Source organism: Bacillus thuringiensis, assembly GCF_001182785.1.
Taxonomy (GTDB): Bacteria; Bacillota; Bacilli; order Bacillales; family Bacillaceae_G; genus Bacillus_A; species Bacillus_A thuringiensis_S.
Window position 1 is genome coordinate 115,344 of sequence record NZ_CP012101.1, and the last position, 115,343, is coordinate 230,686.

The following is a 115,343-nucleotide window of genomic DNA, read 5'->3' on the forward strand; positions in this document are numbered from 1 at the left end:
CGTTGTCTCTGTCCGCCTGATAAATTTGATGCATTTTCTTCTAACAAAGTTTCATAACGTAATGGTAGTTCACTAATAAAATCATGAACAGCTGCATCCTTACATACTTGTATAATATCTTCTAGGGTAACTTGATATTCTAATCCGAATCGTAAATTATCAAAAATTGAACCACTAAAGAAAAACGATTCTTGAGAAACATATGCAATACGATTACGTAAATCCGTCCTATTTATTTCTTTAATATGATAATCATCATAATAAATATCTCCTTGTTGCGGTTCATAATAACCCATTAACAACTTTGAAATAGTAGTTTTACCAGAACCACTTTCTCCTACAAAAGCTATTTGGTTTCCTGAATCAATAGAAAAATTAACAGCATTTAAAACATTTTTACGCGTACCATAACGGAATGTAACATTAGAACATGCAATACTACCAGATAACTGTTTAGGAGATACTTTGTTATATTCTTTTTCACCTTTTTCTGGGTCTAAATCAAAAATTTCATTTAATCTTTCACCCGCAACTAATGCGGATTGCATAGTAGGTTGAATACCTATTAAATTTTCAATTGGATTTAAAAAATACGCTAGAAGTGCATTATATGTTATTAATTCTCCAATAGTCATATTCCCATCCAACACTTGTATAGCACCAACCCAAAGAATCACTGTACCTCCAATTAATTCAAGTCCCATTTTCACGGAACCTTGTAAATTAGATAGCATTCCTCTTTTAAATACATGATTTAATAATTTTACAAAACGACTTTCTGTTTGAAAAAACACTTCTTTTTCAGCATTATAAGATTTTACAGTTGCAATTCCATTTAAAGACTCTACTAAATATGATGTTAATTTTGCATTACTCTCCATTTCTTCACGATTAATATTTTGATATGGTTTATGAAATATAAAAATAATACCGATGTAGAAAGGAACAAGTAAAAGCGTAACACCAAATAAAGTTGGACTATGTATATATAATAAAATTGCTCCTAATGTAACCATCAATGTATCAATCATTAATGTAACTGTTATCGTTGATAATGCATCACGTATTTTACCTGCATCCATAAAACGAGAAATAATTTCGCCTACTTTTCTTGTTTCAAAAAAACTCATAGGTAATCCTACTACATGACGGTAATATCCAAGCATCAATTGAACATCAATTCGCCTACTCAAATATAAAATTAAATGAGTCCTAAAATAAGAAAGCACTACTTTAAAAATATACAATATAATAACTCCAATAGACACAATATACAGTGTCTGAAGTAATTGATTAGCTACAATATCATCTATTAAAAATTTAAAGTAAAATGCCCCTAATAATCCAAATATATTAAAGAAGATAGAAGCCAAAAATATAGGAAATAATAAATGTTTCTGTGGTTTCAATAATGATAAAAATCTAGTAAACGTTCCTTGTGATACTTTACCTTTTTCGAATTTTTGCCCAGGAATAAGTAAAACCAAAATTCCTGTCCAAATTTTACAAAAATCTTCTAATGAATAAGTTACAAGACCTTTAGCTGGATCAGCAACATATACTTTCTTTTTCTTCACTTTATAAATAACCACATAATGTAATAAACCACCTGGCATATTAACATGTGCAATAGCTGGTAAAGGAACCTCATATAATGACTTTAATTCCGTTACTCTAACTCCTTTTGTATCAAATCCCAATCTTTCAGCTGATTCTAAAAGACCTTGTACATTTGTACCTTGCAAATCTGTACCGGCTATTTCTCTAATTTTAGAAATAGATATAGAAAGTCCATAATGTCTAGAAATCATAGCAAGACATGCTGGACCACAATCTTTTAAATCATGCTGTTGTATCCAATTAAATTTTTTAAACACACTTTTCCAACCTTCTTTCTAAAACATTAAAAAATAACATTTAATAGTAATATCAATTAATATTTTCTTTATAAAAAACTTCACAGCCTATTTTTTCCGAATGATCCTTTACTATAGAATTAGCATCATAAGAATAAATTAAATAAAAAATTAAAACATCCCCTAATCCTCCTAAAATCATAAAAGTACCTAAAATAGTTATAAAACCATTACCAATTAATAAACCTATAAAAGTAGGTAAAATACCCAAAATAACAATAGGCATCAAAATTGAAATACGATAAGCATTTATTCCTATTGCCTTTTTACAATGAGCATAAGGAGTTAAAGATTTCCATACTATACCGAATTTGATATCAGACCAATTTACTTTACCAAAAAAATTAAACCCAATTGCATGTAACAATTCATGTATAATGATAGAAACAAAACTTATTAAACAAACTAATACAAATTGCATAGAATTTTCCCATGTACTTACTCCCCAAATAAATCTATACAAAAAAAGCACAAACAAAGTAATTATAATTGAAAAGAAAATCATTATTTTATTAGCTTTTTCTACAGTAATAGTTGCATCATCTTTAGAAAGATTATTTAAATTACTAGGTTCCCAATTCATTTTAAATTCCTCTATTCTTTTTATATTTATTAAATATTCCTATTGCTTTTTTACAAATAGTATCTATGAAAAAACTTTTCCTTTTTCGCACATACTATTCGTAAATCACTATTTTTTTAAAACATAATTTATAAAATTAGTATTAATAATACCATTCAAATCATAAAAATTAATTAAATAAGTCTATATAGATGTAAAATAAATTACACATCTATATAGACTAAAAAAATGGCTTTAAAAATCATGTAAAAAGTCGATATGTAAATGATCCTAGTTTATAACCTAAGAATATTATTAATCCTGAAATAATTACCAACAGCATCATTTTTAAAGTAGGATACTGATTTAAGAATATTTCTAATTCTTGTTTTATAACATCAGTATTAATCATTATCATACACACCTATTACTTAAAATTTATTTCTTTTTCTTACTTTTACTTTCAGTCCAAGCATCATAAAGACCTGCACCTGCACCAACAACCAATAAACCACCAACATAAATTATAGGGGCAATACCACCATTTGTTTCTTGTTTTTCATTTTCAGTTAAAGATTTACATCCAACTAATGAAAGATTTTCCACAAAAATCTCCTCCTTTTTTAAATTATTAAAGTACTATTTACTTATTTGAAAATATGCTTTCCAACCCATTTACCACCTACATAACCAACACCTACAACAGCACTACCAGTTGTTACATAACCTGCTGCTACTAAGAATGGAACAATACCACCGTCGATTTTTTGAGCTTCTTCAAAAGAAAGTTCTTGTGCAGAAACACTTTCCATTTTTGCTGATAAAGATTCTTTAGTCATAAAAATTACCTCCTGTAAAATATAATTAAAATTTAATTTTTATAGAATTAATATCATTTATTAACTCCATATCCAAATCTTAGAATATAAAAATAAATTAAAAAGACTATTATTTTAAAAAAATTATTGGTAGAATAAAAACGAAATAACTGTATATTTAACTTTATTGATTATTAATCAGAATAGAAACATAACATAATAGGCATCTGTCCAGAAAACCTTGAATTACTTTGTCTAAATCTTAAACTGTTACATGTCTTTGATTAATCCAAGCAATTTGCTTTCTATCTATTTCTTGTATTGAACGAGCTGTTTGAGTAGGGCCTAAGTTACACCCGTAGCAGGTAGTTTTTTATGCAATATTGTATAAAAGATTATGATTTATCAAATATACATGTCTAATGAGGAACACCTAAAACCTATATAGGATGAATTTAATCTTTACAGTTTCTTTACAGTGAATTAAAAGCGGCAAAAATAAAAAGGATAATTTTATCAATAAGCGTTTTGTCTTTTACATATTAAAATGGAAATCCCCTTTCAATGTATACTGACCCCTTCACAAATCGTGAAGGGATTTTTTTATTTAATAAATGAGTTTAACAAAACATACAAAATGTTAAACTCATAAAGCCCAGTAATATCGGTACCTATGCATGATATTACTGGGCTTTTATTTGGATATTCAACGGCGTGTTTTACAAATTATACAAATACCTAAACATAGTTTTACTTTTTACATATGAACCTCTTTAAAAACACTTCAAAAGGTACATCTTTTGAAACACACTCCTTCCTACCCACATTAAAACCACATCTCCCTATAGATTTGATAAAAACCATTATTCAATATTAGTGAAAAACAGAGTATATTTCTCTAATATCCACCGGTAAATTCTTATCATTTTCCCATTGAGAGTTATGGCTCTCTCCTTTTTCATTTTCATTCGACATAATATGACAATATACATATGTTTATTTTGATAAGATTGTCCAGAAATATTACATTTTATATATCTTGGAGGAATTAAATTATGAGCAAAAAATTATTAATGGCTTTAGCATGCAGCGTGTTACTTATGGGATTGGCTGCTTGTGGTTCAAATGATAAAGCAAGTACATCAGAAGAACCAAAACAAGAAACTAAAAAAGAAGATGAACAAAAAAAGCTAGATGAGCAAAAACAGGAAGAGGAACAAAAGAAAATAGAAGAACAGAAAAAAGCCGAAGAACAAAAACAGGCTGAAGAGCAAAAGCGATTAGATGAGCAACGCAAACAAGAAGAGGCTCAAAGACAACAGGAAAAACAAAAAGCTGTAGCTAATACAGCACCTCAGCAACAAGCTGCACCTAAACAAGAGAAAGTTCACTTTGCAAACTGTACAGATGCAAATAATGCCGGTTACTATGATATAACTCCAGATAGCCCAGCTTATGCTTCGCATTTAGATCGTGATGGAGATGGCGTGGCTTGTGAACGAAATAAAGGACATAAAAAATCTAGTAAAAAACATTAGATTTAAGGATAAGCACTCTTATGAGTGCTTTTAATTTTTCTCAATAACCAATAATACTTAACATGGTAAAATAATATTTGGATGGGAGTCCAATACATATTATTAAAATTAAAGTAGTTCAAGTCGGAGGAAGGCACCTTATGGTGTCTTTTCTTTATGATTTTACACAAATAAAAAAGCCTCTTTATAAGAGACTTTTTATTATAAATAGATTTAATTAATTAACGCTTGTTTTCAAAATAACCTGTCCATGAAAGATTCGGTTCTTGATATGTCTTTTTCAAATACCACGTGACACCAAATTCTTTGATTGTGCTCGGTACAGAAGCTTTAGCAAAATACCCTCTTTTTAACAGCCAAAGAGTTTCCTCTGCCGCTGCCATAGTAACCTTTTCTTGCTTCGGACTTTCAGTATTAGGTGTTGCAGCCATCGCTCCACCTGCACCAGATAACATAATTCCAGTCGCTAATGCCCCAACTACTAATTTCTTGAACATAAAATTTCCCCCTCAAATATTTTTATATCTTACACAAATTAAAAATAAGTTTAATTAATTACTCCAACCCTCATAATAAGCTGTCCATGTTTTATCCATTTCTTTCGTTGCCCCTTTTAAATACCACGTGATACCAATTACAGTGACGACTTTGTTCGGTATCTCTTCTCTAGTAGCAAACCCTGGTACTCTCAGCGTTTTCTTTTCCGCTGCCATAGTAACCTTTTCTTGCTTCGGACTTTCAGTATTAGGTGTTGCAGCCATCGCTCCACCTGCACTAGATAACATAATACCAGTCGCTAATGCTCCAACTACTAATTTCTTGAACATAAAATTTCCCCCTTAAGTATTTTTATATCTTACACACGCCAGCCTTCAAAATAAGCTGTCCATCTACCACCCGAACCTATATATGCGTTTTTCAAGTACCACGTGATACCGGTACTAGAGTCTTTTACTACGTTCGGTATATCTTCTCTAGAAGCATACCCATGTTTATAAATCCCAATCTTTTCAATCGGTTGCACTGCCATAGTAACCTTTTCTTGCTTCGGACTTTCAGTATTAGGTGTTGCAGCCATCGCTCCACCTGCACCAGATAACATAATTCCAGTTGCTAATGCCCCAACTACTAATTTCTTGAACATAAAAATTCCCCCCTCAAGTATTTTTATATTTTGTACTTAGTTACATACTGATTTTGAAACGTATAAATAGGTTTTCCAGTTTGAGTCGTAAAATTTTAACCATTGATTAGTTCCATTGACAGTTTGTCCTTTTACCCATTCACCATTAAATCTAGTTCCATTGGCAACGTAATACGCTATTTTTGAACTCGTACTTGCTTCAGTTCGTACTTTTGTATTTTCATATTGTGCGTTACAGACTGCAAGACCCTTAGCTGCTTTATTTGATGTGAAATTGGTGTTTTCTGCCGCACTAGCGCTTGTTACGCCAATAAAACTAAATGAACTTAAACCGATTGCACAAGCTAAAGCTAACCCTTTAATTCTTTTCATTTTTCTCATATTAAACATCCCCCTCAAGTATTTTTATATCTTACACAACAAACTTAACACGTTTTACAAATAATGTTAGTTTATTAAACTTGATAAAATAATATTTGAATATTCAAAAACATCAAACATTAAATAACTTTACTTAAACCTCGTTCTAACATCAGAACGTGATTATGCTTATTAAGGGGTACCGCCACATCGCTATCAAGCTAGGGGTTTGAAATACCCCCGAAACGAAAAAAACGAGTTAAATTCATATAAATAGATTTTGGAAAATTGATAATTTTGTTTAGGGGAATACTAAAAGAGTCTTCATAGTTTAAAGAGTAAATGGAAGAGCGAAAAGCTAGTATTTTACTAGCTTTTTTATCAGTAAAAAGTCATATGCTTTTTATCTTCTTTATAATATTGTAAACGATCTTGTAAAGTACCAGTATGAAATTCAAACTTGTGACCATCTGGATCTGTAAAATAAATAGACCGTTTATCTCGTTCATCTCTCTCTCGTCCAGGTAAGATCTTAACATGATTTTGAATTAATATTTCTTTTAAAGAATCAAATTCATTATTTGTTACAGTAAAGGCTATATGTGTGTATGAGTGCTGAATTTCATTTCTTGGTATACTTTCTTCAACATTTAAAGCAATCCATAGACCATTTAAATCAAAATAAGCTAACTTTCTACCTTTTACTAATAATTTTGCTTGAAGTATATTTTGATAAAACTCAGTGGATTGCTCTAGATTAGAGACTGAAAAACAAATGTGATTAATACTTTGTCCCATGCTACATTCTCCTTTTTAATTGATTAAGTTATATATTACATTATAAGCAAAAGGCACTTTTCTACTAGGAGTACAAATCTATCACTGTCAAGATAATTAAATAAAAGTAGTAAAATAGTAGTTCTTCATTGGTTTCAAAAACTCAAACAAAGAACTACTATGTACGTTTTAACAAGATTTAGGGCTAGCAACCCATCACCATTAACTTAAGAAATTGATTGTTCTCCAAAACAAAAGTATACATTAGAAACAACATAAATAAAGGTTTCATAGCATCCGCTTAAATATCATTAAGATATAATATGAAAATATATGTTATAATACATTTGAAGGGCTGGTATCCTTTTTTTGTCTGTAGCTTCAGTCAACTCATATAATATAAGTACCCAAACGAAAATATATGAGCCTTAGTAAAAAGAACCTTTTAAAAGGTTCTTTTTACTTTAATAATTGTTTTATCTATCAATCTTATTCAGTCTATATAAAATTAACATAACCCCACTTATCGGTATTCAATGTATCTAGAAAAAATCCCTTCAGCAAGTAAACTGAAGGGGTTTCATATTTACCAATAATTCTTGTTATTTGTAATTCATTATTTACAGGTTAAACTCATTGAAATCTGCCGATCTACAAAGCCAAATTCTTTATATAATTCTCTTGCAAAGTTCTTTACATGAACATTTAATCGTATTTCCTTATGTCCTTTTAAAGACAATTCGTCTATACCTGCTTTCATCAATTTCTTTGAAATCTTTTGACCACGATACTCTGGTAAAATATATAATTCGTAAATGAATCCTACACTCTCTTGTGAAAAATAATCTTTACCACTGCCAATTAGAATCCATCCTTTTAAGTTGTCATCATCTTTGGATACTAGGTAGTATGCTCCTTGTTCTAATGCTATTTGTACAATCTCTTTTACTCGTTCTCGTGTAGGTTTAAAGGTCTTGGCGGTTCCTTCGTATAGAGAATTATCTGATTTTGTTAGAATTTCATTTAAATCATTTTCACTAGCTTTTTTAATCATATTCTCCCTCCTTTTTTACATAATTCCCGTTAACGGTAGTCAATGTATCTATAAGTCTACAGTTATTCGTTTCTGAAATCGTATGTATCCTCAGGAACATTTAACGTATGTCCGTTAATGATTACTGTATCATTGTCTTTCCATACAATCTTTGCTGTATCTTCTCGGTAATTCCAATACACATTCTTTGTCTTGAAATATTCACGATGATTAAATACTAACTCTCCCCTAACAGCAAAACTTGCTGTTGCTCCGCCATTTGTTACATAAGCTTTAAATGTATATGTTCCGTCAGGAGATTGTTTTTCAGCAATCTTTTCACCTGTAGGTAGTCGCTTCATACTGAAGAATGCCCAATACACTCCGTATACGAACAACCCAACTATACAAAATAATATAATTAACACTCTTTGTTTGGTTTTCTTAATTTCTTTCTCTGCAAAATTCATGTTTTAGCTCCTATTAATGATTTTTATAGCAAACCACTCTTGTTTGCAGAGAAGGTCAATCTTTGTTTTGTTTTTCTAACAGTTGAATAACTCTATCTAACTTTTGCTCAATTGGATCTTGTTTTTTGTGATTATTGTTACGCAGAATTATACGTATAATCCCTCCCAATAGTGCACCAATGATTATTGTAATAATGATGTAAGAAATAGTAGTTCCTAAAGGCATTATTTAGCCCCTTATTTTCCTTATTATACCATTTATAAGGAGTAATATGTTTTGTGATTTGGTTTGTATATTGTATACAAGTCAAGTTGTCATAACGTCTCATTATCAGTAGCAAGGAAAAAGGCAGAATCTTATTCTCACAAGAAATTTTCCTTTTTCTTTTCCTATAATTTTATGCATCTTTTTATACATTCCTATCCTTGCGCGATTTTAGGGTTCTCGTTTGTTATTGGATTAGCCGAAAAAGTGTATAAAATCTTACATGCTCTTAGCGTAGGGGTTTTCCGAAATGCTGGTGGTACTCCATTGCTATCAAGCTAAGATTATGTAAAATCAATTTCAGGTGAGAAGGTTTTGAAAAAGCTGATTATGTATTAAATACACCAAAAGATATTTTGAATTTACTTTAACCAAGATCGAGTCTAATAAAGAAATTAAGTTACTCACTAAAAAGTCGATTTCTTAACGTACAGGAAATCGACTTTTTATTTCTAGGATTAGCGAAAGAAATTTGGTTATTGTTGGTGCTATCTTTCAGTGAAGGTTTTATTGATATTCTAGTTTTTTTAGCATAAAACACCTTAATTCTAGTTACCTTTATGCTTCTTATTAAAATTCCTGGCAAAGTTTATGGATTAATAATTAACCTACGGTTAATTTATAGGTAAAATGATAATCAAAGTGTTAGCTTGATGGGAATAAGATAAAAGAGCTCTTTTTAAATGTAGTTGGAATTTCAATTAAAAAATATGAGGTTTAATCCATAATAATTATAAATTAATTAATAAGAAAACAAAGAGTGCTTCCTCTTTTTATAATGTTTTATTAAACTGGATAAACTTCAATAAAAAGCTTATCATTAAGTGCTAAAAGATAAGCTTTTTTGTCTATACTTATTAAATTTTATTTAATTTCTTCCATGCTAATACTATAATAAGATATTGAATACCAAATAGGAAAGCGAAAAGTATAATGAATCTTGCTATTACTGATAACCATCCAACGAAATCTTCAGGTAAGTTATATTTGTATGTGGTAGCACCTATTGCGACAAAACAAAAAATAAAGGTATTACTCATTTTTTCATTTAATTATTCTTTATTATTAATATCTGTTTCATAAAACAACAGTCAGAATAGATTTAATAAAAAAGAATATCATATAAAAAATTATAATAGCTAATGAAGCAGCCCATTCGAGAAATGGACGTTGTAGATATGCTCCTCTTATTATAAAATCAGCAAAAGCTATAAGTAGGACAACAATTCCAGATTTAGCCCAAATTTTCATTTCGATTTGTTGAATGCTTTCATCTGATTGTGTACTGAGTGAAAATCATTTTTTAGTTTTTCCATTTTAAAGTTCCTTCCAAAATAATTTATCTAAGGTTTTATCTAGTGTTTTAGCTATATGAATGCAAAGTTTTAAAGAATGGTTATTTCAATAAGACTAATGGTTTGTCGTGTAACGTTCACAATATCGGCTAACTCTTGTTGGGTCAGACCTTTTTCTACTCTTGCAATTTTTACTTTACTTACAGACATTAATTACACCTCATTTGTAAAAATAAACTTCATACAATAAATCTTATATTCTATATATTATATTTCAATTAAATAAATTATATATTTTACATTAAGACATATATAGGTTACTAATATCTATTTTTTTCATTTCTATTATTTTTTGTATCTAAAAAAGCCTACAAATATGAAAATACGATATCCTTTCCTATGATTCTGCAGAAAGAATATCGTATTTTTTCATTTGAGGGGAGAACTTTTTTTTATTAGTTTGATAGCGATTGAGTAGCACCAAAGCGTTTAAGAATAAAATTGTACAACAGTTACTGGTTAATTATTCTATATTTCATTTAAAAATAATTTTTAAAATCAGTACGTTTATAAATTCTCACCATTAAGAAATAAGAACCGATAAATATAAGCATGGTAACAATTGAAGCAAGTACAATTAGTTGATCAATAGTAAATTGTGTAGTAACACTATATACAAGGTCAGTAATATTTACATATGCCTCAAGTGGTCTCCATAAAACAACACATACAGAGAAAATAATGGTGACAGCAGCCATCAAATATTTATTGGTGAAACGATAGATAGTAATTCTTTATCATATAAATGGATTTGTATTCACTTAAACTCTTTCTTTTTCTTATCCAAGAGTAACTGACGCATTTTAAACATGGTAGATGTACAGAGTAAAATGCTAATAATTTGCCCATATAAATGGCATTCTAAGCGTTCTTTCTTAATTCCTTTGCACCTCTGAATCTAAAAGAAAGATTTCCATATTTTGAACAAAAGAAACAACAAGAAGCAGTCCGAGCAAAAGAACAGGAACATCAAAAGGCTACAGCTAATACAGCACCTCAGCAACAAGCTGCACCTAAACCAGAGAAAATTCACTTTGCAAACTGTAAAGATACAAATACTGCCGGTTACTATGATATAACTCCAGATAGCCCCGCTTATGCTTCACATTTAGATCGCGATGGTGATGGTGTGGCTTGTGAAAGAAATAAATTACATAAAAAATCTAGTAAAAAACATTAGATGTATGGATAAGCATTCTTTTGAGTGCTTTTATTATTTCTCAAGTTCTAATATATTAAAACATGCTATAATATATATATTGGGTCAGCATCCAATACATATTATTAAAATTAAAGTGGTTATCAAGTCAGAGGAAGGCACCTTGGGGTGTCTTTTCTTTTTTCTTAAAAGGGGATTTCCAGTACTTCGGCAAAAAAAGTACGCTAAGAGTATGCAAGATTTTATACAGTTTTTCGGCTAATCCAATAACAAACGAGAACCCTAAAATCGCGCCAGGATAGGAATGTATATCTCTTCTGTTATATTCGTAACTGGGAGCACATTTTTCATAAATGCAAAACGACTTAAAATTAGTGAGAAAAATAAAACAAAAAGTAACTTCCAATAATGAGACGTTATGTTAACTTTACATAAATACTATATACATCTAAAAATCTAAATAAATCATTATATTTGAATGATACAATTAAGAAAAGGGGGAGAAAAAATGAATTGGATAATGTTAAAAGATTCAAAAACCATGTCAGGTTTCGTACTTGCAATATTACTATCAATACTATCAGTTGTTTTCGCTGTAAAAGGAAGCGACTATTGGATAGTACTTAGTGTTCTTACAACTGTTCTGACGTTCCTTAGCGTAAATAGAGCAGACAAGATTTACAAATCAAGAGGCTAAAACAGTAACCCTCTCTGAACAAGAGTTTTTTTCAATAACTTCAAATAACGAAAATTATGTAAATAAGCTGTCCATATGGACAGCTTATTTTATTAAAGAACAACTGTTTCCGCAGCTTTCTTTAATGGACCAAGATCTTATAACATATGATACTAAATATAGATATGTTTTTTATTTTAAATGATATAAAATTCTTTATTAGTTCTATCTTGTTTATCTGATACATTTATTAATTACAATATTTTTTTGGCGGTGAATTATGTTAAATAAAAAAAACCACAAAATTCTATACTAGATGAATGCTTAAATGCTGCCGTATTAAATCCAAATTTAATTGGTCCTACATTACCACCTATTCCTCCTTTTACTCTTCCTACTGGAGTAACTGGTCCCAATTTATCTGGAACATTTATAGAAGTAGTACAGAATGGTTCAAATCAAACTGTAGCACCTGCTGATCCTTTTATATTTAATTCTCAACCGATAGCAAGCAATATTACATTTAATGGTTCTGATACATTAACTATAATAGACTCAGGTACTTATACTATAGGGTTTTATGTAGGAATTAGTATAACAAACACAACAACACCTATAATAATATCTGTGAGTATTAATGGTACTACTACTGGTCAAAGAACTATGGAATTAGATACAACAGCAGGAGAAATTTCTACTACTTTAATTAGAAATTTAGTAGCTGGAGATAATATTCAATTAATTAATAACAGTACAGGACCATTAATAACTTCCCCTTCTAATGGTTTTCAATCATTACGTTTAATTATTTATCGAATCTTTTAATCTCACTTTCCTTATTTTTTGCATTTTTACTTCTATAAAAAAGTACAAAATCTTTCTACAGATCCCGAACCAACGACGGATTCAATATTAAAATGTAATCATATAAATACTATCATTCTGTCAAACAAATAAATATGAAAAATAGTAAAAAGCAGAATCCTAATTCTATTAGGGATTTTGCTTTTTTAACGCTTTTCTTATTTTCGGATGTGAGTGCTGGCTCGTCGTGTCGGGGCAAACCCCCACATAATGTTAATCCCTATTGAGAAAATCATGCTTTGAACAGGAGAATTGGCAGTTCAGCTTGGCAAAAATTAAAAATCAACCGAAAAGCATTGCTCTTACAATCCACCTGTACAATTTCATATATATTATATTTACTCTTAACTATATATAAGAAGAATTTTTATAAATAAATCAAATCTCTTAAAACAAGTTTCCGATTAATAAAAAAATTAATACCTTACTAATAGCTAATAACAAATTGATAAGATGGGAGATGTTTTTTTGTCTGAGCGTTGTAAAAAATGCGGATATAGACACTCTAACTGTAGGTGTCATGAGGAATTTCCAACATGTCAACAGAAAGTTGTCATCGAGGGAATATCAAGTGTATTTTCACCAGCTTTCGGAAATTTTTATCAAACTAACTTTGTCACATTGATTAATAACCAACCTATGCCTTGGAATGCTACTAGACAGATAAATGGTGGAGTAAATCTAAATCCTGATGGAGTAACTATCCATGTTGCTCAAGCTGGATCTTATTATATTGAATATTATGTAAGTGTAAATTATAATCCCGTTGATCCTGGGGGTGACAGAGATTTGGGAATATTCATAAACGATGTGGAAATTCCTAACAACCAAACTCGATTTGGGGTTACTAATAATGAAGCCGATCGCAATGTTTGTGCCACTATTTCTGGTGGATCTATTGTATTTATCCCAGCTAATGCTACTGTCCAATTGAGAAATGTATTAAATGAAATTATAAAAACTAGTGATGGCCGAAAACTTGCAGCATCAATTAATTTGATTAAATTATCTTGATTTTTCATTTTAGATATAAATACCCACGACTGAACCCGTGAGCTTTCACAATTTGATATGTGAAGGGTCGTTCCACCTCTAACCCCTAAAAGAGTGCTCTTTTGGCGTTCATCGATCTCTTTTTCTTTCTTAAAAACAGCATGATAACTTCTAATAACGGGAATTATGTAAACACAAAAGTCCTCCAGTTAAACAATCCGGAGGACTTTTAATAGTTTTCTAAGTTATCTTCCAAATACACTCAATCCTAAATAAATTAAACTATAACTAATTAAAGCACTTGCAAGCATTAAACCTATTTTTAATAATTTATCTTTTATATTAGGCTTTACCTCACTTATAGGTTTCCCCTCTATAAAATCAACTATTTGACGATAAGTTTTTAAATTATGCTCTTTGTTTATGTTTTCAACTTTCAGTGATGAAAACATAAACAAAATCGTAAGCACAAAAAGTATTATAAGACCATAATAACCAAAAAAGTAAAATACAGGTGCAATAGAAATAGGAAGTATAATCATTGATGCTAACATGATGTAACTCCACTTAAAGAAAGTTGATTTTTGAAGTTCTTCTTTCATGATCTTTACATCTCCTTTAACTAAATCATCTAGGGAGACGTTAAAGAGAATACTCATCATTAGTAAATTATGAATATCTGGATAGTTCCTTTCATTTTCCCAGTTAGAAATAGATTGTCTGGAAACATGGATTTTTTCTGCTAACTTCTCTTGGGACATATTATCCCATTTACGAAAATATTGTATCTGTCTACCAATGTTCATCTATACATCTCCCTTAAATTTGAGGTTAAATTAAAGGCTAATTAAAGACTACCAAATTTCTTTATAATAACATGATTCTACTGTGTAAAAATGTTTTATCATGCTATTCTCCCCAGTTTTTGGGTGTGAGTGCTGGCTTTTCGCTTGCAAAAAACCCTCATTACCAGTCAACAATCATACTCAAAAACAAAAAACACTCTAATGAGTGTTTTTTCCATTAAATCACTTTCATCGCATATCTATTTTAATTTTATAATAGCCTGGATAATATTAAAATTTTCTATATATAGAAAAACGAACTGCTTGCCGATTAAAGTTTCCTGGAACACCAGGATTAGGAATACCAGTTACTGTAGGAATATTTACAGTATTTGGTCCGACATTAAATAATTGTACTAAATCACCTGCATTTAAAGATACTATCAAATTGCCTGAAATTATTATACCACTTGTATTCTTCCCCATACTTCTTTGTAGTTGAGTTTCACCATTAATACCTACAGCAAAAACAATAGGAGGCGGGCTTGTTGGATCTATAGCAATATAATAATTTATTACATAAACACCCGTATCAATAATTACAAATCCAGCTGTAGTAGATGTTACGTTAACAATTTCCGCATTAAAATTGAACGTAATGTTAGTACCACTTAAAACAACTAACTGATTTCCACCCGTTAATTGAGTAGTAAGAGTTCCATACGTCGCACGCATCACAGGTCCTGTTGGACCTGATATCCCAGGAGGACCTTGTATTCCTGGATCACCTTGCGGTCCTGTTGGGCCTACTGGTCCAGAAGGACCTTGTATTCCTGGATCACCTTGTGGTCCTGTTGGGCCTACTGGTCCAGAAGGACCTTGTATTCCTGGATCACCTTGTGGTCCCGTTGGGCCAACCGAACCTTGTGGACCAGTTGGGCCTATTGGTCCTGTTGCTCCTGTGGTGCCACCACCGGGTCCTGTTGCTCCTGTGGGTCCTGTTGCACCAGCACTAGGTCCTGTTGCTCCTGTTGCTCCTGTTGCTCCTGTTGCACCAGCTCCAGGGCCAGTTAGTCCTGTTGGCCCGGTTGGACCGGTTTCTCCAGCTCCTATTGATCCTACTGGTCCTGCTGGCCCGGTTGGACCAGTATCCCCAGGTACCCCTTGAATTCCTTGTACGCCTTGTGGTCCTGTCGATCCAGTAACACCAGGTACCCCTTGAATTCCTTGTACGCCTTGTGGTCCTGTCGATCCAGTAACACCAGGTACCCCTTGAATTCCAGGTTCCCCTTGTGGCCCTGTCGATCCAGTAACACCAGGAGGTCCTTCCGGTCCTACTGGACCTATATTCCCAGGTTCTCCTTGTGGCCCTGTAGGTCCAGTTGGACCTGTTATACCGATTCCTGTTCCACCGGGCCCTGTTGGCCCGGTTGGGCCTGTTCCTCCTGTTGGCCCTTGCCCTGCAGGAGGAAAGGCACATGGAAAAGGAATATGATTACATTTATTAAACTTATTCATGTTTCCACCAACTTTTCAAGTTAATTGCAATTAATTGAATGCATACCTAATATGTTATGAAATACATGTTAAATCTGTTTGTATATCTAGGCATTTAATTTTTTTAACTCTTTAACACATAAAAATCCCCAAAATAATAAAAAGAAGAAAAAAAACACTCAAATGAGTGTTTTTTCTAACTTAAATCACTTGTATTCCATATTTATTTTAATTTTATAATAAACCTTGTTAATATTAAAATATTCTAAATATAGAGAAGCGTGCTCCCTGCCTATTCGCTGGTGTTGGATTACCAGGTTCGGTAATACCAGTTACTGTAGGGATTATTACAGTATTTTGTCCAACATTATATAGTTGAATTTGATCACCTGCATTTAAAAATGCTATCAAATTGCCTGCAATTATTGAACCACTTGTATTCATCCCCATACTTCTTTGATTTTGAGTTTGATTATTAACACCAACAGCAAAAAGAATAGCAGGCAAGCTTGTTGGATCTATAGCAATAAAATATTCTATTGTATATATACCTGAGTCAATAATTATTATTGTATTTAGACCATCAAATATAAGGTTAGTAACTTGAGTACTGTTATTAAAATTAACTGGAGCACCACTTAAAACAGTTTGAGGAGTACCTGTACTTGAAAAAGCAAGATTTGCGTATGCTGTAGGAGCATTGGGCCCTGATGGTCCTTGTGGCCCAGAAGGCCCTTGTAAACCAGGATTACCTTGAATACCTGTTGGCCCTTCGGGACCTGGTGGACCTTGAATTCCTTGTACACCTTGTGGTCCCGTTGGCCCTTCGGGACCTGGTTCCCCCTGAATTCCTTGTACACCTTGTGGTCCTGTTGGACCTTCAGGACCTGGTGGACCATCTGGTCCTATTGGACCTGTTGCTCCTGTTGCCCCACCCGCTGGCCCTGTTACCCCTGTCGGTCCTGTTGGGCCACCAGATGGTCCTGTCGGTCCCGCTGGTCCTGTTGCTCCTGTTGCCCCTGTTCCAAGACCCGTAGGTCCTACTGGTCCTGTTGGACCTGTTGCCCCAATTCCTGTTGGACCTATTGGTCCCGTAGGTCCTGTTGGACCTGGATTTCCAGGTATCCCTTGAATTCCAGGTACCCCTTGTGGACCTGTCGATCCAATAACACCAGGTACCCCTTGAATTCCAGGTACCCCTTGTGGACCTGTCGATCCAGTAACACCAGGTACCCCTTGAATTCCAGGTACCCCTTGTGGACCTATCGATCCAGTAACACCAGGAGGTCCTTCCGGTCCTACTGGACCTATATTCCCAGGTTCTCCTTGTGGCCCTGTAGGTCCAGTTGGACCTGTTATACCGATTCCTGTTCCACCGGGCCCTGTTGGCCCGGTTGGGCCTATTCCTCCTGTTGGCCCTTGCCCTGCAGGAGGAAAGGCACATGGAAAAGGAATATGATTACATTTATTAAACTTATTCATGTTTCCACCAACTTTTCAAGTTAATTGCAATTAATTGAATGCATACCTAATATGTTATGAAATACATCTAAAATCTGTTTGTATATCTAGGCATTTAATTTTTTTAACTCTTTAACACATAAAAATCCCTAAAATAATATTATAAAATAATAAAAAGAAGAAAAAAAACACTCAAATGAGTGTTTTTTCTAACTTAAATCACTTGTATTCCATATTTATTTTAATTTTATAATAAACCTTGTTAATATTAAAATATTCTCAATACAGAGAAGCGTGCTCCTTCTCGAATTACTAATCCTGGATTACCAGGATTAGTAATACCACCAACTTGAGGAATTGTTACAGTATTTTGTCCAACATTATATATTTGTATTTGATCACCTGTATTTAAAGATATTATCAAATTACCTGCAATTATTGAACCACTTGTATTCGTGCCCATAGCTCTTATTCCCCCAGTTTGACCATTAATACCAACAGCAAAAATAATATCAGGCAAGCTCGCTGGATCTATAGCAATATAATAATTTATTTCATAGACACCCGTATCAATAATTGTTATTGTATCTGGAGCATTAAATGTAAGATTAATAACTTGAGTACTATTAGTAAAATTAACTGGGGCACCACTTAAAACCGTTTGAGTACCTTGAAAAGTGAGATTTGCATATGTTGTAGGAATATCAGGCCCTGTTGGTCCTCGTGTCCCAGGAGGACCTTGTAAACCAGGGTTACCTTGAATTCCTGTTGGTCCTTCGGGACCTAGTGGGCCTTGAATTCCTTGTATGCCTTGAATTCCTGTTGGTCCTTCGGGACCTGGTTCTCCTTGAATTCCTTGTACACCTTGTGGTCCTGTGGGACCTTCAGGACCTGGTGGACCAGCTGGACCTATTGGTCCTGTTTCCCCTGTTGCCCCACCAGCTGGTCCTGTTGCCCCCGTTGGTCCTGTTGCCCCACCAGCTGGTCCTGTCGGTCCCACTGGTCCCGTTGCTCCTGTTGCCCCAGTTCCAAGACCCGTCGGTCCTACTGGTCCTGTTGGTCCTGTTGCCCCAGTTCCTGTTGGCCCTATTGGTCCTGTTGGTCCTGGTGGACCAGCGTCCCCAAGTTCCCCTTGGATTCCTTGTACGCCTTGCGGTCCTGTTGGACCAGGATTCCCAGGTTCCCCTTGAATTCCTTGTACGCCTTGCGGTCCAGTTGGACCAGGATCCCCAGGTTCCCCTTGAATTCCTTGTACACCTTGTGGCCCTGCTGATCCAGGAGCACCAGGTGGTCCTTCCGGTCCTACTGGACCTATATTCCCAGGTTCCCCTTGCGGCCCTGTAGGTCCAGTCGGTCCTGTTATACCGATTCCTGTTCCACCGGGTCCTGTTGGTCCTGTTGGACCAGTCACTCCTGTTGGCCCTTGCCCTGCAGGAGGAAAGGCACATGGAAAAGAAATATGATTACATTTATTAAACTTATTCATGTTTCCACCAACTTTTCAAGTTAATTGCAATTAATTGAATGCATACCTAATATGTTATGAAATACATCTAAAATCTGTTTGTATGTATAGGCATTTAATTTTTATATGTAAAAAAAATTTGAAAATAATATCGTACAAAGTTATACAAATATAAATAAACAAAAAAGCAAAACCCTTTTTATATTAAAAATTTTGGTTCTGTTGCAAAGTTTTCTAAACGAAATTAAAATGTAAGAAAAATGATTCGAGGAGCATGATGCATGAGATATTTTAAAGGAAAACAGTTCAAGAAAGATATTATTTTGGTAGCCGTCGGCTACTACTGTCGTTTTTCTTTAAGTTATCGAGATGTATCTGAACTTTTGAGAGAACGTGGAATATCGGTTCATCCTACAACCATTATGCGTTGGGTGCATGAATATGGCAATTTGATCTATCAAATTTGGAAGAAGAAAAATAAATCAGCACATTTCGCATGGCATTTAGATGAAACCTACATCAAAGTCAAAGGAGAGTGGTGTTATCTTTATCGTGCGATTGATCGAAAAGGATACACCTTGGATATTCAACTTCGTAAAACAAGGGAACATCAAGCCGCTTATATGTTTATGAAAAGGTTAGTGAAAGCTTTTGGAGAACCAACAGTTCTCACAACAGACAAGGCTCCAGCTCTACTTTGTGCGCTCAAAAAACTGAAAAATAATGGTTTTTATGTGCATACGAAACATTGTACTGTTAAGCATTTCAATAATCTCATCGAACAAGATCATAGACATATCAAGCGACGTTTTGTCAAATCCGCAGGATTTCAAAACCTCCGCCATGCTTCACGTACAATCAAAGGAATCGAAACCATTCATGCCCTTTACAAACGAAGGCGAAGTTTTTCACAAGACTTCGCCTTTTCGGCATACCAGGAATTACAACAGTTAATGATGATGGCTTAAATTCTATCCCTAATGTATCGACCTATGTATACTTTTTTTAAACTTTGCAGCAGAACCGTTCAAACTCTATAGCAGCATCAAAAGGAAAATCTGATTTATCTTCAAAAATCGTTAACATTTCTACAAAATGTATTCCTAGAAGTCCCTCAGATTTAGCCCATTCATTCCATAGACTTAACATTGTATTGAGGTTCGGTATAGAAGCTGGTCGGTAAATTACAAATATCGGTTTGTCTTTACTAGTTAAATAGTTTTCGCTTTTGAAAAATGGCAAAAGATAATTAAAGTGTTCTTTCCAACCAGACTCATCCCCATATTCTTGTCGTATTAATACTTCCTGGTCTTGCCCATCCCAAGATCTTGTCCAGGATTCATTTGCCCAACATAAGCAATACGGGAAATCAATTTCCTTACATTGATTTCTCAGTTCTACTGGTTTTTCTAGTAGTTTTTTCCCTTGGAACCAATAATGATAATAGCAAAAACCATCTAAACCATACTGTTTTGCTAAGTTTATTTGCCACCTATGAACATCTAAATTTAACAAGTTGTAATAATAATCCCCCAATGGAGCCCTAGGCTGATAGTGTCCTAAAAAACGTGGTTTTGCTTTTTTTACATTGGTCCATTCTGTAAAACCCTTCCCCCACCATAAATCGTTTTCAGGTATTTCATGAAATTGTGGTAAGTAAAAAGCAATAGTTTTCATTAATAAGGACTTCCCCCTTCCCCATATTCAGTGACTTAATTATTAATAAAAAACAATTACAAAATATAAAACTCCACCTTTTAACATGTAACTATTTAATCTGATGTTAAATCTTGTCACAAAATAAGGCAAAAAGGCCCTAATTATTGTAATTTTCACACATAAAAAACTATTCAAAAAAACACTTTAAATCCAGTTAATTATTGTATAGTTTTATATTATAGGAGGGGAAAAATATTTCGTTTTTTGGCGAAAAATTCACAAATTTATTGGTAAATTTAGATGTAGCTAGCCTAATTGGAAAAATAAAGCAATTCCAAGGGAGATTGGAGGTCTATGAGAAGGAATTTCCATGTACATTAGAAAAGTTGCAAAGATCTACTCAACTTCAACATACTAAAGATTTTGTGGCAATGTATAAAAACTTAAAAATAACAAATAAAAGGTTAAAAGAATTAATTACATATGATCTGTCGCCAAAAACAATGGTCGAAGATGAAATATCTTGTTACGTTGATGCGCTATCACTCATTCATAATAACTATGAAAGGCTCACTATTGATCCGAGCACAATCTTAGAAATACATTTTCAACTATTTAAATATGCTACTTCGGATAGTGGCACGTGGAGAAAACAGGAAATCTTACTTGAAGAACATGCGCAACTTAATTTCTCATTTTATTGCTATCGTCCTTTAACGATTAAAGAAATCCCAGAAGCAATACAAGATTTATGTGAAGAATACAATTATTTATTAAATCAAAAAGAAATTGATCCCCTACTTTTAATTTGTAATTTTGTACTTAATTTTATATGTATTTTTCCTTTTGAATCTGGAAATGGAAGAATGGTACGTCTACTTATATCTTTATTACTATTACAAAGTAAACATTCACTAGTGAAATATATTTCACTAGATAAAATACTAAAAAAATATGAGAGAGATTATTATGATGCCCTTTATAAATCTTCAGCAAATTGGCATTTTCAAGAACATAATGTATCCTTTATATTAAAATGTCTATTACATATTATTCTAGAAGCGTATAAAGAACTAGATGTACATATTACTAGTTACCAACTGAAAGGGAACAAAAGTTTTAAAATTAAAGAGTATATATTAAAACAGGAACTACCTTTTACAAAAGAAGCAATACGAATGGTATTTTCTGATGTTTCACCAAGCACGATTAATAAAGCGTTTGCTTGTTTACAAGAAGAAAAATTAATTGAACTAGTATCCAAAGGTCGTAATGCAGTTTGGATTAGAACAAAGTTATAAATAGTATCAAAAATTATAGGGTAATTTTCTAGAACTAATGATTAAAACATACATATAAATTTATTTTACATACACAATAGATATATTTACTTAATACATAAAGAGGGTATTTGTCGCTACATTATTTATACAATAAGTTTTGTATTTTTTCTTTCTCTATACTTCCAAAAGTCTGATGGCAGACTTTATAGGAAGTATTACAGATATAAAACTAGATATTCAGATTTTATATCCTGAATAACATTTTAGCAACAGTAAAGCATAGCATTTATTCCGTTCCACTCAAAACGTTATAATAGAAGTAAAAGAAAAATACTTAGATTCAGCTTTAATTCAGTAAAAAATTCGATTTCACTTAAGTAAGTGCTGATGAATTTTGTCTCTGATAGCAACTGCTATAAATTCTTCAATAGAGCTATTTGTTTCACTTGTAATTTCTTTCATATATTTGTATTCCTTACTTGTAAGTATGACAGACTTCGTTACTGTGTTACTATCCAAATATACACTTTGATTCATTCTTGGGACAATTTTCCCTTCTAATATATAGGGCGTTAACTCTTCGATCCATTCCATTTGAATTCCTGGTGGTAATGTAATTAATGATTGACGAATCTCAAAATACCAAAATGTCTTTTCTTCTGAAATTTTTATATTTCTTGGAGACACGTACTGCAATATATTATCGATTATGTGAAAAATGTTGCTTCGTAATCGCTCAGATTTTGGAAAACGAAACTTAACAAACCTTTGATGATGGCTTCTAGGTTTATCCGATAATATATAAGCAGACTCATATCCTTCTTTTAATGCCTCACTAAGTGTCATATTAGTCCCAAATTCATCAAGAACTATAATATCACCACGTTTTGGAATAGAAATAACACGTGCCAATGTATTTCCCTTTACAAACTTTTGAAATAATACTACATTATGCTTCTGCGAAAATGTATATACAGGATTAACTTGTTCTATTTGCTGAACAAGTTCACGAATATCCTCCTCCTTCACAAATTTCGTTTGTCGGTTACGATGTTCTATTAAAGAATAAACTAACTTTCCTTCCTCTATCCATTTTTCAAGTTGATTCATACTAATATGGTACTCTTTACTTGCCTGGTATAAAGTAATACCCTCAATTTTACATTCTTCTTTTACTTTCTCTACTTCTTCTCTACTAAATAAGAAACTTCCATCTAAACGCCACGTATCCTTATTGATTGGCGTTAGCTTTCCTTGCTTCATTAAATTATTAAAAATAAAGTGACTAATGTCTAAGTAGCCTTTTACTTCATTTGTAGTCATAGTCATTTCATATACGCTAAGCATTCTAATTCCTCCTCACACCTCTTAATTTACATAATAATATTATGTAAATTAAATTTTATATAATTTATATTTTAATTAAATTATAACATATATCGACATTCATACCAGTTTTCAAATTACAACAACACCTAATTTGATTTAATTTTAAAATTAGATTTTAATAAATTTTAAAAAATACTAACTAAATGTAAATTTTGAAACTATAATATAAGCATAGAAAATGGGAGATTTTCTATAGTCATTGTATATTTATATTTTATAAAGTTTAATCTTAATATATAATTTATTTTCTAATTGATTAAGTTATAATATTTAATATAAAAGGAATTTATAAGGAGTTGAATAACATTGAAATTTGAATTAGATACTCTTCAAAGTGAGACTTCTTTAGAAAACATAGAGAAACAAAAGCAAAATTTTACAAACATAATTGCATTATGGAACCATGATTATATAAATGAAGCGGAATTAAAAAAGGAAAATAATGAAAGAGAAGATTCATATACATATGAAGGGTTTTCAGATGAAGAGATATTGTATTACTACTTGAATCGACAAACACATTTTGACCAAGAAAAACGGATTAAGGATGCATCAAGAACCCTATATGCACGTGATCTAAGTCAGTTTTATTTCTTTATTAAACAAAGTGCGGAATTTCTAAAGAAAGATGTAAAAGATTATAAAGTTGGTCAAGTCTGGAGAAACCTTAGAAAACGACATATCCGTAATTATCAAAAATGGTTGTCACAGGAGGCGATCTCCTATCAATCTAAAAATAAATACAAGCCATCTACAATTAGTAGAAAGCTTGGTGTTATTCGTTCCTATTTGAAATGGCTATATGAAATCCAATATATTCAGGACCCTTTACATGTTGAGATACTAAGTACAACTGTAAATAAACAGCATAAACCTAAACGGGAGTTATCATATGAGGAAGTAAAACAGTTGCTTCATTACTACAAGGATAATGAAATCAATTACGCTTTATTGTCAGTCCTAGCTACTACAGGGTTACGTGTTGCAGAAGTCGCACATGCAAAGTGGGAGGATCTTGAGTATGACGCTATACGAGGACGATATTATTTAAAGGTTGATACAAAGGGAGATAATGAGCGGATTGTTTCCATTAATAAGGAGATTTTTAATCGGATTGCCGCATTTCGAATGCGGAGAAGATTACCTATAGACATTGGGAATAGAAATGGTGGAACATTATTTCAAACTAAAAACCATACTGCTTATAGAGAGAATTATTTGTCACAATATATTTCTAAAATCATTAAGGATACTCAGCTACCCTTTACAGAGAATATCGGGATTACTCCCCACTTCTTTAGACATTTTTATGTACAGTACTTATATGATTACAAAGGATTACCACCTCATATTATCGCAGCTGCAGTAGGTCATAGAAATGATCGTACTACGAAAGAAAATTATTTGAATCAGCGATTGACGAAAGATAATGATGCCGGTAATCTAATTTTGGAAGATGAATTTTAATTAAACGCTCTATAATTAGTTTACAGTACTTAAATCCGGTCATATTTAAATGTGTAATTTTTATATAATTAAAATTGATTTTTAAACCTTTTCTCATGACTGTCATTACAGTTTATACAGTTTACATTAATTCTCCGCCAAGATTCTTTGATAATATAGTCTATCTATAGGGAACCTTGTCGTGCTTTGTTATAAAATATTTAGAAAAATTCACATCAAAACTTTTTGCAAGTTAAAAGTTGATTTTATTTAGCAGTGTTAATTTATTAGTTGTAAATAATTCATAAGCTAATTTTTTTGTTCTAATAACAACTATTTCTGAAAATTCAAGCTCTCTACCGACCTTTACCACTTTGGTAGTGTTCGTAATAGTATTATTTGTATTAACCTCAACGATATCCTCTAAAGAAATATTTATTATTGCGCTTTGCCATGTAATGGTTAATTTTTCTTTTGATTTAATAATTTCTATCTCTGTCATATTGCTAGTAACTCCCTAATCTATTTGTGTTTATCTATATAATAGAGTATATGTCTAGAATAGAAACCAGCCAATTTCATATATATTCACTCAGCCATTGTGTAAATAGGTAATTCTGGTATAAAGGTTCTTAAAGGATAAAAATTTAGATTAAGCGCTATTAAATCTTATGTAATTTTATATAAATGAAACTGCAGTTTGGTCACGAACTGCAGTTTCATTTATATATATAGATTGAATTGAATTGATTCAATCCCTTTATCCATGTCTCTTTTTAGCTTTTTGCTGATTTTGCATCAGAATCCCTTTAATTTGAGTAAGAGGCTATTTAGAATTTTTCATCTATCTTTATATAATTAGTACTAAAAACCTAAAAGATACTCCAGCATTCTTTTAAGGAAAGTAGCTTTAGTACTTTAATACCAGCTATACTATTTCCGTTTGCATCTAGAGCTGGTCCAAAAATACCAATTCCCATTTCTCCTTTTACGCAGCCGAATATTCCACCGGAAACGCCACTCTTCGCGGGAATCCCTACGCGAATTGCAAATTCACCAGATTCGTTGTACATGCCACATGTGACCATAAAGGTTTTACAAATTTTTGTTATATGTTTCGGAACAATTTGTTTTTTTCTATATGGGTCATATCCATCCATTGCAAAAATTAAACCTATCCGTGCTAAATCAATACAGTTTACCTCAATTGCACATTGCCTTGTGTATAAATCCATTAACGCCTCTACATCTCCATGAATAATATCATTTTGCTTCATGTAGTAGCAAAGAGAGCGATTTAAGTAAGCTGTTTCTAATTCAGAGACGGCTACTTTTAAAGAGTAATTAATGGTAGGATTATCCGTAATATCACGCACAAAGGAAAGAATCCGTTCCATCTTCTCGTCATTACTATCCCCTGTTAGCATACTTGTAATTGCTAGTGCTCCTGCGTTAATCATTGGATTGAGTGGCTTAGAAGGGCTAGCTGTTTCTAATTTAATAATAGAATTAAATGGATCACCAGTTGGCTCCATTCCAACTTTAGAAAATACATACTCTTCGCCGCAGTCTAAAAGCGCAAGTGCAAGCGTAATTACTTTTGAAATACTTTGAAGTGTAAAGAGCGTTTGTGAGTTACCGGCATGAATATAATCTGTCTCTTTATGATAAATTGCAATCCCTAAATCATCTAGATTCGCATTTCCTAGTTCTGGGATATAAGTAGCCAGTTTCCCTTTTTTTGTATATGTTTGTACTTGCTCTAACAATTGTTCTAGGTTATTTGTTTGAATGCACTGCATCACTAATACGTCCCTTTCCTAATTATTAATTGTATTCTAATTATCAAAATTCTCTATTTCCTCAACTTGATAGCTGTGTTCATAATCTGTATTTAATAATCGACCTGAATAAAAGTGCGTCTTCAGAATCCTAGAAATTGACTCCTCTGTATTTAAGTAAATATCTTTGTTAACCAATCTTTTGTTTGGTTTTTTCGTTGTTCCAGCATTCAGTATTCTTTAAATTAGGAATATTAGTTGCATAGAAAATTGGATCCTTTCCAGCTTTCTTTTGTCTTATATAATCTTTGAGTGCAGAGAAAGCATATTTTCCAAGGAAAATAATTGCAATGAGATTAAAAATGGCCATAATCCCCATGAATAGATCTGCAATATCCCATACAATTTGAATTGTAGCTATAGAACCGAGCATTACCATACCAATTACTGAAATACGATATATCATTAATAATGTCTTACTACCACTTAAAAACTCAATGTTTGTTTCACCATAGTAATAGTTCCCAACGAGAGAACTAAAGGCAAATAGAAAAATTGCTACCGCTACAAAGATAGGTGCCCATGGACCGATATGAGTTTTTAATGCTTCTTGTGTTAATTGAATTCCATTCAAGTCTGTAGAATTGTGCATATCGGATAGAAGGATCATAAATGCAGTACAACTACAAATTATTAGTGTATCAGTAAAAACACCAAGCGTTTGAATAAATCCTTGTTTAACAGGATGAGTAACATTGGCAGTCGCAGCTGCGTTTGGAGCGCTTCCCATACCAGCTTCATTTGAAAATAAACCACGCTTTACTCCTAGAAGAATCGCAGCACCAAGTCCTCCGCCTACAACTTCCTTTATACCAAAAGCATGCAGCAAAATTTCTTTAAATAGAATAGGAACTTGCGTAATATTTGTAATAACCACAAATAGTGCAACACCAACATAAAGAATCGCCATAAATGGTACAATCATTTCTGCAACACGAGCAATCCGTTTTACGCCTCCAAAAATAATTATTGCGATTAAGCTAACTAGTATACAGCCGACAATTTTAGGTTCCATATTGAATGCGCTTTCAAATGCTAGCGAAACTGTATTCGCTTGAACAGCATTAAATACCAGACCAAAGCAAACTGTAATTAAAATTGAGAAAACAACTCCCATCCAACGTTTATTTAATCCTTTTTCCATATAGTAAGCTGGACCGCCTCGAAATTTATTACCATCTTTTACTTTGTATATTTGAGCAAGTGTACTTTCTACAAATGCAGAAGCTCCCCCAATTAATGCGATAAGCCACATCCAAAATATTGCACCGGGTCCGCCTGTGGAAATCGCAATTGCTACACCGGCTAAATTTCCTGTACCAACGCGAGAAGCTGTACTCATGCAAAATGCTTGAAAAGAAGAAACTCCATTTTTTTCTTTTTGTGCTTTACGAGTTGAGGAACTTGCGCCATCACTAAGTAAGCGAATCATTTCACCAATATAGCGAAATTGTACAAACCTTGTCTTAATTGTAAAATAGCACCCAATCCCAATTAAAAGAGCAATTAGGATGTAACCCCATAAAAATTCATTTGTTATTCCAATGAATTTGTGGATGGAAGTGATTACATCTTTGATGAAATCCATATGATTAATCCCCCTTATTCTAATGAATATATTTATCTAAAAAAACGTGAATTCAATTGGACAAAAAATAAGCGGAAACATGATCTTCAAATTTTTTTATTAGCACTCAGATACTATTTTCGTTTATATATTTTCTCTTTGTACACGAATCAGACGTCTTTTTAGAGTTACATTGTTCCAATGATTACAATTTCCCTAATGATCTTACGTAGTAGAGAATTGTTTATTTCTTCCAGAAATCATCAAACCGATCAAACCACCAAGTAAGGCTATTAAAACCCATCCCATTCCTTCATTATATAAAGGAACATGTTGCATGAAAGTAAGCAGCGAGTCACTAGCCAGTTCTGCTGTTTCTAATCCTTGTATTATACTAATCAGTAATGCTCCTAAAACTGCTCCAACATAGACAGCCTGCTTATCTTTTATATAACGATCAAAAAAAGCGAGAATAATTAACACTATTGCTACAGGATAGATAACAATTAGGATAGGTAGGGAAAGTTTAATTAGCATAGACAAACCAAGGTTTGATACTCCAAAGCTAAATAAGCAAATAATTAAAATGATTTTGTTATAAGAAATCTTTGGAAATAGTGTTGTGAAAAATCTCCCACATGCTGAAACTAGTCCTACAGATGTAGTTAAACATGCGAATAACATCGTAATTCCTAATAAGGAAAGACCATATTGCCCAAATAAATGTTGTACTACATTTGTTAATAACACACTTCCGTTTTCAAATGTGCCAAATGTTTGAGAAGTAGCTCCAATATAAGCAAGTGATATATATATGATAGATAATCCAAGTGCGGCTATAAGCCCTGCTGCTATAGTAGATTTAGCAATGGATTTTTTATTTGTAACACCTTTTTCTTTTATAGCGTTAATTACAATAATTCCAAATACGAGAGCAGCAAGGGCATCCATTGTTAAAAATCCTTCAATAAATCCTTTGAAAAAAGGAGCTTCCTGATATGAATCAGTGGGTGTTGAAATAGATCCAACTGGTGAAGAAATTGCTTTAATAATAATAATACTAATCATGATTAGTAACAGCGGGGTTAAATATTTTCCAATTCTATCTACCAATTTAGAGGGATTTAAAGATAGATAATACGTTATAGTGAAATATATAAATGTGTACAGAAGTAATATATACCATTGATTTTGCATGGTGTTACTTAAAAAGGGGGCAACTGCCATTTCATATGAAACAGTGCCTGTACGAGGAATGGCGAAAAAAGGGCCAATTGCTAAATAAATGATAAGAGGAATAATAACACCACAGGCGGGGTGAATCCTACTAGCAAGGGTACTAACATTTCCACCAAAAAGGGAAATAGCAGCAATGGCTAGTAATGGAAGTCCAATACTACTCACAACAAATCCCGAAATCGATATCCAAATATTCGTTCCAGATGAATATCCTAATAATGGAGGGAATATCATATTACCTGCACCAAAAAATATTGCAAACAGCATAAGTCCAATAGGGATTGTTTCTTTCAAGGTTAACGATTGTTTCATAGAGCACTCTCCTTTTTTGACGAAAAATGTCGAAATTTTAGTTTTTTTCATTATAGCATATGTTATTAGAAAATAAAGAAAAATAAAAATGGGAATAATTTCTTAATCCACTTAAAATACCGTTTTAAGTGGATTAAATCATATAAATCCCCAAATTCCATAAAATCAATTAATAAAAATACACAGATATTTTAAAATTAAACATTCGTATATTGAAATTTCAATAAATAATTATCATTTTTTCCTAGAAGACTCCTTCCTCAAGGAACTCCAATGGGAGATGAATCGTGTCACTATTAGTTGAAACAGAAGTGCAAGAACTTCCAAAAACAAATTCTTACATCGAAATGGCTGTAGAACTATAAGATTTTGCCATTTTGTCAGATGGAATGACCTAGAAAATTCCGAATTTTTTCGATCATTAGAAGAGAAGTTAGCGAAAGCACAACTTATTCTTTCTAGACGAACGAAAGAATCTTCTCGCCGGAATAAATAACGAGTAAAAGTAGCTAGAATTCATGAACATATAGAAAATACTAGAAAATATTACTTGCACAAAATCTCAACTGATAACATCAAAAATCATGATGTTATCGATATAAAGGATTTGTAAGTATTGAATATATTAAAGAATCATAGGTTAGCAAAAGCAATTAGTGAGGTATCATGGTCACAGTTTCGAGCCATGTTAGAATACAAACCCAAGTGGTACGGCAAACAAGTCATTGTCGTATTGAAAACATTTGCTTCGATCTAATTATGATCTTGTTGTGGATATCAAAACAAAGACGTTTAAACTCTATGATACTGCCCTACTTGTCGTACACACCATGATAGGGAGATTAACGCAAGTATCAATCTAAAGAATGAAGCGATAAGGCCTCTAACCGTAAGGACTATGGAGATGTCCTAAATGAATTGAAAGTGAGGATAGTTTAAAACTACTTTCTACTTTATCCCTCTCAAAATAATTAAATTCAATGAATAAAATTTAATTATAGAAAAATAATAATAAAAAAAACGGATTATTATACATATTAAGAGGTGAACTCATGTCCTTAATTGAAGAAACCTTAGAAACTAAGACAGATAAAACCATTGAAAAGATCCAAACGAGTAACTTACAAAAGCTTAAAGATATACTAGATAACATCTTTGATATTAGTGCAGATTTGATTGAACATCCTTTGCAATTAAAAACAAACACGAATATTTTACTATATTATTTTGAAGGTCTTACAGATGGTGTTGCATTAAAAAGCAATGTTGTTACACCATTATTACAAGGAGTAAATGAAGACAGTCAAATATTTAATTCTAATATTATTGCTACCCATACCAAAATAGTATATACATGGAATGAAATTAAAGAAGGATTACTTGAGGGTCAATGTGTACTGTTTATGGAGGGCGAAAAGCGGTCACTTCTAATAAATACAAAAGGCTGGGCAGAGAGATCAATTCAAGAACCGATTTCAGAAGTTACTATTAAAGGCTCACATGATGGTTTTATTGAGAATGCCACAAAAAATATAGGCCTAATTCGTCGATATATTCCCTCTACAGAGCTGAAAATCAAAAAGCTGACGATTGGAGAACGAGCCACTTCTTTAGTCTATTTGATTTACTTAGGTGATGTAGCAAACGCAGATGTAGTCCAAGAAATAGAAACTAGAATCTGTAATATTAAAACGGATACGGTATTGAGCATTGGAGAACTGTCTAATTTTACAAAGGATCAAAATTGGACTCCTTTTCCACAGGCTTATTTAAGCGAACGCCCAGATGCAATTTCAAATCATATACTTGATGGAAAAGTAGCAGTGTTGATGGATAGGTCCCCGGGTGCAATGGTTGTTCCTATGAATTTGATTGGATTTTTTCAGACTCCTGATGATTATAATATTCATTGGCTCATTGCATCATTTTTTCGTTTATTACGATTTGCAGGATTTATTATAGCGATTTTTTTACCCGCAATTTATATTGCTATAGTCTCTTTTCACTTTGAAATCATTCCAATAGACTTATACACTTCTATTGCAACGTCAAGAGTCAAAGTTCCTTTCTCTCCCCTATTGGAAGCTTTTATAATGGAAATTACACTCGAAATGCTACGTGAAGCTGGTATTCGCTTACCACAACCAATTGGACAAACAATTGGAATTGTTGGAGGGATTGTAATTGGGCAGGCGGCTGTTCAAGCTGGTCTTGTGAGTAACGTTATGGTTATTATCGTATCTATTACCGCCATTGCATCATTTATTGTTTCTAATTATGACTTATCAAGTTCTATACGCCTTATTCGCTTTCCAATGATGTTATTGGCATACTTTTATGGGATTGTAGGTATTGTTAGTGGATTAATGCTTTTATTTGCTCATTTTGTTTCACTAACTTCCTATGGTTCACCATACGGATTGCCAATCGCACCATTTCGGCTTCAAGAGTTAAAAGATTCTTTTGTAAGATTTCCTATTTCTATGATCACCACCCGCCCGAGTACAGGACAGCCGAAACAAAAAAAGAAAAAAGAAGGTGATTCGCATGGGGAATCTTAAATTTCAAAACATAACTTTATTTGAATTTATTGTTTTCATCCATTCACTGCAACTTGCATCAGGTATGTTAATTATGCCAAGTCCACTTGCTACTACCGCTGGCACAGATGGCTGGATTTCTATCATTCTTGGTTGGATAACTACTTCTATAATTGGCGTATTTATTATATTAATGTTACAAAAAAGTCCTGACAAAAATTTCTCACAAATCTTAAACACATACTTTGGTAAATGGATAGGAACAATTCTTTTTCTTTTATATGCCTTTTATCTATTTTTTGCTGGTCTTAATACTTTATTAAAGGCAACTGATATTGTAAAAGTGTGGATATTCCCTTCCATTCCTGCTTATCAAATCGCCATATTATTACTATTGCCTTTTATTATTTTAGTCCTGAGTGGGTTAAGGGCTCTTACTAGTTATTCTATGCTTGTTTTCTTCTTCACTACTTGGATGCCATTATTTCTTCTTTTTTCATTAAAGACTATGTATGCTCCTTTACACCTACTACCTATTTTAAAAGATGGTATATACCCTATTATAAAAGCAACGAAAGAAACCATTACCCCTTATGCTGGCTTAGAAATTGCATATTTTATTTATCCGTTCTTACAAAAAAAACAACAAGCTATAAAGGGACTACTAATTGCGAATACTGGAACCATGTTTTTCTATTTATATGTGACTATTCTCTCTTATATATACTTTAGTCCGGAGGGGATAAAAGACGTAATTTGGCCAGTATTTCATCTGTTAAAAGGAGTTCGTTTTTCTTTCATAGAACGATTAGAAATTATATATATCGCTTACTATTTAATTGTATTCTCCACTACAATATATCCATATTTATTTTTCAGTTTTGAGTCTGTGACCATTTCACTTCAAAAAAACGCTCGCAATTGGGCGCTGGTTGGTTTTATGGTATTAATTGTCGGCTTATTTATTTTTCTAAATCCCAATGTGGATCAATATTTATTTATATATTCTTTTGTGGATATCTTAAATATCATTTTCTTTATTCTATTACCAATTTTATTTTTCATTTACAGCATTCTTTTTGCTTGGGTTACTAGGAGGAAACAACTTTGATTCGAAAATGGATATGGATTGTAATTTGTTGTGTATATTTAATTGGTTGTAGTCAGAGAATTCCTCTTGAGAAGGTTTCATTAATCCTATTAATTGGCTTGGATAGAACCCCTAATGGAGACATAAAAGTTGGCACAAGCATCCCACTCTTTCATCAGAAACAGCAACAGAGTACTATAGAGCATTGGACACAGGCGTCAACTGTATATAATGGATTCAGTAAGATAGATACAAAGTTAACAGGCTATATGACAGCCTCCAAAGCTGAAATCATTTTAATTGGAAAAAAATTGGCGCAAGAATCAAATTGGTTGCAGGAACTTGATTCTTCCTACCGTGATCCTTACGCTACCATAAATGCTAAAGTAGTACTTGTAGATGGACCCGCAGATGAAATTTTTAAAGTTCATAAGCCTAGTAAACCATCACTACCATCTTATATAAATGGTGTAATCGAGTCTTCAATTCAAAATAATCAATCCGTCTCTTCTACAATTCAACAATTAATGAGAGAACAAAATGAAGAAGGAATGACACAAACTGTTCCAATTATCAAAAAAACAAAGAATGAAATCGACACAGTAGGAATTGCGTTTTTAAATCGACAAGGAAAATATTTAACTCATATCCCTAAAAAAGACGTTAAGTTCTTCAATCTTATAAATAAGTCAAAAAATACAGGACGAATGATACTACACCTTGTGCTTCCTCCTAAAAAATCCAACAAAAAACCAAACACATCTATCTTCGTACAGAATGCGACAAGGAAGATAGATGTTAGTTTTAAAAATGGAAAGTTTGTATTTAATCTCGATATAAACGCTAATGTAGCCTTAGTAGAAAAAAACAATGCGAATTTAATGAAGGGGCACTATGATAATAAAAAAAATATAAATAATTTAGAAAGTGCTATTGAAAAAGAAGTTAATAAGAAGTTACAAAATATGTTGTATGAAATACAGCAGAATAAAATTGATCCAATCGGATTATCCCTATACGCTAGAGCCTATCAATATAAAGAGTGGAAAAAAGTAAAAGGAGATTGGTTGAAAGCGTTAGCAGAGGCTAAAATAAATGTAAAGACACATGTCAAAATAAAAGATACCGGAACCGTTAGAAATTAAGCGTCCTGTTGCTGGGCCGTGGATTCAAGATGATAAATCAAGTATTAATTATGTAATTGGCAAAGATATATTAGATGCTTATTTTAATTTAAAAAATCCACGATTAAATGGAGAAACTGCAAAAGTGAATGATTCAAAAGATGAGCAGAACACATAAAAACGTCTCTAGCATTTAAATGAGCTCGAGACGTTTTTATGTGTTTTATATATATTAATTTCAATGGCTAAAAGTTGATATTTCTATATCGTCTTTTGCCAAATGTCAACTTTAAATTCTACTGAAAATTTAACAGCCAGATGAGCCTTATGTTTATCTCCAGCTCTGCAACAGAACTATTTCAATTTTTAAGATGCATCTTCAAACTGACTATTGTATAGATCCGCATAGAATCCTTTCTTTGCAATCAATTCTTCATGATTACCACTTTCAATAATGTCTCCATCTTTCATAACCAAAATCAAATCGGCATTTCTAATTGTTGAAAGTCTGTGTGCAATCACAAATGATGTTTTACCCACCATCAATTTATCCATTGCTTCTTGAATAAGCGCTTCAGTACGAGTGTCAACCGAACTAGTAGCCTCATCTAAAATAAGTAACGGAGCTTTTTTTACCATGGCCCTTGCAATAGTAAGAAGCTGTTTTTGCCCTACAGATAAGCTCGCTTTATCATTTAATGCTGTATCGTAACCTTTAGGCAAAGTTCTAATAAAATGGTCCAAACCTACTGCTTTACAAGCCGCAACTACTTCTTCATCAGTTACATCTACTTTGTTATAAATTATATTTTCCTTAATCGTACCTTCAAATAACCAAGTATCTTGTAACACCATACAAAATAGATCATGAACATTTTTACGAGTAATTGAATTAGTCGGTACATCCTCAATTTTTATTTCACCGCTATCAACTTCATAGAAACGCATAAGGAGGTTCACAAGCGTTGTTTTTCCAGCACCGGTAGGTCCAACAATTGCAACTTTTTGGCCGGCTTTTATATGAGCAGAGAAATCTTTAATAATACGATTCTCTTTCGTATATCCAAATTTAACATTTTTAAATTCCACATTACCTTTGACATCATTGGCATGTAATATAGATTCTTTGTCACTTTCGTCTTCAAGCTCAGCTTCGTCTAAGAATTCAAATACACGTTCGCTTGCTGCAGCAGTTGACTGCAAACTTGTTGCCGCTTGTGCTAACTGAAACAATGGCTGCGTAAATAAGCGAATATAAACCATAAATGAAACAATAACACCAAATTTTTATGAAACATTATTTTTTATTTGACTTTGATTCACTTTATTATAGTAACCGTGTTTTACTACTTGCCTAACATCATCTACTTCAAATCCCATTATTTCTGTAATATCTACAACAATTGTATTCTGTAGAACACTGACTACATATCCGGTTAATTCTAAATTAGGATTTTTACGATATAAAAATTGAACGTAATCCCCAATTGTTACTTTTGATTTATGCTCCATTTGGTACCCCCTGAATCGTCCTTAATTATTCGTTAGTTTTCCCAATTTTTACTTCTTTATACTGTTTAGCAAGTCTATAAATTTTAGCTTAATGGCGATGTGGGGTAGGACCCCTACATAATGAATACAAAAATGTGAGAGTATATTCATCCTCAGATGTGTTTAAATTATTACTCAGGATATTTAGTTTGTTGTTCCATATGTTTTGCAACGTCACTTAAGGGTTGCATCTCCTTTAAAAAAGCATTTACATCAATAAATAATACTCACTAAACTCATCATAACAGCCAGTGAGTTCAATTATACTTGGTACTCAGGTTCAAGATAAAGCGTATTACATCGGCAAAGAATCATAAATAACTCGTTAATTTTCCCACCTAGAATAAAGGTAGCTTCATATTGAAACCGTCCATTTCTAAATATAGTTCCTGTAATGTCTCTATACCTTATTGATGTTTCCACTGTCATAATCATCACCTCAAAGAAGTGATTCTATGCATGGCTGCTAAACACCTTCTACAAGATGGGTGTTTTTGACCATCCCCCGAAAAAGGGGAATAAGACGAAATATATCAAATAGATTTTAGTTAGATATGTCTATACAAGATAGTGGTACGGAAACGATTCAAGGAATAACCCGCCACATAAAGTAGGGATTACGCCAGCCTTTCGGAAAAAAACCCGTTAAGAATATGCATAAATTTATATAATTTTTCGAGTAATCCAGTAACAAACGAGAACCCGAAAACCGCACCATGATAGGAATGTATAAAAAATGCATAGTTCCATAGAACAAAAAAGGGGGATTCCCTGTGAGAGTAAGGGTCTGCCTTTTTCCTTGCTACCGATAATGAGACGTTATGTTAACCGAGCATGTATACGGGGTTCAGTCGAGGTACGTGTAAAAACGGGTCATAGAGTGGAATTCATTTCCATTGTATGACCCCCTTTTATTTTAATATGCATATGTGCATTGGCTTTTGTATCATTTGCATAAAGTTAGGTAATTAAAAAAAGATTGATAATTCGTAGGAAAGTTGGATAAAAACTGTTTCTTATTTTTGAAGAGATCTTTAAGGCTTTAATTTAATTTTCAAAGCTACAAACAGCTACTATTTTATGAAATGAAGCAATTATTTAATATTTATGCAACTTATACTTTACAAAAGGTAATATATAAGTTACATTATTCTGTGGAGGGTGTTATATGAAAAATCACGTGAAAATTGCTCGTGTCAAAGCAGATTTAACACAACAGCAGCTTGCTGATGAAGTTGGTATTACAAGACAAACCGTCAGTCTAATTGAAAAAGGGAAATATAACCCGTCACTAAAGCTATGTTTACAAATTTGCTATGCCGTAAATGCAAACTTAAACGAAATATTTTGGATAAATCAGGAGGATTTTGAATGAAGAAGATTACAGATGAAAGACTCATTTTAAGGAATTTGAAAAATGTTAGAATTACGTATATTGTCCAAACAATCGGTATTTTATGCATTCTTGGTTACGATCTATTTCAAGGTGGACTTGATGGGATGCGTGAAAACCCACTTTGGATGGTATTTATTTTAACATCTGTTGTATCTGCCTATTTATCAATAAGTGTTAGTGTGGAACATGAAAAGGAAATAAAAAATCCAAAGAAATCACTTATAGTTAGTATGGTAGTACTAATTATTATTGTAGTGACTGTTGCATATCTTACTTCTATTACCCCAACCTTTAGCTGGATTAATGGCTTATTAGTAGGAGCCATTATATTTATTTGTGGGTGTATACCGATGTATTATGTATATAGATTAAGAATAAAGCAAGAACAAGATTTAGAAGATGAATAGAGAAAGGGAATAACATTGGTGTCATTTTTTAAAGAAGTAAAACTAGTTTGCCATATTTGTTGTAAAGAAATTGTTGAAGGGAAAGAATTTATTGTGCGGTTGAACCTACCAACTAAATCAAGAATGCCTGTCGGGGTGTTAGATAAAGTATTGGTAAAAAATGAGAAAGAGATTTTGTGTGATTAATGTAATCATCAGAATACATCTGAATAATTGATTGTAGCACGCCCTGAAACATTAGATATCTAAATGTTAATGCCGGTTTATTCAATGATGTATTAAAGTATTTTTATAACATTTTTATATGATGGTGTCCTGAATTCTAATCAAAAATTTTTATAAATAATATCTCTAGATGTCGTGTGTCGTGTTTTTGCTCATCCCCCTAAAAGGGGGAACAATACAAAATATACCAAATGAATATATGTATCTAGACGAGATACATATAAAAACGGTTCATATACTGGATTGTATTTACATGTACTTTTTTTATTAAATAACTAACTTACGATAAACAAAAAGCTAATTTTATCTCCATGTATAAGATAGAGTTAGCTTCTTTTTATGTTTTAAATTATGTAATTGCTCTTTTTGTGCTACTTATTTTGAAAATAATAAAGAGCTACTACCCCTTTTTTCAATAAATTTTGAAAGCCATTAGGAAAGTAAAACATAATTTTTTCAGCTTCCTTTATGTTTATCCAACTAATATCAGTAATCTCATTTTGGTCTTGAATAGATATTTCTCCCCCTACTATTCTAGCTACAAAGGTAAAGATTACAGCATGTGCATGTGGAAAGAATTTTTCGTTAATAGCAAATATATTTTCAATTTCAACTGTTAACCCAGTTTCTTCAAATGTCTCACGAATAACAGCTTGTTCTAATGTTTCTCCAATTTCTCTTGCTCCTCCTGGAAGGCTCCATTCACTACCATTTTCACGTTTGTTTCTAACCATAAGAATTTTTTGATTTGTATCATCATAAATAAGTGAATATACTACATCGACTCGTTCCATGACTTCTCCTCCATTGAATAATTAAAATCTTTATAGATAGTACGCTAATAAAATATCCTTGCCGCACATGAAATTAAAGTACTTTAATTTCATTAAACTAAAAGCACCTGCGAGCTAAATAAGTTTTAGATTAAAAGCTGAAGCCACTTATTTTCTGGTTCGTGTACTTCTAAAGCATATCGCAGCCATTTTTTCTTCTCATTATCAAGATAATCCTTTATAGCGATAAAGTCTTGATGGTCTTTTTCTCTTGTATTCTTCGCTTTATATAAAAGTACAATTTCTGGATTTAGATATGGAATACCTGTTTTAGTAGTACTCCAAACGGAATTGAGTGGGTAAGAAATCCTAAAGTCTCTTCTGAATATCCAATCATTTTCTTTTGTTTCATTAAGAAGAATTTCTATTTTATCTCCGTTTAACATATTCAAAGCGTGTATTTCGTGAACTGGCAAATCTAAAAATTCATTTTCCCAAGTATAGAACTTACCTTTAATTACCTTTTTGAACTCCATTCATTAAGATAATCTTTCAGATATTGTTGGTCTTTTCGAAAAACAGCAAACTCTATATCTTGATGTTCTCTTGTTTCCTCACCAATAAAAAGGTCCATCGCCCATCAACTTAAGGAGGAAACAAACTGAACCTTCATTCAGCTAGGTCAAAATATTATTAAAAAAGCGTATAATAAATAAACCCTAACGGGTTTATTTATTATGCAATTTTCTTTTGTTTTATCAATCCAGTATACTCATATTGGCTGATATGTAACGTTTAACGTTTTTTACATAGAAGTGTATTCTTTCGTTAAAAATCAATCTGAGCGGTCGTTTTTTAGATTCTTCAAAAAAATAGGTGTTTTATCTTTTTCAGAACCGAATGCATACGTATTTCCCTATCTGGATTATAGATGAATCGTCAAATAAGAGGAATAAGCATATACTGCACGATTTTTCAACTCTTCATAGGTGTATAACTTTTACTTATCAAATAATTTCGGATGTTTCTTACTGTAGTATCCGAACAATTCTTCTCCATTTTTCCGTATACGATACTGACGCGTTTGTCTAATTGTACCTTGTATTTCTTCAGGAGCAAACTTTTTTAGTATTTCTAATGCTTGTAAAGATGGGATTTTTTCCCTGTTACATAGAAATGAATAAAGATAAGTTCTTTTATAGTTATATAATTGTAATATGAACTCCCGCCCATAAAAGAATCCCCTCCTCGGTCATTATTTTTATCCGCACATGGCTAGATAAATAAACGAAGCTATCTATTTAACCTATCAGTATCTTCAGCGTTTGTTTCACTTTTTCATCGTCCACTCGATAAAATACTTCTAATCCTTTTCGCTCATATGCTACAACTTTATGAATTTTTAACCTGCCGAGATGTTGCGAAACGATGGATTGTGGGATGCTAAGATACCGTTGTAATTCAGAAACATTTAATGAAGTTTTCTTTATTAATTGATGTACAATTTGGAGACGGACAGGGTGTCCTAATACCCTTACTACTTCTGCACCACGTTCTAATTCATTTAACTCCGTGTAAAAGGCATTTTCCATCTTTATTCCTCCCCATTCCTTTTATACAGAGTATTCCCTCTGTATCATTCATTTTCCTGTTATAGAATTTACATCTCACAAACTATCTTGCACCATTTCATTTACACCTTTATACTGAAACAAGTATACATCACAATAAGAGGTGCCTTATGAACAAATCAGAATTAATCAAACAAGTTGCAATACAGTCCGAACTAACAAAACCACAAGCGAGTCTTGCTGTAGATGCAGTATTAGAATCTATTCAACATGCACTACAAAATGGGGAACATGTACAGCTACTTGGCTTCGGTACATTCGAAGTAAGAGAACGTGCTGCCCGTGAAGGACGCAATCCACATACTGGTGAAGCTCTTACGATCCCTGCGGGAAAAACACCTGCCTTTAAAGCAGGGAAAGTATTAAAAGAAGCTGTAAAAGCTAAATAATATTTCTGTAACAGTAGCATGAACTCTAAGGATTTCATGCTACTGTTTTATTTTAGAAGCGAATCGTGGAGATCGCACGTTCTTATTTCTGTCTTTTTGAAATGTTTTTAATTTCGTTTTCAACGTGTTCCCCCTATTTTTCTCATCCCGTTACTTTGTATTTTTCTAATTCCGCTAACAGTTGTTTTACCCTTTCCCCCAAAAACAAAAACTACCAATTAGAAACCCATTTGCGTAACAAAAAGGTAGCAGAATTATTTCTGTGACAAATTATTTTTGAGACCGTATTTAGTTACATCTAAATTCAATACGATCTAGGCCAGGATGTAAAAAGAAAAAATGTAACAAAAACGTTTATTTATGTTACAACGTTAATCCTTCTTTTTGAAAAAGGAAACACGTTTTTATCATGCATAAGGTTGTTTTACTAGCACCAAACGGTCTAGATAATCCTAAATACTTTTTGGAATATTTGTTCCTTAACATCTTTAAAAAAGTAAAGAAAATAAGCATAATTAAACTGACAGCCGTTTACATTGAACTAACTCCTATAAATATGTATCTATATCCTGCAAGTCGACTTTTGATTTATTGCTAAGGGCTATTTGCGAAGTCTTTTTCGAATAGCGACTATTCCGTCACCTTACTCAGAAGTGTTATAATTCTAATTATAACACTTCTGAGTAAAAAATAAGAAAATTCAAAAAAACAAAACGGATAGATCGCCTTACTTTATGCCTTTACAATTAATTATGTAAGTGCACAAAATAAAAACATTAAAACCCTAAAAAGCTAAAAGTTCCGCAAGGAACAGGCCGTATTTTACTGCTTCACTCCACTAAAAAATATAACAATAAAGTCGTTTCGAAATCTAGGTGTTAATCAACAATCGCGTCCTATTGTTGATTAACATTGAGATCCATCATCTGTTCTCGGTTTGTTTAAGAAACGGCCCTTGTTATTGTATATTTTTTAATAAGAATTCTGTAATCTCTTCATTTAGCTCATGATGGAAATATTCTCGATTAAATCCATGTGGATCTTGTGAAGGAAGAAAAGATGAATTTGTCATATCTTTTAGAAATGGACTAAGAAATGAAAAATTTCCTGCGTTTTTAACTATTCTATGTTGAATTTTAGTACTGTCAGTTATCCCATTTAATATAATTTCTGCATGAAAATAAGGTGCAAGTTGATCTTTCTCCCCAACAAGCATTAAAATGGGGATGTTTATGTCTTCTAAAGCACCTTTTGTTTTAAACCAAACTGAAGCTGGTGCTAAAAGAACTAAAGATTTTATTCTGTAATCAGGTGTAATCTTGATAAGATGAGATTTCTCATCAGAAGACTCATAAGAGAAAGAGGTTGGTACTCCTCCCGATGCTGCTAATGCTGTGTACCTGGAAATAAAAGTAAGCTTATGACCTATTTTTACACGTATCTAGGCTGTACCCCCTTCCCTCAAAATAGGAAAAAAGAATTACCTAAGAATTGTGGAAGAAGCTTGTTTGTAGATTAACTGTTGCTTACCATGAACCATCATAAGAACGGTGAATTTATCCATTGCAAGGATCTGCCCACGTACTGGAACGCCATTCTGTAAAAATACAGTAACGATCCCTTTATTCTCGTTCAATTGTTCCAACATATCTTCTTTTAGGTTATACATGAAATTCTCCCCTTATTTGTATCTATTTTTCTTTTAATGCTTGCTGCGGCTCATTGTTGTCTATTTGTATTTCCCATTCACCTTCTATTTTTCTAAACCATTTTCCTATTTTACTTAAATAGTATTTTTTCACTTCACCATACGGAATCCAAATTTCTCGTTCCTGTATTTGATTCATAACTTCATGAAGAATTTCATCATGCTCATATTTTCTAGGTTTTCGATGATGAGTTCTTACAAAGTGTATGTATTCCCTACGTAACCAATTAGAAATATGATCTTTTTGTTTTTGCCGGAGATGTGACCATTTTTTATTTGTCTGAAGGAGTTTTCCATTTACTTTTATATGATTTTTCATCAACACTCATCCCCTTTTACCATCTAAATGTAAATATGCAACTATCGTATCATATTTAAATTAAAATACGGCTTTAGGTATATATTTCGCAAGAAATCTATCCAAATTAAAAATAATATCTCCATTTCATATGAAATAGTATCCAAAACAGACGAGACAGAACCCACTAAGCGGAGTGATAAGGCAAAAAATTAAATGTATACTATTAATTATGTTTTTTCTCTTTTATTTAATATTACGGTACGTGAAATTATATATATTGTATTAAAAAAGCCCCCATAGATCTTACACCTATGAGAGCTACCTAAGGGTATTTAGACTTTCGACTCCATTCTATTGTAACAGGCTTTCACTATACATGAGAAACATAATGAATCAAAAACAGACCATCATTATAAGAAATTCTTTAAACCCTTGCTGAAAGGAAATACGACCTTCTTCCATTCTACATGCCTCTTTTCTTAATATCTTTATATATGTTAAAATAAATAGGAAAGAAATCCGTCAATTTCTTTCTTCTACGGTCACTCAGACTTTTGCTCTTTGTTTGCTTTTGCAAATGAAGAGCTTTTATTTTTCATACTTATACTTACTTTGGGGTTCAGCCGAGATACATGTAATTTTGGGTCATAGGCTGTATTTTATTTCCATTAACAAGTTTAACTGTAACAAAAAGGTATTTTACTAATAATGTTACGAATTATTTTCGATACAATATTTTGTTACAGCGAGTTCAATGGTTAAGATATTTCATATTTTCAAATACAAAACGCAACAAAAACGAACGTTTATGTTACAAATCCGTTTAGCCCAGTTAATTTCTCACTATGATTATAACTAAGGTTGTTTTGCTAGCACCACCTGATCCAGATAACCTAAAACGTTAAACGTTAACGAATTGGAATATTTTGTATCAATACCCCTTTTCGGGGGATGGGCAAAGATACCCTACTATAATTGACATTGTATGAACTTAGCTTGATAGCGATGGGGTGGTATCCCAAATAAAAAAAATAATAAGTTGGATAGCGAAGGTTTAGACGATATGGGGAATATTAGCGACAATAATAAAAGAGGTGTTGAATGTCAAAACGGTATTCCATGTTTCAAAACGGAATTTATAGATATAAAAACTCCTTCTATACTGTATATCATCGGACAGGGGAGTTTTTATATGCAATATTTAGTTGAGTTAGCCTATTTTAACTAATTTAAATTTTTGTGCAGCGCTATTGTTGATTTTGTCCCGAACATATAATCTTGCACCACTTTCTGTTCTTGTATCGTAAACATCTAATACTTTATTTTTGTTCTCATAATTCACTAACATGACATTGCCATCTCCGGTACCTTCTAAAATCCAATAATGCTCTGGCTTATGCTGATTTTCTGTAACAAGGGCTGTATCGTCCGCATTAGGTGTAGTATTATAGGCTAAGACCCTGCCATCCTCTTTGTTGATGATTTGATAAGCTTTTTTATCAGCATCATATTTGAATTCCCATTGTTGGTTCTTTCCATCATGAGAATCCCATATCACTGGATGTTCTATCCCATGCTCCCCAAAATCGACAATCTTGTTTGCTTGTGGGTATACTATTTTGTAAGTTCCCTCATTCAAAGAATAATATTTTTCATTCTCTTTTGCTAGTTCTTTCATCGCCGGGATCGCCGGGTCATTGACTGTTGTATTGTAGAATTTTTCTACGAATTCATATGAAGATATAGCATCCTCCAGGATAGCTATATCAGATTTGAATTTTGTATCTTCCTTGCCCCCAATTGGTACAATACCACCGCCACGACCCCAGTCTAGAGCCCATTGCCTGTGTTGCTCTTTGACCTTACTTAGTCTATCTTTCAAATCTTTTATCTGATTCTCTGCATCACCAAGGTTGAAGTGGAATTCTGGTACCTGTTTTATCTTTTTGATGTGTGGGGCTGTAGTATCATCATATGTTTTCTTTATATGCAATAAATAGCTATTAGTAATTGCTCCAAACCCATCTTTCATATATATTTCTTTTAAGCTTTGCTCTGTAATATTCATTTTAGAAGATACTGCTTTATGACTTACTGAGTTTAAAAACAGTAAATGAGCAAGCGCAACTTTAGTGTATATAGGTAAATTTATATCTTTGTGTTTATCATCCGAAGTGTAATCTAAAAGACTCCTAAATGAATACTGAATGTTATTTGCCAATATACCACGTTGAGTCTTGGTGTCTTCATAATTTTTCTGGCTATTATCAGCATTCTGAGCATTATCAGCATTTACTACTTTTTCAAGATTTGTTAGTGAGTCCCTTAATGTTTTGAATTTAATGCTAAGCGAGTTAAGTTGTTCGTTATTAATTTCATTATCAATTTTATTTGTCAGCTTAGTAAGATCGGTTCTTAGTTTGTTTAGCTGTGAATTAATGCCATTTGTTTCTGGCCAAATGGAACTAATCATCGGAGCAACAAGCATTCCTCCACCTGGAATGAGACCAGTGCCTGCTATGGTTATCGCCCTTAAGGTATCGTTCAATTGTTCAGGGCCTTCATTTGCAAATTTAATAAGTTCACTCGTTGTAGTTCCCACAAATTTGACTGCCGGCCCTAGATCATTTATTTGCTTCTTTACATTGTTTATCAAGTTATTTTCTGACAGTTCAGTGTTTTTCACTTGAGTCTCTAGTGATGAAATAACTGAACTGTTATCTCCTTCAGCAGCGAATGCAGAGGCTGTGGGTCCTAATGTACTAACTCCTAAAGTCATTGTTGTTACTGTTGTAAGAATGACTTGTTTGTATTTACGTTTTGCATCTTTTCTATCTTTGTACTTCATCAAATCGTCCTTTCTGGTTGTATTATTTTTACATGTATCCTATCAAAGAAGTAATATTATAGGCCTCACCATACACGCCCATCAACTTATTCGAATTGAGGTTGCTGATTTTCTGCACCAAAAGCGTTTACAGGTGTGAAACAACTTGTGGATACCGCCATAGCCAATATACCTGCGACTAATGTTTTTTCATGCTAATTCTACCTATTGTTAATAGCTCTTGATAAAACAGTTAGATTAAACTCTAAGTGCTTTATTCTCTTTCTAGAAAAACTGACAATATATTATTTTTATAAATAGTTATAATGATGTTAATTACGAGAATGTAATCATAAATTATAGCTACCTGTACATATTGCTTAGCTATAAAATGATCCCTCTAGGAAGTTATATCAAAGATAAATATAAAAATTAGATTACTTTCTTGTATCTTATAAGCTGTAAGGACCTTACAGCCTAATTAAAACACAAAGTTTATTGTAAGTGGATTTCTATGGAAAGCGCTATCATTTGTCTGTTAATATTAGAAACTTCAAATTCATCGGGATCAACACCTGTAATATGCCCTATTCCCATTCTAGAAAATCGAATTGTTTCATATCCACCTACTCCCATAATAATGACTTTCTTATTTCAAGTCATTATTGTTCCGCTTTTGAATAAACACCAATATTCTTTTTTGCCATTTCCCAGTAATAGGAATCCCTAGCCATTGAAAAACCTCCTGTGTATGTAATAATTATTTTAAAAAAGACTACCTATATAAAATAGTCCCTATATTTAACAATAAGATTAAAATGTGTTCTATTTATGTTCTATTTGTAAAAAAAATAAAAAACTTCCAATTATATCAGAAGATGTATTCTGTTAACTTATTAAACTTAATATAATAGATATTTTTTACGGAACACAATTGAAGAAAGAAGGATAACAGCTAAGAATTAGACGAGGAAGTGCTATCTGATTTGAGCCCATACCTTATCTTCCATATAAATCGATTCGGGAAATATGGATTGGACGATAATCGTCAACCACCCGATGTCCAATTTAATATGGCTATTTCACCTAATGAATTAAAAGTTGCAAATTGAACAAAAATAGCCATAGTCTATTTTAAGTGATCCCAAAAAGATAGAATCGTTGCCGTGCCCCCTTCATAATTCGAATATAAATAGTATTTACGAATTTTATAATTTAATCCATTTTTCTCTAATACCTCATAAAGCTTATTTTTAGTTTCATCCATTACGTCAAAAATAGTTAACTGTTCCATCATTAACAGCTCCTCATTGCGTAAATTTACTAAACTAACTCTAAGAACAAGGCTTGTGTTAAACAGACTATAATTAGAAGCGGATACTATGTCCAATATTAGGGCTGAAATCCGCTTTTTTCTTACATGATATATTCCATAATTAGAGATTAAAAGTATGGTCTATTATGTATACAATAATACAGGAACTTACGTTCGATTTTGTATTAGGGAACATATCCCACAACGTGAGGCGTAGCAAAGTCGAGAGACCGATCGTACAAAGGAGTTAAGAGGTGAAGAACTATGCGTGTACAAGAGGTGATCCTAGAGAATGGAAAGAGATACATATTAGTAGATTCAGATGGGGTTCCTGTGATTCCTGTGGTGAAGTACCTCAAGTATTTGGATGTTACAGGGAAAAGCAGCAACACACAGAAGACTTATTGTTATGCACTCAAACAGTATTTCCTGTACTTACAGGAAACAGAGAAAGATTACAAGCATATAAGATTAGAGGACTTGGTGGAGTTTGTGGGATGGCTTCGGAATCCGTATGAGAGCACCAAGGTAATGTCCCTTCGACCTGTGCAGACAAAGAAAACAGAAAGGACAGTGAACCTTACGGTTACTGCTGTCACAAACTTCTATGACTATTTATACCGAAATGAGGAGTTGCCACGTGATATGGAAGAGAAATTGATACGTCAGGTCTTTACAGGCGGGAGAACGCGGTATAAGAGTTTCCTTCATCATGTCAACAAGGACAAGCCATCCATGCGGAATGTGTTGAAGATAAAAGAACCTCGCAAGAGGGTGCAGACACTTACAATAGAACAGGTGGAGCAAGTCTTAGCGGCAACAACGAATATACGGGATACCTTTCTCATCCGACTCTTGTTTAAGACGGGGTTAAGAATTGGAGAGGCTCTTTCTTTATTTTTGGAGGATTTCAAGTTTAGTCATCAAAAAGGACATCGTATTCGTCTGACGGATCGCGGGGAATTTGAGAACAGTGCGAAACTAAAAACAGGGGAACGAGAAATCTTTGTTTCACAGGAGCTCATGGACTTATATGATGACTACATGTATGATGTCGTTGACGAATTGGACTTCGAAACCAATTTTGTGTTCGTCAAACTGCGCGGTAAGAACAAGGGTAAACCGATGACCTATGGTGACGTGGAAGCTCTATTCAAGCGGTTACGTCAGAAAATAGGGCTGAACATCCACCCTCACCTGTTCCGTCATACGCACGCGACGATGTACTATCAAGAAACGAAGGATATTAAACAGGTGCAAGAGCGACTGGGCCATTCACAAATCCAAACGACCATGAACCTGTACCTTCATCCTTCGGACGAAGATACCCGTAAGGTTTGGGAAAAGGCACAGGGAGCATTTCAAATCAAACAACAGAATGGCGGGAAAGAATGAAGCAAACTTATCAGAGTGATACAGAGCAACTTGGATTTCATGAACGATTGCAGCGCGAGCTGTCGAGTTATTCTGTGAAGACCATAGAGAAAGATGGCTCCGTTGCCATCCATCACGTCAAAGATCCCTACTTCTTGGTTAACGACATTTGGAATGTCGACTTTTTGAAAAACATTCCACAATTTCAAGAGATGGCGAAGAATCATAGTAAAAGAAGAAGACGGAATATGCGTTTTGAAATCAATAGCGCGACTGTCAACTTGGAAGTGAAATATGTTTGGTATCAGAAATTATTTAAAGACGAATGGGCAATTGGCACCGTGTTTGGCGGGCAAGCAACGAGCTTACGAAGGTTAACAGCATTTCTCAATGAAAAATACTCTAACCTCCCTTCTCTCCTTGATTTGAACATCGATCAAGTGGAACGGGAGTGGTTGTTTTGGTTAGAACAGCAAGGTGTTCTAACACAACAGACAATACAGCACATGACGTATGGTGAACTTATTAATAAAACACCCACCGCAACCTTTTTACGAGTTATCCATTCCAAATTTCTCACGCTGACTGATACGCGTGAAGAGTGGGAGAAAGATCGATGGGATGTGCGGGTGTTACATGGCAAATATGGAATTAACTATAACAAGACCCAGACTAATTATTATCTTGATTTCACCAAAATTGAACAAGTGGAAATGCGCCAGTATTTTAAAAAGTATTTCAAACAACGCTTACTTAGTAAGAATCATTTTTCATGGGATACAGCTTCAATATATTCAATATATTTACCAAGGTTCTTGTCATTTATATTTTCCTTAGAACCTACATGGACAAGTTTAAAAGGATTGAAACGATCGCATATGGGACTGTATATTCAATGGTTACATGAATACGCAAGAAATAATTTGACCCAAAAAAATGCGAACCCTGAACGCTATATATCACATGCCCTGACCTACACGGGAAAGTGCTTGGAAGACATCCAGCGATATGAATACGATATCGCTCCTGAAACTCCTGTACGATTGTTACTCTTTCCAGAGGACAAGCCAAAGTTAAAAAAGAAATCGATTGATCAAATTGATTACATTCCTGAATTTGTATTGGAGCAACTTTTCGCGCACATCGATGACTTACACAAAGAGGTCATTCCAGTGGTATGGGTGGCTTTTAAAACAGGGCTTCGCATTTCGGATGTATTAGGTTTAACCTCGAATTGTTTGGAGCGAATTAACAGTAACTACTCTATTGTCACGGATATTGAGAAGACATATGTGCAAGGACATAGAATCCCAATTGACGAAGATTTAGCAAATATCCTCGCGGTTCTTATTCAACAATCCCAAGAGAATAGCAACCAAGAGAATAACCCCGAAGGGTTTATTTTTGTTCGTTACCGAGGTGTACGGAAAGGTAGGCCTTATTATCAACGATGGATTCGAGAACAATTAAACACACTAGCAAAACAAAAGAATATTGTAGATGAGAATGGAAAACTATTCCACTTCAAAACTCATCAATTTCGCCACACCTATGCTGTCAAAATGTTAAATGGCGGCGCAGATATACTAACTGTACAGGAACTAATGGCACATGCCTCGCCTGAAATGACCTTGCGGTATGCCAAACTGTTGGATGACACAAAGAGAAAGTCATTTGAAGCAGCCTTTAGAAATAAAAGTCTACACCGTTTCAATTCAAATGGTAAGGTGCAAGAAATTAAGGCAGGCGAAGATATCCCAGAGGACATCCTGCAAGCTCTTTGGCAAAATCATAAATTAAACGCGATGGAAAATAACTATGGAACGTGTCACGCTCGTTTAAGTGGCGATTGTCCTTAATATGGAGGAGGCGCCTTGTTTAACGTGTGGTAAGGGAGGTACCCCTTGTAAGGACCTAGCAATTGGCTTTTCCGATTTCGATATCGGAAAATATGAGGATCATATCAAAAGAACCTCTAGAAATATGGAATTAGCAAAACAGCATGGACGTGAAGACATTGTGGAGAAAGGTTCTAGAAATTTGAAGCGTTATGAAGAGATTTTAAGCAAGCTCCAGGAAGGGAATGTTATCTTCGGCAGAATGGAACGAATAAAGCGAAAGCAGGGTGTAGAAAATGGCTAACTACGATCGTAAAGAACATTTAAAAGCAATTCATGCATCAAGAAAAGCGACTACTTCGCAAAAGGTGGATAAAGCCATCCAAAGGCTCGTGCGAGCCAATGGTCCTATCAATTTTAATAGTGTGGCAAGCGAGGCTGGCGTAGCAAAAGCGACGCTATACAACAGCCGTGAGCTGCGTGAACGGATTGAGAGCCTGCGCCAGCAACAAGCGGAAGCTCCTACACCAAAACAAATCAAGCGTGAAATAGATGAAAATAATAAAGATGCAGTTATCGCCTCTTTGAAACGTAAGATTAAGAGGTTAGAAGAAGAGAAAAAACAACTGCGTGAGCAATTGAAGGTTGCTTATGCAGAAGTTTATAGAAAGATTTGAGGGAACCATGTTCCTTTCTTTCTTCGGTTAACGAAGGAGAACCGTTTAATAACAAGCTCAAATAAATTATAGTGTTGTATTTTGTTTTGTGGGGAAAAATACCTACCAAGAAAAGGTAGGTGACTTTATTTGAAAAAATTTTTATGTATTATTTTCAGCGTTTTATTTTGTATCACTACTTCTACTGTTTTGGCAAAGCAAGAAGCACCGAATCAATAATTTATTAATAAGTATTATTTCGATATTGATTTAAAAGGGATGAAAGATATCTATTTCTTTAGGGAGTTCCCCTTTTATACTGATAAAGGACAAGTTTCGCCTTTAGGTAAGGCAGTTTTATCTGTATTACAGGGTGATATATGGACATGGGCTAGGGAACCAAGGATTTATGTTAAAGAAAACATTGCTTATATACACGCAGTAAAATTAGATGGCTTAAATCTATATACGCTGAAAAGAGAAAATAACGTTTGGAAAGTCGTTAAAATTGAAAAAAAGAAACTTCCTACGGTTGGTAGCGATGAGGTATTTTCCCTTTATTAGGTTGATGGCGATATCCCTACATTATGCTGTGGATTGGAACGAAACAATCCAAATTTCCGATACAAAATATGTTGCTTATGGTGCTGGACCAGTTGATGAAGTTTACTTTGCTGTAAAGAAACAAAAAAACACTTTTTTATTCGATAATTCCAATTTCTAGAGCCTTTTGAACAGCTTCTTCTTTGTTGCGGACTCCTAGCTTTGCATAAGCTGTGGAAGCATAATTTCTGACCGTACCATTCGATAAATATAACCTTGATGCTATGGTAGTGTATCGAAGTCCCTTTGCTACTAGCTGCAATATTTCTATCTCCCTAGCTGTTAGCTCATAAGCGGTTGCTTTTGATTGTGGTGTCTCTTTTTGCGCATCAAACTTCTCAAATATTTTGTGAGACATTCCCTGATCAATTAGTGTCCCACCTTTGTGAATAAGTCGGATCGTATTAGCTAGCTCCAATGTTTCAATAGATTTGAGTAAAAAACCATCCGCACCGTTGCGAAGTGATTCCAACGCCTGTTCGGTATCCTGAAAAGTTGTGAAAATTAATACGCGGATATGTGGCCATTGTTGTTTAATCTTTTTGGTTGCTTCAACTCCATCCATGTGCTGCATATCTAAATCCATAAGTATAACATGAGGTTGAAGGCGCCCACACAAATCGATGGCTTGATTGCCATCCTCAGCCAAGCCGACTACATTTAAATCTTCATATCTATCGAGTAGTGTCCTCAAACTTTCCCGAACAAATGGCTGATCGTCTACAATTAACAAACGAATAAGTCCATCTTTTATTTCAGTTTGTCGCGGTATGGTACATGTAACAAGCATTCCTTCCTCTGGCTTTGTATATACAGACAAATGACCTTGCAAGTTCATTGTCCGTTCTTTCATCGCATTCATACCGAAGCCTTCCTGCCATTCTACATTTCCTTTTCCATTATCTTGAACTTCTAACCTCGTATATTGTTGTTCAAACTGCAATGAAACTATAATTTCAGTCCCTTGACCATGACGTACTGCATTCGTAAGGGACTCCTGTAAGCAACGAACGAATGTGATCTTCGCTTGCCAAGATAGTTGATATTCCTCTCCGAATGTCCTAAAACTTACATTTACCTGAGCGTGCTCCTGAAATTCGGCTCCAAGATTTTGTAGAGATTGAATCAAGGAAGACGATTGACACGGAGAATCCATTTGATGTAGGTAACCTCTTACGTCCTCGATGCTTTTACGTCCCATTTCAAGCAGAGAATCTAGCCTCTGTATACCCATTTCAGTAGCAAGTTCGGTACGCAACGTTTCCATCCCCATAATAATAGAAGTATAAGCGTGACCAACTGTATCATGAAGCTCATTCGACAGTCTGTTCCGTTCTTCTGCCAATGTAATGCGTTCAATTTGAGACATATATTGCTCAAGTACCGCGTTTTGTTTACGAATCGCTTCATTTTGCTTATGATTGACGATTAATAAATGGAAAGCGAAGCCCATTACATAAGCAAGTCCATAGTAGGTAACCAAAATCCAATAGCTATTACTTGGCGCAACCGCATAGAGAATTCCAGTTGTTATAAAAACTGTTGTTGGAGCTGTCCAATAATAGGACAAATGCTTACTATTCGCAGCAATTAGAAACACCGATATAAGAAATGTCTTGTTAGCTTCCGGAAATAAGGAGGTTAAATATATACACAGTCCACCATATAGCAGTATTTCTGTGGACAAGTAATATTTGTAATTGAACAGTAAGGCTACCCATGGAATAGAGAAGGCAACAACCTCCCAAAAAATAATAATCCAAAGTGGCAATGTCAAACCATTCTGAAAATCTAATGTGATTACGACGATAGAGACACTAACAAGTATACGGACTCCTAACATAATCCAATCGTACCAAAACCAATACTTAACCATATCTAACAAGTCATTTACCCCCTAAGTAGCCTACCTTTTTACTTCCTATATTATAAATTAATCCTTCATACATTGTTGTACTTTTTAATTTTACACTACAATTCCCTCATAGAAGGTAAACTTCTATTGATTTAGTTGCCGGATCATGCTACGTGTATAGCCTCCAATTTTCTTTGTCAAACGATCTACTATTCTAATACTTATGGCGGTAAATACTATACCCATAAGCATTACAAAGAGTGACTTGGTAAAAGTATCTATCTGTATGAATATAATATTCATTTCTATGTAGTGATACAGTAGTGGTGCTAACAGCAACATAAGTGGCATTACATAAAACATAATTGCACTAATGAGACTAAAAATGCCAATCACAAATTTCTGCATTAACCAAAAGACAGCAGACCAAGTGCGACGATCAGTAAGCTCTAATTTTACCTGAGCCCAGTTTGATGTATCTATTGTTATACTTCTATCATAAGAGTCTGTTGAAATATCTGTATAAATTTTCGTCTGTATGCGCTCGAATTGGATAAAAGGTGTAGTAGTCTGTAGTACGCGTATAACTAGTGGAATTCCAATTACCGTAAATGAAAGGGTGAAGCTGAATAGCAGAGCTATTAGATAAAAACAAAAATAAAACAATCCTGTAACGAAAGTTAGCAATAAAAAATAACCATTCTGTATGAATCTTGATTTCATAAAGTTCATCGCTCCTATCTATGTAATAACCGAATCATACTGCTTTTTTTGTCATTCTCACTAGTGTAAAAGTGTCATATGACAGTTCTAAATGTTGTTAAAAAGGGGAAAGTAACCTACTTCTGGTTAAAAAAGATGCTTATATTAATCTCCATAAAACAATCCCATTCTTGTAAATGTAAGAAGGGATTGTTTTGTACTTTTATTTAATATGAGATGGACTTGTTTTTCGAATATGAAAAATAATATCAAATTGCTCAAGCAATGACTTATCAAAGTATGCCGATTCGTTCGGTAAGAGTCGTGCCCCTATACTTAGTAATGGTCTTTTTGCTTTCACCCATTTCTCTGCCGGTCCTTTAAGGTGACGGTTATCCAATAAAAACATGTTATATGGTACTTTTCCGAAGGTATAATTGAAACTATTTACATCTTGTGGAATCGGATCCGTTATAATCTTATCTCCGGTGTCGTTGTATAAGGTAAAATTCCCCTCCGTAGTTGTACTGCCAATTGTGACATAATTATTGTCTAAACGTTCCTTCAAAAATTGCCCCGCAACATAAGGGTATAATTTCTCATCGATAATTCCTTTAGCTATATGAATATTGTGTCCCCATACCATCGTTTTACCACCCAATGTCTCTTGTGCCCACATTGCATGATCGGCCAAGTATTGCTCATGTAGCTTTAACACACTTGGATAGTCGTTAGGAATTAGCATTGTAGTATATTTCTCTATTACAATTGCCGTTGCTTTCGCCCAGATGTACTCGGGTGAAACTAATTCTGTTTTGGCTTGCCCATTTTCATCTTTTAGTAATTTGGCTACTCTCTCAGCGTTTGCTTTGAACTTTTCCTTTATTTCAGGGGCAAGGTTCATATACTCCTGTATACCTCCATTAAAAGCCGACAATTCTTTATAATTTTCTTCTACTTCTGCCAGCAAATCCGGTCGATGCAGCCTTACATAATCAATTACTTTATTAAAGCAACCTTGGTCCAATTGCTTTAAGTCGAGCCCAATAAATTGGATCTTTTTTTTATTGGATGGATTAGCATTATAATCTTTCATCCACTCAATCATGGCTATAATTTCATCAGTAGGATATAACAAGTTTAAAAATTCCCTAGGATTTCCTTTTCCTGTTTGGATATATTCATTTAGCTTTAAGCCGTTTCCCCAATCTTCCTCCATTGTGAAATTTGTAAAACCCATCTCAGTAACCAAATATTTTACAATTCGAAACTTCATAGTGAAAATTTCAGAGCTTCCATGAGTATTCTCTCCTAATCCTATATATTGTGCGCTCCCAATCATTTTCTTAAGTGGTTTTAAATCCTCAAATGATTTTGATGGCTCTATCGTTTTTAATGGGTAAGCCTGCGATTGTATGGATTTAACTATATTTTTTTGGATTGATTGACCTGAATTTTCGACTGCTACTGTTTGAGCCTTCCCTACTTCCACGCATCCTGTGACTAATAAAGCTGTACTAACCATTGCAATTATTCTTTTCTTATTCATTTTTTCCACCTCAATTGAATTATTTGTAAAAGCAAGATTGATTCATGTACTTGCACGAACCAATTGCCTTAATTCAATTGTTATCTATCCCATATCATATTTTCTAGTTACATATTGTCATAAGGTTAAATTGACACAAGTCATAGGTTAATCATTACACTTTTGTACTACCGGCTATGACAACTTATAAATAATAATTACATTGATGAGTCGCAAGTAAGACTCGATTATGCGTTTGGGAGGGATTTTAAAGATGGATGATCTGTATGCCAAAATATTTTTATTCTAAGTTGTGTCTGTGGAAATGACAAGAAGTAAATTCGATAAACAAGTGAATTATAGGGGAAGGGCGGATTACAATGATATTACACGCAAAATCGTTCCACAATAAAGATAAAATCCAACGTGCTAAAATAGGACTTCAACTCTTTCTGAGTATCTTAATCATTACTTCTATTATCCTAAATGTAGTAGTAATAATTACGAAAAGTATGCCGCTTATTGTGGTATATATGTTTACCCCAGCATTATCTTCTATTTTGACTCGCATAATACTGAAAGAAGGGTTTAAAGATGTATCTTTTAGTCTCGGTAACTTAAAGATATGGAAGGGGATTGGTTTTGCTCTGCTAATCCCTATGATTATTTGTGGAATTACTTATTCTATCGCCTGGTTGAGCGGAATTGCTGGGTTTCAGTATCCCGAAGTTGGTATGTTTATTTTAGAACCGATCTACAATATGCTTGGGCTTCAGTATGTAACGGCACCATTCAGCTTCATTTATCTAGTAGTATTGAGCGGCATTTTCGGAAGTTTGCTTGGCTTAATCCCAGCTTTGGGAGAAGAAATGGGCTGGCGAGGTTATATGCTCACAAGGCTAGTCGATGCAGAGTTTTCACGGCCCATCCTTTTTAGTGGATTGATTTGGGCAACGTGGCATGTTCCAATAGTTATTGCTGGTCTATATGTAGCGGGACCATCTGTCGTTCTTTCAGTACTTGGTATCTATCTTTGTATTGTACCATTCGGTTATATTATAGCTTATTTACGACTTATTACAGGTAGCATTTGGCCTTCGGTTATCATCCATGCTACTTGGAATGCCATTATTCAAGGACCTTTCACACGTGCAAGTACAGGGTATCAAACTGAGATTTGGATTGGAGAATCTGGCTTGATAACCGCTATTATCATCTTGATTACTGCAATAATTACGTCTCGAATAGTAAATTTAACCAAATAGCATACAGATGTGTTTTAATTTCAATTAGTGTAATATGACAAGGCGAAATAAGATGCTTCTAAAAATATTGAAAAAATAAGTTAAATAAGAGTAAATACCATAATTAGGAGTGTGTTATATACAAATATAATGGAAGTGGGGTAGTACCGCATCGCCATCAAGCTAAGAAAGGTAAATGCCCCCAGAACGAAATTTTGTGCTAACTTGTAGCAAAATAGCTCATTTTTTCGTTTTGGGGTAATTCTGAATTCTTAAGTTGATGGGCATGGGGTCCTGACGGCAAAACGCGGATTTTATACGCTAAGAAAAATTCTATAAAAAAAGCCGATCTCCTCGTATATTAAGGAATCAACTTTTTAGAAAATATTTATTTGATACATATTCTTTGTGATTAGCTTTAAAAAGCTAATCTATAATTTTTAAAAATGAGGGGATATATAAGAGTTGTCGAAACAGCTCTTAAGGTTAATAAATTATAGTTTTTTAATTATTTGATGAGGCTATTTAATTATCTTTATCCTCTACTTTATATAATTGATCAGCTCTATATACACTAAAAGATGAGATTATTACAGATAAAATAACTATAACTACCCAGTAACCGATATTATATACTGCAAGTGCTACTGCTATAATGCCCAACACTATAGCTGAGATAAAACCCCATTTTACTTTTACATCTTTCAAAATTTTAGAATTCATGATTCCCCCTCCCCCTTCATACAAAATTAGTAAAGTTTAACTTTCTAATTTATCGAACTTTAATTTCCCTGTAGGTAAAAATACATCTTCTTTTTGAGTTACCTTTATTACTCTCATAATTCCTCTTACCAAACCAATTACATAGCCAACAAATATTCCCAAACCAACGCCAATCAATAATAAGGATTTAGATGATAATTCTGAAATTGAAGGGGTGTAATTAGCAATAAAATATCCACCTAATAATCCTAAAAGAATTATTGAACCAACGATTAAGAAACGATTAAAAACAGAATGAAGCATAATATCACGAATTTTTTTATCCATATTAATAATCTCCTCCACTAAATTTAATAATCTTGCATCCATAGCATTAATAAATACATCAATTATTTCTTTCAAAGAGAGTTCCCTTTTCCCTAAAATATATAAAAACTCATCTCCATAGCGTTTTCTCCATTTTTTAGGATACAAATTAATGAGCCATTTCATATCAGACCCAACCTCTGAAAACCTAACTTGGTGACATGCTCAATTTCCTTTAATTTTTCTTGTAAGTATTCTCTGCCTTCAGTTGTTATTTGATAAGGTTTTTTCCTATCTTTTGAGGAAATTGCTTCAATAAGTTTGTGCTTTTCCATACGACTAATTGCACCATATAAAGTACCAGGACCAATTTTAATATCATATGATTTTTCAATATCTTCCATAATCGCATACCCGTGTTTGTTACCCTCAGCTAAACTGATCAAAATAAATAATGTAGGTTCTGAAAACCTTTCAATTGAACTCATGATTCTTGTATTCAGCTCCTTTCAATTATTACGTTATACGATATATCGTATAACGTAATAATACTTATGAATAAAATATTAGTCAACTTTTTTTCATAAATATCAAAACGCTTAATTTAAACTATTTTGATATTTCATGTTTTTAGGCCCTTTTATGACTAGTTTTGAATTTTATTCAACAACTCCCATAAACGACCGTTTATGGTATTTTACTTATTTCTATCCAGATTGAGAAAAATACTATTCAAATTTAGTTTCAAAACTCATACCCAAAATAAATGATCCTAACATATTAGTCATATACAATATGTTAGGATCGTGATATTTTAAGTATTTTTTGGATTTAGGTCTTGATAAACACTCATTTCATCTTTTAGTGAGCGCCAAGATTCAATTTTAATAGATTTAGTGGTACCATCTCGTAAAGTGTATTGATGGATATAATACGATTCCTCATTTTTTTTCATTATTAAACCTCGATATTCATTTAATTCATTATTTTTCTATAGGTGTGTAAAAATTATATATTAAGTGAAGGGTGTGAATCTGTATTTTCTATCGTTCGTTTATGGTAATCATAATATCTTTTTAAGGATAAATCAGATTTAAATCCTATTTGCTGCATGACTTGATCAGGCGGAGTATTCCCTTGAATATTCCTTAAAATAAAGGTATTCCGAAAATATTGAGCAGAAATTCCCTTTCGGAGATTAGCACGTTTCACTTCTAAACGAATCATTTTTTGTATTGAGATTGCGGTTAAAAATTTTGGTGCATCCTCCTCATAGCTCCAGTGGTATGTCCCCCGGGTAAAATCAAAAGCAACAAATAACGGATCATTGCTGTGATATTTAGGACGTACAGGTTCAGGTATAGTTTTATAGTAATTATATAGGTATAATTTATCTTTTTCCTTCAAATCAATGATTCTATCTACTTTTGCGTCTTCAGGAATGGATAAATTATTATTTTCGAAATGAACGTGTACCTTTTTAAACGGTTAAAAAAACTCAACCTAATAAAGTAATTTTTTTAGACTATCTTTATGTTTTCGCATTCACCAATAAAAAGTATTCTGTAGATTTTATCAATACCTAAATACCTCTAAAAAATATATATTTTAGTAAATGATGCTTATTGGAAAAGGGGCTAATGAACATGAAGATAAAAAAGAGGCAATTGGTAGCAACTATATATCCAGGTCAGTTATTTAGCACTGCTACTTTACCCGAAGGCACGAGTTTTTTGAAATGGGAATTAGCAGGCAGTGGTGATGTAGATGATATTCTTTTTGACGTAATGGAAGATAAATTCTGGGACATAGATGACCTTATATTTAGTGATGTTTTACACGAAAATCGAACTGAAGTGATACAAAATAAAGCAATGTATATTGATAATGTTCGGAATGCTACATCATTAGTTGGCATAAACATATATGCTTTAATTTATGAATAACGACACCGTAATATTTCTCAATACCCATTTTTTTCTACAAATTGTATATTTTAGTTAGGTTGCTGTAGTAACCTGATTAAAAATATCTTTTTTATGAAATGGGGAATGGATATGGAAACAAAAGCGACAGTAGAGATTGCAAGAGTAAGATCAGGTAAAGAGCCACAACCAGGACAGAAAAATCGTTCAAGTGGCAACTTTAGTACTGAGAATCTTCCTGTAGGAACAAAATATTTGAAATGGGAGGTTATAGGAGGCGGAGATCCGGACTTTATTAGCTTTAATGTAATGGAAGATAAGTCCGCTGCAACGGACCCTACTCATTTCCCTGGTGTATTAAGTGGCAATCGGACAAGTGTTATATCAAAAAGATCTCTTTATATTGCTAACCCTAATAATGCTACCTCTGAATTTACTGTAATCGTATCTGCTATGGTTCAATAAGTAAAATCAAAAAGGAGACTACGAAATATTTTTTTAGTCTTTTTTTAGTCTCTTTTTTATCGGTTACTTCTTCGCTCTTTCTATTTAACTTATTTAGAAAGAATATGATTTTTTGATAATTGGGGAAATAAAGTTTCTTATGTCGACGGACACGCGATCCTAATACATAAAGAATATTCCTGTGATTTTTTCAATATAGGTGTATCTTATAATCAATAAAAAAATTCAAATTTATGTTACACCTGTATGAGGAAAGGTTTTTGATTTAATAGGGAAAAATACTATAGGGAGGAATAAAACATGTCTTTGAAAAAGAAATTAGGTATGGGAGTCGTTTCAGCCGCTCTTGGTTTATCTTTAATTGGTGGGGGGACATATGCGTATTTTAGTGATCAAGTTGTGACGAATAACACATTAGCCGCGGGGACATTAGATCTTGCTATGCAGCCTACCACTTCTCTCAATTTAGATAATTTAAAACCTGGGGATAAAATTTTAAAGAAATTCAATTTAAAAAATAGTGGTACATTAGATATTAAAGATGTTTTAATGAAAGTGGATTATACCGTAAACGATTTAAAACGAGATAATCAGGAAGACGATTTCGGTAAACATATTAAAGTACAATTTCTTTGGGATTGGGATCCAGCTAAAAGTCCTGTATACGAAACAACTCTTGCAGAATTAAAATCACAAAATCCGGAAGTCACGTCTCATAAAGTATTCCTTGCAAAATGGGCAGAGACGGGTGGATTAAAGGCGGGTAAGATGGATTGGTTCTGGATAAAATTTATCTTCGAAGATAATAATATGGATCAGAATATGTTCCAGGGAGATAGTATTACGATGAAAATGGAATTCCAAGCGAATCAAACAGAAGGACAAGAAAGATAATATTGCAAGACCCCTATATGGAAAATCTAAGACTTCTAAGACCTAACATTTTAGAAGTCTTACTTTCATATTTCAAATCGGAGTAATATTTATGAAAAAAGAGTAAACTGTAATCATACCAGGTTTTTTATTTGTTAAAAAAACTTTGCAGCAGAACCCAGCACTTTATCTGGGTTCTTATTTTCATTTACCTTAGGCTTTGTCTCATATAGATTGTTTAATACACGATTATACTCATTTCTTGTAATTTCTTTATTATACAACTGAATTAATAAATCTTTATGCTCTTTTGAAAAGGCCATTTTATCAAAAAACTTAGGATACATAGTGCCATTCTCTCCGCTTCATGTTGGGTTTTATATGATAAACTAGAAGTATAAAAACCCATATCTATATAGAATAGGGTTGGGTTTTTCAGTTACTATTTTAGACGTCGTTGTATAGTATAAATATTGGCTGAGTATTAAATTATAACATAAAAGTTATACCCTTAGTTATTTTTCTAAGGGGGTCAGGTACCGGAAAATGTGTGAACATCCTGTCCGTGGGCTTTAGAATCGAATCGTGGAGATTGCATGTTTATATACAAGCTGTTGTTTCCCCTCATATTCTATTAAAATAGAAAAAGTATCATATCCTCTTATTATTCCTTTTATATGTAGTCCTTTTAACAGGATTAACGTGATATCCTTCTTCTTTTGAAACGCTTCTTGTAATAAGTCTTCCTGTGAAAATAGTATGTTCTTACCTCTATCCTTTTGAAATAATTGTAATTTCGTTTCCAATGAATTCTCCCCCTATTCTTCTCATACAGTTACTTTGTATTGTTCTAGTTCAGCTAACAGTTGTTTTAGCCCCTCTGGACTCAACGTCAGCTTTCCACCTACTAGTTTTACATTCCTTGAAGATATTTCTCCTGTGATAGGACAAGTACCATGAGGTGTATATTTTTGTAGAACAATCGCATCTTCTTCTACAAAAAATTCTAAAGCATCGCTTGTTTCCACCTGTAAAGTTTTTCTTGTTTCTTTTGGTATTACAATTCGTCCCAAATTATCTACTTTTCGTACAATACCTGTTGCTTTCATAAGCATGCCCTCCTTTTTTTACAAATAGAATATTCCACATATCGCGTAATCGTTTTCATTATTTTAAAACCATATATACTATAAAAAAGTTTATCTCAATCTGTAGAAATATTCTCCAGGTCTTCTTACGTCCACTGTTGCAAACTTTCTACTCTCTTCATGCCCTCAATCACTTTTTCGTCACTCACTATATAATAAACCTCATTTCCTTTTCGCTCATAGGAAACGATTTTAAACTGTTTTAACTTTATTAACTGCTGTGACATTGTAGATTGTGGAACACGTAGTAACTTCTGTAACTCGGATACATTTAATGGACTTTTCGAAATTAATTCTCGAACGATTATCAAACGCATAGGATGTCCAAGCATCCGCAATATATCTGCAGGTCTCTCGTAATACTCAATATCCATATAGAAAGCTTTTGGCATAATCTCTTCCCCTTTTTGGATGAACGTTTTTTATATCCTAATATCATCTATTTGTTCCGCCAATGTTTTATATATGCAAGGGCTTCATCTAAGTATCTATATTCTTATAACTATATTATTCCTCAAAATTCTCCCTATTTCCTCTTTGTATCTTACTAAATAACTCATTTAATTCACTCTGTTTTATATTCTCTGGTATTTCTATTGCGTGTCCAAACGTTTTCCTCCAAGAAATTTTTAATACTTTAATTTGTTTCGTAGAGACCGAATTTTGAAGTTTTTCTTTTTTCTGCTGTTCCTTCAGATGCTCCAATTGCAATAGTCTTTTTTTCATACATAAATAATCCTTTGGAATATCTTCTCGCAGACTTAAATCATATAGTAAACTGTTAAAATAGTTCCGCTGTCTTAATGTAGACTTTCTTCTACGCATAGAGTGTTCCATCTGTTGCAATAGCTCTGTTAGCTCAACAATAGAAAAATTCACTTCTATCCACTTCTGAAAAAAACGTGTTTTTTCTATATAGACAATTACTTGCTCAACAAACGCATCCGTAATAAAAGATTTATCTTCCTCTACAGCAACATAGTCCATATCCTGAAGAAGCGTACGAACAATTCCTCGAATATCAGTGAGAAACCCCTGTTGTAAAGAGCGTTCTAAATCTGTAAATACCATTCTACCAACAATCCTTTCTTAAAACCACGTAGTCTAATTAACATAAAGAGTTGCGTCCGTATGTTTTTTAGTCTAAAAAACATATAGTAAATATATAATAATAAAAATAATGTAATAGTATCAAAATCGGTATTGAGAAAATAGTAAAATGAATATATGTAGTACATATTTATTGTATACTATAAATAATCTGTCATTAAATCCCTTGTATATAAGAAAAGCGAGATAAAAGAGCTCGCTTTTCTTTTTGTTTGCATATAATTTCATGAAAAAACCTCAATACATGTTAAGGCGGACGAAATAGAAACGCAATGAAAAGAGGAGCCCTTTAGCATAGGAGGGCGATGGCAGTTGCATATGTAACTGTTAACTAGGCACATTCTATCATATATATTTTATCTACTTAAATATGAATACTTTTAATTTCTGAAATATTTAACCGCCCCTACAATAAATACTACAACTATACGAAGAGAAATGGGAAGTTGAAAACGAGAGAGCTTCTTACTGTAGAACAAAGGGAATACTTTTATGAAGTTCCTGAGCATATGGACGAGAGAGAAATTCTACGATATTACACAATATCTGATGAAAAATTGCAAATTATAAATAAACAACGCGGTGCTGCCAATCGATTAGGTTTTGCCATACAAATTGCTTACTTACGATTTCCTGGGAGACCATTATCGGCAAATGAAAAAGTACCAGATTTTATTGTACATACGATTGCTAAACAATTAAGGATTTTACCTTCAGCTATAGCAAACTATGCACGTGGACGTGATACAACTCGTCGAGAGCTAGCACGTTGGCTCCTCCCAATGGCAATGAAAACAGATCAAGGCCATCTTTTAGTAGATGCTCTTATTACAGAAATGAGGAAAAGAAAAATCATTCTTCCAGCCATATATGCAGTTGAACATTTAGCATGGGCTGTACGTGAACGAGCACATAGAAAAATTTTCAAACAATTAACAAGAAACCTTATTTCTTCTCAATGTAAGCAACTAGACAAGTTATTAAGTGTAGGAAAAGGATACAAGTTTTCGTATTTATCATGGCTTCGACAACCTTCAGGTGTTGTTTCTGTTAAAAACTTTCACAAGATTATGGATCGAATAGAGTTTATCCAAAAATTAAATTTACCTTTAGATAACGGCAGAGAAGTGCATCAGAATCGATTGCTACAGATGGCACGTGAAGGATCACGTTATTCCAATCAACATTTATCCAGGTTTCATGAGCTCAAACGACATGCAACTCTTATGGCCTTTCTCATTCATATATATGCTTTTTTAACAGATCAGGGAATAGAGATGCTTGAGAAACTAATGGGTAGAATGTTTAATCGTGGAGAAAAGAAACATAAGGAACATTTTCAAAAGGATGGAAAAGCAATTAATGAAAAGGTTCGTTTATACGCAAAAGTTGAAAAGGCTTTAATTGAAGAAAAAAAATTAGAACAAGACCCATTTGAATCTTTACAATCTATCATTTCATGAGAACAATTTGTACAATCAGTAGAACAGGCTGAAGAACTATCCAGACCAGCAGAATTTGACTATTTAGATCTACTAGATAATCATTATGGACATTTTCGGAAGTTTGCACCTAGATTATTAAGTACGTATGTATTTAAAGCCTCTAAAGCGAGCCATACTTTATTTCAGGCCCTAGAGATGTTGAAAGAAATAAACCAAACAGGAAAAAGAAAAATCCCTGAAACAGCTCCGATGGATTTTCTCAAATCGAAATGGTTCAAGCATGTGATTAAAGAAAATGGTATTGATCGTCATTACTATGAGTTTGGTATCTTTTCAGAATTATGTAATCATCTTCGTTCTGGGGACATGTGGGTCATAGGAAGTAGACAATATAAGGATTTTGAAGAATATCTTTTACCCCAAGAAAAGTGGAAAGAATTAAAGGAGAAAAACCAAGTTCCACTAACAATTCCAACCAATATAGATCAGTATTTACAGGAACGATTTGAGTTAATGGAAGAGCAGCTCTCTAAGGTAACTCATTTAATTCAAAATCAATTATTGCCAGATGTTGATATCTATGCAGATAAAATACAAATTGCATCTTTAAAGAAAATGATTCCAGATGAGGTCGAAGATATAACTAGACTTATTTATAGTGTATTACCGCGCATTAAATTAACAAATCTATTGGTAGAAGTAGATAGCTGGACTCAATTTAGCAAACATTTTGTTCATCTTCATACCCAAACTGAGCCAAAGGATAAATCGGTATTATTCGCAGCTATTTTGGCTGATGGAATTAATCTTGGTCTTTCAAAAATGGCAGATGCATGTCCAAATATATCTTATTCACAATTAGCTTGGATATCGGATTGGTATATAAGAGATGAAAATTACTCCAAAGCTCTTGGAGCAATCACTGATTTTCAGCATAAATACCCATTCTCTTCTCACTGGGGAGATGGTTCAACTTCATCCTCTGATGGACAATTCTTTAGAGCTGATGGTCAGTCTAGCCCTTTGGCACAAGTAAATGCAAAGCATGGTAGGGATCCAGGGTTAAGTTTTTATACACATATCTCAGATCAATACGCCCCATTTTATGTACAAGTGATTAGTTCTTCAGAAGAAGCTCCACATATTATTGATGGATTACTATACCATGAAACAGATTTGGAAATTGAAGAACATTATACGGATGCAGCAGGTTTTGTGGATCATGTTTTTGCCATGTGTCATATGTTAGGATTTCGATTTGCTCCTAGAATTAAAACGTTTAGTAAAAATAAAATTTATACTTTTGAAAAGCCTGTAAATCAACCGCATCTAGAATTTATGATTGGTGGAACAATTCATACAAAGAAAATAAGAGAAAATTGGGATGACTTATTACGATTAACTAGCTCTGTTCGTAATGGAACAATCACAGCTTCTCTGATTCTCAAAAAGCTTGCGGCCTATCCAAGGCAGAATAGCTTATCTGTAAATTTGCGTGAGATAGGAAGGATTGAAAGAACTTTATATACATTAGACTGGTTGCAGAGTCCTGAGCTTAGGAGACGTGTACAGGTTGGTTTAAATAAAGGTGAAGCAAAACATGCACTTGCTCGAGCTGTATTTTTTAATCGATTAGGGGAAATTCGTGATCGTTCTTATGAGGATCAATTACATAGAGCAAGTGATTTGCAACTTCTTATTTCAGCAATTGTATTATGGAATACGGTATATATATCACATGCAGTACATGCTTTACGTGCAAAAGGCGTGGACATTCCAGAAGAATATTTACAACATATATCTCCACTTGGATGGGAACATATTACGTTGACAGGTGATTATGTTTGGAACTTGAATGAAAAAACAAATTTTAATAACCTAAGACCATTACGCGAAAGAAATTATATCAAAAAATAGCAAACTAAGTAGCCGGTTCCTTAACGTACAGGGAACCAGTCAATTTGTGTCCAAATTGTGTCTAAACGTACAATTTTCTTTTTTTGATATGGTGACCCCATATAGGGTACCGCCAGCATTTCGGAAAAACCCCACGCTAAGAAAAATAAATACCAAAAAGCTAATTCTTTCTTAATATATAGATAGAATTAGCTTTCTAAATGTTTTAGGGGTTCAGCCGTAAAAATGGGTCATAATCTGTATTTTATTTCCATTATGAGATTTCGGTGTAACAAAAAGGTGTTTTACTAGTAATGTTAAGAATTATTTTTGATACAGTATCTTGTTACAGCGAATTTAATAGTTAGGATATTTCATATTTCTAAATACAAAATGTAACAAAACCTAACAATTAAATTATTTTTTGTCACATTAGATATTGTGTTATAATGAGTTATCGTTAACTTTAAGAGAATCAAGCCTACATATAGGAGGAGTCTAAATGAATTTATCTCAGGTAAAAAAACTAGAACTTATGATGCATATTATTACTTTATTATCTTTCATCATTCTCACTCTTTTTAGCATTACAATTTTTTATATACCCTTAATTTTTTATTTCATATTCAAATCAAAAAAACTTCGTATAATTGCTATTGAAACAGCCGTTTATCAGCTATTCACTTGGATTATTGTATTGATTTGGAATACTTTTGTAATGAGGACTTTAATGTTTTCTATGTTCCATTCCGATATGAACATGAGTAATATGTCCATGATATTGTGGACAGCCCCAATTTATATAATCCTAACTATTTTATTAGCTTTCGGACCCCTTAAAGGAATTTTACATGTATTACAAGAGAAAGATTTTCATTATCCTATTATCTCCAAATGGATTAGTAAGTAAAAATAAAGAAGAATCCAGCGAATTATGGATTCTTCTTTATTTTGTATTTAAATACTAGTTGTATTTATAATTGAGATATTTTTTAACTTCTAAAAATACTTAAAATAAGCATCGCTAAACCGCTTAATGCCATAAAAGTAAAAGCACCATAGCCAAAAATTCCAATCCATTTTGGTAATTGATTCATGTTAGCTTTATTTGTTGGGACTCCTTGTATAGAAAACATCATTTCTTGGTCTCGATCCCTATTATTTTGTTGTTGGTACATAATCTCATCACCTTCTGGCAATTTTACTTATAGTATATCAAATTGGCTGCAATTTTAATAGGAAAGAACAAGTATATAATAATAAAAAGAATTACTTATATTATAATTTAAAAATAAGACAAAAATATTTAGAAAATTCAGAACGTATTGAATATTTATGCACACTTATTTATAATTGATTATGAGTTGGTGTACTAATCTGTCATCTGTTCCTTTTTCTAAAGGAGATTGAGATCAATCTTCTTTTTTTGTTAGTTCCTCTTTCTTCGAAAAAGGAACTAGAATTACTTAAGAATTGTGGAAATAGCTTGCTTGTAGACTAGTTGTTGCTTACCCTGAACTATCATAAGAACGGTGAATTTATCCATTGCAAGGATCTGCCCACGTATTGGAACGCCATTCATTAAAAATACAGTAACTTCCCCTTTTCTTTCAATTGTTCATATATATCTTCTTGTAAGTTATACATGAAATACTCCCCCTTAGTGTATCTACTTTTCTTTTAATGCTTGCTGTATCTCTTTGTTGTCCATTTGTATTTCCCATTCACCTTCTATTTTTCTAAACCATTTTCCTATTTTGCTTACATAGTATCTTTTTACTTCACTATATGGAATCCAAATTTCACGTTCTTGTATTTGATTCATCACTTCATGAAGAATCTCATCATGCTCGTATTTTTAGGCTTTCGATGATGCGTTCTTACAAACTGTATGTATTCCCTACGTAACCAATTATAAATGTGATCTTTTTGTTTTTGCCGGAGATGTGACTACTTTTTATTTGTCTGATGGAGTTTTCCATTTACTTTTATATGGTTTTTCAACAACACTCATCCCCTTTTACCATCTAAATGCATATATATAACTATCGTATCACATTTTAATTGAAATACGGCCCTAGGTACATATTTCGCAAGAAATCTATCCAAAATAAAAATAATATCTCTATTTCATACATAATAGTATCCAAAACAGACGAGGCCGAATCCATTAAGCGGAGTGATTAGGCATAAAAAATTAAATGTATACTATCAAGTATGTTTTTATTTTTCATTTAATATTACAGTACGTGAAATTTCATGTGTATTGTGTTAAAAAAGCCCCCATAGACCTTATATCTATGAGAGCTACCTAAGGGTATTTAGACTTTCGACTCCATTCTATTGTAACAGGCTTTCACTATACATGAGAAACATAATGAATCAAAAACAGACCATCATAATAAGAAACTCTTTAACCTCTTGCTGAAAGGAAATACGACCTTCTTCCATTCTACATGCCCCTTTTCTTAATATCTTTATATGTGTTAAAATAAATAGGAAAGAAATCAGTCAATTTCTTTCTTCTACGGTCACTCAGACTTTTGCTCTTTGTTTGCTTTTGCAAATAAAGAGCTTTTATTTTGCATACTTATACTTACTTTCTAACATCGCATAGCGCAATAGCTTTAACTTTTTCTCTTTTTTCAATGCTTTCCACTCAGATACATCAATCTTCATTCCTCCATTAATTAAATTTGTTATTTATATAGACCTATAAGTTCCAGTTATATATTTTTCTAATTTGTTTGTCACTAAATCCTTTATGAATAGCGAAGATTTCGGGAAAATCGGAGAGACACAAATCAATAATTGTATTATCAGTTGTTCTTATAGGGATCCCCATTTGGTGATAACCCGCTAACTTCTGCATTGGTGGACCGTTTGGTCCATCATGCTCATATCATTGCATTCACAGGTGAAAATTATCGTTCGCGAAATGCTTTATCTTCTGGAAATACCAAAATTAACATTTAAAAAAATAGCTGCGCGCCTCTGGAATTTTTTCTGCATTTTTCAGGGATTGTTGCTTGCACGACTCAGATTAAAAATTTAAAATAAAGAATAATTAACATAGCGGGAGGAGAAATACGTGATTACACTAAAGTCTATGGCTGAAGAGGAGTTTCAGCGTTATTATGAGAATGAGATTGAAGATTATGCGAAAGAGAAGGTTGCTGCTGGAAATTGGAGTGAAGATCAAGCTGTTAACTTGTCCAAAATAGAATTTGATCAGCTGTTACCAAAAGGGGAAAAAACGGAGTACAATTATTTATACTCTATCTTTCATGATCAAAATCTAGTTGGAATGATTTGGATTGCGCAAAAATCGCCTACAAGTAATGAGGAAGGTTTTATTTATGACTTTATTATTTTTGAGCAATATCAAGGGTTAGGATATGGTAAAAAGGCAATGAAAGAAATTGAAGTGATTGCTAAAGAATTAGGAATGAAAAAAATTGGACTTCATGTTTTTGGTCATAACAAAGTTGCTCGTGGATTATATGAAAAGTTAGGCTATGAAATTACAAATATAGATATGATGAAATTCATTTAAGAAAGCTATTTATAAGTATTAAAAGGGGAGTAGATGAGATGAGGAAAATTGTATTGATTGCAATTGTTTGTATTGTGCTTGGAGGAATCGGTTTATTTTTTACAAAATCAGCCTTTTTTATGAAAACTGCGAATGGATCAACTGATACAAAGAAATTGGAACAGAAGCAATTTAAAAATGAGCAAATCAAAAGCATTAATGTTGATACAGATGGTGGAGATGTTGTAATTGAAAAAGGAAAGACTGATTTGTTTGAAGTTCGGTATAACGGTGATCAGGAAAAGCGAAAGTTAGACGTAAATGAGAACGGTGAAATGCTGCAAGTGAAAATAAAAACGAAAAGCAAACATATAATTGAATCAAAAGACGAAAGCCTTACAATTATTGTGCCTGAACGTGTATATAATAAAATTGAAGTAGAGACAGCAGCAGGAACGATTCAAATGCAAAATATCCAAAGTGAAGATATATCTGCGCATTCAGCTGCTGGCGGCGTGAAAATGAAGGAAATGAAAGCACAGAATGTAAAAGTGTCATCAAGTGCGGGAGGTATTGTTCTTCATAAAGTAGAAGGAAAAGTGCGTGCAGAGTCGGAAGCAGGAAGTGTAGAGGTGACGCAGCATAATCCGCAATATAGTATTGAGGCGGATTCGGCAACAGGATATGTCAATATTCAGCTGAAGGAAATGCCAAAAGATGCTGTTGTGAAAGGCTCCGCTGATACAGGAGAGGTACAGATTTTCGGAAAAGAAAATAAAGAAATAACGATAGGTAACGGAAAGGTGCAGATTAGCGGGAAAACATCAGTGGGCTCTGTAAAAATTGAGGCGAATTAAAAAAACAGACCAAATTTAGTCTGTTTTTTAGTGTAAATGACGATATACACCAATCACTTAGGAGATGCTTTTTTAGCACCATTCACATCATATCACTATCAACCTAAGATATATTTATATCCATAATTCACAGAAAACGTTATTCTTTTTGTAGAAATATACAGAAAGGATGGCGTTTTTTATGAATCTTTCGATTCAAGATAAGTTTTATTTGTTCGCTGAAGAATCGAAATGAAGCAATTCTTCAGATCGTAGACAAAGGGTTAATTCGTAAATAATGGCTACCCTTTTTATTTACCCTAAAAAACCTAAAAACGCATGTAAATTCCCTCTCTCCATTTACATGCGTTTTTATAACAAATATGACTTATTATATCAACAACCCCTTCAAAACCTCATACAAGCAAATCTGAAGGGTCATTTTTTAGTTGAACTGATTTTTTTCATGCATTCTTTAAACAAATGCAAAAAGAGCCGGATTTTCATCACAGCTCATGTATTAATTGGTTCTGTATGTGTACATGTTGGATATTGTGAACAGCCAAAAAACTTATTACCCGTTTTATTTGAATTACGAACGACTAAATCATGTTTACATGTTGGACATTTCCGTGCTGCAGGCGTTACCCCTTGATATACATCTTCAGCCGAATATTCGGGATTGATTTTATTAATCAATTTCTGAAGTTCTACACGATCTATTAGTTTTACATTGCAAGCTTCCGCTAATTCTTTCGCTTGCCTTGTATACACACTGTTCGTTACAACCCAGCCTTCATTTGCCTTGTAATAGGCTTGTGCTGCATATATCTCTTGTACGGCACTAATGCCGACTCTATTTTTCATCCCGTAGCGTTTTGCCTGGATGACAATACGATTTTTCCCCTTCAATACCAGATCCGCTCCGAAATCATTTGACTGTTTTGTAACTGTTGGGGAATAACCCAACTCTCGAAAGAGAGCTTTTAGGTATACTTCGAATTGATGTCCGTCCATTTTGTCTATATAACGAATACCGGACTTAGCCATTCGCTTTAATATTCTTCGTTCCTGGAACTTCCGGTACATAAATTTACAAATACGAAAAAGAACATAAAGGATAAAACCATACATCAAAATTTGTAATATGTTTGGCATTTCTGGTAGATTAGACACTTCGCTCCACCTCTTTAATTAGTTTCATTTTCTTTGGTTGGGCTGTCTCTTTTGCCTGTTGCTCATTCACTTGTTTCTTTCGGACATCGTTCCAATCTTTTTCATTCGTTGGAATATCCTCTTTAAGATCGACAAAGCATTTCATTGTCTGAATGAAGTCTTTCCCAGCCTTATCATTATCAACTGCCATTATGACCTCTTTAATATCGTGCCCTTCTTTTTTCGCATCCATTAAAGATTGAATCACTGTTTTTGACTTCAATCCATGCATAGAAACCAGACGAGCGTTTTGGATATTATTTTGTTTAATACTCCAATGAGATAACATGTCGATTGGATCTTCATAAAAATAAATCTTATCCGGTTTACCTACATCAACCGTGAAACCGGCATTGATTTTTTCATAATTCGGGACAATTTGCTTAAAGCTTCCTCTTTTATTCTCCATTTTGACTGTACCTTGACGGTTCATACCAATGACTTGCCCTTTGCCCCCTTCTTCTCTCCATTTGAACACCACGTTATTTTTCTTATCCTGGGCGATGAGATCCTTTTTAATCAACCAATTCACCAAGCGAGAATCTATTTTCCGTTCGTCAATTAAGTATCGCTTGATTTCTGTTTGCTTCGGCACCTCTAAGTGTTTTGGATAACTAAACGGCTGCTGCTCTTTTTTGCGCTCCTCTTCAGCTTTTGAACGATCAAACTCTTTGTAGTCCCCCTTCTGAATGTCCATCACGGCTTGTGGGAATGTCATGTCATAGTACATCATCGCAAAGCTAATCGCTCCATATCCTTTTTCCCCCCGACTATTCCAGGCGTATTGATTCCCTTTAATAATGAGACTGTCATGCTCCGTATGACGATAATAGTTACCTTCTTTCTTAAACGTTTCTCCTTTTGCTTCCAGATATGAAATCAAGTCAACTTTTCTTGCTTTCATCGCATCCTCCGCACTGACATATGCCATTACGGAATCCCCCCTTTACTCTATAAAATGAAATAAAAAAGAGGACTATTCCGTTTCCTAGTCCTCTTTTGCTACTTATAGTTGTTACCCCCATACGTAGTACCTCCTATTAATCTGCAATTTCCGTTTCACGCTTCCATTTCTTATTTCTTCGCTTTTTCATTATTCTGTCACCAAATAATAACAATGTGTTCAAAAAGACAGCTATAAGGAACATACAGCTCGCAAACAGCCATACATTAATGGTATCTCCTCGTTTTTACTAAAAAAGAAAGAGAGTGCTATTTGAAAGTACTCCCAACCTTTATTTCGGAATAAAAAACACCTGATTCAATGTATAGAAATCAGGTGTTTTTTGTAAATATTTTTTTAGTTCACACTTTGAGTTTTGGATAGTTGCTTTGTATTTTCATTCAATGCTTTTTGTTCAGCATTCGGATAAGTAACTGCATGCGTTCTTGTCTTATCGGTCATCGTCCAAGGAGAATTTACGATTGTGCCACTTTTCCTTTGCACAGTATATTCTGTAGTGAGTATATATCTAGAGTACGCCATCCTATTTGAAGATGGATTCTTTATCTCGTGATCCCATGTTTCCTCTTTTAATTGTTCAGTTGTATGACTTATAGAAGTCTGTAATTGTGTTGAGTATTGAGAAGACATTCCTACTGAAAATCCTTTAAAACTAAAACCCATATCAGCGCCAATACTCAAACTTACTGTCTTTGTAGCTGTTTCTTGATCCGTCACTTTTATACCTGTTTTTGTTGTGTATTTATATGTTTCACCAGGAGCTAAAACATAAGATTCTTGTTTTTTCCACCATTGTTTTTTCACAACCATATAATAAGGATTTTCTTTTATTTGTTTAGCTGTATCATTACCATAGTGTGGATCTTTGACTGCAATAGCCGGAACTACTGTAAATGCTGTTACCACACGTTCTGTTTCTTCGGGAAGTTGGTCATTAATTGTTTCATATTGTGGTACAGGTGATAATGGTTGCGTATTTATCGATGGGAGTGAGACACTTCCTGCTTCTTCAACTGCAAATCTTTCAGAAGGTGCATCTGTAAGAAACTCATATTGTTGAACGTTAGCATTATTACCTGTTTGATTTCCTTCTATATCTAAAACTTTTCCACTATGTTTTGATTCAATAACATAATGCCCATCAGCTTCACGATGGAAGTACCAGTATTCAGAAGGTGCATCTCCAAGCCACTCATATTGTTGAATATTAGCATTATTACCTGTTTGATTTCCTGATATATCTATAACTTTACCGCTGTTTAGATTAATCATTGCATAATAATTGTTATCTAATGGATGAAGAAAAAATCTTTCAGAAGGTGCATCTGCAAGATATTCATATTGTTGAACATTAGCATTATTACCTGTTTGATTCCCTGATATATCTAGATATTTTCTACTATTTTTATTTTTAAACATGTACTTCATACCTACTTTAAATGTCATTGATTTACCCACTCCCCTTTAATCAAATTATTTAAAACCAGATATTGCCACTTGATAATAACAGAGAATTTTAAAATTTAATACAATTTCAGGTTGAGAAATACTTTAATTTTATGTTGATTCGGTTTCCTCTTTAATGTGGACAAGAATGTAAAATTCAGCAAAACCATACTACAAGGAACATACATACAGTCACTCTTTTCATTCTAAAAAGAAAGAGGGCTTTTACTTTTCCCCCCTTTCTTTTTTAGATATAAAAAAATCACTTTTCGTTTTCTCAATTGAGTAACAAAAAATGATTTAATCTGCTTTTCCTGTTATAAAATTTTTCATCGTTCCATTTCCATTGTTTCTCTTTTTCTACCTGATTTCTTTGTAGTTTTCGACTGATCTACATTCCCAGGATCTATTTCCTTATCTTTTTCTTTATCATTCGCTTTTTTTCCATTTAATTGCTGAAAATTTTTATCAAAATCCATTTCCTTTGAAGTTGTAGACTGATTCACTGTTATTCCTTCTTTTCCAAGCTTCTCATCCACCTGATTTTCTAATTTCACTACGTGTTCCTGGCTTACCAGCTCATTATCAATCGAAACATATTTCGTTGTATAATACCGCTCTTCAGCTTTTACACGAGTGACAATGCTATCAATATTGTCTGGTTTCTCTTCATATTGTGAACGTCTGTATGCTTCGAATTTTCGGCTTAAATCTTTATCTAATGTAGTTGGCTCCTTTTCTTTTAAAGGCTGAATTTGTTGATTTAGAGAAGCAATAGGTGCATATCCTTCCTTTTTCATTTCTTTATATAATTCCACTTCTTTTTCATTAAATGAGTAATCTTTTTGTGCCTCCGCTTTATCAACTAAGAGTCCATATCGTTCATCTTTTACGATTTCATCTAGACTCATATTTACATCTTTTTCATAAACAACAAATGACAAATTTCCTCTTCCATCAAAGATAGAACTTTGAGCCTTTTCATATAAATCTGGTTTCAAAATGTTATCTAAATAGACGTTTTCTCGTTTCCCGTTCTTTTCCATGAGTGAAACATATAAATCGTCCCGATTTGTTTTATCTTGGTTCCATACAGACAAATAATTTATATCTTTCGTAACGGCATCCATCATGTGGATTCTTGCCAGTTCTTCATCTTGCATACCATTTGCTAATACTTCAATTGTAACTAATTGATTGGGTGTCTCTTTCGGTTTTTCTAATGGATTTTCTTGTGCTTTTTCCATCGGTATTTCTTTGTTATTTCTATAATTCATCACTTCATCTCGTAACGCTTGTTTTACTTCATCCGATAAATGCCTTTTCTCGTTTAATACTTGTTCATACGGTGTCTTGTAGTCCCCATCCCCCATATCCAAACGATCCATACTCACAAGCTCCATTCTCCCAAAATCTCTATCTACTTCTTTTGGAATGGCAATATGATAACGAGTTTTATCATATGGTACGTATTCATCCCTTTCTCTTGCTTCCTCTTTTGCTTTTTCAATATTTTTAATGACTTCAGCCATTTTTTCATTGGCCTCTCCAAATGGAATCAACTGACTACCCTTAAAATTTTCGTTTTCGCTCCATTGAATTAACATAGTTGGACGAGTAATTTCATCCTGATTTAATGCTGCATACTTCTCTTGATTTGCCACGTTAAATGCATCAATAAATTCTTTATCACTCAATTTTTCTGCGCCTTCTATGGGCTCAAACGCTCGTTTTCTATCCGCTTGTTCCCTTAGCTCCGTAACAGAAACAAGCTCTTGTTTCGCGTTACTTAAACTCATAAATTCCACCAATAAAATATCTTTTTCGTCCTGTTTTTCATTTTCATTTGCCATACTTTCCACCTCTTTTTCATTTATTTGTTCTTTTTCCTTTTCTAATGTGTTTTCAATTGTCTCAATAAATTCAATCGAAGTTTCATGTACTTCTTTCAACAACTTCGTTTTATCTTTCATTTCTTTTCCTTGTGTCCAGCTCGCTAAATATCCTAACGAATATTCGCTTGTATCAATCCCAAAATAAGAAGACACGGCATAAGCTGTCATTTCTGCTTGAAACTCTTTTTCTGGTGCTGTGTAATTCATACGTGTCTCTGCTGTATGAAGTTTGGCATGCGCCAATTCGTGAAGAAGTGTTTTGACATTTTGTAATTCACTGTTTCTAGGATTCAACGCAACCTCTTTTGTTAAGGGATAGCTCACACCTTTTGCGACACCCAGTTCTGATTTTGGCGCAATAATTTTCACATCGTTTTTTTCCGCAATAGCTTCCATTCCCTTATACAAACTCTGGTAATCTGTAACGCTCCCTTCTAGCCAACGATTCGGAAAAATACGAGGAAGATCTTCCGCTTTAGCGTTTGTTTGAGACACGTCAAACACATGACCAACAGCAAAATATAAGCGACCTGGTTTCACTTCTACACTTTTAGATTCAATTTGTTTTTTCTCATCTTCGTTTGCCTTTGTAACGGATTTCCATGTCCCTTTTTTGTCCTTAAATCTTGCTACAGTTCTATTTGGAACAAGAATTTTAATTCCTTTATGTCCTACGCCTGTAACAACAGGGAAGCCCGCTTTTTCCCAAAAAGAAAAAGAGCCCACTGCTTGGGCTCCTGGAAATTGTGCTTGTATTAACGAAACATTTTGTGGTGAATATTTATAAAACTTTGCCATAAACGTTAAATATTCTTTCATATCTTCTGGTGTACGAAAATAGCCTTCTACGTTTTTTTCCATCTTTTTTGTTAAAGCTTGAACCTCTTCTCTTTTTTCTTCCGGTGATTTCTTTTGATACTTTTTCTTATAACTTTTACTCATATTCTTCTCCTACACTTTCACTCGCTTTTTGTAATTCCTCCATTTCTTCTTCATTCCATCTCTCAGCTGTATTAAAGAAAAGCTCATGAGTTTTTACATTAACCGGAACTAACATATTTTCTTGATTCATAACATGAACTGCAAGTTCTTTCTCCTGTTCTCGTGTAATTTTAATTGTTAGTTCATCCTCTTTTACAAGTAAAACAAGTTCACCTTCTCCAACCTCTTTAATGACCCCTAATGCGATATCTTCACGAAATAATAACATCCTACTAACCTCCTGTTTTTTTATAAAAAGAAACAATGTAGCTTACGTTACATTGTTCTTTGATGCCTCATGATCTAAACGTTTTTGTCTTGCGTTACTAATCCGTTCCGCTACGACTTCTTTTGCTATCTTTACACTTCCCATCTCTTGTTTATCAGTCGTAATAAGACTATCTACACCCTCTAAAAAGAAATAACCATTTAATAACTCAATTAAAATTTGCGTATTTCTATCCGCACTATTTGCACCAAGACGAATTTTTGTTAGTTCACTTTTCAACACATCGTGTAGATTCTTTGATACAATTTCGGAAATATAATTCAATGACCATTCTGTATTTTTTGATGCTTGATGTTCTCTACAAATCCTAACAATTGCTTCACCGTTATATCTTATATTGTGTTCTTCCATGTAGTCTTTAATATACGTATCTGTTTCTTCATCCAATGTAATTTGCATGCGAAAGTCTTTCATTTAATAACCCCTCTCATTTTGATATGCGGTTTCTTTTTGCATACGCTCATAATACTTTTGGTTCTTCCAGCTTTCGTATTCACTTTTAAAAGCGCCTTCCACTTTTCTCATAGAATACTGAATAGATACATTCTGCTGAAATTTTCGAAATGACTTTGATTTTTTCATGTGATGGATTCTTTTTTGTTCTTTATCATATGCCTTCATTTCTTGTAAAAAGGCGTTCCCCATTCGTTTATACAGGTCACTGATTTTATTCGTTTTATAATTTTCATATTGCTTCTTATCATACTTTCCTTCCCCATATGCTTCTTTAAAAACTTGCACTTCTTTATCTAACTTTAGGAGAAACTTATCGTAATCTTTTTTATGATGATGTTGAATATACCGACTGCTTAATTCATCAATTTGTGGCTTTAATGGTTGAATCGTATTGTAGCTATATTGCCACTGTCTTTTATCACTTGGTAACTGTTTATAGATTTGTAAAAACAATGGTTTCAAATGTTGATTACGCCAATCAAAAACGGAATCTTCTTTTTTCCTTCCCACCATATTGTTTCGAATCAGATCATTAATTTGTTTTTGCTCCTGCTTACGATCTAACAGATTATTTACGACTTTACCCTTCATCGCATCTAACGTTTTTGGTTTTCTTTTGCCACGTTCTCTCGTTGGAAATGGTTCAACAATTGCCACATGAATATGAATATTATCCGTATTAAAATGAATGGCTGCCGACCAAATAGAGCTTTTTTCCACCCCCTCTCTTTTTTGCATTTCCTTCATCATAAGCCTTGTTACATCCATTAACTTTTTCTCATCCAACGTTTTTGTTTTCTCATCATAAATTCCTTGTTTCTCTAGCCAAGGATTATGAAAAGAAATGACATCTTGCCACATGATACTTCCATTCTCATGAGCGGTTTTAAACATTTCCTTTAAGGACTTTTTCTCACTTTCTGTTAAGCGATTTGCGTGTTCCGTAAATAGTGCCGATGTCTTTTCTGAATTACCCATATAGTCTTGATACGTTTCGAACATTTTCGGATTCAACTTTACTTCACTTTTCGCTTCCTCCCGATCTACATAATCAATATAGTTCTGAAACGCATCGGAACTTGGTAACACAAATTTCGTTTTTAAAACAACACCCGGTGTGACGGAAGATTGAACAGAAACCTCATTACTCATTTTCAACATCCTGCATCATCATTTGAATAAACTCATTCATTTTTTCCATTGCGCTATAACAATCACTCATCATATGGATATTCTTTTCAATGAGATTTTCTAATTCCATTTCCCTTTTATTTTGTTGCTGAAAAAATGCCAGCATTTCAATTTGAGCTTTCAAAAATTTTTGTCGGGATATTCCCTTTCTCTTTGCCATTTCATCTATTTTCTTTAAGGCAACTGGATCTATATCTCTTATTTTTAGATTCACAATTTCGGCTCCTTTCTGCAATTCTGGGTAGAGATCAAAAAATAGTGAGAAGAGCATAAGGGGTTTCTGCCCCCACCGAGGGTGTGGGGCTAGGCGGAGCCTAGCGAAACGATGGGGGCAAGAAAATCCTCTAGGTGAGTACTCACTGATGACACAAATTAAACTGATGAGTACTCACTGACGATACAAAAACCAACAGATGAGCACTCAGTGAGTACTCAAATATCACTGGTGAGTACTCACTGACGACATGACTTTTTTTACTTTTTATTAATTTCTTGTGCCTTTTGCTCTAACTTTTTGATCTTATCTCTTGCAATTTTTTGTTCCCCTTTAAACAATTCCACGTTCTTTTCTGATGATTTTATTTTAGATTCTAAGGATGCTATTTTTGATTGTGTTTCTGTTTTTTCTGCTTCCGTTTGGTACTTCATTTCATCTTGTAATTCTTTTACTTTTTCATAAACTGTCTTCGCATTTTCTTCTTCTAGTTTGATTGCTTTCCCATAATTTTTTATCTTTGTTTCGATATCCTTTTTGTCTCTTTCTATAAAATCTAGCTCATATGTTTTTTTATCTTCAGCTATCAGTTCGTCATTCGCTTTTGTTTTTCTTTGATCGGTAAAAATCGTTTGAACTAATTTATTTGGACTTTTTGTTGATACATTTTCTTCTTCATATTCGTTCACATCCTGTGTAAATTTACGAATATCCATTTGTTCTTTCTCACTATTTTTATTGTAAATATCAAAAGCTAACGCTCCCCAATTCGGAGATAAGTCTTTTACTTCTACAACGTATTTTCCGTTCTCCTCATACAATACTTTGACAGGTAATTGAACACCTGGATTTGATTTTTGCTGCGCTTTAAATGTATATCCTGTTTCCTCATATCCTTCTAATCGAAAGTAAATTTGTATAAAGTTTTTGTGTGGATTGTATTCCCTTTTTTCTACAATCAATTTCCCCATACCCGACAACTTAATTACTTTATTTGTTTCTGTATGAAATAGTTTTTCATCGTTTGGCATGTAAATTTTTGATGTCAAGAAAGCGAAAAAACCAAAAAATAGAAAGCTGATAATTGTTAAGTAGATCCACGACTTATTTTTTCTTAGATTGATTCTTTCACTCTTCTTACCAATCGCTCCTATCACACTCTCACCCCATCTTTTTTGTTATAAAACTTTCATATTTAACTCTTCCACACTTGTAACTCGCCATGTTTCATTTTCTTTTTTCATGATGATTCGTAACACATTGTTTACTTTTTCTTCTCGGTTTTGCGTTGAATCTGTCGTGACATTTATAAATTCAGCTAACACATTGACCTCCTCTTTATCGGGTTCATTTTCTTGTAAATAAAACTTCATTTCTATTGGTTTCGTTTTATACGTATCTCCTAATTCGTATCTATCAGTTGGATAAAATTGTTGTAATAGTTCTTCACTCATAATGGATTTTGCTTTTTCTTTTCGCTCACTGTAGCCTTCTTTTTCTCGATGAAATGATAATTGAATAAACGTTTCGGCTGTCGATAAATACGCCCTTCTCTGTTGTTCTTGTGCGGAAGGAAGTACCTTATCCAGTCGTTTTTTTAAGTCTTCATTTTGTTTTGTTAGTAATTCATTTGAAAGTTTTAGCTGTTTTTCTTTACCATCACTCATTGACTTTTTACTCAAATAGATATTAAAAGCTGTCACACCTACAACTAAAATGACAAACACAATAAACAAAGATTTTCGTTTATCTTTCATTCTTTTAGTCTCCTATTCTTTCGGTTTTTAGAACCTTCTTACATGACCAGAAAAGACTTTTTTCCAATACGGATTATTTAAATCTTCAATAGAAACACCTTTATTCGTTTGGCATCCAATGAAGGTATTTTTATCAATTACAATACCAACGTGTCCGTCATGTTTGTAGGTATCAAAGAAAATAACATCACCCGGTTTCATATCATTTGCTGATACTTTTGTACCAATTTTATTTAATGTTTCCGTACTTACAGCGCCAATCGGACTGGTATACATTCCTACTTGTTCGAATGCCCAGCGTACAAAACTTGAACAATCAAAAATCCCTCTTGCGATGTCATTTGTGTTACGTCCTCCACCAAATACATAGGTAGAACGCCCTATCCATTGGCGACCTACATCGGCAACTTTTGAACCGCTACTTCCGCCACTTCCTGGATTTCCTCCTCCGCCAGAAACAACAGAACCCGGCTGATAATATTTTAAAACTGCGTCAACGTACAAAATATCGCCATAACACGCTTGATATGGTACGGCTTCTGGTCTAAGGCAATGGTACATTCCTGTGTGTTTCACTTTTTGATATTGTTGTTGTGAAAATTTGATGGCTAATTCTTTCGTATACTTACCACCATTTGCGCCAACAAAATCAAAAAATCCTGTCCCGAAATTATATGCTTGAAGGGCTGTTTTAATATGATCCATGTCCCCTGGACTCGTTACTCCGGCTCTTTCTATCGCATGTTTAAACTCCTGTACACCAGCCCAAATACTGTAATCCGGATCTGTAATACAGTTTGGTGATTTACAATATTTCGTATTAAAAGCGCCTTCGGAACTCTGCATCGGATCACTACCACGTCCTCCGCTCTCTTGCATCATTTGAGCAAGCATTAAAGCAACAAAAGGTTCTACACCAAAGGCTTTCGCATGCTTCCGAATCGTAGGTTCCCATTTCAAAACTTCGGGCGAAACATTCATGACTTGCCCTTCACCTGTATACGTAATATCACCCGTGTCTGTTCCACTATCACTCCCCATTGCCGCAATAAAAATGCTTACTACTCCAAGTAAAAGAAAAGAAAAAAGACCCATCACAAGTAGTGCTAAAGTGATGAGCCATTTCTTTGGTATAATCTTTAAAACTAGATGCATAGTATTAAGCACCTCCCCCGAATAACATCAATTCTTCATCTGTTACTTCTACATGAAAATGAATGTTTTTTACAGCCCCAATACTTAAGATGACATCCCCTGTTGGCAAATGTGGAATCGCTGCAATCTCACTTTCACTTAACTGTCCTGCAAATACTTTTCGTAACATATCTAAACTGTTATTATCTTGCTGCATAATAAATTTGTACTGTGTAAGTTCAAATAGCTTTTTAATTTCGTCAATCATTTCTTGTGAAGATCCTTCCGGTACAAAATCTCGAATTGTATGACTTGCATATAAAAGACCTGCAAAATATTTTCGATCTTCACGACTAAGTTTTGTTAAAAATTGTAGCGCATGGGCGCTTTCTTTTTTCGTATTTATAATATGATGTGCCTCGTCAATAATAATGAAATAACGAACTACATCTTCAAACGCAAGTTGCTTTTTGTTAAAGGCTTTTAATTGAGGCGCACCGTTTGAAATCATTTCATTCCAAAGGAGATTTAACACATTAAAAATCTGTGCCTGGAATACCTCTGGTTTAAAACTGGATATATTCCGTAAAGAAAAAGATACAACCTGTTCTTTCTTGAAATCTTCAATTGTAGTAGGCCCATCAAATAATTCTGCATATGCTTCTACTAAATTTACAAGATTCAATTCTATCAACTCTAAACGATGTTTTCTGCTTTCTCCTAAATTCTCATGGTGTTTTCTATTTTCTACATCCTCATATAATTCATCACGAACAAAAGATAAAAAGTTTGAGAAAATGGGATACTCGTTTGGTGTTCTTGTTGTAATTTCATTTTTCGCTCCTTTTTCGTCATTCCATAATCCCATACGAATATATAGTTTACGAAGTAAATTTTCATATTCTTTAATTTCATCATCTTTTGCTTCTGGTGCAATGAACCGATAAATAATTGTTAGTTTAGATAAATGCTGGGTAAAACTGACTTCCTCACTTTCTGCTGTCTTATATACTTGAAGTGGGTTAATCTGACCTTGTGATCCATCTAACGCAATTGTCTTTCCACCTAGCTCTTCTACTGTATCCGTAAACTCTTCTACAACATCAAATACCCGAACAAAGTGACCCTTACTTGCATAATCCACCGTTTTCTTTTTTAACAATGTTGATTTACCCGCACCAGACTTTCCAACCATTACACCGTTATAACTCTTTCTTTGATTGTCTTTATGAAAAATATCAAAAATAACATTTCCTTTTGTTTTCGTTGTTCCATAATACGTACCGTATGGATCGTGCAAATAAGAATAATGAAACGGACACCCACCAGCCAAACTGACTGCCGGAATTTCTTTCCCTTTTCTTCGGTTCACATAATTTTTTTGTGTATCAAAGCTCGTTACGAGTGCATCCCATTCATACTCTTGTTCATTTAAAAAGACAGCTCCTCGAAAATTATAAGATTCTAATGTTTCCAGGATTTCTTTTACTTGTTTTTCTAGCTCATCTATTGTTCTAGCGGAAACATAAATACGAATGTGAATACGTTTCATGACCTCACCTTGTTTCAAATCCGTATAAAGAGCTTCCAGCTCTAAAAATTCATTTTTTGCATCGATCCGATCTATATTATCCTTCGCTGTATCATGCCGAACACTTTGTTCACTCATGGATTTATTAATCGATTCAACAACTTCATTTCGATTATCACTCATGACATCTAATGTTGTGATCACATTTGGCATATTCATAATTTGCTCTAACCAAAAATCATTTACCTCTGTTGGATAATCATAAACATGAATGCAAGTACCTAATCCATCACCTGTTTGAAAATAACTTTCTTTAAAACTAATTCCCCCTTGTGGCTGAACTCTAGCCACTAAATAAGGGTTGTAACCTTTTTTCTTTTTTAGTTCTTCTTGTTTTTCCTTTTTGGATTTTTTACTTTTGAACGCAAACATATTGTTTCCCCCTTACTACCATATATTTTTCGTTCCTAATTTTGCATTTTGATTAAACAATTTAAACATAAGCTCTAACTTTTTCTCTTCATCCACCTCTAATAGCTCGGTAGAGCGCTTGATATATCGCTTTGCTGCATCTACACGTTCTTTTACGATTAATTCCGTTTCTCCGTAAATAAATAAGAAGGCTTCACGATTGGTTCTGCCCCATTCTAAAAACTGCAGTTCTTTCAACTTTTGATTTAAAATTCGTTCATACAAAGGACTGGTACACTCTTTAATTTTCTTCTCTATATAACGTTGTTGTTCCGTTGTTTGACATGGGAAGTTTAAAAAAACGAGTTTAATGGACTGTTTGTAGGCTTGATAAAAATACGCATGTGAGAAAATAACAAATGCTTGCTCATCGCTATTCTTAGAGAACATATCGTCACCTTCCACTTGAAGAATTTCTAAAAACTCCTCATTTTTCAGTTCAAATATGCCATCCTCTGTCATGTCTACAATTTGCATAATTTCCGAAATACTTTTCTTTACCTTTGGTTTTTCTTCTTTCTTTTTGTCGGGTACCACCTTCACAATTTCTTTTGGTTCAGAAATTGATTCTTTTACATTTTTTTCGTTAAATCGAAATGTATTTTTCTTTGGTCTTTCTAGTTGTTTTGGCTCTTCTTTCTCTACATCTTTTTCGCTGAATAACGCCATATGTGATCCCTCCCTTATTGATCGTTATCTATGGCGCAATATGCACCTTTTCTTCTTAGCAATGTAATAATTAACACTTCATACATTCGTTTTTGAGGATTCGTACTTGGTCTCCAAATCATGATAATTGCAACAGCTACCATGAAAAGAATAAATGGTAACTGAAAGGACTCATGTACGAAGTTCCTAAGAATCATCGTTACAACTAATAAACCAATTAATAAAAAGAAATCTATTAAATAAAGCACTTTATTAATCCGTAATTCTGTACTGATTTCCTTCGGAATCCGATAACTTCTCATCGGGATTCCCTCCTTTTCGACAATAAAAAATAAGCGTACGATTACGCTTATTTTTTATCCGTATTCTTTTTATTTTTGTTCACGATATCTCTCCAACTTTTACCCGTATTTTGACCCATCTGATAAAAACGTTTTGTATTCTGTACCGTTTCAGAAGAATTAATTCGTTCTTGCACTCCTCTTACCTTTTGTTTCACAGATGATGTTGTATGTTTCACTTTATCGGTTGTATATTGTCCTAATGTACGTGTCTCCTGACTTCTACTTGCTGCCACTTCTTTATCACTCTCATAAGGAATAATTGGGCTACTATGTGTCACCGTTACGATGTCGGCTGATGCCGGGTTTCCTCCACTTGGTACTGATCTTGGTGTTTCTACTGGTGCTGGGCTACTTCCACTTGGTACTGATCTTGGTGTTTCTACTGGTGCTGGGCTACTTCCACTTGGTACTAATCTTGGTGTTTCTACTGGTGCTGGGCTTCCTCCACTTGGTACTGATCTTGGTGTTTCTACTGGTGCTGGGCTTCCTCCACTTGGTACTGATCTTGGTGTTTCTACTGGTGCTGGGCTTCCTCCACTTGGTACTGATCTTGGTGTTTCTACTGGTGCTGGGCTACTTCCGCTTGTTGCTGGTCTCGGTGTTTCTATTGGTGCCGGGCTTGCTCCGCTTGCTCCTTGTCTTACGCCTCCTGGTGTTTGATTTCCTTCACTTGCTCCTTGTCTTACTGTTCCTGGTGTTTGATTTCCTTCACTTGCTCCTTGCCTTACTGTTCCTGGTGTTTGATTCCCTTCATTTGCTCCCTGTCTTACTGTTCCTGGTGTTTGATTTCCTTCATTTGCTCCTTGTCTTACTGTTCCTGGTGTTTGATTTCCTTCATTTGCTCCTTGTCTTACTGTTCCTGGTGTTTGATTTCCTTCATTTGCTCCCTGTCTTACTGTTCCTGGTGTTTGATTCCCTTCATTTGCTCCCTGTCTTACTGTTCCTGGTGCTTGATTTCCTTCATTTGCTCCATTTGCTTTTCCAGCTTCTTTCATTTCATCTTGAAGACTTGTTGTTCCCGATTCTTGCCCATTCGCTACCCCAGGGTTTTCGTTCCCTCCCTTTTTCATGTCTTCTTGAATAGATGGCATACCACCATTCTTTTTATCTTCTTCCTTATTTAAGTTACCTTTTTCTTTTTCTTTTTTTGCTAAGTCATTACCATTTGCTTTTTTCTGATCCGCTTTTTTCATTTGATCTTGCAAGGACTCTTTATTTTCAGACTCATTCCCTTTTTTCAAACCGCTTATAAGCCCTGCCACGCCACCTGTTGCCATCGCTGCCGCACTTGCTGTTTTAGCTGCTGCAACACCAGTTCCTTCTGCTGCACCTTTCGCCCCTTTTCCAATCATATTCCCTAGACCCTTCATTGGTTTTGAATTTGCGAGACTGCCAATTCCTTTACCAAGTGCGAAACCACCTGCTAACATGCCCCAACTACTCTTTAATCCAATATCTATACCAAATAACCTTTCTACGACTGCCGGACCGTCTAGAACTGCCATACTAAATGCCGCTAATGCAATCAGATACGGTACACCATTTAATTTGTCATGGAGAAAAGCTGTTCCTATTAGGTATAGCTTCAAAGATAGTAATATCATAATCGTTGCTATAAATATATTGAGAATATTGGATAACACGGCTTTTAACTTTTGACCATTCGCAACATCGGCTGGTGCTATTATGTTCACCAACAAGTAATTAAATGCCAATTCATAAAATAACCTAGCTAACTTAATACTCACCAATAACAACGTTAATCCTGTTATTAGTAAAGTAAAGAATATATTCCAGAAATTCCAATGCCAGCGATAATACTTTTCTGGAAAGAAATCAAACCATCCATCTTTTAATTCAGCTAAAGATGCAACTCCCATCCCATCCATTACTCTTTTATTTTTTAAAATTTCCTGTCCATCATCTGATAACTTTTTATCCTTTGCAAATTCAAAATCTTTATCTATTTTTTCAGTAATATCTATCTGCCTGATGTTTTTTTCTGGAATATGATTCTTCGGATTCATGTCTTCTTTCTTTTTCCATTTATTTTCATCTATTACTGCAATATCCGTTATGTTCTTCTTAATAATTTCATCACTCAAAGAGCCTTTTTGTTCTGATTTTACAACCGCTATGGCGTCATCTGTGAACTTATCAACCTTTGTCATACCAGTACTTAATAAACAAAGTACACTCAGTGTTACAAAAATATTGATGATAATTTGAGAACGATTCATTTGTTTGTTCATAATAAACATGTAGCCAATATATAGAAATGATATGGCTAAAAGAACGACAAACAATGGATATAACATATCAACAAAATTTTGTATTTCCGGTGAATTAAAGAATCCTTTAATTCCTAGTATGGCATCTGTCACACCTTCTAAAGCATCTACAACTAAAGATAAGCCTACAATTAGGAACCATCCGAGCCAACGTAATACATAATTCACGATGTCTCCTATTTGAAGATAATCCGAGAACGCTTCTATAGTTTTTAAAATCTCTTCATCTTTCACTATTTATCCTCCTCTCATGCTTGCTATTTCCCTAATACTTCTTTTGCTGTCCAATTCACTCTCTCATTTAGCCTGTCGATACGAATAATCAATTTCCCTTTTTGTTCCCGATCTACTGAAAGGAAAAGAACTGCATCTTCTAGACCAAGAATGACCTCATTTTCTTCTGTCACAAATGGCGAGTAACTATCTAAAATCAATTGCATTTTATCCGTTATTGTCGGTACACCCATTACCTCTTCCCCCTTTATATTTGGATTCAAAAAAGCACTCAATCATTTGAGTGCTTTCTAACTTGTTACTTGTTCTTTTTCTTCTAAATCACGCAAGATTCGATTAATCTTGTTTTCGACTGCTTGATAAACACTTTTGTCGATATGGTCATTGTGAGCTAACATTTGAAATTCACTGTAAAACTCGCCCATTTCTTGATTTTCAACCTCATCTATTACTTTCCCTAACTGTGCTAAAAAGAACTTATCAACCAATTTCAAAACCGCTAAATCAGATTCAAAAAAATCATTAACCGTTTTTTCTTTCCAATTTTCAATGGTGAGGGAATCAAACGGGCTATCTTCCTGCTGAAATGCCTCTTCTGGAATCTCTTCATCGATTCCCATCATTGTTGGTTCTTCTACTGCCTGCGGTGTCTCTATTTGGGAAGAAGCTTCTTGTTCTTGTACTTGTTCTGGTTCTGATGTTTTTTTCTCAATTTGTTTTGCTTTTCTCTCTCCTAGAAAATCTACAATAAGTGATTTTGGATTTACATCATCATGTAGAGAATCAATATCTATATCTAAAATAGATTTATCTGTATCGAACTCTACTCCTAAGTACTCCCATCTGTATTTTAAGGCTGTTTCCCCCGTATTATAAATCGGGCGAGGTCTGATCCGTTTTCTGTTATTATCCTGACGTTTTATGACACGAATAACGGCACTTTCTCCTTCTTTAAAATTCATAAGTTCATTTGATGTTAACAGTGGTCGTTGATCTAGACTTTCCGTTTTATTTTTATCAGTAGAAAGACCTTTTCCGCTTCGGGAAGGTAGGTTAATCGTCTGATTCCCTAGTTTTTTGGAAACTATTTCAGCGGTTTCTTGATCGTTCGTTAGAATGTAGATGGTATTCCCACAGTTTCCATCAATCGTATCTGCATCCTCACCATACTTATTTTTCAATTGTGCATATGCCTGGATTACAAGGTTAAAGCGAACATTTCTACCAAGACAGACCGTAATAATATTCGCCATTCCTTCGATACTCGGCATGTTGCCAAACTCATCTAAGATAAAAACCACCTCACGGTGACATTTCCCACCACGGGCAAGGGATGCACCTTTGGCTAATATAAAATAGAGTTGTCTTACAAATATAGAAGCTATCACATGATTGGAAGAATCAAAGTCTGGTGTAATCATAAAAATAGCCACTGGTTTATCGAAATAATCCACTGTTATTACTTGTATATCTTCATTGTCTTCTATTACTTTAAATTCTGTATGCCCCGTTTTTTCATCTATTTTTGTAATAGAAATAGATGTTTTCGTTTGAGGATTTACCTTTTCAATACATTGAATGGTATCTCCAACTTGTATTACTTGTTTAAAATCTAATGCAAAACGTCCTGTAATATCTGCTTTAATAGACTCCTTTGAGCCATCTGGAAATACAATTTCCACTCGTTTTCTAGGTGTTACTTTTCCTTTTATCGTTTTTCCAAAACCGACACGTTTTAAATCCACACTATTCTTTGCTGTCATTTTAGCGATTTCATCAAATGTAAAAATAGAAAGTCCGTTCATGGTTTGGGTGAAAATCCCGCCTCGTGTCGTTCCTTTTGAGAAGTTTGAGGTTGCATATTGCATTTTCGCAACACTATCCGTTGGTAAGCCTTCAAAGTAAAAATCTAATGCATTTTGTGGATCAGCTTTCGGATCTACGATTATCTCTTTTGAACCAAGTTCTGATAACATATTTGCAACTGCATACATTGTAATTTTTTCTTCTGCACCTTCCGCAATACATTTATCTGTAACGGCTAATATCATGGCATTACACAAGCTCATAGCGCACTGTTGCCAAAAAGGATCTTTTACAGTTGGGTTGTAATACAAAGTGTGTGAGAGTGTCTTACATAATGCCTGTGCCGTTGAATAATCTCCATCTTTATAGGCATCTTTGACAAGCTGCAATAAGTTATAACTCATAGAATCAAGTGGGGTTAACAGGTTCAAAACTTCAATGTGATAGCCTCGTTCTTCCAGCGTTTCTTTCGATGCACTGAAGAGCTATTGGAATAGGTAACCCTTTGAAGTAATCTCTAGGTTTTCCCCTCCACCACACCGTACGTGACAGTTTCCCATCATACGGCGTTCCATCGATAAATTTTCATATAATATATAGTATTTTTACTGAATAATGTCTAAATTAGCCATAAATCTTAGTCTATTAAGCTTTTTAATTTGTTTCGAATCCAAATTAAAGTCATTAAGATAAGTAGCAATTGTTTCTTCATTTATAGCGTGGATCAATTTATGAATATCTTTATGAACAAGACATAAATTATGATATTCATCAGTACCACCTTGTTTTCTAGGTAGTTTATGATGACAATGTACATCATTTGGATGAAGGATTTCACCAGTCACATAGCATTTTCCATTAGTAGCAACGTATAGTGTTAGTCTGTTATCTACAAATTCAACATTGTCTTTAGTATATCGGGCTTTGTTAACCATATACTGTACATATTCATTTGGAACAATTTTAGGCTTGGATGTTTCTAACTTAGCACGCCCACCTTTTGTATAAGGTGTAATATCCTGCTGAAAATTCATTGGATTTCTATGATGAACAGCGTTGATTATGTGGAGTGGAACTCCAGCAACTACTGATATTTTTGTTTGTTGCTTCAAGCCAACATTTCGTTGTTTGTATATTGTGTTCTGTTCCTTATACGTTTGAATAGTACGTCTTTCCCTTAACCTAACTTTCATGGTGCGGGATAAGGATAACCCAACTTTATCTAAGTCAATGTATACATGCGTTGCATATCGATAATAGTTTTTGATACCCATTACCATTGTGTTGTAATTCATAGATGATTTACTACTATATGAACTGTGTTGTATTTTCTTTACACCATCTCTTAGTTTTTCTTGAATTCTCTTACGAGATTTTTCGGAGATATTTGTTTGAGCAACATATCCGTTTTTCGTACTCCCTTTAGGTATAGCTTTAATACTAAAACCTAGGAAATCCGCATGCTTTTGTTTCAAGTTCGTAATGCTAGATTTGTTTGTATTAACCTCTAACCTCAATCTTTTATCGAGAAATTCAACTACAGCGTGATAAAATCTAACAGCGTGATTGTATGACCGACACATGATTTTAAAATCATCAGCATATCTGACCATATAACCACTTTTTAAGTTAGTTCGTTTAGCAGTACCATTATGGAAGCTGTGAATATTTTTACTTTTAATAGGGAAGCTTTCCCATTGAGATTCAACCCAACGATCTAACTCGGTCAGGTAAATATTCGCTAATAATGGGGATAGTACACCACCTTGTGGAAGTCCTTTATCCATAACTCCTACACCGACTACTTCTGTTCTTAACATGCAATTGATTATTGATAGTAATCTTTTATCACGAATGCCAAAGCTCCAAAGTGATTTACTCAATTTCGCATGATTCACATTATCGAAGAACCCTTTAATATCAACGTCAACACAGTAGTACATTTTCCCACGATTGATTAAGCTAACCGTACGGCTTAATGCGTGCATAGCGTTTCTATTAGGTCGGAAACCATAACTATGTTTATAGAACTTGGCTTCACATATGGGTTCTAATACCTGTAAGATACATTGCTGAATGACCCTATCTTCAAGTGTTCCAATACCCAATGGCCTTGTTGAGCCATCTTGTTTTGGGATTAGTACACGTCTTGTTTTATCCGGTTTAAACCAAGATAAACGTTTTTGAATTTTAGCTACAAATTCAGATACATTTGTTACTTTAACATCTTCAATGTTTAAACCATCCACACCCTCTGTATGAGCGCCATTGTTACTTTTAATTTGATGATAGGCTAGTAGAATATTACTTTCTTTCGTGATTATATCCATCAACTTATAGAAATTATCACCATTTTTACTATTAGCATGAAGTTCATCAAACGTGGATGTTAAACCATATCGCTTAATATTTTTAATTTTTTCAGTCATACTGTTTTTACTCCCCCACTATAAGTGTTTTAGTAACTTTATTATTCTTAATCGAATCAGTATATTAAATATCTACATATAAAATCTTTTTATCGACTTGAGGTCTTCCCTCCACTACTTATTATCATAGTTTCACAAGTACTACACCTCTACTGCCACGACATTTAATGTATGTTATGAATTTCATACAAACGGGTCATAGTGACCATTCACTCACCGTATATCGCTTCCCACGTTCCGATTAACCTATCATAGTGTTTTACTTAGATGTCTCCTATAAGCCCGTTACCTTGAATACGCCTATAACGTATTATGGACTTTCATAAAGGACGCGTCTTACTCATCCACAGTAACCGTCAAAACATTGACGCTTGATACTTTCGTTATCAAGTCCCATATAGACCCGTACAATTCGGAGATTCGTCAAGACTAAATCTATTCTCATCATATAAAACGACTCCCGACCTATTAGCCTCCATATTCCTAGTGGAACTTAGGACACATTCAGCCGACTTCACCGAGCTTCTTACAATCTATTAAATGGTTAACATCATGCAAGTCGGAGTATCAGAGGGTAAGTTTCAAGGCGTTACCCTATCGTTCCTTACCTTGGTTAATCAGTTCACAATTGCTATTTTTCATGCAACCATGCCATAGCTTTTCACTATGGAACGTGGCGCACCCCCTTTTGGATCATTAAAAATTAGGGAGGGTTTATGTTCCGCTCTAGAATAGACATCAATTGTAGGAAATACAAAGGTTTCCCCTTTACCAGAGCGTGTTGTACCAATGATTAAATTATTTACTGGACTATCATCAATAAATACCTTGTCACCTAATCGTGAAATAACAACACCACCGCCACCTTTAAATGATTCCTCTCGATCCGGTACAGCTCTATACTGCTTTTTCAACTCTTCAACTGTTGTAAAACGACTAGATCCTTTCTGATGATTATTTAAGTTTTTAAAGGAAGATTTCAATTTGTACACTGTTCTCGCTATAGTTCCAATCACTACAAGGAAAACAAGTAAGTAGTATATTGGATGTTCTGCAATTGGCATCTGAAGAAGAAATCCTACCTCCATATGAAATGGTTTAGGATGTAATAAATCACTAAATGTTGTTTCTATCAGCTCTAAAGATAAGTTGAGTAAAAAATTAGCGATCAAAAACATTCCAACAAACAAAAAAGCACTCAATGGAATGAGTACTTCTTTTTCAGCTAATTTATATTTGATTGATATCTTTTCACTATACATATCAAAGTATCACCTCTGTTCAATCCAGCTTCAAATTAAAAAGGTACTCTTTTTATGAGTACCTTTTTGGCAAAATCAGTTGGTTTCTCTTTATTTACTCGCTACCATCTTTTCATTTTGTTTCAGAACTGGCTTTTCTTGATTCGTTGTTTTCTCTGGTTCTGTCGGCTTCTCTGGGTTTGTTGGTTTTTCCGGCTCTGTCGGTTTCTCTGGATTTGTTGGCTTCTCTGGATCTGTTGGCTTCTCTGGATCTGTTGGTTTTTCCGGTTCTGTTGGCTTCTCTGGATCTGTTGGTTTCTCCGGCTCTGTTGGTTTCTCCGGCTCTGTTGGCTTCTCTGGATCTGTTGGCTTCTCTGGATCTGTTGGTTTCTCTGGATCTGTTGGTTTCTCCGGCTCTGTTGGCTTCTCTGGATCTGTTGGTTTTTCCGGCTCTGTCGGTTTCTCTGGATTTGTTGGTTTTTCCGGCTCTATTGGTGGCCTTGGTTTTTCTGTCCCTGTATTTTCCGTATTACCATTCTCACCCTCCGTTATAATTGGTGGGTTCACAATTGCATCTGGTTTCTTCTCTGGTGGAAGAATATCTCCTATACTCGCTACTGAAGAATCAATAATTTGATCACCAAATGCAAAATGATCGCCATTCACGGTGACTTGTGGCTTATTATCCGTAATAGCTGCAATCACATTATCTTTTGTTGTATCTTGAAGTGTTTTATCTGTTGTTTCTTTATCAAAGAGTGCTAGAACACGAGAAGTGGTGTCATCCCCATTTTGAAGATTACTTACAATAGATTTTTCTTTAAAATTAATTTTTGATTTATCCAGCTCTTCGAGTACATAAGCAACTTCATTATCCTTACTTTGAATTGCATTCTCTGTAATTGCTTCAAAATCTTGTTTGTTCAGATCTTCTTTCTTTTCCTCCGGCTTATTCTTATCTACTTTTTTTGTAATAGCTGATTTACTTTTTGATGATTCCTTACTTCCAAACCAACTGCAACCTGTCATACTTAATATCAATGAACCACCAAGAAAAACAATTCCCATTTTTTTGTACAGATTCTCATAATTTAAAGGCATGTTATTCTCTCCCCCCTAGATGTTCTGTAGATCTTTATCAATTTTTTCAATCTTAATTTTCTTTTCCTCTTCACTTATCGTAGATTGTTGGATATCACGTTTCTCTAATTCTTTGACCTCTTTCATTACGTTTTTATTTCCTTGCGTTTTAGCGAAAGAATAACAATCTTCATATTTTTTTAGATTTACAAAAGCTTCAACAATGAGTTTTTCACGTCTACCGTCCATATTGACTTTACCTTTAAGCTTGATTACCTCCTCATATTTCTTATTAAGTGTTGCCTTTTCAAAGTCGATTACATCATTTTTGACATCAATTTCATTGATTTTATTCATGTTGTCTATCCCAATAAAATAAGCAACCACACTTTCTGCAAATTTCGGCTCATATTGTAATGCTTTATTTGCCTTTCCGTTTAATAAATAAGTAAATAAAACTGCCTTCTGACTATCTTTATCTAATTCTGTGTAATTGACCTTATCGAAGTATTTAACGGCTTCTCCATACTGCTGAATGGCTGCCTGTTGTAACCCTTTTACTACATATTGTTCCGAGCCAGCATTTGCACTCGAAACTGGTTCGGAAGAGAATAACTTAAAGGCAAATACGGCACCAGCTCCAATTAACACCACGCTTCCTATGACACTCGCAATAATCTTGAATCCTTTTCTATTTTCCTTTCCAGGCTTTACTAGTGTTTTTACTTCATCCGCTGGACTATAAGAGGGTTCTTCCTTCCTTTCTGATGATTCTTCTTGATATTCATATTCTTCATGAAAAGGAGAATCATTGATTTCTCTTTCTAATGTTTCTAACAGCTCCTTCTTTTGTTCCTCTTGTTCCAGATCTAATTGCATCACATTCATTTTTTTAGAAATGTGATCAAAAATGTGATCTGCATATCTCGAACCAAGTGATAATGTACCGTTATAAATTTCATTAGAATGACCATCTAACAAATCGAAATCAATATGTTCTTGTCGCCCAGCCTCTCTATAAACTCGTTCTAATCGTTTCGTTAAGATATAAGCTTCATGAAACGAATATTGCTTACCCGACTCAATTTCTGTTCCATTGCTACTCTTAAAAATGACAAACATGGCTTCTCCTTTCTTCCGTTTAATTTAAATTCACTTCAACTGATCTCTTGAATTATTATTTTCAGCTTTAATGGTTGCGTACTTATGATAGATACAAAAAACAGATATCAATACCCAAATAACGATGAAGAATACTAAAGCTCTTAACAGCCCTTCTGTTGTTGGTACTGTCATGATCGGTTGTATATTACCAATAACCGAAACGCTCTCCAATACACTTGGTAATCTCATAATTAACACCCCGATTGCTTAATAAAACTAAAATTCTATGAAAAAAGGCAAAAAAAAAAGCCATACCCTTTGCATAGCCTCTTCATTGCCTTAATTATATTTTTTCACTATTTCATCCAGAAAAACGGGAATAAGATTTGACCAAATTTCACATTGCTATTTACGCTCTCTGCTAAGTATTGGCATCCCATTACAATAACGAGTCCGGCTGCCCCACCAAGAAACCACCAAATACATTTATGTCTTCCTCTTTCACCGCCCCAAATTAATAGATAAGCGCCCCAGCAAAATACAATCGCTGTACTAACCATTGCCCCTCTTTGCATCCATGCAATAAATGAATTCCCTGTATTAATTAGACCGTCCATCGCATCACCTAACACTAACATTTGAGATAATGTTTCCAACATTGACATATACATTCACTCCCTTTTCATTTTTAAGGCTTATACGTTACTAAGCTGACTTGATTCATTCGCCTTGCTGTCTTCTTTTACTTCTGTTGATGTTGCCTTATAAGCTTGTAAAGCTTTCATTACTAAATCTTGATTTTCTTCAATGTATTTCTGATGATGTAAATGAAGCCAATGGTTATAATCCTGACCATTGGCTCTTAATAGATTTGCTACCATATCTTTTTCTTTTTTTAATTCCCTTTGTGTAATCGCCACTGTATCACCACCTTTCAATGATTATGTGATTACTTCTGATATTGCTCTTTGCAATTTTGAACAAAATAGGTAACTTCTTTTTCAAGTTCTGACTCTTTAAATGTGGAAAAATCAATATCTTTTTTCAATTTTCCTTTTTCATAATAAGCAAGGGAATCTCTTCTTTGTGATAATCCCCAATCATAAGGGTTGCTTGAACCTGGTACATCTTCACGCTTTTCATTCAATTCTTGTATCTGAACTTTTTCTTGCTGCGCTACTTTTTTTATAATATGAAGCCAATTCTCTCTTTTCTTTTTAGTGGAATTTAGCATAACAAAACCTGTTCCATCCTCACTCATAAATTTCTTCATTTCTAACGGACTAAGTTCCATTACTTCCCCTTTTCCCGAACTAAAGACAAATGTTGAACCAATACCAATTGCAATTAACAGTCCAACAACAGCGGAAATGATCCACCCTTTACGACTCATGCATGTTCCTCCCTATGTCATATTTTTATAAGCGATTTTGAAGTGTGATGAGACACATTTTAACTTCAACATCTGTCTTTATTTTATAACATTTAAAGGAAAGTGGGATAGAAAATGGAAATATCATTTATGGCTGGAATGACGAACCCTGTATTGGCATGCGTATAGAGACTAATCCCGACCTAGCTTCTATATGCCCAATACCGCACTACGTATTTTGGCGTGAACGTAGAACCTTATGTATCTACTGTTGTGATGTTCCTCGCTTCTTCAGAATGTCAAAATGGGATATTCCTCACGAGTACTGACACAAAGAGGTCTTCGATACAATGCATTTCCCAGTGGTCACAGATGAGTTTTACGTTCTTACTCACCTAACAATAATCGTATACCTAACCCCTCTAGTAACCTTTTGAGGGGAGGCACGCATATACATTGTATATTTCACCTTTCTACATCATTACTGAAAGGAAGAGATACACAATATGTATCTAAATTGTCAAAGAACAACTTACTTTGTGCTATGTTCTCAGCACACTTCAAAATCGCTTTTTTTATTTACACTTTTGTTTTACAGCTACTAATTCCGCATGTTTATTTTTTCGTTTAGCAATTAAGTTTTGATGTTCATCTCTAACCGAGCGCACTTGATAATAAATTTGAGCCACCTTTTCAATGCTTCCTGTGCTATTTTCAATCGCGATGGTGCCTTTCAGTTCGTATGTTTTCCCATCAAAAGTTTTAACACTATGAGCTTGTGATGCCGCAATATCATAAAATGTGAGTCTCTTTTCTTTTCCCATATGAATGCCTCCTATTTTTGATAAAGAAGGGAGAAAAGCGCTTCTCCCTTGTCTAGTTTTCTAGCCATCTAGATAGGATGAAATAGTGAACGAGTGCTTTAAATCATGCTAGGATTGTTGTGTTATACGAGGTTATGATGCGTTGTGCTGCCTCTTTTCCGTATATGTGCTGTAATGCGGATTGAGATTCAACTACGATTGAATGCTGAATGTGGTATGTTGCGCTTTCTTTTAAAAACTGCTCCATATGAGGGATCGGGTACAAATCATATTGATGAAATACCAGGTGGATTGGCCTTATTGCACTCTGTTAGATACTGAAGAAATTTAGATAATGCTTCTCCTCTCTCTTGATACGTACTTATTTCCGTTTCTACACTGATGTACACAACGGATTTTTGTTTTAGATTCATTTGTAGCGTTTCATAACCAGTTAATAAATCATGTTTGATGATGCGATACCCTTTTTTTCGTTTTTCATGATGGGTATCTTCATAAAAGATGCCTTTCGGATCAAAAATGAAAATAAAATCATCGGTTGTTTCCTTCACACCTTCTATGACCGAATTATAAGCTCCAAAACGAGCCTTTATGACACCTGCAACCTTTTCCCCTTCATTCAGTTCTTTCAACGCTCTAATCACCTTTGTATACTTCTTATCTACACCTAACATGCGTTGCACTCCTTCCTATTTCATTTTCCTCTTATGATTACTACTGAAACAAAAAATACTCTTTTTGTTCCCCTTGCTTTTCACGTTGATGATTTTCTAGAATGTATAACAAAGTGCTAGTTATCGTATTCTTGTTTCTTTTGAATAAAGACCTAGCTCGTGGAAGATATGATAAGCCGGATGCACATTCTCAAGCGAATCTACTACCTCTACCAAGTTTGCTTCACTCTCATATATTTTTTCCATGTACTCGATAACTTTTTTCACATCTAGGTAATATAGGTTCTTATGTCGTTGATCCAGATACAAAATACTTACTGCCAATAATTTTATAGCGGATTCTATCCAATAATCATGTTGCTTTAATGGTTTAATTACAGTTTGAGCGATTGAAATTGCTTGCATCAATCCTTCAGGCAACCAAGCACTCTTGCGCTGCATAACGTCTTCCCCAAGTTTCCCTAAATTTTTTATTTTACCGACATAGATTTCTGACTTCTCATATCATCTCCCTCTCGGTCTCTTATATCTTGCTCCCTATCCAAAAAACAACTGTCCAAATGGGAATTACGAGTATACATACATTTTGAAATCCGATAGTAAAGCTCAGTGGATTTCCATCTACTTCATTGAAATGAGCTTCATACTCTTTCATATCACAATTGAGATTTTTTATGGTTTCTTACTGCAAATACGGCTTCAAATAAACCAAGTACAATACATGCAAGACCAATCCATTTTATATATGGATTTTCGGCTTTACCTCCTGTTGTTGGAAGAAACGTTTCGATTTTCTTTGGGGTTTGTTCTAGTTGGGATTTCATAGCAATCTGTTGTGATTTCTCTATTTGTGGAATGACAGGTTTTCCGATTACTTTTGGTTAGTCCGGTACCTGTGGTTGCGGTGCTTCTGTTTGCACTGGTTTTTGTGGTGGTGGTTCTGATTGTGGTATCTCTGGTGTAGGCAGTGTCGATTCCTTCTAATCCTTCACTGTATGCTTAATGAATTCAGAGAATATATTTTAAAAAATAATTATAAAATTGTACCTTTTATAGATTGTTCATTTAAAATATAAATGTATAATTATTTTTCATGAAAATAATTCATTCCAACTTTGCTCGATAATATGTTGCAAAAAAAAGCTTTTCGACTGGTTCTCCAAAAAAATCCGATATACTTTTTGCCCGACTAGAAATTAAACCCTTTCTACCCGACTCAACATCATACAATGTACTTACTGGAATTTTAGAACCTTTTGAAACCTCATTAATTGTATAACCTTTTGATTCACGAAATTCTCTTAAAACTGTCAAGTGTCTCACCCCCTATATACAGTTTATTAGTCTTTGAGCCTAAAGTCAACACCTAAAGTTCTCGTTATTAACACTTTAGGTGTTGATATTTTTCAATAATCTTATATTACTATGAAAATTATAAAATTGGAGTGATAGATAAAATGACAATTGATGAAAATATTGTTGGGAAAAATATAAAAAAATTAAGGGCTATAAAAGGAGTAAGCCGAAAAGAAATGGCCGAAGATTTAAATACTACATATAGAACTGTATCTAGTTGGGAAACTGGAGAAAAAACACCACGCTTAAATAAATTAGAGGAAATTGCTACTTATTTAAATGTCAGTGTCTCTTCTTTATTAAAAAAAGAAATTCCGGATGAAGACCTCTTAAAAAGTATTAAAGGTGAAGATCCAGTAGAGCGTTTAGCCAGATTACTCTATGAACGATACATGAGTGTACCAGATAAACATAAGCCTCGTATTGAAGAAGAATTATTAAAATATGCTAGCCAATTAAAAGCGCAAGTTGAACAAGAAGAATAGGGAATCTCCTATTCCTCTTGTTCATAGCTCGCACATAACTCCAAAATTTCACTAAAAGTTTGTAAATGAATTGTTTTCACAATCTCCAACAATTCATTTACGCTTAATCCCATTCTCCCCATTGTTTCCCCTCCCTTTTTTGCTTTTATATTGTGAAAAATAATACAAAAATTTCATAATTCCCCGTCTAGGGATTTATAAAACTGTTTATAAAATCACAAAAGACATCGTTCAAAACGATGTCTTTTGTAAAAATATATATTTTAAATAAAACATGAAAAAATTATCCACCACCGCCGGGATCAACCATCATTCTATACACCATATACTGATTCCCAGAACTTTTAGCTTTTTGGGAGTACTGTTGTGTTTCCATTTTACCTAGTGAACTATTCACAAAGGTTAATAACAGTATAGCGGCTACTATTAATACATATAACTTTTCCACCATTTTTTCACCATCCCTTGACAACTAAATTATATTTTCTGCATATTGTTCATATATTACTTCAGCAAATTTTACATACAGAAAATCATTATTTACTTTAAACATATCAATAGATTGTTTAATTAAATGTATATCTTGTTTAGCCATTCCCAAGTAACACGTTTGAAGTGGTGTTAATATTTTTCTTTTTGATCTAATTTCTTCAAGTATATTTATCGCTTGTTGATATTTTCCCTTTTTAATTAAAAACAAAGCGTATTCAGCTGGGTGTAATCTATCGAAATCAATTTTATTTAGATCTTTCCACCAAAAGATTCTAATGAAGTTTATATCATTTAGAGCTATATTGTATTTTAAACTACCTTTAGCGCCTTTCAATACATTTAACGCTTCTCGAAAGAAATATAAAGATTTCTTATAATCAGAAAACATAAAGTTTTCTCCACTCCTAATGTTCAACAAAGCTTCCATAACAGGGAAGAAATCAATATCCTTATATGTTCTTAATTCACCATTTTCTATTACAAATTGTAGAGAGTTATTTTTTCTTAATATTGAATAACTCCAAAGTTCTTTTACCCAAAATGCGTATAAACTCTTTAAGAAAGTATTGGTTACTAATTTATCATCTCTAATATTCTTCTCGACTCTTTCCTTATAACCTTGCATTAATCCAAAATCCCCTAAATCACAAAGAATTAACATACTGAGTATATCACAAAAAATTTCTACATCCGCATTAGAATTTCTAGCTTTTTGGATATTTAAGTACACTTCTCTGACATTTTTACCTTTCAAACGATCAATATATAAATTAAATATATCTGCAAATCGGCCCATTTCTAAATCCTTGCTCTCTTTACATATTCCAGCGAGATATTCAATTAATAATACGTGATCATTCAAATGAGCAAGGGCAAATGCAACTTTAACATTTATGTTTAATCTATCCTCTAAAGTACCTAAATAATCAATTATTTTTTGTTCTTGTTTATCTTTATTATTTGCAAAAATGACATAAGCAATTTTTGCAAATGTATAAACAGATATTTCTTTATCCCTGTTAATCCAATTAGAGATAGTAGATTTAGCAACTCCAATTTCTTTTGCAAGATCAGTATATGTTTTGTTTTTAGAAGATAAATAATTATCAATTTCCCTAGATAACTTCTTCATGTATTTTCACCTCGTCTTTTTTCACGAATATTCAGAAAGGTACATATAAGTAAGAAAATTATACCACAGTACCTAGAAACAATATCTTGCTCAATTGTTAACTGAATATTCAGACGCTTTAGTGAGAATAAATGCGAAATACTTCCATTTTTGCATCTGTTCATAAAATATGAACTTAGAGTGTTGATATTGTGTACATACAATTGTAAAATGAATGTACATTACCTATGAACGAGAGTTTTTTAGAAAACAAAAAAATAAAACCCCACCGCCCAGTTTTTAATTGGCTTCTAGTTTGGCGACCGGAACCAATTAAAAACTTCTAAGATAGGGTTTTAATTCACACTATAAATATATGTGTTTTTCTTTAGTATCATACTTGATATTAAAATTATATCATAATGCATATACAATGTGAATATAAAACCTCTGTTTTCCTTTTTATTTGCGGTGGAAAAAAATAGGAGGTTTTTCAGTGTTGTTGCGAAACTTTTTGCTTAGTCGAGCAAAAGCGGAACTAAGTCCCCACATCCATCACTTACCCAAAACTCCTGGAGCTATCAATCAAGCAATCAAGAAAATAACTTCTTATATTGATAGTATTGTCCTAGAGTGTGAAGGCGCTACCACAAAAGATTATCTTACCAAAAGGAAATATGAAGCTTTAGAGACTGTTTTATCATATTTAGTACAAGAAGGCTATAGTCAAGTTAGACAAGAACACATCAGCAAAAAATCTGGAATTTCAAAACCTATTATTAATTACGTTTTTAACTGGCTGCAAGATTTAGGAGTATGCCAACAAATAAAGGTAAGACGGCATGGAAAGATTTCCCCCTCTGTTTACATCTTAACAATACATGATAACTATTTAAAAATCGTTGAATATTTCAAGGTAAAGTGGGCTGTAGCAATTAATGTTTGTTCTACTTTCACTAGATTTTTAAAGAACAAGATTAGTAAAAAGTCTGATGAAACAAATCTGGAATTTATGCAAAAAAACAATTTTAAACCTTCACCTTCCCTAGATTTTTTCGGCATTGAAGAGCAATCAAAAAATGCTGTAGATTATGAGAAAAAAGAAAAAAACAAGAGATTACAAGACTTAAATGATTATTTGAGTGATGATCAGAAAAGAGCGTATTACTACATTTTGAGTCAAGAGCTAACATACCTATCTGAAAATGATGCATACACAATTGCTTTAAGATTGCCCCCGGATATTGATCGTTACACAAGATGGGATTTTGAAGAATGTGTGCAATGGTTCAAGTTTAAAAAAGCTGAAAACAGTAATCCTGCACATTTCATAAAAATGTTTAATCAAAAATCTAAACAGAATCAAGATCGTAGAAAATGTAATGCACAAAATACAAGCTCACTCTTAGATACAAATAATAGTCAAACATTTGTTTTCTACAATTTTTTAGAAGAGCACAATTAAAATCAAAAAAATCCAGCTACAAATAGCCTTGCTGAAAAAAACATATACAGCAAGGCTATTTGTAATGTCTTCCTATAGTTCTCTATAGCCTTATTGATCTTCAATAAAATAACTTCAAAAATCATATGCATTTTCCATGAATTATAATTATTTTTCTTTTAATTCAACTAAAAAAATTACACCTTAAGAATATAGTACATTAAATAGTTTACTAAACTATTTACTTAGAAATTTACTAAGAATAAATCTCTAATACCTTGATACACTTAGCATCACGAGCCAAAAATTAATTTTAATGTTTTTATTTATTTTAATTTCTAAAACAAGATTTATTAAATATAGTACTTTGCATCTCTTTGTAACTTTTTAGGGAGGCTTAGCATATCTTCTAAAAGATTCCCTAATTTTTTTATTTAATTTGTCATAATTCATATTTTAAACACTCGGTTAAACTATGATTCTACCAGTTGGGTAAATGCAGTGGCCTTTTGTTATTCATCAAACTTGTTCAATAGTATCTAATTAATTGGTTCTAAATTATCTATGTGCTTGAAAAGCTTCGTATTCATAGATTTCCACTCTTTAAAATGTATAATAACTTGTTTCATACATTGTCTTAAAAACTGATTTCATTATACAAATGTCTTCGTCCCCTCTTCCACTACTGTACAATCTACATTTTGTTCCAACATCTGTTCTATTAATTTTAACGATTCTTAAAATTTTTCATGCTAATCATTATTTGACAGAGCAAAATAAGCGAAACTAAATTTCATTTTAATATATTTACATTTTTTACTTTTTTTTGAAACAAAATTTATTTACTGTAAGCATCAACAAAGTAATATTAAATTTATCCTTATACTTTTTCTTTCAATATATTTTAATCACAAGTATCTAGATCTATTGCCCTCTTTCTCCTCTCCCTATATACATCTACATTTAATATCGAATTACAGGTGTATATTATTCAAAAATCTGGTCCATACTAATATACATGAAGCCTAAAACTGAGTTTTTTATATCTATGTCTATTTAATATTTAAACAATACATTTAATCTCCCAATAACCATCATTATTTTTCACTAATAAAAAAACCTCATTTGAGATTCAAAACATAATAAATAATATCTAGTACCTTTTTAAAATTCAAGTAATACATACTATGCAAGCTTTTACACAACCATAAAACGCTACTTTAACGCATAGCGTTCACATATAAATAAAGCTTTTTGTTTGCTTTTTATGCATTTGTAATTAAAAAATAGTACTTAATTGCTAATTCTATTAATGAAAGCTTTGATTCTATTGCAAATATCTAGTAAAATTCTTATATCAGCAACAAACTTCTAATATTAATAGTTAGTTTTAAAATAATTTCCTACTTACATTAATGTTGTATAAATACTTGTTCACTTCCAACAATGAACGCTATTAGAACGAATAGCGTTTATTATTGAAAAAACATTAACGCTCGATGTATAGACTGACTTAATATATAAGTATGTATACAAACAAACTGATATGAGTACAAATGATTAGATGGCTGCCTATAAAAATTTTTACTCTTAAAGAAAAGATCTTTTCAAGAACGAATCAATATCTAACACACAAATAATGGAGGTGTGAAGTTTGGAATATGGATATTTTGCACAAGAAGTAGCAAAACAACTAGATATAAACACCAATACACTTCGCAGATGGTCAATCGAACTAGAAAAAATGGAATATATATTTGAAAGAAATGAGCGTAATCAACGAATTTACTATGAGAATGATATAGATATCTTAAAGCAAATGAAAGAATACTTAAATCAAAACTGGAAACTAGAAGAAGCTGCAACAAGAAGCATGGAAAACACTGAAGAGAACGTTCAGAAAACGGATAGCGTTCACGAGGAAAATGAAGTTCAAGTAACGCTCAGAAAACGTTCAGAAACAGATGTTTTGATGATTCAAGAAAAATTTTCTTACATGTTTGAGCAACAAGATAAAATTGTACAGCAGAACCAAGATATCATTAAATTATTATTACAGGAACGCTCAGAAAAAGAAGACAAGGATTTACAGATTCAGTTATTACAAGAAAAACTGGATAAAGCAATTGAACTATTGAATGAAGATCGCCAAGAACAGCAAGATAACACCAAAAAAACGTTCATTCAACGTTTTTTTGGTCGAAATTAAATCAGATATACGTTTTTTATCCAATACATATCTAATTGAGTAAAAAAAAGCGGTAGCTACCGCTTTTTTTTACTCATCCTCACAACATGAATACATACTTTTGTAAAAATTTTTTATACTATGTTTTTTATTTCTTGTTTAATTTTGAGAATGTACTTTTATATAACTTATGTTTCTAACTCTAACTGGAATAAACAGCCCGTGATAATTGCATGAATCCATGAACATGATGCAATTATCACGGGCTGTTTACTTACAAAAGCTTTCTACTGAAATCATCAAAAAACACGATGTCATTGGTAAAGAATACGTACGATTCAGTGGCATGCTCAAAAAATGAAGGCTTGCAAAAGCTCTTGGTCACAATTTTAAACAATGTTGACATATAAAGCAAAGTGGTATGGCAAACAATTAGTTGTAGTATCTAAAACATTTGTTTCTAGTCAATTATGTTCCAATTGTAACTACAAAAACAAAGATGCTAAAAATCTAACCATTCGCGAGTGGGATTATCCTTATTGTGGCACACATCATAATAGAAATCGTAACACAGTGCTCAATCTTAGAAATGAAGCAATTCGTCTCTTAACCGTAGGAACTCTGGGGATAGGCCTACTAAATTAGAAACCGTTAGGCTTCTGTACATAGGGATCCCTCACTTCAAACAGTCCGTAAAGATGTTAAGTACTAAGTGGTTCAACATATTTTGCTTAAAGGAATTTCAAGATGACCACAGTTGCATATCTTATAGGACTTTTCTTATTAATTCCAAAAACACTTTATATTGCTAATATCAACATGTTAATCTTATTTTCTAAAATTAATTAAGTGTATTCTTTGCCGATTTTTAGGGAGGATTGACTAATCCTCTAATTCCTCAACTACATAATAAATCCATATAGGAAACCGTATGCTTTTTCTAGTATTCTTTAATTCATTTTGCCAGATTAGATTTTTTATATAAATTGTCATCAATCACAGCATTCATTATTACTAAATCCTACGCGTTATAAACGCTATTAATAAAGACCATATCTTTACTTCTAAAATTACATTATTTCCTAAAGGAAAAGTGTTATATCAATGCACTGAATCTATAGTGAACGCTATGCGTTCACTATTTACAAAACGTTAAATTAACGTTTTGTAAGCGCTCATCTCGTTTTTTCATATTGTATTAAACTACTTGCCATTTAATATCCTTACAGATCGTTTCGGGTTCAAAACACTAAACATAGAAAATCTTCCATTCTCTAATTTGTTAGGTCGCTATCACATAGTTCCTAGGCCTTTTAGACGAATCACATCGCCCTTATGATTTAAAGATATGTACCACAAGAAGAACACGCCCATTAATGTTTATGTTTCCGTAATCATACTTCGAACATAGTCAGCTAACATCATCTGTTTTTAATGTAACAATTACTTTTTTGTCATACCACTTCGCTTTAATTTCTTCATAACATATATATAACATTGTGAAGCTCTCTGCTTCATTTAGTCAAGAACGTTATTATAACGTTAATTAGTTATTACAACATAGAAACATACAACTTTATTATTGGGCTATTAATTGATACACTTGTTATCAGATTTTATATATTGCTTTAGCATAAATTGCGACCTTTAAACAACACGGAATACTGATATTAAAGGGATAGACGCTGAAATAACGGGTAGCGTTCACGTTAAAAACACTTGATAACATTTAAGTTAAAGACAATTTCCGCATAACCACAACTAGATATCTTTTTGTCCTTTCTTATGGATTCCAAAAATACTCCATATATCCCCAGCCAACTTTAATATATTTGTCAGATTGTCTTTGTTATATTAAGTGTAACATTCAATTAAGATCTGTAATAATAAAAAGGCATTATACAATGCGTAGCATTCATTATTGCTAATCCATACGCGTTATGAACACTGTTAAATAAAACATATCTATTCTAAAATCACATGATACTTTTAGATGTAAATATATTTTAACGTATCATATTAATGAACCGAATTCTTTGTAAACGCTATGCGTTCACATTTCACAAAGCGTTAAATTAACGTTTCTCAAGCGCTCATCCTATTTTATTCCTTCCTATTGTATTAAACATCTTACGCCTCAAACAGCCTGCAAGAATGTTTGAGGCGTGAGTTCACTATAAGTAAAAAGACACTCCATTTTTTAATTTATTAGGTGACTATTCTCGTAATTTCTACGATTTATAAATGAACCACTTCGTTTTTATGATATAAACTTTTGTTAATACCTTTATCATAATGTGTGTTATAAGAAGGAAACTCTCATTAACATCTATGACACGGATACACTTAGGGAATTTCTTAAAATATGCCCTTGGAAGATTATACTTTGCTTCTTGCAAGTTGATTCCTGCTTAAAGAATTTAATACGATATATTTTTACTTCATTTCGTTGGAATTGTTGTTATAACATTCAGTACTATTTATAAAACACTTAATATATCGTTAAATTAAAATACATTAATGTATTTTAACTACTAATTTATGCATAGATATATTTTAGATCGTTTTTATCATTTCAATGGAACAAAACATCATTTGAATACATATTTTATTAATTGATACGCCTGTTATGAGTAACGCTCTTTGAACAACTCCAAACGTTGTAGTTACAGGATTAGTCGGTGAAATAACGGATAGCGTTCACGAGAGAATAAACACTAAAATAACACTTCGATAGCGTTTAGATTATACAAGAATCCTCATTCCTTAAAATATCCATTTAACCGTTATAGATTAAAATTAAGATTAATAATTTTAATCTATAACGTCTTCGATTTAGTGATATCATTTAAAAACATAGTTGCTTAAATGTAGCATTCTCAAAATTATTGCATAAATTTTATCAATTTCTGACAAAGTACTTCGTCCTCAAAATTGTGAAGTTGGGAGATCCATACCGATTGGCTTGTTACTATATACTTGTACAGATTGCTTTTTATGAATACTTAAGATAGGATGTTGGTTGCAGAAGACTCATTACAATTGTAAAAGCTCCAAAGTTCTATCGTCCCACACTTGACAAAATTATGAAAAACAAGATAAAGCACTAATCTAATATATTAAATAAGTCGAAACATTGTTAAGTGGGCGTAGTTCAATATTAATAGTATTCTCATATTAAATACATCCTATACAAAAAAATAGTTAGTAGTGTTAAAAATATATTTTGATAGCAACATGACCGTTTTTATAACGTTCATGAAACCCGCAATGTATAATGGAGATTTTCTTCACATCCGAAAATCTCCATTAAACAATATTTCTATTTCTTTATAACTATATTGTAAAGCTAAGAAATGAATTGATTTGTTTTTTTAGTTATTCCTAGATTAATATATCTATTATGATATATGCCCTAAGAATGAAAAATTCATTGGCAACACCTCTAAAATAAGTAACCAGAAGCACGGGATCAGGTACAACTATAACTTTCTCCTCATTCCATTTCGCTTTAAGTTCCAACATTCCTGAAAATTGTATCTAAGATACTTCAAAAATTATTGCCTTCTTTAGGCTACATATGCCAGTTCGAAGAATTCTTCGTTCTTCTGAAAAGAATACGCCTTGCTTTTGCTAGCTAGTTTCTGCTGTCCGAACAAATTTAGTTTTTGCATAAATAGAAAAATTCTTTAATTCCTAATCACATATCATTTCCAACAGAAGTACCAATTTTCATTTATTCTTTTATGTACGGTCTAACAGTTGTACTAAATCATGATCTTCGCAAACTACGTTCTACTGTAGATATTTTTGTTTGATCACCTATTATAACGATATCTCCATTCGTTTGTTTCTTGTGTAAGTTTTTTATTTTGTTTGGACTAGAGTCATTCATTTCAAAAAAATATGCTTACGTCTACCGTACTCCTCTCCGAACTAAGGTTGATATTCCACATCTTCATATGTTTTAGAAAATAATCTTCTTTTGAATTGCAATCATATTATCTCTTAGCCAAAGTTTTTGCTCTACCCATCAAAAACATCTAATTAATAACTATATAAATATGCCATTAAAAATTGATTTAAGAACGCCCCAACACCAAATAACAACGCCTAAATAACACTTCTAAAACGTTCATAAAATAAAACTTTTGCATTTACTTCAACTTAAGAAATTTAAATAGATACTCCGAGAAGAATATCAGATGATATAAAATTTTTGTTAAAGAATTTGGTATCTTATCATACAAATTTAGAGTTAATTTCAAAAATAAAACAAGAGTAATAAAGGTTATTCATTGTCTATTTAAACATCTTACTTTTAAACTTTAAATCAGCATTCCCACGATTAGTATAATTGATTCTCCGTGAACGCTATGCGTTCACGGAGAATCAATTACTACATTCCTACTAAAAAACAGTAAATGTATGCAAACCGAATAACACCCTAGATATATACCCAATCCCAAATCTTATTTTATTAGTTGCTTCAGAAAGAAGTTTTACTTTTAAAGGTATGTTACCAATGGATTTCCTAAAAACACCTTTTCAACATAGCTTTATATTGCCACTATGATCTAAGTAAGTATGTATGTATATAGAAACTACTTTTTTTAATATCGAACTCGAAAATTAAATTTATAGATTTTATCATTTTTTAAACTTTTTTCTCTTTAAAATCAACTTTAAATGTTGCTATTACAATGTTTAACGCTTTAAAAACGCCTAGTGTTCATCTGCTAAGTTCGCCAAGTAAACACCATAATAACGTTTGTTTAGCAAATATATATGAATCTGTAATTAATCCTGTTCAATTTTTATATTCAAATCAAATTTCATAGATTCTCTATTCTTTTAAAGGAGTGCTACAGATACAAATAGAACATATACAACAAAAATACATACTCAAGATATTTTTTTCTACATATTACACTTGATATGTAGAGGGTTAATTTGCATACTACTTTTTTAGTCTTTTGGTTATAGATATCATCAAAATAGCCAAAAACAAACTTATATAATAAAAATCTCAATTTAAAACCGTCTTTCAATGCGTTATTACACCAAAAAACATCTAAACTTCCAATCTCATTTCCTTATCAGCAACTTGTTTATAAAAAACATTGAAAATGTTGATTTAAAGGGGTTTAACGCATTAAAAACGCCTAGCGTTCACACAATATCAAACACCGAAATAACACTTTTATAACGTTTATTGGGCTAACCATTTTTACTATGCAAGTATGTATAAGTCATATTCGCAATTAATCTTATTTGCATTCTAATTTTCTTTCTCTCGATTAAAATATATACCTCATTCCACTAGATATCCCTTGGATTCCCGAAATATATCATCAATAGTCTATCCATAAATCACAGAAATAACTTGATATTTAAAAAGACATCTTCAACAAACGTATCCCTCCCGCCAATAACATACTTTATATATTTTAGATATATTTTAGATATACCTAAAATATATAAAGTGTCAAAACCACCCAAAAATAACTTGAATATTTTAATTAAATATCTAATTTATATCTAAATTATATTTATTTTATATTTTAATTATATTTATTCTTCAAAAACCTTATAAAAGCCTTGTCGCCAGGGGTTTTATAGGTTATAATATATTTATTAGATATAAATTAGAAATAAAATTCCTAGAGGTGATGTATAATGGCAAGTTTAAAAGGCAAAACTCTTCATATAGACATAGAAGGTGATATTGGGAACGATTCGTTTAAAGGTTACATCAATGGTGAATACATAAAAATGAAAAATGTATATCAAAGTGTCTACTCAATGCCTAATGTTACTGAGACAAACATCCAAAAAAACGTAGTTAATTTAGTAGATAATATGTTCGTGAATATTGCTAGTAAATCCATTCGAAGATCTGGAATGTATTTCATTGGTAATCGTGCGATGTTAACAGGGAAAAACCCTAAAAACATGAACATTAAAGTAGGTCAAAAATATAATGATGATTTACCACTAATTAATATGCTAGGATTAATTGCAAACAAATCAGTTCAACTTGAATGGGAACGCACAGAACAACTACCACAATCAATCAATGTGACTGTTGACCTTATTTCAGCTATCCCAGCAAGCCAATGGACACCCGTAAACGCTAAACATTTAGAACAACGTTTTACTAATTCAAATCATGTTGTAGTGGTTTATGTAGGAGAAGAGCAGGTAACGGTTAGCTTAACATTTAATAGTGCAAACATTACACAAGAGGGTGTTCCTCCCTTATTTGCAATTCTTGAAGGGGAAGAGGAGATGTTTACTGATTTCACTAAACTATATGCAAAAAAACTTGAAATCAAAAAAATTGACGGCTCTTTCTTTAAAAACAAAAAGATTTTACATTCTGATATTGGGGACGGAACAACTGAGTATATCTACACAGTGGGCGTGAATCCAGTAATTGATGCTTGTAGCGGTGAAAGACGCGGTGTCGGTCATGCTACAGAAGAAGCTGTAAAATTATTAAATCAAGAACGTGGCACAAACATTAAACGCCAACAATTCTCTCAAATTCTTCAAGATATAGATCATAAATACCATGAAGAGGCAACAACACACTTTAATATTACAAAAGTAGAACAAGCAGAACTAATCCTAGAAGATACAGATGAAAAATATGTAAACAATACAGCCAGTGAAGCTGAAGTTTTATGTGTATATGGTGGGGGAAGTATTACTTTTAAAGATGAATTGTATAATCAATTATTAGAGTATTGTGAGCGAGTTGGAATGTACTTATTGTGGATTCCGGAGAAATACGCTGTAGATATGAATGCTAAGGGGATGCAAATTATCAAGAAAATTCTTTCTCGAAAAAAGGTGAAATAGTATGTCCGACAAAAAAAGAGAGTCCTTCTTCTGGAACCTCAAGAAGATTGAGAATGAAGAATTCTTTAAATGGTTCGAGTCACAAAGCAATATAGCCGATTCTTTATACAAACTTGTATGCTATTTTATTGATAAACACGGATTACAAGACGTGGCTGATTATAAGATACAGCAACAAATGCAAAAAGAAATTTTACTTCAAGATAAAGACTTTTTAAATGATGTTAAGCGTATACTATTAAATAATTCAAATCTTACTATTCAAAAAGAAAACCAAGCAAATGAAGAAGAGGCTGCAGATCAAAATAAGATTGTTTCATCTCTTGAAAAAAATTCTACTTCTAAAGATTCACATATAGAAAATGAATCACCAACTGAAAAAGCGGTACTAAAAGATGAATATGAAGACCTGGATACAGCCAATTTATTTGGTAACTAGCGTTATGCATCCATGATAAAAAAGAGTCCCTAAAATAGGGACTCTTTTTTTATCATGGATGCAAGGTTTTTCTACATCTTATCAATAATAATTTGTCTTTTATACCACTGATTTAATTTATCTTTAGCCGTGCCTGAAAGGCGTTTTGTTTTCTTATTATAGAACCTAGAAAGGGTAGGTTGTGATATACCTATTTCTTTTGAAAGATCTCTCATTGTAATATTTTTATTCACATGGAAGAATGATATTTTTTCTCTAATTGAATTTTCATACTCATCAACATCTAAATTATTATTTTCTATTTTCACAGGAGACTCTTCTTGTATGATATCTACTGTTTTTTTCTTCACTATTTTTTCTATTGAATTCATTAATTCTTTCGGAGGTAAAATTATTATACCTAACTGAGCATAATAGTTCTTAAACCAATTCTTCTTTGTTAACACTTCCTCTTTTAAATCTTCACTGTACTCCCAATGTGATATTACCTTTTCCTTCTCTAAATCAATAAGAACATTTTCTAACTGTTCACGGATACGATTTGGCTTTTGATTTTGATTTATACCCATGACAGCCAGTAATCCCTTATCTCCTCCTATAGAGTAAGGCCTTTTTAAACTAGAGAACATTTGACGAATTCTCCATTGCCAAGTTAAATAACGAATCAATCTCTTATGATATTTATGTCTATAACTATTATATTCCAACGCTTTTTTTGATAACAGTGCCGTTGTACTACTAGAACCATATAAATAACTTGATAAGAAGCTCCCTGGCTTAATCCTGCAAGATTCTATCCCCATATATTCGTTAGTGTTATTATCTCTCCAGAGTACCACAGAATCTAATACAAAAAGCCTCTTAATAACTTCTCGCTTTACTTCATAATGTTTACCTGCTTCAGCTCGATCATTTAATACAACTACCTCATTATCATCATTTAAATAGATAAAAATACTGGCTAAGGCAGCAATACGTTTGGCAACCTTTATTTTATCTTCTGCTCGATAATATTCTTTGTTATTAGCCTTTGCTTTAGGTATGCTACACATTTCTAATACCTGATTATATGAAAAGTCTATGAATTCATCAGGGGACTTTGCCTCATTTAGCCATTGGATAGTAATTGCATCTAGACAGTCAGCAGTTAAATCATCCATATTACTCATTACACCATCAACCAATGTATTCCAACGAGCAGCTTCTTCAATATTTATTAATCTTAAATCTTCATCTTTATGTGAAGAGAGTTGTGCAACTCCACTACTATCTTTCGTTTCAATTGGATAAGATTTCAACTTTGTATTTTCATCTTCTTCAAATTGATTCTTTGCTATGCCATCTCTTAATTTATAATAAACCGCAGAATTATTCACTTCATAGTAATTCTCGTGCTCTAAACTTGTATTAGATTCCTTTAGTTCTTGCACGGTTTCATTGTTAGCTCTTGAAAACTCTTGTTCCACAAATAATCCTATCGCCACATCAATTTCAATTTGGTAAGCTTCTATGTTAGTGAATATTTCCAAAGAGGAGATTCCCTTTTTTTGTTGCTGTTCAAGCCACTGTACAAGCATTGAAAATGATGGGGAAAAATAGTCCGAAGTTACGATCCTACTAGTATCTTCTTTAACTTCTAAGTAATAAGCATTCCATTTATACCACAATTGTTCATTATGTTTATAGATAGGTGCTGATATTACTAATGCATCTTTAAACAATTGTAGAACATTATCCATATACATCCTTCTCCTTATTTAATTTACAATTGAGAATGATTTAAACTTAAATCTATATAGCCTTATGATGTTCCTATTCATGAAAATAAAAAAGAATACAGTAAGTTCTATCCAACCATCCTTTAGTGATAATCTAGCACGTATGCTTCTAACCACTTCTTTTACTGATTATACAAGACTGTATCCATTTGGAAAAGGTAAGACGTTATAAGAAACCTAATATTTTTCAAGGAATTAGCTGAAACATGAAATTCTTTTGCGATATCATGTCCCTTTTGATTAAACATGAAAAAGCTAGGTTATTCATGTTTTAAAATTTCCCTTGTATATATGGTAATACTCATTAAAGTTTGCATACAAAGTGAAAATTCATAGCGGTATCATGTCCCTTTTGACT

The 115,343-nt window shown here is 33.3% G+C and carries 100 protein-coding genes and 23 pseudogenes (1 of these 123 only partly in view); 35 read left to right on the forward strand and 88 right to left on the reverse strand.

The annotated features are described in order from the left end of the window. From AC241_RS30030 to AC241_RS34460, 5 genes and pseudogenes are all read right to left on the reverse strand, one after another. Positions 1 to 1,877: the 5' portion of a peptidase domain-containing ABC transporter gene (locus AC241_RS30030; RefSeq protein ID WP_050845460.1), read on the reverse strand. 340 nt of this gene lie to the left of the window's left edge; the window shows 1,877 of its 2,217 coding nt (coding positions 1-1,877); the start codon lies at positions 1,875 to 1,877; its stop codon lies beyond the left edge, outside the window. 52 nt (positions 1,878 to 1,929) lie between these two features. Next, a complete protein-coding gene (locus tag AC241_RS30035; protein WP_050845461.1) occupies positions 1,930 to 2,499 on the reverse strand; it encodes a DUF3267 domain-containing protein in 570 nt (189 codons plus the stop codon). 417 nt (positions 2,500 to 2,916) lie between these two features. After that, on the reverse strand, positions 2,917 to 3,084 hold the full coding sequence (locus tag AC241_RS33880; RefSeq protein ID WP_080990941.1) for a class IIb bacteriocin, lactobin A/cerein 7B family: 168 nt from the start codon (positions 3,082 to 3,084) through the stop codon (positions 2,917 to 2,919). 41 nt (positions 3,085 to 3,125) lie between these two features. Further along, the gene (locus tag AC241_RS30040; protein ID WP_050845462.1) at positions 3,126 to 3,317 is read right to left on the reverse strand and encodes a class IIb bacteriocin, lactobin A/cerein 7B family; all 192 of its coding nucleotides are present in this window, start codon (positions 3,315 to 3,317) and stop codon (positions 3,126 to 3,128) included. Positions 3,318 to 3,564: 247 nt separating this feature from the next. Beyond that, positions 3,565 to 3,660 (reverse strand): annotated as a pseudogene (locus AC241_RS34460) (Tn3 family transposase); the annotation flags it as partial. A gap of 691 nt (positions 3,661 to 4,351) precedes the next feature. Between AC241_RS34460 and AC241_RS30045 the strand changes: the two are divergent. Beyond that, the gene (locus AC241_RS30045; RefSeq protein WP_050845463.1) at positions 4,352 to 4,834 is read left to right on the forward strand and encodes an excalibur calcium-binding domain-containing protein; all 483 of its coding nucleotides are present in this window, start codon (positions 4,352 to 4,354) and stop codon (positions 4,832 to 4,834) included. A gap of 221 nt (positions 4,835 to 5,055) precedes the next feature. On the opposite strand, the gene AC241_RS30050 is transcribed toward AC241_RS30045, so the two are convergent. The 12 genes and pseudogenes from AC241_RS30050 to AC241_RS33895 all read right to left on the reverse strand — a co-directional run. Further along, positions 5,056 to 5,331: a hypothetical protein gene (locus AC241_RS30050; RefSeq protein WP_050845464.1), complete on the reverse strand. Its 276-nt coding sequence runs from the start codon at positions 5,329 to 5,331 to the stop codon at positions 5,056 to 5,058. A 54-nt stretch (positions 5,332 to 5,385) separates the two neighbouring features. Continuing rightward, positions 5,386 to 5,661 (reverse strand): LCI fold-containing protein, encoded by a 276-nt coding sequence (locus AC241_RS30055; RefSeq protein ID WP_050845465.1) that lies wholly within the window; start codon positions 5,659 to 5,661, stop codon positions 5,386 to 5,388. A gap of 29 nt (positions 5,662 to 5,690) precedes the next feature. Further along, positions 5,691 to 5,978, reverse strand: a complete 288-nt coding sequence (locus tag AC241_RS30060; RefSeq protein WP_050845466.1) for an LCI fold-containing protein — start codon at positions 5,976 to 5,978, stop codon at positions 5,691 to 5,693. Between the two features lie 36 nt (positions 5,979 to 6,014). Continuing rightward, complete coding sequence (locus tag AC241_RS30065) at positions 6,015 to 6,359, reverse strand: SH3 domain-containing protein (protein ID WP_050845467.1); 345 nt, start codon at positions 6,357 to 6,359, stop codon at positions 6,015 to 6,017. A 360-nt stretch (positions 6,360 to 6,719) separates the two neighbouring features. After that, on the reverse strand, positions 6,720 to 7,136 hold the full coding sequence (gene fosB / locus AC241_RS30070; protein ID WP_050845468.1) for a FosB family fosfomycin resistance bacillithiol transferase: 417 nt from the start codon (positions 7,134 to 7,136) through the stop codon (positions 6,720 to 6,722). Between the two features lie 595 nt (positions 7,137 to 7,731). Further along, positions 7,732 to 8,169 carry a GNAT family N-acetyltransferase gene (locus AC241_RS30075; RefSeq protein WP_050845469.1) on the reverse strand — a complete coding sequence of 146 codons (438 nt, stop codon included), beginning with the start codon at positions 8,167 to 8,169 and terminating at the stop codon, positions 7,732 to 7,734. A 62-nt stretch (positions 8,170 to 8,231) separates the two neighbouring features. Then, positions 8,232 to 8,618 carry a DUF5412 domain-containing protein gene (locus AC241_RS30080; protein ID WP_050845470.1) on the reverse strand — a complete coding sequence of 129 codons (387 nt, stop codon included), beginning with the start codon at positions 8,616 to 8,618 and terminating at the stop codon, positions 8,232 to 8,234. A gap of 55 nt (positions 8,619 to 8,673) precedes the next feature. Then, positions 8,674 to 8,844: a DUF4083 family protein gene (locus AC241_RS33885; protein ID WP_080990942.1), complete on the reverse strand. Its 171-nt coding sequence runs from the start codon at positions 8,842 to 8,844 to the stop codon at positions 8,674 to 8,676. 896 nt (positions 8,845 to 9,740) lie between these two features. Then, a pseudogene (locus AC241_RS30085) lies at positions 9,741 to 10,199 on the reverse strand (hypothetical protein). A 1-nt stretch (position 10,200) separates the two neighbouring features. Then, a pseudogene (locus AC241_RS30090) lies at positions 10,201 to 10,388 on the reverse strand (helix-turn-helix transcriptional regulator). Positions 10,389 to 10,717: 329 nt separating this feature from the next. Beyond that, positions 10,718 to 10,939, reverse strand: a complete 222-nt coding sequence (locus AC241_RS33890) for a hypothetical protein (protein WP_230690643.1) — start codon at positions 10,937 to 10,939, stop codon at positions 10,718 to 10,720. Positions 10,940 to 10,946: 7 nt separating this feature from the next. Further along, positions 10,947 to 11,169: pseudogene (locus tag AC241_RS33895) on the reverse strand (IS4 family transposase); the annotation flags it as partial. On the opposite strand from AC241_RS33895, the pseudogene AC241_RS33900 reads away from it, so the two are divergent. The 4 genes and pseudogenes from AC241_RS33900 to AC241_RS30105 form a co-directional block, all read left to right on the forward strand. Continuing rightward, positions 11,161 to 11,418: pseudogene (locus AC241_RS33900) on the forward strand (excalibur calcium-binding domain-containing protein); the annotation flags it as partial. The pseudogenes AC241_RS33895 and AC241_RS33900 sit on opposite strands and share 9 nt — an antisense overlap. 487 nt (positions 11,419 to 11,905) lie before the next feature. Beyond that, the gene (locus AC241_RS30100) at positions 11,906 to 12,094 is read left to right on the forward strand and encodes a hypothetical protein (RefSeq protein WP_050845472.1); all 189 of its coding nucleotides are present in this window, start codon (positions 11,906 to 11,908) and stop codon (positions 12,092 to 12,094) included. A 333-nt stretch (positions 12,095 to 12,427) separates the two neighbouring features. Further along, a complete protein-coding gene (locus AC241_RS35435; RefSeq protein WP_224414219.1) occupies positions 12,428 to 12,898 on the forward strand; it encodes a Gly-Xaa-Xaa repeat protein in 471 nt (156 codons plus the stop codon). Between the two features lie 507 nt (positions 12,899 to 13,405). Beyond that, on the forward strand, positions 13,406 to 13,951 hold the full coding sequence (locus tag AC241_RS30105; protein ID WP_050845473.1) for a hypothetical protein: 546 nt from the start codon (positions 13,406 to 13,408) through the stop codon (positions 13,949 to 13,951). A gap of 224 nt (positions 13,952 to 14,175) precedes the next feature. Here AC241_RS30105 and AC241_RS30110 read toward each other — a convergent pair whose 3' ends face one another. The 4 genes from AC241_RS30110 to AC241_RS35940 all read right to left on the reverse strand — a co-directional run bounded on the left by AC241_RS30110 (position 14,176) and on the right by AC241_RS35940 (position 19,159). Beyond that, positions 14,176 to 14,736: a helix-turn-helix transcriptional regulator gene (locus AC241_RS30110; protein ID WP_050845474.1), complete on the reverse strand. Its 561-nt coding sequence runs from the start codon at positions 14,734 to 14,736 to the stop codon at positions 14,176 to 14,178. Between the two features lie 270 nt (positions 14,737 to 15,006). After that, positions 15,007 to 16,233 (reverse strand): collagen-like protein, encoded by a 1,227-nt coding sequence (locus AC241_RS35935; RefSeq protein WP_050845475.1) that lies wholly within the window; start codon positions 16,231 to 16,233, stop codon positions 15,007 to 15,009. Between the two features lie 234 nt (positions 16,234 to 16,467). Further along, positions 16,468 to 17,694, reverse strand: a complete 1,227-nt coding sequence (locus AC241_RS30120; RefSeq protein ID WP_050845476.1) for a collagen-like protein — start codon at positions 17,692 to 17,694, stop codon at positions 16,468 to 16,470. A gap of 247 nt (positions 17,695 to 17,941) precedes the next feature. Next, positions 17,942 to 19,159 (reverse strand): Gly-Xaa-Xaa repeat protein, encoded by a 1,218-nt coding sequence (locus AC241_RS35940; protein WP_155417088.1) that lies wholly within the window; start codon positions 19,157 to 19,159, stop codon positions 17,942 to 17,944. 260 nt (positions 19,160 to 19,419) lie between these two features. Between AC241_RS35940 and AC241_RS30130 the strand changes: the two genes are divergently transcribed. Next, positions 19,420 to 20,106, forward strand: a complete 687-nt coding sequence (locus tag AC241_RS30130) for an IS6 family transposase (protein ID WP_050845422.1) — start codon at positions 19,420 to 19,422, stop codon at positions 20,104 to 20,106. Positions 20,107 to 20,143: 37 nt separating this feature from the next. Here AC241_RS30130 and AC241_RS30135 read toward each other — a convergent pair whose 3' ends face one another. Beyond that, positions 20,144 to 20,815, reverse strand: coding sequence for a glycosyltransferase WbsX family protein (locus AC241_RS30135; protein WP_230690644.1), 672 nt, complete (start codon positions 20,813 to 20,815; stop codon positions 20,144 to 20,146). A 236-nt stretch (positions 20,816 to 21,051) separates the two neighbouring features. On the opposite strand from AC241_RS30135, the gene AC241_RS30140 reads away from it, so the two are divergent. Next, on the forward strand, positions 21,052 to 22,098 hold the full coding sequence (locus AC241_RS30140; protein ID WP_050845477.1) for a Fic family protein: 1,047 nt from the start codon (positions 21,052 to 21,054) through the stop codon (positions 22,096 to 22,098). Positions 22,099 to 22,449: 351 nt separating this feature from the next. On the opposite strand, the gene AC241_RS30145 is transcribed toward AC241_RS30140, so the two are convergent. Further along, positions 22,450 to 23,427: a hypothetical protein gene (locus AC241_RS30145; protein ID WP_050845478.1), complete on the reverse strand. Its 978-nt coding sequence runs from the start codon at positions 23,425 to 23,427 to the stop codon at positions 22,450 to 22,452. Between the two features lie 348 nt (positions 23,428 to 23,775). Between AC241_RS30145 and AC241_RS30150 the strand changes: the two genes are divergently transcribed. Beyond that, the gene (locus tag AC241_RS30150; RefSeq protein WP_016083379.1) at positions 23,776 to 24,936 is read left to right on the forward strand and encodes a tyrosine-type recombinase/integrase; all 1,161 of its coding nucleotides are present in this window, start codon (positions 23,776 to 23,778) and stop codon (positions 24,934 to 24,936) included. A gap of 232 nt (positions 24,937 to 25,168) precedes the next feature. Here the strand turns inward: AC241_RS30150 and AC241_RS30155 are convergent, their stop codons facing one another. The 4 genes from AC241_RS30155 to brnQ all read right to left on the reverse strand — a co-directional run bounded on the left by AC241_RS30155 (position 25,169) and on the right by brnQ (position 29,874). Beyond that, positions 25,169 to 25,417 carry a SunI/YnzG family protein gene (locus AC241_RS30155; RefSeq protein ID WP_016083378.1) on the reverse strand — a complete coding sequence of 83 codons (249 nt, stop codon included), beginning with the start codon at positions 25,415 to 25,417 and terminating at the stop codon, positions 25,169 to 25,171. Positions 25,418 to 25,787: 370 nt separating this feature from the next. Beyond that, positions 25,788 to 26,717: a glutaminase A gene (gene glsA, locus AC241_RS30160; protein ID WP_050845599.1), complete on the reverse strand. Its 930-nt coding sequence runs from the start codon at positions 26,715 to 26,717 to the stop codon at positions 25,788 to 25,790. 169 nt (positions 26,718 to 26,886) lie between these two features. Then, positions 26,887 to 28,344, reverse strand: a complete 1,458-nt coding sequence (locus tag AC241_RS30165) for an alanine/glycine:cation symporter family protein (protein WP_050845479.1) — start codon at positions 28,342 to 28,344, stop codon at positions 26,887 to 26,889. A 204-nt stretch (positions 28,345 to 28,548) separates the two neighbouring features. Further along, positions 28,549 to 29,874 (reverse strand): branched-chain amino acid transport system II carrier protein, encoded by a 1,326-nt coding sequence (gene brnQ / locus AC241_RS30170; protein ID WP_050845480.1) that lies wholly within the window; start codon positions 29,872 to 29,874, stop codon positions 28,549 to 28,551. 287 nt (positions 29,875 to 30,161) lie between these two features. Between brnQ and AC241_RS34480 the strand changes: the two are divergent. The 4 genes and pseudogenes from AC241_RS34480 to AC241_RS30185 all read left to right on the forward strand — a co-directional run. Further along, positions 30,162 to 30,787, forward strand: a pseudogene (locus AC241_RS34480) (RNA-guided endonuclease TnpB family protein); the annotation flags it as partial. Positions 30,788 to 30,926: 139 nt separating this feature from the next. Next, positions 30,927 to 32,435 (forward strand): spore germination protein, encoded by a 1,509-nt coding sequence (locus AC241_RS30175; protein ID WP_050845481.1) that lies wholly within the window; start codon positions 30,927 to 30,929, stop codon positions 32,433 to 32,435. After that, a complete protein-coding gene (locus tag AC241_RS30180) occupies positions 32,422 to 33,525 on the forward strand; it encodes a GerAB/ArcD/ProY family transporter (RefSeq protein WP_050845482.1) in 1,104 nt (367 codons plus the stop codon). Before AC241_RS30175 ends, AC241_RS30180 begins: the two co-directional genes overlap by 14 nt. Continuing rightward, positions 33,522 to 34,649 carry a Ger(x)C family spore germination protein gene (locus AC241_RS30185; protein ID WP_050845483.1) on the forward strand — a complete coding sequence of 376 codons (1,128 nt, stop codon included), beginning with the start codon at positions 33,522 to 33,524 and terminating at the stop codon, positions 34,647 to 34,649. The genes AC241_RS30180 and AC241_RS30185 overlap by 4 nt, the downstream gene beginning before the upstream one ends. 345 nt (positions 34,650 to 34,994) lie before the next feature. On the opposite strand, the pseudogene AC241_RS30190 reads toward AC241_RS30185, so the two are convergent. Both AC241_RS30190 and AC241_RS30195 read right to left on the reverse strand, forming a co-directional pair. Further along, a pseudogene (locus tag AC241_RS30190) lies at positions 34,995 to 35,912 on the reverse strand (ABC transporter ATP-binding protein); the annotation flags it as partial. 3 nt (positions 35,913 to 35,915) lie between these two features. Beyond that, positions 35,916 to 36,140 (reverse strand): DUF2187 family protein, encoded by a 225-nt coding sequence (locus AC241_RS30195; protein WP_050845484.1) that lies wholly within the window; start codon positions 36,138 to 36,140, stop codon positions 35,916 to 35,918. A gap of 1,207 nt (positions 36,141 to 37,347) precedes the next feature. Between AC241_RS30195 and AC241_RS30200 the strand changes: the two genes are divergently transcribed. Both AC241_RS30200 and AC241_RS30205 read left to right on the forward strand, forming a co-directional pair. Then, positions 37,348 to 37,554, forward strand: a complete 207-nt coding sequence (locus AC241_RS30200) for a helix-turn-helix transcriptional regulator (RefSeq protein WP_050845485.1) — start codon at positions 37,348 to 37,350, stop codon at positions 37,552 to 37,554. Beyond that, positions 37,551 to 37,982, forward strand: a complete 432-nt coding sequence (locus tag AC241_RS30205) for a hypothetical protein (RefSeq protein ID WP_050845486.1) — start codon at positions 37,551 to 37,553, stop codon at positions 37,980 to 37,982. Before AC241_RS30200 ends, AC241_RS30205 begins: the two co-directional genes overlap by 4 nt. A 596-nt stretch (positions 37,983 to 38,578) precedes the next feature. On the opposite strand, the gene AC241_RS30210 is transcribed toward AC241_RS30205, so the two are convergent. The 4 genes and pseudogenes from AC241_RS30210 to AC241_RS30220 all read right to left on the reverse strand — a co-directional run bounded on the left by AC241_RS30210 (position 38,579) and on the right by AC241_RS30220 (position 40,572). Beyond that, positions 38,579 to 39,001, reverse strand: a complete 423-nt coding sequence (locus AC241_RS30210; protein ID WP_050845487.1) for an NUDIX hydrolase — start codon at positions 38,999 to 39,001, stop codon at positions 38,579 to 38,581. Positions 39,002 to 39,126: 125 nt separating this feature from the next. After that, positions 39,127 to 39,614: pseudogene (locus AC241_RS30215) on the reverse strand (nucleotidyltransferase domain-containing protein). A gap of 291 nt (positions 39,615 to 39,905) precedes the next feature. Continuing rightward, positions 39,906 to 40,213: pseudogene (locus AC241_RS35460) on the reverse strand (hypothetical protein). Positions 40,214 to 40,281: 68 nt separating this feature from the next. Next, complete coding sequence (locus tag AC241_RS30220) at positions 40,282 to 40,572, reverse strand: ArsR/SmtB family transcription factor (protein ID WP_050845488.1); 291 nt, start codon at positions 40,570 to 40,572, stop codon at positions 40,282 to 40,284. A gap of 149 nt (positions 40,573 to 40,721) precedes the next feature. Between AC241_RS30220 and AC241_RS30225 the strand changes: the two genes are divergently transcribed. Then, complete coding sequence (locus tag AC241_RS30225; protein ID WP_050845489.1) at positions 40,722 to 41,000, forward strand: HU family DNA-binding protein; 279 nt, start codon at positions 40,722 to 40,724, stop codon at positions 40,998 to 41,000. Positions 41,001 to 41,958: 958 nt separating this feature from the next. Here the strand turns inward: AC241_RS30225 and AC241_RS36100 are convergent. The 6 genes and pseudogenes from AC241_RS36100 to AC241_RS35020 all read right to left on the reverse strand — a co-directional run. Next, positions 41,959 to 42,402: pseudogene (locus AC241_RS36100) on the reverse strand (alpha/beta hydrolase family protein); the annotation flags it as partial. A gap of 78 nt (positions 42,403 to 42,480) precedes the next feature. Next, the gene (gene hfq / locus AC241_RS30235) at positions 42,481 to 42,669 is read right to left on the reverse strand and encodes an RNA chaperone Hfq (RefSeq protein ID WP_050845490.1); all 189 of its coding nucleotides are present in this window, start codon (positions 42,667 to 42,669) and stop codon (positions 42,481 to 42,483) included. Between the two features lie 22 nt (positions 42,670 to 42,691). Continuing rightward, positions 42,692 to 43,027 carry a hypothetical protein gene (locus AC241_RS30240; RefSeq protein WP_050845491.1) on the reverse strand — a complete coding sequence of 112 codons (336 nt, stop codon included), beginning with the start codon at positions 43,025 to 43,027 and terminating at the stop codon, positions 42,692 to 42,694. Between the two features lie 1,192 nt (positions 43,028 to 44,219). After that, a complete protein-coding gene (locus AC241_RS30250) occupies positions 44,220 to 45,857 on the reverse strand; it encodes an RICIN domain-containing protein (protein WP_050845493.1) in 1,638 nt (545 codons plus the stop codon). Positions 45,858 to 46,352: 495 nt separating this feature from the next. After that, positions 46,353 to 46,570, reverse strand: a pseudogene (locus AC241_RS33925) (ThiF family adenylyltransferase); the annotation flags it as partial. A 395-nt stretch (positions 46,571 to 46,965) separates the two neighbouring features. Next, positions 46,966 to 47,130, reverse strand: coding sequence for a hypothetical protein (locus AC241_RS35020; RefSeq protein ID WP_196303450.1), 165 nt, complete (start codon positions 47,128 to 47,130; stop codon positions 46,966 to 46,968). Between the two features lie 285 nt (positions 47,131 to 47,415). On the opposite strand from AC241_RS35020, the gene AC241_RS30255 reads away from it, so the two are divergent. The 4 genes and pseudogenes from AC241_RS30255 to AC241_RS30270 all read left to right on the forward strand — a co-directional run bounded on the left by AC241_RS30255 (position 47,416) and on the right by AC241_RS30270 (position 51,583). Next, on the forward strand, positions 47,416 to 48,546 hold the full coding sequence (locus AC241_RS30255) for a tyrosine-type recombinase/integrase (protein ID WP_050845494.1): 1,131 nt from the start codon (positions 47,416 to 47,418) through the stop codon (positions 48,544 to 48,546). After that, positions 48,543 to 50,667: pseudogene (locus AC241_RS30260) on the forward strand (tyrosine-type recombinase/integrase). Before AC241_RS30255 ends, AC241_RS30260 begins: the two are co-directional and overlap by 4 nt. Then, the gene (locus AC241_RS30265) at positions 50,660 to 51,040 is read left to right on the forward strand and encodes a DUF6262 family protein (protein ID WP_050845495.1); all 381 of its coding nucleotides are present in this window, start codon (positions 50,660 to 50,662) and stop codon (positions 51,038 to 51,040) included. Before AC241_RS30260 ends, AC241_RS30265 begins: the two are co-directional and overlap by 8 nt. A 258-nt stretch (positions 51,041 to 51,298) precedes the next feature. Beyond that, positions 51,299 to 51,583, forward strand: a complete 285-nt coding sequence (locus AC241_RS30270; protein WP_224414255.1) for a hypothetical protein — start codon at positions 51,299 to 51,301, stop codon at positions 51,581 to 51,583. Between the two features lie 136 nt (positions 51,584 to 51,719). Here AC241_RS30270 and AC241_RS30275 read toward each other — a convergent pair whose 3' ends face one another. The 3 genes from AC241_RS30275 to AC241_RS30285 form a co-directional block, all read right to left on the reverse strand. Further along, complete coding sequence (locus tag AC241_RS30275; protein WP_050845496.1) at positions 51,720 to 53,507, reverse strand: helix-turn-helix transcriptional regulator; 1,788 nt, start codon at positions 53,505 to 53,507, stop codon at positions 51,720 to 51,722. A gap of 114 nt (positions 53,508 to 53,621) precedes the next feature. After that, the gene (locus tag AC241_RS30280) at positions 53,622 to 54,200 is read right to left on the reverse strand and encodes a sensor domain-containing protein (protein ID WP_050845497.1); all 579 of its coding nucleotides are present in this window, start codon (positions 54,198 to 54,200) and stop codon (positions 53,622 to 53,624) included. Positions 54,201 to 54,402: 202 nt separating this feature from the next. Then, on the reverse strand, positions 54,403 to 55,728 hold the full coding sequence (locus AC241_RS30285; RefSeq protein WP_050845498.1) for an erythromycin esterase family protein: 1,326 nt from the start codon (positions 55,726 to 55,728) through the stop codon (positions 54,403 to 54,405). A 359-nt stretch (positions 55,729 to 56,087) separates the two neighbouring features. Here AC241_RS30285 and AC241_RS30290 point away from each other — a divergent pair, with 359 nt between their 5' ends. Continuing rightward, positions 56,088 to 56,972 carry a CPBP family intramembrane glutamic endopeptidase gene (locus AC241_RS30290; RefSeq protein ID WP_050845499.1) on the forward strand — a complete coding sequence of 295 codons (885 nt, stop codon included), beginning with the start codon at positions 56,088 to 56,090 and terminating at the stop codon, positions 56,970 to 56,972. Positions 56,973 to 57,476: 504 nt separating this feature from the next. Here the strand turns inward: AC241_RS30290 and AC241_RS30295 are convergent. The 4 genes and pseudogenes from AC241_RS30295 to AC241_RS30310 all read right to left on the reverse strand — a co-directional run. Beyond that, complete coding sequence (locus tag AC241_RS30295; protein WP_050845500.1) at positions 57,477 to 57,674, reverse strand: hypothetical protein; 198 nt, start codon at positions 57,672 to 57,674, stop codon at positions 57,477 to 57,479. A gap of 36 nt (positions 57,675 to 57,710) precedes the next feature. Beyond that, complete coding sequence (locus tag AC241_RS30300) at positions 57,711 to 58,166, reverse strand: hypothetical protein (RefSeq protein WP_050845501.1); 456 nt, start codon at positions 58,164 to 58,166, stop codon at positions 57,711 to 57,713. Beyond that, positions 58,163 to 58,468 carry a PadR family transcriptional regulator gene (locus AC241_RS30305; protein ID WP_050845502.1) on the reverse strand — a complete coding sequence of 102 codons (306 nt, stop codon included), beginning with the start codon at positions 58,466 to 58,468 and terminating at the stop codon, positions 58,163 to 58,165. The genes AC241_RS30300 and AC241_RS30305 overlap by 4 nt, the downstream gene beginning before the upstream one ends. A 520-nt stretch (positions 58,469 to 58,988) precedes the next feature. Further along, positions 58,989 to 59,456: pseudogene (locus AC241_RS30310) on the reverse strand (site-specific integrase); the annotation flags it as partial. A gap of 170 nt (positions 59,457 to 59,626) precedes the next feature. Between AC241_RS30310 and AC241_RS30315 the strand changes: the two are divergent. From AC241_RS30315 to AC241_RS30325, 3 genes are all read left to right on the forward strand, one after another. Further along, positions 59,627 to 59,926 carry a hypothetical protein gene (locus AC241_RS30315; protein ID WP_050845503.1) on the forward strand — a complete coding sequence of 100 codons (300 nt, stop codon included), beginning with the start codon at positions 59,627 to 59,629 and terminating at the stop codon, positions 59,924 to 59,926. A gap of 111 nt (positions 59,927 to 60,037) precedes the next feature. Continuing rightward, positions 60,038 to 60,370 (forward strand): hypothetical protein, encoded by a 333-nt coding sequence (locus AC241_RS30320; protein ID WP_050845504.1) that lies wholly within the window; start codon positions 60,038 to 60,040, stop codon positions 60,368 to 60,370. Positions 60,371 to 60,670: 300 nt separating this feature from the next. Then, a complete protein-coding gene (locus AC241_RS30325; protein WP_050845505.1) occupies positions 60,671 to 61,264 on the forward strand; it encodes a TasA family protein in 594 nt (197 codons plus the stop codon). Positions 61,265 to 61,398: 134 nt separating this feature from the next. Here the strand turns inward: AC241_RS30325 and AC241_RS30330 are convergent, their stop codons facing one another. From AC241_RS30330 to AC241_RS30350, 5 genes are all read right to left on the reverse strand, one after another. Next, complete coding sequence (locus AC241_RS30330) at positions 61,399 to 61,590, reverse strand: hypothetical protein (RefSeq protein ID WP_000283266.1); 192 nt, start codon at positions 61,588 to 61,590, stop codon at positions 61,399 to 61,401. Between the two features lie 225 nt (positions 61,591 to 61,815). Beyond that, complete coding sequence (hfq, locus tag AC241_RS30335; protein ID WP_050845506.1) at positions 61,816 to 62,049, reverse strand: RNA chaperone Hfq; 234 nt, start codon at positions 62,047 to 62,049, stop codon at positions 61,816 to 61,818. Between the two features lie 21 nt (positions 62,050 to 62,070). Next, a complete protein-coding gene (locus AC241_RS30340; protein ID WP_050845507.1) occupies positions 62,071 to 62,352 on the reverse strand; it encodes an AbrB/MazE/SpoVT family DNA-binding domain-containing protein in 282 nt (93 codons plus the stop codon). A gap of 125 nt (positions 62,353 to 62,477) precedes the next feature. After that, on the reverse strand, positions 62,478 to 62,783 hold the full coding sequence (locus AC241_RS30345) for an ArsR/SmtB family transcription factor (protein WP_050845508.1): 306 nt from the start codon (positions 62,781 to 62,783) through the stop codon (positions 62,478 to 62,480). A gap of 115 nt (positions 62,784 to 62,898) precedes the next feature. Then, the gene (locus tag AC241_RS30350) at positions 62,899 to 63,462 is read right to left on the reverse strand and encodes a hypothetical protein (protein ID WP_050845509.1); all 564 of its coding nucleotides are present in this window, start codon (positions 63,460 to 63,462) and stop codon (positions 62,899 to 62,901) included. Between the two features lie 485 nt (positions 63,463 to 63,947). Here AC241_RS30350 and AC241_RS30355 point away from each other — a divergent pair. Beyond that, positions 63,948 to 66,863, forward strand: a pseudogene (locus AC241_RS30355) (Tn3 family transposase). A gap of 481 nt (positions 66,864 to 67,344) precedes the next feature. Beyond that, positions 67,345 to 67,752: a hypothetical protein gene (locus tag AC241_RS35470; RefSeq protein ID WP_050845510.1), complete on the forward strand. Its 408-nt coding sequence runs from the start codon at positions 67,345 to 67,347 to the stop codon at positions 67,750 to 67,752. Positions 67,753 to 67,834: 82 nt separating this feature from the next. Here AC241_RS35470 and AC241_RS30365 read toward each other — a convergent pair whose 3' ends face one another. From AC241_RS30365 to AC241_RS35475, 3 genes and pseudogenes are all read right to left on the reverse strand, one after another. After that, positions 67,835 to 68,020 carry a hypothetical protein gene (locus AC241_RS30365; RefSeq protein WP_050845511.1) on the reverse strand — a complete coding sequence of 62 codons (186 nt, stop codon included), beginning with the start codon at positions 68,018 to 68,020 and terminating at the stop codon, positions 67,835 to 67,837. Between the two features lie 284 nt (positions 68,021 to 68,304). Continuing rightward, positions 68,305 to 68,489, reverse strand: a pseudogene (gene hfq / locus AC241_RS30370) (RNA chaperone Hfq). Positions 68,490 to 68,511: 22 nt separating this feature from the next. Next, positions 68,512 to 68,846: pseudogene (locus AC241_RS35475) on the reverse strand (transposase). 840 nt (positions 68,847 to 69,686) lie between these two features. Here AC241_RS35475 and AC241_RS35480 point away from each other — a divergent pair. The 3 genes and pseudogenes from AC241_RS35480 to AC241_RS30385 form a co-directional block, all read left to right on the forward strand. Beyond that, positions 69,687 to 69,818 (forward strand): annotated as a pseudogene (locus AC241_RS35480) (ATP-binding protein); the annotation flags it as partial. A gap of 115 nt (positions 69,819 to 69,933) precedes the next feature. After that, positions 69,934 to 70,398: a GNAT family N-acetyltransferase gene (locus AC241_RS30380; protein ID WP_050845512.1), complete on the forward strand. Its 465-nt coding sequence runs from the start codon at positions 69,934 to 69,936 to the stop codon at positions 70,396 to 70,398. A 38-nt stretch (positions 70,399 to 70,436) separates the two neighbouring features. Beyond that, on the forward strand, positions 70,437 to 71,234 hold the full coding sequence (locus AC241_RS30385) for a DUF4097 family beta strand repeat-containing protein (protein ID WP_050845513.1): 798 nt from the start codon (positions 70,437 to 70,439) through the stop codon (positions 71,232 to 71,234). Positions 71,235 to 71,726: 492 nt separating this feature from the next. Here the strand turns inward: AC241_RS30385 and AC241_RS30390 are convergent, their stop codons facing one another. The 30 genes and pseudogenes from AC241_RS30390 to AC241_RS30535 all read right to left on the reverse strand — a co-directional run bounded on the left by AC241_RS30390 (position 71,727) and on the right by AC241_RS30535 (position 100,139). After that, complete coding sequence (locus tag AC241_RS30390; RefSeq protein WP_050845514.1) at positions 71,727 to 72,389, reverse strand: restriction endonuclease; 663 nt, start codon at positions 72,387 to 72,389, stop codon at positions 71,727 to 71,729. Next, a complete protein-coding gene (locus AC241_RS30395; protein ID WP_050845515.1) occupies positions 72,382 to 73,359 on the reverse strand; it encodes a DUF3991 and TOPRIM domain-containing protein in 978 nt (325 codons plus the stop codon). Before AC241_RS30395 ends, AC241_RS30390 begins: the two co-directional genes overlap by 8 nt. A 369-nt stretch (positions 73,360 to 73,728) precedes the next feature. Continuing rightward, entirely contained in the window at positions 73,729 to 74,838 is a 1,110-nt protein-coding gene (locus AC241_RS30400; RefSeq protein ID WP_050845516.1) for an RICIN domain-containing protein, read from the reverse strand. A 329-nt stretch (positions 74,839 to 75,167) separates the two neighbouring features. After that, positions 75,168 to 77,675: an LPD25 domain-containing protein gene (locus AC241_RS30405; protein ID WP_050845517.1), complete on the reverse strand. Its 2,508-nt coding sequence runs from the start codon at positions 77,673 to 77,675 to the stop codon at positions 75,168 to 75,170. Further along, positions 77,668 to 77,943 (reverse strand): hypothetical protein, encoded by a 276-nt coding sequence (locus AC241_RS30410; RefSeq protein ID WP_050845518.1) that lies wholly within the window; start codon positions 77,941 to 77,943, stop codon positions 77,668 to 77,670. Before AC241_RS30410 ends, AC241_RS30405 begins: the two co-directional genes overlap by 8 nt. Before the next feature lie 42 nt (positions 77,944 to 77,985). Next, the gene (locus tag AC241_RS30415; RefSeq protein ID WP_000651369.1) at positions 77,986 to 78,417 is read right to left on the reverse strand and encodes a hypothetical protein; all 432 of its coding nucleotides are present in this window, start codon (positions 78,415 to 78,417) and stop codon (positions 77,986 to 77,988) included. Beyond that, positions 78,418 to 79,611 (reverse strand): MobP2 family relaxase, encoded by a 1,194-nt coding sequence (gene mobP2, locus AC241_RS30420; protein WP_050845519.1) that lies wholly within the window; start codon positions 79,609 to 79,611, stop codon positions 78,418 to 78,420. Next, on the reverse strand, positions 79,604 to 79,864 hold the full coding sequence (locus AC241_RS30425) for a hypothetical protein (protein WP_002104153.1): 261 nt from the start codon (positions 79,862 to 79,864) through the stop codon (positions 79,604 to 79,606). Before AC241_RS30425 ends, mobP2 begins: the two co-directional genes overlap by 8 nt. A 260-nt stretch (positions 79,865 to 80,124) precedes the next feature. Further along, on the reverse strand, positions 80,125 to 81,021 hold the full coding sequence (locus AC241_RS30430) for a hypothetical protein (protein ID WP_050845520.1): 897 nt from the start codon (positions 81,019 to 81,021) through the stop codon (positions 80,125 to 80,127). A gap of 21 nt (positions 81,022 to 81,042) precedes the next feature. Further along, positions 81,043 to 81,621 carry a hypothetical protein gene (locus AC241_RS30435; protein WP_050845521.1) on the reverse strand — a complete coding sequence of 193 codons (579 nt, stop codon included), beginning with the start codon at positions 81,619 to 81,621 and terminating at the stop codon, positions 81,043 to 81,045. 27 nt (positions 81,622 to 81,648) lie between these two features. Next, complete coding sequence (locus AC241_RS30440; RefSeq protein WP_000550845.1) at positions 81,649 to 82,776, reverse strand: bifunctional lytic transglycosylase/C40 family peptidase; 1,128 nt, start codon at positions 82,774 to 82,776, stop codon at positions 81,649 to 81,651. Between the two features lie 4 nt (positions 82,777 to 82,780). Beyond that, positions 82,781 to 84,718 (reverse strand): VirB4 family type IV secretion system protein, encoded by a 1,938-nt coding sequence (locus AC241_RS30445; RefSeq protein WP_050845522.1) that lies wholly within the window; start codon positions 84,716 to 84,718, stop codon positions 82,781 to 82,783. A gap of 15 nt (positions 84,719 to 84,733) precedes the next feature. Then, positions 84,734 to 85,426, reverse strand: a complete 693-nt coding sequence (locus tag AC241_RS30450) for a TraC-like domain-containing protein (protein ID WP_050845523.1) — start codon at positions 85,424 to 85,426, stop codon at positions 84,734 to 84,736. A 14-nt stretch (positions 85,427 to 85,440) separates the two neighbouring features. Beyond that, positions 85,441 to 85,728 (reverse strand): DUF5592 family protein, encoded by a 288-nt coding sequence (locus AC241_RS30455; RefSeq protein ID WP_025966424.1) that lies wholly within the window; start codon positions 85,726 to 85,728, stop codon positions 85,441 to 85,443. A gap of 47 nt (positions 85,729 to 85,775) precedes the next feature. Then, complete coding sequence (locus AC241_RS30460) at positions 85,776 to 88,295, reverse strand: pLS20_p028 family conjugation system transmembrane protein (RefSeq protein WP_050845524.1); 2,520 nt, start codon at positions 88,293 to 88,295, stop codon at positions 85,776 to 85,778. A 23-nt stretch (positions 88,296 to 88,318) separates the two neighbouring features. Continuing rightward, entirely contained in the window at positions 88,319 to 88,528 is a 210-nt protein-coding gene (locus tag AC241_RS30465) for a hypothetical protein (protein WP_050845525.1), read from the reverse strand. A gap of 57 nt (positions 88,529 to 88,585) precedes the next feature. Beyond that, positions 88,586 to 90,586, reverse strand: a pseudogene (locus AC241_RS30470) (VirD4-like conjugal transfer protein, CD1115 family); the annotation flags it as partial. A 120-nt stretch (positions 90,587 to 90,706) separates the two neighbouring features. After that, positions 90,707 to 92,530 carry a group II intron reverse transcriptase/maturase gene (ltrA, locus tag AC241_RS30475; protein WP_050845527.1) on the reverse strand — a complete coding sequence of 608 codons (1,824 nt, stop codon included), beginning with the start codon at positions 92,528 to 92,530 and terminating at the stop codon, positions 90,707 to 90,709. A gap of 683 nt (positions 92,531 to 93,213) precedes the next feature. Next, a pseudogene (locus tag AC241_RS30480) lies at positions 93,214 to 93,792 on the reverse strand (type IV secretory system conjugative DNA transfer family protein); the annotation flags it as partial. A gap of 90 nt (positions 93,793 to 93,882) precedes the next feature. Then, on the reverse strand, positions 93,883 to 94,872 hold the full coding sequence (locus AC241_RS35485; protein WP_050845529.1) for a hypothetical protein: 990 nt from the start codon (positions 94,870 to 94,872) through the stop codon (positions 93,883 to 93,885). Positions 94,873 to 94,887: 15 nt separating this feature from the next. Continuing rightward, the gene (locus AC241_RS30490) at positions 94,888 to 95,973 is read right to left on the reverse strand and encodes a hypothetical protein (RefSeq protein ID WP_050845530.1); all 1,086 of its coding nucleotides are present in this window, start codon (positions 95,971 to 95,973) and stop codon (positions 94,888 to 94,890) included. Positions 95,974 to 96,003: 30 nt separating this feature from the next. Beyond that, positions 96,004 to 96,204, reverse strand: a complete 201-nt coding sequence (locus AC241_RS30495) for a hypothetical protein (RefSeq protein WP_050845531.1) — start codon at positions 96,202 to 96,204, stop codon at positions 96,004 to 96,006. 107 nt (positions 96,205 to 96,311) lie between these two features. Further along, a complete protein-coding gene (locus tag AC241_RS30500; RefSeq protein WP_000062187.1) occupies positions 96,312 to 96,620 on the reverse strand; it encodes a hypothetical protein in 309 nt (102 codons plus the stop codon). 30 nt (positions 96,621 to 96,650) lie between these two features. After that, a complete protein-coding gene (locus tag AC241_RS30505; protein ID WP_001018798.1) occupies positions 96,651 to 96,875 on the reverse strand; it encodes a hypothetical protein in 225 nt (74 codons plus the stop codon). Between the two features lie 29 nt (positions 96,876 to 96,904). After that, on the reverse strand, positions 96,905 to 97,348 hold the full coding sequence (locus AC241_RS30510) for a hypothetical protein (protein WP_050845532.1): 444 nt from the start codon (positions 97,346 to 97,348) through the stop codon (positions 96,905 to 96,907). Positions 97,349 to 97,902: 554 nt separating this feature from the next. Further along, positions 97,903 to 98,151 (reverse strand): hypothetical protein, encoded by a 249-nt coding sequence (locus tag AC241_RS30515; protein ID WP_000514061.1) that lies wholly within the window; start codon positions 98,149 to 98,151, stop codon positions 97,903 to 97,905. Between the two features lie 103 nt (positions 98,152 to 98,254). Continuing rightward, positions 98,255 to 98,825 (reverse strand): annotated as a pseudogene (locus AC241_RS30520) (P-loop NTPase family protein). 40 nt (positions 98,826 to 98,865) lie between these two features. Beyond that, positions 98,866 to 99,266 (reverse strand): annotated as a pseudogene (locus AC241_RS30525) (TRAG family protein). 215 nt (positions 99,267 to 99,481) lie between these two features. Further along, a pseudogene (locus AC241_RS30530) lies at positions 99,482 to 99,835 on the reverse strand (adhesin); the annotation flags it as partial. A 94-nt stretch (positions 99,836 to 99,929) separates the two neighbouring features. Further along, positions 99,930 to 100,139, reverse strand: a complete 210-nt coding sequence (locus tag AC241_RS30535) for a helix-turn-helix domain-containing protein (RefSeq protein WP_050845533.1) — start codon at positions 100,137 to 100,139, stop codon at positions 99,930 to 99,932. Positions 100,140 to 100,282: 143 nt separating this feature from the next. On the opposite strand from AC241_RS30535, the gene AC241_RS30540 reads away from it, so the two are divergent. Continuing rightward, positions 100,283 to 100,666, forward strand: coding sequence for a helix-turn-helix domain-containing protein (locus AC241_RS30540; RefSeq protein ID WP_000150946.1), 384 nt, complete (start codon positions 100,283 to 100,285; stop codon positions 100,664 to 100,666). 283 nt (positions 100,667 to 100,949) lie between these two features. On the opposite strand, the gene AC241_RS35030 is transcribed toward AC241_RS30540, so the two are convergent. Further along, positions 100,950 to 101,117, reverse strand: a complete 168-nt coding sequence (locus tag AC241_RS35030; RefSeq protein ID WP_196303445.1) for a hypothetical protein — start codon at positions 101,115 to 101,117, stop codon at positions 100,950 to 100,952. Between the two features lie 21 nt (positions 101,118 to 101,138). Beyond that, on the reverse strand, positions 101,139 to 102,290 hold the full coding sequence (locus AC241_RS30545; protein WP_050845534.1) for an AimR family lysis-lysogeny pheromone receptor: 1,152 nt from the start codon (positions 102,288 to 102,290) through the stop codon (positions 101,139 to 101,141). 475 nt (positions 102,291 to 102,765) lie between these two features. On the opposite strand from AC241_RS30545, the gene AC241_RS30550 reads away from it, so the two are divergent. From AC241_RS30550 to AC241_RS34495, 3 genes and pseudogenes are all read left to right on the forward strand, one after another. After that, positions 102,766 to 103,734, forward strand: a complete 969-nt coding sequence (locus AC241_RS30550; RefSeq protein ID WP_050845535.1) for a Replicase RepFR55 — start codon at positions 102,766 to 102,768, stop codon at positions 103,732 to 103,734. Between the two features lie 1,633 nt (positions 103,735 to 105,367). After that, positions 105,368 to 105,922, forward strand: a complete 555-nt coding sequence (locus AC241_RS30555) for a MerR family transcriptional regulator (RefSeq protein ID WP_050845536.1) — start codon at positions 105,368 to 105,370, stop codon at positions 105,920 to 105,922. Between the two features lie 177 nt (positions 105,923 to 106,099). Continuing rightward, a pseudogene (locus AC241_RS34495) lies at positions 106,100 to 106,546 on the forward strand (RNA-guided endonuclease TnpB family protein); the annotation flags it as partial. 3,127 nt (positions 106,547 to 109,673) lie between these two features. On the opposite strand, the gene AC241_RS35790 reads toward AC241_RS34495, so the two are convergent. Next, a complete protein-coding gene (locus AC241_RS35790) occupies positions 109,674 to 109,796 on the reverse strand; it encodes a hypothetical protein (protein WP_268998441.1) in 123 nt (40 codons plus the stop codon). Positions 109,797 to 111,580: 1,784 nt separating this feature from the next. Between AC241_RS35790 and AC241_RS30565 the strand changes: the two genes are divergently transcribed. Continuing rightward, positions 111,581 to 112,768: a ParM/StbA family protein gene (locus AC241_RS30565; RefSeq protein ID WP_000157618.1), complete on the forward strand. Its 1,188-nt coding sequence runs from the start codon at positions 111,581 to 111,583 to the stop codon at positions 112,766 to 112,768. A 1-nt stretch (position 112,769) separates the two neighbouring features. After that, positions 112,770 to 113,207: a hypothetical protein gene (locus tag AC241_RS30570; protein ID WP_050845537.1), complete on the forward strand. Its 438-nt coding sequence runs from the start codon at positions 112,770 to 112,772 to the stop codon at positions 113,205 to 113,207. Positions 113,208 to 113,278: 71 nt separating this feature from the next. Here the strand turns inward: AC241_RS30570 and AC241_RS30575 are convergent, their stop codons facing one another. Next, positions 113,279 to 114,946, reverse strand: coding sequence for a helix-turn-helix domain-containing protein (locus tag AC241_RS30575; RefSeq protein WP_050845538.1), 1,668 nt, complete (start codon positions 114,944 to 114,946; stop codon positions 113,279 to 113,281). Positions 114,947 to 115,025: 79 nt separating this feature from the next. Between AC241_RS30575 and AC241_RS35795 the strand changes: the two genes are divergently transcribed. Next, a complete protein-coding gene (locus AC241_RS35795; protein ID WP_254914694.1) occupies positions 115,026 to 115,157 on the forward strand; it encodes a hypothetical protein in 132 nt (43 codons plus the stop codon). The last annotated feature ends 186 nt before the right edge of the window (positions 115,158 to 115,343 follow it).

Excerpts from the sequence above, each read along its gene's own strand:
- AC241_RS30035 (WP_050845461.1), bottom strand. The coding sequence starts at position 2,499 with ATGAATTGGGAACCTAGTAATTTAAATAATCTTTCTAAAGATGATGCA.
- AC241_RS30040 (WP_050845462.1), bottom strand. The coding sequence starts at position 3,317 with ATGACTAAAGAATCTTTATCAGCAAAAATGGAAAGTGTTTCTGCACAA.
- AC241_RS30045 (WP_050845463.1), top strand. The coding sequence starts at position 4,352 with ATGAGCAAAAAATTATTAATGGCTTTAGCATGCAGCGTGTTACTTATG.
- AC241_RS30050 (WP_050845464.1), bottom strand. The coding sequence starts at position 5,331 with ATGTTCAAGAAATTAGTAGTTGGGGCATTAGCGACTGGAATTATGTTA.
- AC241_RS30055 (WP_050845465.1), bottom strand. The coding sequence starts at position 5,661 with ATGTTCAAGAAATTAGTAGTTGGAGCATTAGCGACTGGTATTATGTTA.
- AC241_RS30060 (WP_050845466.1), bottom strand. The coding sequence starts at position 5,978 with ATGTTCAAGAAATTAGTAGTTGGGGCATTAGCAACTGGAATTATGTTA.
- AC241_RS30065 (WP_050845467.1), bottom strand. The coding sequence starts at position 6,359 with ATGAGAAAAATGAAAAGAATTAAAGGGTTAGCTTTAGCTTGTGCAATC.
- fosB (WP_050845468.1), bottom strand. The coding sequence starts at position 7,136 with ATGGGACAAAGTATTAATCACATTTGTTTTTCAGTCTCTAATCTAGAG.
- AC241_RS30075 (WP_050845469.1), bottom strand. The coding sequence starts at position 8,169 with ATGATTAAAAAAGCTAGTGAAAATGATTTAAATGAAATTCTAACAAAA.
- AC241_RS30080 (WP_050845470.1), bottom strand. The coding sequence starts at position 8,618 with ATGAATTTTGCAGAGAAAGAAATTAAGAAAACCAAACAAAGAGTGTTA.
- AC241_RS33885 (WP_080990942.1), bottom strand. The coding sequence starts at position 8,844 with ATGCCTTTAGGAACTACTATTTCTTACATCATTATTACAATAATCATT.
- AC241_RS30100 (WP_050845472.1), top strand. The coding sequence starts at position 11,906 with ATGAATTGGATAATGTTAAAAGATTCAAAAACCATGTCAGGTTTCGTA.
- AC241_RS30110 (WP_050845474.1), bottom strand. The coding sequence starts at position 14,736 with ATGAACATTGGTAGACAGATACAATATTTTCGTAAATGGGATAATATG.
- AC241_RS35935 (WP_050845475.1), bottom strand. The coding sequence starts at position 16,233 with ATGAATAAGTTTAATAAATGTAATCATATTCCTTTTCCATGTGCCTTT.
- AC241_RS30120 (WP_050845476.1), bottom strand. The coding sequence starts at position 17,694 with ATGAATAAGTTTAATAAATGTAATCATATTCCTTTTCCATGTGCCTTT.
- AC241_RS35940 (WP_155417088.1), bottom strand. The coding sequence starts at position 19,159 with ATGAATAAGTTTAATAAATGTAATCATATTTCTTTTCCATGTGCCTTT.
- AC241_RS30130 (WP_050845422.1), top strand. The coding sequence starts at position 19,420 with ATGAGATATTTTAAAGGAAAACAGTTCAAGAAAGATATTATTTTGGTA.
- AC241_RS30135 (WP_230690644.1), bottom strand. The coding sequence starts at position 20,815 with ATGAAAACTATTGCTTTTTACTTACCACAATTTCATGAAATACCTGAA.
- AC241_RS30145 (WP_050845478.1), bottom strand. The coding sequence starts at position 23,427 with ATGCTTAGCGTATATGAAATGACTATGACTACAAATGAAGTAAAAGGC.
- AC241_RS30155 (WP_016083378.1), bottom strand. The coding sequence starts at position 25,417 with ATGACAGAGATAGAAATTATTAAATCAAAAGAAAAATTAACCATTACA.
- glsA (WP_050845599.1), bottom strand. The coding sequence starts at position 26,717 with ATGCAGTGCATTCAAACAAATAACCTAGAACAATTGTTAGAGCAAGTA.
- AC241_RS30165 (WP_050845479.1), bottom strand. The coding sequence starts at position 28,344 with ATGGATTTCATCAAAGATGTAATCACTTCCATCCACAAATTCATTGGA.
- brnQ (WP_050845480.1), bottom strand. The coding sequence starts at position 29,874 with ATGAAACAATCGTTAACCTTGAAAGAAACAATCCCTATTGGACTTATG.
- AC241_RS30175 (WP_050845481.1), top strand. The coding sequence starts at position 30,927 with ATGTCCTTAATTGAAGAAACCTTAGAAACTAAGACAGATAAAACCATT.
- AC241_RS30180 (WP_050845482.1), top strand. The coding sequence starts at position 32,422 with ATGGGGAATCTTAAATTTCAAAACATAACTTTATTTGAATTTATTGTT.
- AC241_RS30195 (WP_050845484.1), bottom strand. The coding sequence starts at position 36,140 with ATGGAGCATAAATCAAAAGTAACAATTGGGGATTACGTTCAATTTTTA.
- AC241_RS30200 (WP_050845485.1), top strand. The coding sequence starts at position 37,348 with ATGAAAAATCACGTGAAAATTGCTCGTGTCAAAGCAGATTTAACACAA.
- AC241_RS30205 (WP_050845486.1), top strand. The coding sequence starts at position 37,551 with ATGAAGAAGATTACAGATGAAAGACTCATTTTAAGGAATTTGAAAAAT.
- AC241_RS30210 (WP_050845487.1), bottom strand. The coding sequence starts at position 39,001 with ATGGAACGAGTCGATGTAGTATATTCACTTATTTATGATGATACAAAT.
- AC241_RS30220 (WP_050845488.1), bottom strand. The coding sequence starts at position 40,572 with ATGGAAAATGCCTTTTACACGGAGTTAAATGAATTAGAACGTGGTGCA.
- AC241_RS30225 (WP_050845489.1), top strand. The coding sequence starts at position 40,722 with ATGAACAAATCAGAATTAATCAAACAAGTTGCAATACAGTCCGAACTA.
- hfq (WP_050845490.1), bottom strand. The coding sequence starts at position 42,669 with ATGTATAACCTAAAAGAAGATATGTTGGAACAATTGAACGAGAATAAA.
- AC241_RS30240 (WP_050845491.1), bottom strand. The coding sequence starts at position 43,027 with ATGAAAAATCATATAAAAGTAAATGGAAAACTCCTTCAGACAAATAAA.
- AC241_RS30250 (WP_050845493.1), bottom strand. The coding sequence starts at position 45,857 with ATGAAGTACAAAGATAGAAAAGATGCAAAACGTAAATACAAACAAGTC.
- AC241_RS35020 (WP_196303450.1), bottom strand. The coding sequence starts at position 47,130 with ATGGAACAGTTAACTATTTTTGACGTAATGGATGAAACTAAAAATAAG.
- AC241_RS30255 (WP_050845494.1), top strand. The coding sequence starts at position 47,416 with ATGCGTGTACAAGAGGTGATCCTAGAGAATGGAAAGAGATACATATTA.
- AC241_RS30265 (WP_050845495.1), top strand. The coding sequence starts at position 50,660 with ATGGCTAACTACGATCGTAAAGAACATTTAAAAGCAATTCATGCATCA.
- AC241_RS30270 (WP_224414255.1), top strand. The coding sequence starts at position 51,299 with ATGAAAGATATCTATTTCTTTAGGGAGTTCCCCTTTTATACTGATAAA.
- AC241_RS30280 (WP_050845497.1), bottom strand. The coding sequence starts at position 54,200 with ATGAAATCAAGATTCATACAGAATGGTTATTTTTTATTGCTAACTTTC.
- AC241_RS30285 (WP_050845498.1), bottom strand. The coding sequence starts at position 55,728 with ATGAATAAGAAAAGAATAATTGCAATGGTTAGTACAGCTTTATTAGTC.
- AC241_RS30290 (WP_050845499.1), top strand. The coding sequence starts at position 56,088 with ATGATATTACACGCAAAATCGTTCCACAATAAAGATAAAATCCAACGT.
- AC241_RS30295 (WP_050845500.1), bottom strand. The coding sequence starts at position 57,674 with ATGAATTCTAAAATTTTGAAAGATGTAAAAGTAAAATGGGGTTTTATC.
- AC241_RS30300 (WP_050845501.1), bottom strand. The coding sequence starts at position 58,166 with ATGAAATGGCTCATTAATTTGTATCCTAAAAAATGGAGAAAACGCTAT.
- AC241_RS30305 (WP_050845502.1), bottom strand. The coding sequence starts at position 58,468 with ATGAGTTCAATTGAAAGGTTTTCAGAACCTACATTATTTATTTTGATC.
- AC241_RS30315 (WP_050845503.1), top strand. The coding sequence starts at position 59,627 with ATGAAGATAAAAAAGAGGCAATTGGTAGCAACTATATATCCAGGTCAG.
- AC241_RS30320 (WP_050845504.1), top strand. The coding sequence starts at position 60,038 with ATGGAAACAAAAGCGACAGTAGAGATTGCAAGAGTAAGATCAGGTAAA.
- AC241_RS30325 (WP_050845505.1), top strand. The coding sequence starts at position 60,671 with ATGTCTTTGAAAAAGAAATTAGGTATGGGAGTCGTTTCAGCCGCTCTT.
- AC241_RS30330 (WP_000283266.1), bottom strand. The coding sequence starts at position 61,590 with ATGTATCCTAAGTTTTTTGATAAAATGGCCTTTTCAAAAGAGCATAAA.
- AC241_RS30340 (WP_050845507.1), bottom strand. The coding sequence starts at position 62,352 with ATGAAAGCAACAGGTATTGTACGAAAAGTAGATAATTTGGGACGAATT.
- AC241_RS30345 (WP_050845508.1), bottom strand. The coding sequence starts at position 62,783 with ATGCCAAAAGCTTTCTATATGGATATTGAGTATTACGAGAGACCTGCA.
- AC241_RS30350 (WP_050845509.1), bottom strand. The coding sequence starts at position 63,462 with ATGGTATTTACAGATTTAGAACGCTCTTTACAACAGGGGTTTCTCACT.
- AC241_RS35470 (WP_050845510.1), top strand. The coding sequence starts at position 67,345 with ATGAATTTATCTCAGGTAAAAAAACTAGAACTTATGATGCATATTATT.
- AC241_RS30365 (WP_050845511.1), bottom strand. The coding sequence starts at position 68,020 with ATGTACCAACAACAAAATAATAGGGATCGAGACCAAGAAATGATGTTT.
- AC241_RS30385 (WP_050845513.1), top strand. The coding sequence starts at position 70,437 with ATGAGGAAAATTGTATTGATTGCAATTGTTTGTATTGTGCTTGGAGGA.
- AC241_RS30395 (WP_050845515.1), bottom strand. The coding sequence starts at position 73,359 with ATGGCATATGTCAGTGCGGAGGATGCGATGAAAGCAAGAAAAGTTGAC.
- AC241_RS30400 (WP_050845516.1), bottom strand. The coding sequence starts at position 74,838 with ATGACATTTAAAGTAGGTATGAAGTACATGTTTAAAAATAAAAATAGT.
- AC241_RS30405 (WP_050845517.1), bottom strand. The coding sequence starts at position 77,675 with ATGAGTAAAAGTTATAAGAAAAAGTATCAAAAGAAATCACCGGAAGAA.
- AC241_RS30410 (WP_050845518.1), bottom strand. The coding sequence starts at position 77,943 with ATGTTATTATTTCGTGAAGATATCGCATTAGGGGTCATTAAAGAGGTT.
- AC241_RS30415 (WP_000651369.1), bottom strand. The coding sequence starts at position 78,417 with ATGAAAGACTTTCGCATGCAAATTACATTGGATGAAGAAACAGATACG.
- mobP2 (WP_050845519.1), bottom strand. The coding sequence starts at position 79,611 with ATGAGTAATGAGGTTTCTGTTCAATCTTCCGTCACACCGGGTGTTGTT.
- AC241_RS30435 (WP_050845521.1), bottom strand. The coding sequence starts at position 81,621 with ATGAAAGATAAACGAAAATCTTTGTTTATTGTGTTTGTCATTTTAGTT.
- AC241_RS30440 (WP_000550845.1), bottom strand. The coding sequence starts at position 82,776 with ATGCATCTAGTTTTAAAGATTATACCAAAGAAATGGCTCATCACTTTA.
- AC241_RS30445 (WP_050845522.1), bottom strand. The coding sequence starts at position 84,718 with ATGTTTGCGTTCAAAAGTAAAAAATCCAAAAAGGAAAAACAAGAAGAA.
- AC241_RS30450 (WP_050845523.1), bottom strand. The coding sequence starts at position 85,426 with ATGGCGTTATTCAGCGAAAAAGATGTAGAGAAAGAAGAGCCAAAACAA.
- AC241_RS30455 (WP_025966424.1), bottom strand. The coding sequence starts at position 85,728 with ATGAGAAGTTATCGGATTCCGAAGGAAATCAGTACAGAATTACGGATT.
- AC241_RS30465 (WP_050845525.1), bottom strand. The coding sequence starts at position 88,528 with ATGGGTGTACCGACAATAACGGATAAAATGCAATTGATTTTAGATAGT.
- ltrA (WP_050845527.1), bottom strand. The coding sequence starts at position 92,530 with ATGACTGAAAAAATTAAAAATATTAAGCGATATGGTTTAACATCCACG.
- AC241_RS35485 (WP_050845529.1), bottom strand. The coding sequence starts at position 94,872 with ATGCCTTTAAATTATGAGAATCTGTACAAAAAAATGGGAATTGTTTTT.
- AC241_RS30490 (WP_050845530.1), bottom strand. The coding sequence starts at position 95,973 with ATGTTTGTCATTTTTAAGAGTAGCAATGGAACAGAAATTGAGTCGGGT.
- AC241_RS30495 (WP_050845531.1), bottom strand. The coding sequence starts at position 96,204 with ATGAGATTACCAAGTGTATTGGAGAGCGTTTCGGTTATTGGTAATATA.
- AC241_RS30500 (WP_000062187.1), bottom strand. The coding sequence starts at position 96,620 with ATGTCAATGTTGGAAACATTATCTCAAATGTTAGTGTTAGGTGATGCG.
- AC241_RS30510 (WP_050845532.1), bottom strand. The coding sequence starts at position 97,348 with ATGAGTCGTAAAGGGTGGATCATTTCCGCTGTTGTTGGACTGTTAATT.
- AC241_RS30515 (WP_000514061.1), bottom strand. The coding sequence starts at position 98,151 with ATGGGAAAAGAAAAGAGACTCACATTTTATGATATTGCGGCATCACAA.
- AC241_RS30540 (WP_000150946.1), top strand. The coding sequence starts at position 100,283 with ATGACAATTGATGAAAATATTGTTGGGAAAAATATAAAAAAATTAAGG.
- AC241_RS35030 (WP_196303445.1), bottom strand. The coding sequence starts at position 101,117 with ATGGTGGAAAAGTTATATGTATTAATAGTAGCCGCTATACTGTTATTA.
- AC241_RS30545 (WP_050845534.1), bottom strand. The coding sequence starts at position 102,290 with ATGAAGAAGTTATCTAGGGAAATTGATAATTATTTATCTTCTAAAAAC.
- AC241_RS35790 (WP_268998441.1), bottom strand. The coding sequence starts at position 109,796 with ATGAATGACTCTAGTCCAAACAAAATAAAAAACTTACACAAGAAACAA.
- AC241_RS30565 (WP_000157618.1), top strand. The coding sequence starts at position 111,581 with ATGGCAAGTTTAAAAGGCAAAACTCTTCATATAGACATAGAAGGTGAT.
- AC241_RS30570 (WP_050845537.1), top strand. The coding sequence starts at position 112,770 with ATGTCCGACAAAAAAAGAGAGTCCTTCTTCTGGAACCTCAAGAAGATT.
- AC241_RS30575 (WP_050845538.1), bottom strand. The coding sequence starts at position 114,946 with ATGGATAATGTTCTACAATTGTTTAAAGATGCATTAGTAATATCAGCA.
- AC241_RS35795 (WP_254914694.1), top strand. The coding sequence starts at position 115,026 with ATGAAAATAAAAAAGAATACAGTAAGTTCTATCCAACCATCCTTTAGT.